Raw genomic sequence first — 112,013 nt, 5'->3', positions numbered from 1 at the left:
AAGGCCTACATCGCCGCCAACCCGAGCCAGGCGAACGTCACCGCCAACGCCATCGCGGCCGGCATCGCCCAGGCGACGAGCGCTTTCAACGTCAATGCCGGCACCGTGCCGTTCGCGCAGGTGCAGCTCCAGACGCCCCAGCTGGTGCGGACCAGCCAGACGCTCAAGTCGACCATCATTTACAGCGCCACCGTGAAAAACAATTTCGGCCAGATCTTCCGAACCCCGACTACGAACTTCTCCAACACGGTCATGGCCTCGGCGGATCTCGCGAGCTATCTCGACTTCTACCTGCTGCTGGACGTCTCCGGCTCGATGGGCCTGCCCGCGACGACGGCCGGGATGAGCCAGCTCGCCGCCAACAACAAGGACATGTGGTCGGATTACAAGCAGGGCTGCCAGTTCGCCTGCCATTACCCGGGCTACACCGCCTGGAAATACGCGACGGCCAACAACATCCAGTTGCGCTCGGACGCGGTGAACAACGCGGTCTGCTCGCTGATCCAGCGGGCCTCGACTCCCACGGTCGCGAGCCAGTACCGCGTCGGCCTGTACCCGTTCATCAATCAGATGGGGACGCTCGCCGACATCAACAGCTCGATCGCCACCCTGAACATCGCAGCTCAGTGCTCGGCATCCCCGCGGCTGGCCTTGAGCAACCTCTTGGATACCGGCACCACGCAGCTCTACACCAACAACGACCCCAGCACCGGCACAGGCTCCGGCGGAACGCATTTCGAGGTCGTCCTGCCGCAGATGAAGACGACGATCGTCAATGCGGGCGGATTCGGCGACGGCTCCAGCACCAGCGCGCGCAAGCCGTTCATCTTCCTGGTCACCGACGGGATGCAGAACGGGCAACACTATTCCATCACCAAGAACAGCAAGTATTATTACCCCGGCAATCCGTCGACCTTCTCAGGCTATGCCGCCGGCAACTTCGATGGCTCATCGCCGGCGCAGATCGACCCGTCGCTGTGCACGGCGCTGAAGAACGCCGGCGCGACGATCTCGATCCTCTACATCCCGTACAACATCATAACCTATACGGATTACGGCGGGACCGTCGCCTGGGAGAACAGCCGGGTGAACGGCTTCAGCCCGACGTTGGCGACGCCTCTGCAGAGCTGTGCCACGGCGGGCTATTTTTACACGGCCAACTCTCCGGATGACATCACGGCCTCGCTCAACGCGATGTTCGACCAGGCCCTGCAGGTCGCCCACCTGACGCAATAGGCGGACGAAATCAGACCTCGACGATCCGCACCGCAGAAAACCCCTCCTCGCGCGTCGGCGGCTCGAACAGGCGGGCGACCGATCGGATGCTCGCATCCGGGACGACCCTGTCGGCTCGCCGCTGCCGGTTCCGCTCGAGGGCGACCGCGAGGGGGACACGGATCCAGACGGCGTCCACCGGCACGCCATAGCCGCGCGCGACGGCGATGATCGGCGCCCGGTGCCGCGCGCCGGAAAGGGCGGCGTCGACATAGACGCGGCCGGACTCGGTTTCGAGGAAGTGGTCGGGGTCGATCACCAGAGCCAAGGCGCCGCTCAACCCGGCGGCGTGCCCGGAGCTTCTGCGCTGCTCTGACGTGCGCCGGTCGCGGCTCCGCGCTCCGGCAAGGCGGATTCGGGATAGCGCTTGCGGTACTCGGCCAGGAAGGCCGAGAGGGTCTCGGCCTTGGTGGCGCGGGCCGCGATGGCGCGGAATTCCGGCGTCTTCGTCGGGTTGGCGCCGGTGAGCAGCGCGAAGGTGCGGGCGTCCGGGCTCTCGGCCATCGCCTCGGAGAACTTGGCCTTCAGCCGCTCCATGCCGATCGCCTCGCCCGCGAGGTCGTACGCGATGGCGGCACGCACCGCGTCGGCCCGGGCCTGCTCGTCCAGGAGCCGGCCGGCGCGCCAGGCATCGCCGAGCAGCGCCTCGTGCGATTCGCCGGCCTCGCGCCAGCGGCGGGCGCCCCAGAAGATGTCGGCCCGCAGGCGCTCGATATCGGGGCCGCTCTCGTCCTCAATCGTCTCCAGGGCGAGGTCGGTGCGGGTCAGGTCCGAGAGGGCGCGGGCGCGGACCAGGGCGCGGGCGCGCTTCAGCTCGCCGGGCAGCTCGGGCAGGTTGGTGGCGTCGAGCACCTGCAGCGCCCGCATCGGCTTGTCGTCCATCAGCCGGATCGTGGCGAGCCGGGCGGCCACGGCGGACTTGGCCGGGCCGGTGAGCCGGTTGTCGATCTGGTACTGGAGCAGGTCGGCGGCCGAATCCAGCAGGTCGAGCCCGACCAGGCGGTCGGCCAGCCGGCGCACCACCTCGTCGCCGCGCCGCCCGATCGGGGCCAGCTCGCGGAAATCGAAATACAGCGCCACCGCGTCGACCCCGGAAAGCTGGTCGCCCTTGTCGGTGAGGTAGAGGTTCTCGAAGGCGGTGCGCGCCTCGCGGGCCAAAGCCTGGGTGGCGGTGTCGTTCGGCGCGAAAGCGCTGGCCCGGCGCAAGGCCGTGAAGGCGTCGCGCCAGCGGCCGGCACCGAGATAGAGCCGCGCCAAGCCGACCGAGATGCCGGTCTCGGTCGGGCCGCCGTGCCAGGTCAGCGCCAGCCGCTCCAGCCGGTCGATCGCCGCCTCCGGTTCGAGCTTGCCGGAGGCGCGCGCCAGAAGCGCGCCGCGCAGCTGCGCCTCGGCCGCCACCGGCCGCTGGGCGACCTGCTCGAGGCGGGCATAGGCGTCGAGCGCCGCCTCGGCCTGGCCAGTCGCCTCGGACACGCGGGCGCGGACCAGGGCGAGCCGGTCGCGGATCCAGGGCGGCAGGTTGGGCGCGTCCTCGGACCGGGCGGCAGCCGTCTCGGCATCGCCGTTCTCGATGGCCGATTCCGCGGCCTGGGCGCGGATCTGCTGCGCGAGGTCCGGGGGATAGCTCTCGGAGAGCGGCAGCGTGTTGAGGAAGCCGGTCTCAGCCGCCTTCCAGTCGCCGAGTCCGGCCGCGGCCATCGCCCGCCACAGGGCGGCCTCCGGGTCGCTGGCGAGCTGCGACGCCGACAGGGCCTTCAGGGCCTCGGCGTTGCGGCCGCTGCGCACCAGCGCCAGCCCGCGCAGGATCGCGACGTCGCGCTGGGTCGCCAGCAGCGGATCCTCGGCGGCGGCTGCCTCCAAGGCCGCCAGCCCTTCGAGGTCGAAGCCGTTGGCGATGTTGGCGCGGGCGAGCGCCAGCCGCGCCGGACCACGTTCGGCCGGCGGCACCGTCGCGGCGGCGTTGGCGAGCGCCCGCAGGGTCTCGCGCACATTCCCGGCCCGCGCCCGATCCCACGCATCGGGCAGGACCGCGAGGGTCCCGGCCTCGGCCAGGGCGGGATCGGCCTTGCGGGCCGCCGTGGAGGTGGCGAGACCGCCCTCCCGGCCGATCGTCACCCCGTCGAGCTGGGGCCGCACCGCGAGGTCGTCGGCGCCGGCCAGCACCGCGACGCCGTGCCGGCTCGGCAGGATCTCGAAATCCACGAAGCGGCGGCTCTTCGGATTGCCGATGGCGCGCTGCGCCGCCGAGGTGACCACGGCGATGCGCTCGCCATCGCGGTCGAGCCAGGTCGCCGATCCCGGCCTGGGCAGCGCCAGCGCGACGGTGATCCGGCCGGTCGGGTCCGGCTTGCGGACCGGGTCGAGGCTGTCGCTCGGGCTGAGCGCGTCCCCCGCCGACAGCTCCCAGGCCGAGCGGGTCCCGGTGGTGACGGCAGCCAGATCGACCAGCCGGCCCGACGGCACCGCAAAGCGCAGGACCGTGACCGCGCCGATCCGCTCCGGCGCTCCCACCGGCGCGAGGCCCTGGCCGCTCGCCGGAACGGTCACGGGCTCGGCGGTCTCGAACACCAGCGTGGCGACGCCGCCGCGCTCGAACAGGGCGGCGGGGGGCAGGGTCTGGAACGGGAAGACCAGGCCGGCGCCGGCCTGGCGCTTCGGCGGGGCCTCTGGGGGCGTGTCCGCGGCGGCCGGAACCTCGGCCTTCCGGACGGGGATCGGGGTCGGCGCGGCCGGCTTGGCGGCGTTCGCCTCAAGGGGCCCAGGGACCTCGGCGGCCTTGGACTTGGCGGCCTCCGGCGGCGCCTTGGTCACGACGTCGATCGTGTAGGCGCCGTCCTCGCGCTCCGTGGTGATCGAATAGCCTTCGGCGGGGGTGACCAGGATGCTGGCCGATCCCTCGTCGGAATCGGTGGCGAGCTTGGCGATCCCGGGCCGCGGGCGACCGCGAGCCTCGTTCGAGTCGATGGTCCAGGGTCCGGTCACGCGCAGGCGCGTCGTCGGACCCTCGGCGGTCACGGTCGCCACCGCCTCGTCGGGCAGGCGCAGCGACAGGCGCGTCAGGGTCGGGAGCCGGGCGAGTTCCAGCGTGAGCGGCTTGCGCACGGGCGGCGGCGTGCGCGCCCGCAACGCCTCCTCGGCGACCCGTGCCCGGCGGGCGAGTTCGGCCACCACCTCGGGGGGCAGAGGCGGCGGCAGGCCGGACCAGCCCTCCGGCAGGAGATCGACGAACACCCGCTCGCCGGCGGACTGCACGTTGGCCCAGAACGGCCGCTGCAGCGCGACCCGCAGGCCCGAGCCGTCGGGATCGCGCCGGACCGTGGACACGAAAGCGGGCATCTCCTCGGTGAGATGCTCGGGACCGGGGGCGACCCGCTCTCCATAGCCGAGCAACAGGATGCCCCCGGCGAGCTTCGCCTTGACGGTGACCGGCTTGTCGAAGGTGAGCACGATCCGGCCGTAGCCGCCGGGGCCGCTACCGGATTCGTTGCCCTTGGCGCCGATCAGCCGGGCGGCGAGCGCCGGGTCGATCACCGCCAGAAGGGCGAGCGCGGGCAGCGACACGCGCAGCAGCGCGCCGCCGTATCGGCCGATCCGGGATCGCCTGCCCTCCGAACCCATCGCCTCGCCGATCCGATCCCGGCGCGCGGCCCGCCCGGGGCCGCGGCGCCCGGCGCCACACATGGGATCCACCTTGGGGCATCGCGGCTAACGCTGGCTTAACCGTAACCCGGGGATTGGCCGGATCCGGTCCGATCGGTCTCAGCCGCTGAGGGCGACGGCGCGGTCGAGGGCCTGCGGAAACCCTTCCAGCGGCACCGTGATGGTGGCGGGCTCGGTGCCGCTCGCCTTCTGGCCGGTCACCAGAAGGGTCTTGGCATTGCGCATGCCGTCGAGCGCGAGTGCCGGGAAGCTGATCGGCACGAGGCAGCCGTCGCTCACGCACAGGCTGTAGGGCGCGCCCTTTCCGAGGGTCTGCTCGTCGAGCTTGAAGGTCACGCCGGACTCGATCGACAGGCCGAAGGGCATCAGCACGATGCCTTCCGAGCGGCCGTCGATCGGAGTCTGCAACTCGACGCCGAACTTGCGCCGGCCGGTCTGCGAATCGCCCTGGGACTGGGCGACGATGCAGGTGACCTTCTCGCTCGGGCGGGTGCAGGTCATGGTCCAGTCGCCGTAGCTCTCGCTGACCGTGCTGGCGCCGGTGGGCCAGGTCGCGTGCGCTGGGGCGGGCGTGGCGGCGGCTGCCGGCTTGGCCGCGGGCTTCGGAGCAGGCGGCTTCGGCTTAGGTTTGGGCTTGGCTTTGGCCGGCGCCTCCCCGGCGGCCGGGGCCTCGGGCTCGGCATCCTGGGCACGCGGCGACGTGAACGGAAGGGCAAGCAGCAGCGTCGCGATGAGATTGAGGCGAACGACCGCTCGAAACGTCGACATAGAATCACGATCCCCCGGGGCCATTGACGGCAAAGCCGCCTAACGTCCCAATCGGGGTGAGGCAATCGTCCGGCGACGCAGGTCCGTGCTGTCGCGGCGTCTCAGAGCGGGCTCGGTCCGCCGGCGGCCAGGGCGAGGGCGCAGCGGCGGGCGAAGGCGGTCTCGGCCCCGTTTCGGAGGGCGCGGGCCAGGGTGAAGGCGAGGGTGAGGATGCCGGGATCGCGGTCGGCGGTCTCGGCGACCGGGCCGGGGATGCGGGTGGCGATGAAAGCGAGCATGACGACTCCGAGTATCAGGATCCCGGACGTTTCCTCGGCCCCGGTTCGATCATCTTCGCGATGATCGTTGTGCGGGACCTTTGCTGCAGCGCAATATGAGCCATGCGATGGGAGCTCGCCACTCCCTTGGACGCGCGGGCAACATGCACTCGGAACATGATTGCGATGGGCCTCGTCAATCGTCGCTTAACCGCCAATGGTGCGCCGCAGTTGACCGCCGCGGGGCGAGCCGCCATTGAGCGGCCTTCTCGACGACGGGATTCGACGAACGCGCCGGCGCCGGCCGCGCGGCGCGTGCCTGTCGCCCCACTGTCATACGCGCGCCATAACCCGCTCGCGAGCCGAAGAGCGGACCTCAGGCGTCCGCCAGACAAGGACCGACCGCATGACCGAACAGCCGTCCCGTCACCCGATCCATGGCCGTATCACCGGCCCCATCGTGATGATCGGCTTCGGCTCGATCGGCCGGGGCACCCTGCCGCTGATCGAACGGCACTTCGAGTACGACCGCGCCCGCTTCACCGTGATCGACCCGGTCGACACTCACCGGGCGCTCGCCGAGAAGCACGGCCTGCGCTTCGAGAAGGTGGCCCTGACCCCGGAGAACCTGCGCGACGTGCTCACGCCCCTGCTCACCGAGGGCGGCGGCCAGGGCTTCTGCGTGAACCTGTCGGTCGACACCTCGTCGCGGGCGATCCTGGAGCTCTGCCGCGAGCTCGGCGCCCTCTACATCGACACCGTGGCCGAGCCCTGGCCGGGTTTCTATTTCGACAAGAGCCGCGGCCAGGGTGACCGCACCAACTACGCCCTGCGCCAGGACATCCTCGACGCCCGCGCCCAGAAACCGGGCGGCACCACGGCGGTCTCCTGCTGCGGCGCCAATCCCGGCATGGTCTCCTGGTTCGTCAAGCAGGCGCTGCTGAACATCGCCAAGGATACCGGCGTCACCACGCCCGAGCCCAAGTCCCGGGACGAGTGGGCCTCCCTCATGAAGACCCTGGGCGTGAAGGGCGTGCACATCGCAGAGCGCGACACCCAGCGCGCCAAGACCCCCAAGCCCCGGGGCGTGTTCGTCAACACCTGGTCGGTGGAGGGCTTCGTCTCGGAAGGCAACCAGCCGGCCGAGCTCGGCTGGGGCACGCACGAGACTTGGAAGCCCGCCAACGCCCGCGAGCAGGAGAAGGGCTCGCGCTGCGCGATCTACCTGCTGCAGCCCGGCGCCGACACTCGCGTGCGCACCTGGGTGCCCACCGCCGGCTCGCAGTTCGGCTTCCTGGTGACCCACAACGAGGCGATCTCGATCGCCGACTACTACACGGTGCGCGAGGGCGATAAGCCGGTCTTCCGCCCGACCTGCCACTACGCCTACCACCCGGCCGACGACGCCGTGCTCTCGCTCCACGAGATGTTCGGCAACGCCGCCAAGGTGCAGGAGCAGCACCATATCCTCGACGAGACCGAGATCGTCGACGGCATCGACGAGCTGGGCGTACTGGTCTACGGCCACGCCAAGAACGCCTACTGGTACGGCTCGCAGCTCTCCATCGAGGAGACAAGGCGGATCGCCCCCTACCAGAACGCCACCGGCCTGCAGGTGACCTCGGCCGTGCTCGCCGGCATGGTCTGGGCGCTGGAGAACCCGGAGGCCGGCATCGTCGAGGCCGACGAGATGGATTTCCGCCGCTGCCTGGAGGTCCAGACCCCGTATCTCGGCCCGGTCGTCGGCGTCTACACCGACTGGACCCCGCTGACCGACCGCCCGGGCCTGTTCCCGGAGGACATCGACACCAGCGATCCCTGGCAGTTCCGCAACGTGCTCGTGCACGGCTGAGGTCGGGGGCCGCGGTCACATCGTCACCTGCGGAAGGCGTGGGGATCACGACGTGCGTCCCCCTCCCCCCTGTGCGGGGTGAGGGGGACGCGCCTAGGTCCGGCCTTGGCCCGCATCCGGCAGCGCCCTGTGGAAACCGTAGCCCGCATGGGCAAGCGCCCCGGCTACTCCGCCTGCCGGCGCGTCACGAGGGTGCGGTTCGGCTCGACCTCGTTCGTGTCCTGCTGGTAGAGCGGCACGATCACCCGCAGCCAGCCGCGGGTCTCGCGGCCGCGGTAATTGCGCTCGACCACGTCGCGGGTAAGGTAGGCCTGCAGGTTCACCGGCCCGAAATTGTACCCGACCAGGCCGCCCACCGCGATCTGGCCCTGCGGCCGGTAGCTGGACACGCCGGTCGGCAGGTCGCTCGACCCGAACGCGACGGCGCCGACCTGCCATGTCCCGAACTTCTTCGCCGCCGTGAGATCCAGGTTCAGGTAGTCCGGATAAAGGGTGCCGAAGGGCGAGCGCATGTCGAGAAAGATCCCGTGGAGCAGGTTCGCGGTCAGGCTCCAATTCTGGCCTGTGTAGCTGATCGCGAAACGGTGGGTCAGCGACGCGGATTGGGTCAGGAAGCGCGTCTCGATCGGGATGTAGCCGCCGAAAAAGTAGCTCACGCCGACATCGTTGCCGAGATCCCAGGCGAGCTGGGCGGCGAGCAGCGGCTGGCCGATGCCGCTCTGATAGGGCGCGCCCTGGAGGGTCGCGGCCACGACCGGCTGGGTGACGAAGAACTGGAGGCGCCCGCCCGCGATGTCCCAGGGCGTGGACCAGGCGAAGGTCGGCAGGTTGACGTTCGTTGCGGTGTCGCCCGGCCGCGCGCTGCGCGTGCCGAAGCTCGACAGGTTCACGAAGTATAGCCCGACCGGAAGCTGCGCGCCCACCGGCAGGCCGATGGTCTGGCCCGGCTGGGCCGCCGAAGCAGCGTGAGCAGACGTTGCAGCACCAAAACCGTAAATGGCAAGTGCAGCCGAGGCGATCCGGCGTAATCCCAGGCTAAATCCGGTCATCAGAACCCCGAGACAGAGCCCCGCAATCGGGACCGATCTGGGTATGACGCTCGGTCGCACAGGGCTCATCCCGGCGTTACGATCAAGTTGTGCGGAATGACACGCGCGTGACCCGCGGGGCAGCGCGGCCGGGACGAATTCACCCGTGCCTCAGCTGCGCGGCGTCTGCAGTTCCCGACCGCCCGGGTTCCAGGCCAGGAGCCGCGCCTCGACCAGGTCGATCTCACGGACGAGCTGGCGCAGGACCACGTCGTCGATGGCCCGCGAGCGGCGCAAACGATAGAGCGCCTCGCGTTCGGCCTCGATACCGGCAAGCCGCAGGCGCTTCTCCATGATCGCGAGCTGGCGCGCGCGGCTCCGCTCCTCCCGGGGGGCGCCGGTCGGTGCCTCAAGCCCCTCGTAACGATCCATGGCCCGGGCGCCGGCCTCGACGGCGACGGAGGCGTCCTCCTGCTCCTCGACAAGGCGGTGCTGCAGCGCCTCGATCGCCGTCACGGCGTCGTGACGCGCGGCGGCGCGGGCGGAATCCTCCTCCGCATCGTGGGTGGAATCGGCTGGCAAGCGCAGGCCCCGCAACAGCGGCGGCAGGACCGTGCTGGCCATAAGCAGAGAGGTCAGGATCACCCCCATCGCCAGCAGGATCGCGAGATCCCGGGCCGGGAACGGCGTGCCGTCCTTCAGCGTAAGCGGCAGGGTCAGGATGCCGGCCAGCGTGATCGCCCCCTTCACGCCCGCGAGCGTCGTGGCGGCCACGAGCCGCCACGTCAGGCCCTCGCGCCGCTCGCCCCGGCGATGCGCCTTCACCAGGACGAAGTGGAGCGAGACCCAGACCCAGGCGAACCGGATCGCCATCAGGCCGGCCGTGATGGCCAGCACCCAGGCCACCAGCCAGCCCGCGCCCTGCACGTCGGCCTGCTTGACCGCGTGGCCGAGAACCTCGGGCAGCTGCTCGCCCAGCAGGACGAAGATCGAGCCGTTGGCCGCCAGCGCGACCGTGTCCCACACGGCGGTGCGCCGGACCCGGGTGGTGCCGAGGCTGCGCCCCTGGATCTCGACATAGGTCATGGCGATGCCGGCCGCGACCGCGGCCAGGATGCCCGAGGCGTGGACGTGCTCGGCTGCCAGATAGGCCCCGAACGGCGTGAGCAGGCTGAACAGGATCTGAAGGCCGGGATCCTCGCCGGTCCGCCGCCGCAGGAGGTCCTGCGCGCCCATCAGCAGAAAGGTCGTGGCGGCGCCGATGCCGAGGCCGCCGAGCGCCAGCCAGACGAAGGTGGTCGCGGCCTCCGACAGCGAGAAAGTCCCGGTGAGCGCCGCTGCGATGGCGAAGCGCAGGCAGACGAGGCCGGTGGCGTCGTTGAGCAGCGCCTCGCCTTCGAGGATGTGCATGAGCCGCCGCGGCACCGGGGCCTGGGCGGCCACCGACGAGACCGCGATCGGGTCGGTCGGGGACAGGACGGCGGCGAGCGCAAAGGCGACCGCCAGGGGGATGCCCGGGATCATGGCGTGGATCAGCATGCCGATCCCCAGCACCGTCAGCGCCACGAGCCCCAGCGCAAGCGCTAGGACGGTCCGTCCGTTGCGGAACAGGTCACGCTTGGGGATGCGCCAGCCGTCGAGGAACAGCAGCGGCGGCAGGAACACCAGGAAGAAGATCTCGGGATCGAGGGCCGTGCTCGGCAGCGGTCCCAGCGCGAGGGCCACGCCGATCGCGATCTGGATCAAGGGCAGCGGCAGCGGGACCAGGCGGCCCAGCGCGCCGCTCACAAGCACGGATAGCAACAGGGCCAGGACGACGGTGACGCTTTCCATGCGTGTCTTTCGAACGAGGGCCGGCTTCCCCTCGGGAGGCGTCGACCGGGTGATGCGCGGATGGCCGGGATCGGGCCTTGTAGCATCTGCCGGGCTGCGGAATGCCGGCGATCGACGACGCCGGGCGACCGATCGGGCGAAACGATGCCGATCGATTAATCGGAATTTTTAGAAATCATTATATAGCATTCGAAGAGCGCCAGGGCGCCAATGCGATTCTATTCTGGAAATATAATGCTCGACTTCATGTCAATCAAAGGCAAGCTGATCGTCTGCTTTTCGGTTATGCTTGCTCTGATCTGCAGCCTGGCCGCGCTGTCCTACTACCACATTGAAACGATCAATCGTGTCGCCACGGAGATGCGCGCCAGCCGTCTGCCGGCCGCGCAGGCCCTCACCGGCATCCAGGTCGTGACCTTACGGATCCGCGTCAACGGCAGCCGTGCTCTGACGGCGAAGTCGGCCGAGCACAGGAAGGACGCCCTCAACTCGATCCAGCAGCGCCTCGCCGAATTGCGGACCTACCAGGCTGGCTACGCGAGCCTTCTGGAAACCGACGCGGCCCGCGAGCTCTACAAGACCTTCGAGCGACAATGGGCGACATATCTGGAACAGCAGGCCGACGGATTCGCGCGGGCCGAAGGCGGCGACCTCGCCGGCGCCCAGGAACACTACAACACCACGATGTCGGATACGATCCGGGCGACCATCGCCACCCTCGTCGCGATGTCGAACCAGCAGAGTGCGGCGGCAGCGGCCAGCGGCGCGGAGGCACAGGACGCCTACGAGCGCGCCCATCAGCAGATGACGGGCTTCCTGGCACTGGCCGCGATCCTGGCGATCGGGGCCGTCGTGATGCTGGTCCTGGAGATCAGCCGCCCGCTCGGACGCATGACCGCGGCCATGCATCAGCTCGCCTCGGGCGATACCGGGACGGAGATCCCGGCCGTCGGGCGGCGGGACGATGTCGGCGCGATGGCGGGTGCCGTCCAGATCTTCAAGGAGAACATGATCCAGACACGCCGGCTGGAGGCGGAGACCGCGCAGGCGCGGTTGGAAGCGGAGGCGCAGCGCAAGACCGGCATGCGCCAGATGGCCGACAGCTTCGAGGCGGCGGTCGGCGGCATCATCGGCCAGGTCTCGGCCTCGGCTACCGAGCTCCAGTCCACCGCCCAGACGATGAACGCCACCGCCGCCCAGACCGCCAGCCAATCGACGACAGTGGCGGCCGCGGCCGAGGAGGCGGTGACCAACGTCAACACCGTGGCGGCGGCCGCGGAAGAGCTCGGCTCGTCGATCCAGGAAATCGGACGGCAGGTCGACGGCTCGGCGCAGCTGGCCCGGCTGGCCGTGTCCGAGGCCGACCAGACCGGGGCGCTGGTGCAGGAATTGAGCACCGTCGTCGGACGGATCGGCGACGTGGTCGGACTGATCTCGGATATCGCCGGGCAGACCAACCTGCTCGCCCTGAACGCGACCATCGAGGCCGCCCGCGCGGGCGCAGCCGGCAAGGGCTTCGCCGTGGTCGCCTCCGAGGTGAAGGCGCTGGCCGAGCAGACCGCCAAGGCCACGCATGAGATCTCCGGACAGATCGCGCAGGTCCGGGGCTCGACCGGCCAGGCCGTCACGGCGATCGGCGGCATCACGGCGCGGATCCAGGAGATCAGCGGCGTCGCCACCGCGATCGCGGCCTCCGTCGAGCAGCAGCAGGCGGCCACCCAGGAGATCGTGCGCAACGTCGGACAGGCGGCGAGCGGCACCGCCGAGGTGACGACGAACATCGCCGGCGTGGCCGGAGCCGCCGACGAGACCGGGGCCGCGGCGTCCCAGGTTCTGTCCGCAGCCTCCGCGCTGTCGCGCCAGTCCGAGCATCTCTCGGCCGAGGTTCGGCATTTCCTCGCAACCGTCCGCGCCGCCTGATTCTTTTTTTGGACTGATCGCGTTGGTCCGACCGGCGGCGATTTTCGCCGGTCGGGCCGAGATTGCCCGAACCATTGCTACGATACCTGCGATGAAGGGGGCAGCTCGAGAAATCATCCTGTCATTCCGGGGCCGCGAAGCGGAGCCCGGAATCCAGAAACACCGATGGATCAAAGTCTTACACCGTCGGCGGCTCTAGATTCCGGGCTCGCCTGCGGCGCCCCGGAATGACGGGGTGAGTGTGTCTGAACGCTACCCCTCCGCCTCCACCGTCACGCAGAAATCCGCCCGGTAGCTGTCGCCCTCGACCGGGTTCGAGACCCAGCGACAGCGGCCGATCCGCAAATCGTGGCCGGCGTGGAAATGGCCCGAGATCCACAGCGCCGGGCGCTCGGCATCGGGGAGGTCGTCGAGCGCAGTGCTGGCGTAGAAGGCCGGCACCCACCACGGCACGCCGGGCTGGTCCCGGTAGCGATCCGCCGCCAGGGGGCTCGCCGGGTGATGGGTCACCACTACGGTCGGGCCGTCATGGGGCACGCGGAGCGCGGCGTGCAATGCGGCGCGCTCGGCCGCATGCGCCGCCATGGCGTCCGCGGGCTGCCACGCCCCGCCATCGGACTTGCGGATCGACCCAAGATATTCGCGCGAGCCGGTGACCGGATCGGTCATGCGCGCGGCGGCATAGGCGACCGGATCCGCCGGGCGGTCGGGCGCGTCGGCGGCGAGCCAGCGTCCGGCGAGGTGCCAGTCGCTCCACAGGGTCGTGCCGATGAAACGCACGCCGTCGATCACGCAAGCCTGCGAGCCCTGGAGCAGGTGAATGCGGTCGCCCAGCGCGTTCACCCGGGCGACATCCGCCTCCAGAGCCGCCAGCAGTTCCGGGGCCGTGCGCATGTCGCCCGTGGGGGCGTAGCGCTCGTGGTTGCCCGGCACCAGCACGATCGGCCTGCCCTGCGCCAAGTGGACCAGGGCGGCGAGGCCCCGCTCGGGGTGCCCCTCGTAGAGGTCCCCCGGGCAGGCGAGCAGGTCGAACGGCTCCGCAGGCAGCGCGATCAGGTCGAGCCGCCGCCGCTCCAGATGCAGGTCGGAGATCGGGAAGATGCGCATGGGGATGCCTATTTCGCCGCCCGTCGCTCGGCCGCGGCGGCCCGGAAGATATCGGCGGCGGAATCGGCGTTGAGGATCGCGATGCCGCCCGCCGCGACGAGATCCGGCCAGGGACTGGGGTGGAGCGCGGTGACCAGACCGGCCGCGATGATCGCCAGGTTGGCGTAGGCGTCGTTGCGGGCCGAGAGGTAGGCCGCCCGGGTCAGGCTGCCGGAGCCGGACCGATGCCGGGCCAGCATCAGCGCACAGGTGAGGTTCACCGCGAGCGCCCCGAGGCCGGTCAGCGTCAGCGGCAGGGCCGCCGGGGGCACGAAGTCGGCAAACTTGTCGTAGGCGGCGTAGGCGGTCGCGAGCGCCGGCACCAGCAGGATGAACGCCATGGCGGTGCCGAGCCGCGCCCGGTTGCGCGCACTCCAGGACAGGCCGGCAAAGATCAGCAGGTTGATCGCCGCGTCTTCCAGGAAATCGAGGCTGTCGGCGATGAGCGCCACCGAGCCGATGGCGAGCGCCACCGCGATCTCGATGCCGAAATAGCCGAGGTTCAGCGCCGCCACGCGGACGACGACCGGGCGCAGGGCGGGCGGCTCGGGCTGGGCGGCGTTGTCAGCGGTCACGGGGCGGTCATCGCCGAGTGCGGCGCGCCTGTCGAGCGGATGTTGAGAAAACCCTGTCCGCGCCTCAAGAAAGTTCCAAGGACCTTGCGCCTTCGTCCGGGTGGATTCGACGGCGCGATCGTGCGAACCGGTCTTGTCGAGCCGGCTGCACCCGAGATGCCGCTGGCCGGAACCGGAGGTCTGTCGAGCCATGCTGCCCGAACTGCGCGTGCTCTATTTCGAAGATCTCGAGGTCGGGTTGTCCGAAACCCTCTCGAAGACCATCGCGTCCTCCGACGTGGTCGGCTTCGCCGAGATCACCGGCGACCGCAACCCGATCCACCTGTCCGAGCACTTCGCCGCCCGCACGCCGTTCGGCACCCGCATCGCCCACGGCCTGTACACGGCCGGGCTGATCTCGGCGGTGCTCGGCACCCGGCTGCCCGGCCCCGGGGCGGTCTACATCTCGCAGACCCTCAACTTCCGCGCGCCGGTGCGCATCGGCGACATCGTCGATGTCACCGTCACGGTGGCCGAGCTGATGCCGGAGCGTCGGCGCGCCCGCCTCGCCTGCCGCTGTTCGGTTGCCGGGGAGACCGTCCTCGACGGCGAGGCGCTGGTGAAGGTGCCGACCAAGGCCGAGGCCGACCCGCTCGCGATCCGCACCGAGCGCCAGCAGGGCTGAGGTGGACAAGGCCGGAGAGCCGATCGCCGCGGAGACGATCGCGGACCCGGACGACCCGCGCCTCGAACCCTACACCCGGATGCGCGAGCGCGACCTCGTGGGCCGCGCCGGGCGCTTCATTGTCGAGGGCGAAGTCACCCTGCGGCTGCTGCTCGGCCCTCGCGCCCGGTTCCGGGCCGAATCGATCCTGCTCGCCCCGGAGCGCTGGCCGGGTCTCGCCCCGGACCTAGCCGCCTGCCCGAATAGGCCGCCGGTCTATCTCGCCGCCAAGGCGGTGATGAGTGCGGTGACCGGCTTCCCGATTCATCGCGGCGTCCTGGCGGTGGGCCTGCGCGGACCGGAGCCCGAACCCGCCGCCCTCGTGCCGCCGGCTCCCGCCCCGGCGCTGGTGCTCGGGCTCGCGGGCCTGACCAACCACGACAATGTCGGCGCTGCCTTCCGCAACGCCGCAGCCTTCGGGGCCGACGCGGTGCTCCTCGACGCCGCGAGTTGCGATCCGCTCTATCGCAAGAGCATCCGGGTCTCGGCCGGCGCCGCGCTGATCCAGCCCTTCGCGCGACTCGGCGCCGGGCAGGACTGGCTGGCCCTGGCCAGCGCGCTCAACCTCGAAGCACTGGCGCTCAGCCCCGGGGCTGCCGAACCCCTGCATGCCCTCACCGTGCCGGCGCGGGTGCTGCTGATCCTCGGGACCGAGGGGCCGGGCCTCGATGCGACGACACTCAGTCGAGCCCGCCCGGTGCGGATCCCGATGGCCCCGGGCTTCGATTCGCTCAACGTGGCAACCGCTGCGGGGATCGCCCTTCAGACGATCGCTCGCGGCCAGGGCCGGCTCGTTCCGGCCGGTTGAGCCCCTCCCTTCCGCTCCGGAGCCAAACGCGCGACAAACGGCTGCAATTGCCGAGCGCCGCTGCGAGGCTAGCTTGGCCGATAGGGTTCGGGGGTTGCGAGGGGAGTCGGCGGCGTTGCTTCAGTCTGGGGATGGTTTGCGGGCGCTGACCGGACGCCGGGTGGCCGTGGTCGGCGCCGGTCCCGGCGGCCTGGCCTCGGCCCTGCTGCTGGCTCGCGCCGGGGTCCACGTGACCCTGTTCGAGAAGGACGCCCAAGTCGGTGGCCGCACGAAGACCGTCACGGCACCGGGCGGCTACAAGTTCGATATCGGGCCGACCTTCTTCCTCTACCCGCAGATCCTGGCCGACATCTTCACGAGCTGCGGCGAGCGGCTTGAGGACCACGTCAAGCTCGAACGGCTCGACCCGCAATACAACCTGGTGTTCGAGGGTCCGGACGGCATCTCCGGCACGATCCGCGCGACCGGCGACATCGCCCGCATGGAGACGGAGATCGCCCGGATGGCCCCGGACGACGCCAAGAACGTCCAGGCGTTCTTCACCGAGAACCGGACGAAGCTCGATTACTTCAAGCCGATCCTGCAGCAGGCCTTCCACACCCTGCGCAGCATGGCGAGCCCGGCGATGCTGGCCGCCCTGCCCCACCTGCATCCCGGCCGCAGCGTCGACCGCGACCTGAAGCGCTACTTCGCGGATCCGCGGGTGCGCCTCGCCTTCTCGTTCCAGACCAAATACCTCGGCATGTCGCCGTTCCGCTGCCCGAGCCTATTCACGATCCTGTCGTTCCTGGAATACGAGCACGGCGTCTACCACCCCGTCGGCGGCTGCGGCGCGGTCTCCGAGGCGATGGCCGGCCTGGCCGGACGCATGGGCGTCGACGTCCGGCTCAACGCCAACGTCGAGCGGGTGGTGTTCGACGGCAAGCGCGCCAGCGGCGTCGTGGTGGACGGCGAGACCTTCAACGCCGACGCGGTGCTGATCAACGGCGACTTCGCCAAGGTGATGCGCGCCCTGGTGCCGGAGAAGCACCGCCCACGCTGGCGCGACGCCAAGATCCACAAGGCCCGGCTCTCCTGCTCGACCTTCATGCTGTATCTCGGCCTCGAAGGGAAAGTGCCCGAGAGCCTGGGACACCACACGATCCTCCTGGCCGACGGCTACGAGCGCAACATCCGCGAGATCACCGAGGGGACGCTGCCGATGCAGCCCTCCCTCTACGTCCAGCACGCCGGCTACACCGACGGCGGCATGGCGCCCCCCGGGCATACCGCCCTCTACGTCCTGGTGCCGGTCCCGAACCTGAAGGCCGGAATCGACTGGCCGGCGACCCGGGCGAGCTACCGCGCCCTGATCCTGGAACGCCTGAAGCATCTCGGGCTGGAGGATATCGAGTCCCGGATCCGCTACGAGCGGATCATCGACCCGACCCAATGGGAGGAGGATTTCGCGGTCCACGAGGGCGCCACCTTCAACCTTGCCCACGACCTGATGCAGATGCTGTATTTCCGGCCGCACAACCGCTTCGGGCCGGGCCTCTACATCGTCGGCGGCGGCACCCATCCGGGCTCAGGCCTGCCGGTGATCTACGAGGGTGCCCGCATCACCGCGCGGCTGCTGATCGAGGAGCTGGCCGGCGTCCGCGCCGCAGCCCAGGCGGGCATCCCGGACACGGCGCCGCTGGCGACCTCCGGCGAGGCCTCGTGATCGGCCCGCCGGGCCGGACGACGCTGGCCGCCGGCCTCTGCGCCGTCGCGGTGCTCTCGGCCTCGGACGCGATGGCCGCGACCCTGCAGGTGGAGGTCGACGGGATCGAGCCCGGTGGCGGCCCAGTCCGGGTGGCTCTGTGCCAGGGTGGTCTCGCCGAATCGTTCTGCACGCAGGGCGACGAGGCACCGGCCTCCGGGGGGCGGGCCCGGTTCACCTTCCGAGACGTGGCTCCGGGTGCCTACGCGGTGGCGGCCTTCCAGGATTCCAACGGCAACGGCCGCCTCGACCGGACCGGACTCGGCCTGCCCCTCGAGCCCTACGGCTTCTCGGGTGCCGTCGCGCGCCGGGCGCGGCCGGACTTTTCCGACGCCGCCTTCGCGCTGCAGGAGCCCGGCGCTGCCGTGCGGGTGTGGCTCGCCCGCGCCCTGCCGCGGCGGTGACGGGGTGGAAGACCCCCTCGTCAGGATCGCAGGCGTCGGCCTGGACCTGCGCGGGCGGCGGGTGCTGGAGCAGGTCGATCTCGCCCTCGATCCCGCCGAGACCCTGGCGCTGCTCGGCCCGAACGGAGCCGGCAAGTCCTCGCTGATGCGCCTCGTGGCGGGCCGCCTGGCGCCCGGCGCCGGGACGGTGCGGGTGGCCGGCGCCGACCCGTTCCGGGAGGGCCGCGCCCGCCGGAGCATCGGCTGGGTCCCCCAGGAGATCGCCCTCTATCCGCGCCTCACGGTCGCCGAGAATCTCGGCGTCTTCGGCCAGCTCGCGGGCGTGCCCCGGCGCGACCGGCGCGCGGCCGTCGCGGCCGCCCTGGAGATGGCCGACATCGCCGACGTGGCCCATCGCCCGGTCGGGATCCTGTCCGGCGGCTACCGGCGCCGGGTCAACATCGCAGCGAGCCTGATGAACCGGCCGCGCCTCGTCCTGCTCGACGAGCCGACCAGCGGCGTCGACCTCGCCGCAAGGGCAGCGATCCACGCGGTGCTGGACCGGCTGAAAGCCGCGGGCACCGCGATCCTGATCGCCACCCACGATTTCGCCGAGGCCGAGCGTCTCGCCTCCCGGGTCGCGTTCTTGGCGCAGGGGCGGATCGTGCGCGAAGGGCGTCTGGCCGACCTGCTGGCGCAGCTGCGGGTCGGCGCGCCGGAGCGGGAGCTGAGCCTCGCCCTGCCGGCGGACGCGGCCGCGGAGGCGGTGCTGCGCCGCGGCGGCTTCGTCCCGGCCGAGCCGGACGGCCTGGTCTGGCGCTCGGTCGAGCGCTCCGGCCTCGACGGCGCGGCCCTGCTCGGGGCGCTGCGGGCGCAGGGCGTGCCGGTGGCCGAGGTGCGGGTCCGCGCCCCGCGGCTGGAGGCGCTGTATCTCGACGCGATCCGGCCCCGGGAGGTCCCGGACCGTGGGGCCTCCGAGCCGCGCCGGGCGGAGGCCGCCGGATGATCGGCGCCGCGTTCCGGGTGATGGCGCTGAGCCTCCTGCGCGACCGCGCCGCCCTGGTGATGGCTTTCGTGCTGCCCACGGTGATCTTCTCGATCTTCGCCGCGATCTTCTCCGGGGCGACCGGCGACCGGATTCGCATCCATCTCGGGCTCGCCGACTTCGCCCGGACGGCGGCCACGCAGCGCCTCGCAGACGCCCTGGTGGCCGACCCGTCCCTGCGGGTCACCCGCCTGCCGGCGAGCAACCTGGCGGACGTGACCCAGGCGGTCCGCTCCGGCGCGGTCGACGTCGCCCTGGCGCTCCGGGGCGACCTGATCGCCGCGCCTTCGGACGCCGCGCCTAGCCCCGCCGATCAGCCGGTGGTGCTGGTCGAGAACCCCGCCAAGGCGCTCGCCACGCCGATCGCCCTGGGCCAGCTCCAGCGCGTGCTGAACGAGGCGCTGCCCGACGTGGTGCTCTCGCGCATCGTCGCGGACGTGGAGCGCACCGGCAAGATCGGCCCGGACGAGCGGCGCTTCCTCGACGAGGCGTTTGCCGAGCAGCGGGCCAAGAAGGAGCCGTTCAGCTTCGCCTCGCTGGTCGAGCGGCAGAGCACCGCCGCCGGCACCGCCAACGCCCGGGTGAGCTACTACGCCGGCGCGATCACCGCGGTGTTCCTGCTGTTTGCCGCCATGCAGGGAGCGCTCTCGCTGGTCGAGGAACGGGAGACCGGCATCGCCGAGCGCCTGATGGCCGGCCCCGGCGGCCTGCCGGTGGTGGTGCTCGGCAAGTTCGGTTTTCTGACGCTGCAGGGCATGGTCCAGGCCGGCCTGATCTTTCTGGCCGCCGAGCTTCTCTACGGGGTCGAGATCGGCCCGCACTGGCCGGCCTTCCTCACGGCCTGCCTGCTGGTCTCGGCCATGGCCGCGGGCCTGGCGCTCGCCGCCTGCGCGCTGGCCGCCTCCCGCCAGCAGGCGCACCTCGCCTCGACCTTCGGGGTGCTGCTGCTCTCCGCGGTCGGCGGCTCGATGGTGCCGCGCTTCCTGATGCCCCCCTGGCTGCAGCAGGCCGGTTGGCTCACGCCCAACGCCTGGGCGATCGAAGCCTATCAGAACGCACTGGGCGAGGGCTTCGGCTCCGCGGCGCCGGCCTTCGCGGTGCTGAGCGTGCTGACGCTCGGCGGGCTGGGCCTTGCGCTCGGTCTGGTGGCCCGGCGGACCGCCTGAGCGGCCGGCTCCGCGACGATCCGCGCCGCGCCTGCGACCAGCCGTACCCGGACACAGCCCAGCCGATCGGGCAGGGTCCGCGTTCCTGCACTGCGAGACATCTATGCTCCGCCTGCTCATCGCCGACGGCAACGATCGGGCGGCCCGCGACCGGCACGTCGCGGCGACGGGCCGGACCTCGGCCGAATCCTACGCCGTGGTGGTCCACGACCTCGCCCCCGAAACCGCCTGCCGCTTCCTCAACCCGGCCGATGCCGATGCGGCCCTGCCGCAGGACCTGTCGGCGTTCGACGGGCTGATCTTCACCGGTTCGACCCTGAAGGTCTCCGAGGCGACGCCGGCGGTGACCCGCCAGCTCAACCTGATGCGGAGCGCCCTGGAGGCGGGACTCGCGGTGTTCGGGTCCTGCTGGGGCGTTCAGGTCGCCGCCACCGTGGCCGGCGGGCACGCGGCTGAGAACCCGCGGGGGCCGGAATACGGCTTCGCCCGGGCGATCACCCCGACCCAGGAAGGCCGGACCCATCCGCTGCTGGCTGGCCGCCCGGCGGTCTGGGACGCGCCGGCGATCCACTCGGATGCTGTGCTGGAGCCGCCCCCGGGGGCGCGGGTGCTGGCGGGCAACCGCGTGCTGGGCGTCCAGGCCATCGAGATCCGGCACGGAGCCGGCTGGTTCTGGGGCACGCAGTACCACCCGGAACTCGACCTTGAAGAAGTCGGCGCGATGCTGCGCCTGTGCGACACCGCGATCGTCGAGGCCGGCCTCGCCGAGGATCCGGAGGCGGTGGCGGCCTATGCCGACGAGATCGCGAGCCTCCAGGGCGACGATCCCGAGGCGGCGCGCCGCCTCGCCTGGCGCCACGGCCTCGGCCCGGAAGTGCTCGAAGCGCCCCTGCGCCGCCGGGAGATCGGTAACTTCCTGGCTCAGCTGTCCACAGACAGGGCCTGAACGGCCGGTCCCGCGACCGGGTGGCGCGTTGACCCGCGGGGTCTCGCGTCTAGCTTCGAGACGCGGGTAACGCTGTGACGGGCCCGGGGAGCGACCTTTCAGGATGAGCCAGGATTCGACGGTCGCCGTGATCGGCAGCGGGCTCGGCGGACTCGCGGCCGCGTGCGTGGCCGCTGCGCGCGGCCACCGCGTCACGGTCTACGACAAGAACGGCTGGCTCGGCGGCAAGGCGGCGGTGCTGCACGAGGGCGGCTTCCGCTTCGACATGGGCCCGACCATCCTGACGGTGCCGCGCGTGCTGGAGCGGATTTTTGCCGAGGCCGGCCGCTCGGTCCACGACTACATGGACCTGCGCCGCCTCGACCCGCAATGGCGCTGCTTCTTCGACGACGGCTCCCACATCGACCTGCTGCAGGATGTCGAGCGGATGGCCGGCGACATGGACCGCTTCGCCCCCGGCAGCGGCGACGGCTACAAGAAGTTTCTTTCTATTTCCGAGCACTTGCACGGCGTGTCCGAAAAATTCTTCTTCTGGAAGCCGGTCGAGGACCTGTTCGACACGATCAACCTGCGCGCCAACATGAACCCCGGCACCCTGCGCGACGTGCTGTCCCTGCGCATGCACGCCTCGGTGGCTTCGACCATCCGCGGCAAGGTCAAGGATGCGCGCCTCGCGCAGATGCTTGATCACTTCGTGCAATATGTCGGCTCCTCGCCCTACGGCGCGCCGGCGGTGCTCTGCGCCATCGCCCACATGCAGACGGCCGACGGCGTCTGGTACCCGATGGGCGGCACCCGCGCGGTGGCCGAAGGCCTGGCCAAGCTCGCCCAGGAGCTCGGCGCCACCTGCAGGACCGACACCGAGGTGACCGGGATCGAGACCGCCAACGGCGCGGTCCGGGGCGTGCGCACCGCCGCAGGCGTGACGCCCTTCGATGCCGTGATCTCCAACATGGATTCGGTCCGCACCTACCGCGAGCTCGTCGGCGGCGCCGCCGGCAAGGCCTACGCGAAGAAGAACCCCGAGCCGGCCTGCTCCGGCGTGGTCCTCTACCTCGGCCTGAACAAGCGCTACGAGCACCTGAACCACCACGACTTCGTCTTCTCCCGGGACCCCGAGGAGGAGTTCGATTACATCTACAACAAGGGCGAGCCGGCCCCGGACCCGACCGCCTATCTGGCGGCCCCTTCCTCCACCGACCCGAGCGTGGCCCCCGAGGGCGGCGAGGCGCTCTACGTCCTGGTGCACACGCCCTACCTGCGCCCACACCACGATTGGCGCCCGGACGGCCCCCTGTTCCAGAACTACCGCCGGACCATCCTGGACAAGCTCAAGCGCACCGCCGGGATGCCCGACCTGGAGGAGCGCATCGTCGTCGAGCGCCACCTGACTCCACAGGACATCCACGAGCGCTACCGCGTGCTCAACGGCGCGATCTACGGGCTTGCCTCGCATGGAAGGGTGATGGGCGCGTTCAAGCCGGGCAATCGCTCGCGGCAGGTGCGCGGCCTCTACCTCGCCGGCGGCGCCGCCCATCCCGGGCCCGGCATGCCGATGGTGATGATGTCCGGCTGGATCGCCGCGGACGCGCACGATCAGGACGCGCGCGGAACGCTGCGCGCCTCGGCGTGACACCCGCATCGCCATCCCCTCCCCCCACTGCGGGGGAGGAAAACTGCGGCGACCCGCAGCGGCCACTCCCCTGCTCCCGGTCTCCCCCCTGATCCGCCGCTTCATGGAGGCGTGGTTCGAGCGCTACCTGCACCGGCACTTCGATGCCCTGCGGATGCCGCTCTGGAGCGAAAAGCTGGCCCCGAGCCATCCCGGCCCGCTGGTGATCTACTGCAACCACCCCGCCTGGTGGGATGCCGCGGTGATCATCGTGTTGTCCGGCCAGCTCTATCCGAAGCGCGAGAACCGGGCCCCGTTCGACGCCGCCATGCTGGCGCGCTACCGGGTGTTCGAGCGGATCGGCGCCTTCGGGGTCGATCTCGACACCCCCCGGGGCGCCGCCCAGTTCCTGGCCGCAGCGCGGGCGATCCTGGCGCGCTCCGACACGGCCCTCTGGATCACCGCGCAGGGCCGCTTCGTGGACACCCGGGTCCGGCCCCTCGGCCTGCGCCCGGGCGTGGCCCGCCTCGCCGAACTCGCCCCCGACGCGCTGTTCGTGCCGCTCGCCCTCGAATACGCGTTCTGGGACGAGCGCGGCGCCGAGGCCTTCGCGGCCTTCGGGCGAGGGATTCCAGGCGCCGAGCTGGCGGCCCTGCCGCGGCCCGCGCGGCTCGCCCGGCTGGAGGGCGACCTGACCGCGACCCTCGACCGGCTCAGCAGCGACGTGATCAGCCGCGAGCCGGAGCGCTTTCGGGCTCTGGTCGCGGGCCGCAAGGGCGTCGGCGGCGTCTACGACCTCTGGCGGCGCCTCGCGGCCCGGCTGGCCGGCCGCCGCTTCGATCCGGCCCATCACGCGGGCGATGGGCACGATCGCGCCGCATGATTATGTCAGGCGCGTCGCGGCCGGATGCCGACGATGCCTTACTTCGGCGGAGGCGATGACCGACCTGATCCTCACGGCCCTGGCCGCGCTGTGCCTGCTCGCCGCCCTCCTCCCCGCCGTGCTGACGGCGGTAAACCTGTTCGCGCTGCGTCGGCCGGTGCCGGAAGCGGATCCCGGCCTGGTCTCGATCCTGATCCCGGCACGCAACGAAGCGGGCAACATCGCCGGGACCGTGCGGGCCGCGCTCGCCAGCACCGACGTGCCCGTGGAGGTGATCGTCGGCGACGACCATTCCATGGACGGCACCGCCGAGATCGTGCGGGCGATCGGCGACCCGCGCCTGAGCGTCGTCCCGGTGCCGCCGCTGCCCGAGGGCTGGACCGGCAAGAACCACGCCTGCGCCCACATCGCCGGGCTCGCCAACGGCCGCCATCTCCTGTTCATCGACGCGGATGTCCGCCTGGAGCCCGAGGCCGCCGCAGCGCTCGCTGCCCGGGCCCGGCGCGTCGGCGCGGCCCTGGTCAGCGGCGTACCGCGGCAGCGCACCGAGACCCCGGGCGAGCTGCTCACCGTGCCGATGATCGACTTCCTGCTCGTCGGTTTCCTGCCCGTTCCCCTGATGCGCCGCCGGTCCGATCCGGCCCTGGGCGCGGCCTGCGGCCAGCTCATCCTGTTCGAGCGCGCGGCCTATACGGCGATCGGCGGCCACGGCGCGATCCGCGCCTTCCTGCACGACGGCGTGCGCCTGCCGCGGCTCCTGCGCGCGGCAGGCTACCGGACCGATCTGGTGGCCGCAGCTGGACTTGCGACTTGCCGGATGTATCGGGGTTTTTTGGAGGCCTGGGCGGGGTTCTCCAAGAACGCGCACGAGGGCATGGCCACACCCCGAGCCCTGCCGGTCTGGACCGTGCTTCTCGGCTGCGGTCAGATCCTGCCCCCGCTCCTCGTGCTGGCGGGCCTGCTCGGCCTGATCCCGCCCCCGGCCCTGACAGCGTCCGCCGCGGCCTTCGCGCTGTCGCTCGCGACCCGGACGGCGATCACCGTCGCGGTCCGCGCGCCGCTGGCGACGATCCCGCTCCACCCGGCGGCCGTGCTGGTGGCGTTGGCGATCCAGTGGAACGTGCTGCTGCGGGGCGGACGTGCCGGCGCGGCCACCTGGAAGGGCCGCACCTACCCGGTCAGCGGCGCCTGAACTTTTTTTTGATGGTCCGGCGGAGCGGGTCCGCCGGATGGCTCATGTCGGCGCTCAGGCAAGCTGGACGATCACCGCGCGGTCGGCTGGCATGGCTCGACCGAGCGCTTGCCCTTGCGGGGCTTCAGCGACACGATCAGCTGGACGTTGGGCACGTCGCCGACCTGGCGGGTGAGGTGGCCGACATGGCCCTCCGGCCCCTGCGGGGTCGACCCGGTATCGGCGTTGAACTCGACCTCGCCCGGCCCCTGCTCCAGCACGGAGCCGTCCGTCGCCTCGACCGACCAGCGCCCCGACAGGGTGATCACCCATTGCGGCCCGGGGGCGGTGTGCCAGGTGCCGACATAGCCGACCGGCAGGATCGCGTACTTGATCGACGCGACCTCGCCCGGCGGGAAGCCGACATATTGCGGGGCTGCGGGCGGCGCGTAGCTCTTGAAGATGAAGTTCTTCAGGTCGCAATATTGGACGTGGCTCTGGCCCTTGGCATCCGCGTAGAGGGTGCCGTAGCGGAGGGCGGGTGGGTTGGACGCGGTGAGGCCGGCCGGCCCCGACGGGGCCGCCTCGATGGTCATCAGCGGCTCGTTCGGCCTGCCCCCGGCCGCGGAGGCACTCGTCCCGCTCGCGACGGAAGCCAGCAGCACCATCGCGATGCGGCAGGCTTTCTTGAATGACATCATGGTTTCGACGTCCCAGAGTTCACGACGTCGAAGACGACGCCATAGACCATATAGTCGCAGCCGCCACCAGAGCCAAATTGTTTGGCTGTAATACCAAGGAATAAATGACAATATTATCTCAAATCTACCGAGTCTTATCAAATCATGTCTTGTCGGGCTTCGCAGGGTGTTCGTGGCGGCGCGCGTCCCCATGAACTCAGATCTTCACTCATCCTCCCGGCGCAGGCGGCTGGCATCATCGGACGCAGGCTGACAGGATCGGGGGCCAAGCCGCGGATCCTCACCGCCGCGACTCCAGGACCGACCATGGCTGACGACATCCCGGACCTGCGCGACCTCATCGCGTGCTACCCCGCCTCATGGCTGCGGGCGCTTGGCCTGACGCCCTGGGCGATCACGGCCCGGGCGGCGACGCTGATCGCCGAACGCATCGCCGGCCTGGACGAGACCTACCGGGTCGGGAACGGCGTGGCGATCCACGCACAGGCGATCGTGGAAGCCGGCGCCACCGTGAAACCGCCGGCGATCATCGGGCCGGGCTGCCTCGTGGCGACCGGCGCCTACCTGCGTGGTGGCTGCTGGCTGGAAGCGGATTGCACGATCGGCCCCGGTGCCGAGCTGAAATCCGCCTTTCTGTTCGCCGGCGCGGCCGCCGCCCATTTCAACTTCGTCGGCGACAGCATCCTCGGCGCCAACGTCAACGTCGAAGCCGGCGCGATCATCGCCAATCACCGCAATGAGGCGCCGGACCGCCCGATCGTCCTCCGGTTGGGCGGCCGGCTGATTGAGACGGGAACTGGCAAGTTCGGGGCGCTGGTCGGCGACGGCGCCCAGATCGGCGCCAATGCCGTGATCGCCCCGGGCGCGGTGATCGACCGACACGCCATCGTGCCGCGCCTCGGGCTGATCGATCAGGGCTGCTGAGGCGGACGGCCAGGTCCGCCGGCTCCGGTCTCCGACAGGATCCAGGCCGCCGTGTCGGCATCGGCACCGGCGACCGGGAGATGCAGGATGATCGGCGTCTCGTAGGGGTGCCTCGCCTTCAGGGCGGCCGACAGGATGTCGGCCAGGCCCTCGCGGCTCTTGAGGATCGCCGCGACCTCTTCGCCCCGCTCCACCGCGCCCTTCCAGCTGTAGACCGAGAGCATCCCGGGCAGGACGTTGATGCAGGCGATCAGGCGCTCGCGGACCAGGGCCTCGCCGATATTCAGCGCGGAGGCGGCATCGGGAAAGGTGGTGTAGACGAGGAGCGGACGCTCCATGCTATGCCTCCGAGATCGCGCATGTGCCGGACGAGTGAGACGCATGCGGGGCACCGACGTCAACCGGGCGGTTCGCTCATCAGACTGGAGCCGTGACGTGACCCCCATCGCGACCCCGACGCACCCGCCAAGCGGCGCCTGACGCCATGCCGTCAACCAAGAAGATCGCCTTCGTGGCGAGCCCTACCGGCTACGCCCGGGAAGCCGCCGCCGCCCTGATGCGGCGCTACGACCATGTCCCGCCGGAAGAGGCGGATGTCGTCGTGGCGCTCGGCGGCGACGGGTTGATGCTGCAGGTGCTGCACCGGTTCATGGATCATCCGAAGCCGATCTACGGGATGAACCGCGGCACGGTCGGCTTCCTGATGAACGAGTTCCGCGACGACGACCTTTTGGAGCACCTCGACGCCGCCCAGCGCAGCGTCATCCATCCCCTGGTGATGGACGTGGTCGACACCGAGGGCCGCAGCCACCGGGCGCGGGCGATCAACGAGGTCTATCTGCTGCGCCAGACGCATCAGACCGCCAAGCTGAAGATCGCCGTCGATGGGCATGTCCGCCTCGACCTGCTGATCGCCGACGGGGTGCTGGTCGCCACGGCCGCCGGCTCGACCGCCTACAATCTCTCCGTCGGCGGCCCGATCCTGCCCCTCGACGCGAAGCTGCTCGCGCTGACGCCGATCTCGGCCTTCCGTCCCCGGCGCTGGCGCGGCGCGCTGCTGCCGGATTACGCCCGGATCCGGATCGACGTGCTCGACGCCCCCCATCGCCCGGTGGCGGCGGTGGCCGACCATACCGAGTTCCGCCGGGTCTGCACGGTGGAGACCTCGCTCGATCGCAACACCGAACTCGTGCTGCTGCACGATCCCGGGCACAGCCTCGACGAGCGCATTTTGCGGGAGCAATTCGGGTGAGCCTGGAGATCCGGCCGGCCTACGCATCGGACCACGCAGCGATTGCCCGGATCATCGTGCCGACCATCCGGGCGGGCGAGACTTACGCGCTCGATCCCCAGCTCAGTGAGGCCGACGCCGTCGCCTACTGGACGGGTACCGACCGCGAGACTTTTGTGGCGGAACAGGATGGACGGTTACTCGGCACCTACTACCTGCGCGCCAATCAGGCGGGCGGCGGGTCCCATGTCGCCAATTGCGGCTTCATGACCGGTGAGGCTGCCGCCGGACGCGGCCTCGGTCGGGCCATGGGCGAACACGCCCTCGATCGGGCACGCGCGCGCGGCTTCTCGGCGATGCAATTCAACTTCGTGGTTTCGACCAACAATCGAGCCGTTCGGCTTTGGCAGAGCCTCGGCTTCGATGTGGTCGGCCGGCTCCCGAGCGCCTTTCGGCATCCGGGGCTCGGCGCTGTCGACGCCCTGGTTATGTTCAGGGCGCTCTGAATCGATGGCCGATCAGAGACGGCTGACGGCGACCAGCTCACTTTCGCGGATCGCCCGCTCGCCGCCTTCCGTCCGGATCCGGTAGGAACGCTCGCCGGTCTGATCCTCCGGCATGAGCCGCAAAATCTCGAAGACCTCGCCGCCACCCTTGTCGCCCGGAAGTCCGAGCTGCACCCGGCAGACGCGCTGGCCGATCTTGAATTTGTGGGTCATGCCAAGCTCCTGTGGCGGGGTCTCGAACGGGGCGCTCGAGGGTGTCCGACCGTGTCGCGATCGGACCGGCCCCCAATGTCTTTAATTCTCACCCGCCCGCGTGCCGGATTGGCTGCCACGTCGGCGTCGAGACCTTAGCGCTTCTTGGCTGCCTTGGCCTTGCGGGCAAGGTAGCGCGCATCGCGCTGAAGCTTCTGCTCGGCCTGGAGGGCCTTGGCACGCTCCTGGGCGGCGAGCTGCTCCGCCAGCTTGCGCTCGGCCTCGGCCTGACGCTCGGCCTCGGCCTGGGCGGCGGCACGGGCAAGTTCCGCCTCGCGCTGGGCGGCACGCTCGGCCGCACGGGCCTCACGGGCATCGACCACGGCGCGGCGTGCGGACTGACGGGCGAGAACGGCCGGATCATCGGCAGTCGGGCGGGCCCGGAAGCGGGCCAGCATCTCGGACCGCGCCTTGGCGGCGGCCTCCAGTCGATCGACGACGCCTTGCTTGTTCGGAAAGCTCACAGACACTCCTGAGTTGGGCGCGGCGGGCCGCCGTCGTCCCGAAATCGAATTTGAATGCGAAGAAGCCGCTCCCTCAGGAGCGGCTTCGACAAAGGCCGGCGAAGCGGCGATCAGACCGTCTGGAGCTGGCCAGCGGATTCCTTGCCGCTGCGGCGATCGGTTTCCAGCTCGTAGGAGACCTTCTGGCCCTCGTTCAGGCCGCGCAGGCCGGCGCGCTCGACAGCCGAGACGTGCACGAACACGTCCTTGCCGCCGTCATCCGGCTGGATGAAGCCGTAGCCCTTGGTCTCGTTGAACCACTTGACGGTTCCGGTGCTCATGGAATTCCTCGATCTTCGCAGGCGTCGTGAGAGATGGCACCCGCTCTGGAAGCGAATGCCGGTATCGACCGATAGCGATAGGAAAGTCAGAACCGCCCTGCGAAGGCGTAACGGTCCAAGATATCCGGACACGTGCCGATGAAATTGAGATAGACCTTCGGCGACGCATTGGCAAGTCCGAAGAAATATTTCGGCCGGAACCAGGATCGACGCGACAAGGATATTATCGACCGACATAGACGCGTGACGTCGCCAGAAGATCCGCGCCGTCAGACAGATAGCCAGGGCCGCCGAATCGTCGATGATCTGGCTGCGCCGATCCGCAAGCCCGGCTTCGGGCGCGGGTCAGGCCGGAACCAGGCGCAGCACGCCTTCGCCCCGGCGATGGCCGACCGTCGTCACCGCCACCTCGCGGGCCGATCCGGCCGCCACGAGGCCTGCGGCGAGCGCCGCTCCGAGCGGGGCGACGACCTCGAGCCCGTGCCCGATCACGTCACCGAGGGCGTGAAGGCCGGCATCGGGCGCAAGCCGCGCGAGCGCGTCCTGCTCCTCCAAGGTGATCGGTGCGACTCCGGTGGCTCCGGACAGGATGCGGTCAGGCGCCGTGAGGCCGGCCTGCGGCCAGAGCGCTTCGAGGCTGGCGGCGACGCTGCCGGGGATGCGCCGCGTGCGATCGCTCGCCACCCGGTCCAGCCGGGCGAGCGCCCGGGCCCCGCGGGCGGCGGCGTGCGCCTCGGATTCCAGCATCAGGAAGGCGGCGCAGCTCCCCAGGATGAAGCCAGGCGCCGCATCGGCCCGCTCGAACACCGGGCGGTAGGGCGCCCGGGCCAAGTAGCCGCCCATTTCGTGGACTACCAGCACGTCCGGCCGCTCGGCGCTGTAGGATCCGCCGACCAGGATCGCGTCGATCTGCCCCGAGGCGACCCGCGCCTGCGCGATCCGCAGCGCATCGACGCCGGCCGATTCCTCACCCATGAAGGTGCGCGAGGCGCCCGTGACGCCGTGCACGATCGCGATGTTGCCGGCGAGCAGGTTCGAGAGCTGGGCCAGGAACAGCGTCGGCCGGAGGTCGTTCTGCAGCCGCTCGTTCAGGTAGGCGCCCGGATCGGCGGCATCGCGCAGGCCCGTGAGGATCGCGCCGTCGACCGCATAGTCGCGCTCGCCACCGCCGGCCGCCACCACGAGATGGAGCGCCTGTTTGAGGGCGGCATCGTCCTTCACACCGGCGGAGTCGAGGGCGAGTCCGGCGGCGTAGACGCCGAGCCGCTGCCACGCCTCCATCTGGCGCTGGTCGCTGCGCTTGGGGATCTGTCCGTCCCAGGCGATCGGCGGCGCGGGATGCACGCAATAGGGCGCGAAGGTCTCGGTGTCGGTCCGGGGCGCAGCGCCGGCGTCGAGGGCGGCGAGATGCGCCTCGATCCCCTCGCCCGCACAGGAGACGAGGCCGAGACCGGTGACGAGGACCGGGCGGCTCATGACTGCACTGGGTCCGAGAACAGGCCGATCGCCCGGGCTCGCGCCCGCATCGGCGCGTCGAGCCCGTCCGGGAACGGCATGGTGCGGAAGCGCAGCTCGGCGTCGCAGAGCGCCTTGCCGTCGTGGCTGATCGCGGCCTTGGTCACGGCGTAGCCCGAGCCGTCATGCTCCAGAGTAGCTGTGACCACGAGCTCGGCGCCGGGCCCCACGAAGGACCGGAACCGGGCCTTGTCCACCCCGGTCAGGAACGGCATCCGGGTGAAGTCGAGATGGGCGAGCACGAGGTAGCCCGAGGCCTGCGCCATCGTCTCGGTCAGCAGCACGCCGGGCACCAGCGGATGGCCGGGGAAGTGCCCCTCGAACACGGGGCTCTCCAGCGGCACCCGGGCGAGCGCCTCGATCCGGCCGGCGGCCCGGTCGAGGAGCCGCACGGAATCGATCATCTCGAAATATTCGAGGCGCATGGGGGGTTACGTCGGGCTCTGGCGCGTCAGACCTTGGCGGCCTTCTCGGCCACCAGGGCGTCGATGCGCGCGCACAGGTTCTTGAGGACGAAATACTGCTCGGCCGGAACCTTGCCCTCGTTGACCTCCTGGGTCCAGCGCTCGAGCGGCAGCTTGATCCCGAAGGCCTTGTCGACCGCGAAGGCGATGTCGAGGAAGGCCAGGCTGTCGATGCCGAGATCGTCGATGGCGTGACTCTCCGGGGTGATCTTGTCCCGGGGGATGTCGGCGGTCTCGGCTATAATGTCGGCCACGCGCTCGAAGGTGGCGCTGCCGTGGGCTGGCTCGTCGGACATGTCTTCTCGCGGGCTGTTCGGTTTCCGGATCGGTCGGGCGGGGAGCCCCCTCGACGCCGGGCGACCCGGCGCTCACGCCCCGCGCGGCCACCAATACGCATCCCGGCTCCTGTGACGCGGGCCGGTCGGACGGCCGCGACCTCTACACGAGGGGGTCGGAGGCGGCAACCGTAACGGTTCCCGGTGCGTTGCAGCGCTGGTCCCGGATCGTCCATCGAGACGTGCGCAGGGACCACGCGCCGCCCCGCGAAGTGTTCGGCTACTCTGCGCGGGATCCTTCGCGCGGCGCTCAGGAGACGAAACCGATGTTACCCACGGCCCAACCCGTCGCGGTTCCGGCGCATGCCGCCCCCCCGCCCCCGCCGGAGCGGGCGCGCTCGCAAGGGGCGGCGCGGGTCATGCTGGTTCTCGCGCTGTCCGCGCTCGGCCTCTGGATCCTGCACGGATTTCTGCCGGCCCTGGCCTGGGCGGTGGTGCTGGCGATCGCGCTGTGGCCGCTCTACGCCCGCCTGGAACACCGCTTCCCCCCGGGCCGGCACAACCTGCTGCTGCCGACGCTGATGACCGCCGCGGTGGCTCTGGTGTTCCTCGCCCCCCTGGCGATCCTGGGCGTGCAGGCGGCGCGCGAGGCCCACGACGTCGCCGAGTTCGTGCGCAGCGCCGAAGCGAACGGCATCCCGGCTCCCGAATTCGTCCAGCACCTGCCCTACGGCGCGGCCCAGGCCACCGCCTGGTGGAACGATAATCTCGGCCATGCCCAGGCCGGCTCCGACCTGCTGCACCGGTTCGAGAACCACTCTGTGGTCGGCGCGTCGCGGAATTTCGGACGCGAGGTGGTGCACCGGATCGTGCTGTTCGGCTTCAGCCTCGTGGCCCTGTTCTTCCTGTTCCGCGACTGGCGCACGGTGACCGAGCAGGTCCGGGTCGCCTGCGATCGCCTGTTCGGCCCGAGGGGCGAGCGCGTCGCGCGCCAGATGGTGGCCTCGGTGCACGGCACCGTCGACGGCCTCGTGCTGGTCGGCCTCGGCGAGGGGTTCATCCTCGGCGTCGTCTACTACTTCGCCGGCGTGCCGCACCCGGTGCTGCTCGGCGCCTTCACGGCCGTGGCCGCGATGATTCCGTTCGGCGCGGCGATCGCCATCGCGGTCGCGGCGCTGCTGCTTGTCGCGGCCGGTTCGGTGCAGGCGGCGATCGTCGTGGCGGTGGCGGGCTTGGTGGTCACCTTCGCGGCCGACCATTTCGTCCGGCCGGCTTTGATCGGCGGCACCACGAAACTGCCGTTCCTGTGGGTGCTGCTCGGTATTCTCGGAGGCGTCGAGACCTTCGGCCTGCTGGGCCTGTTCGTCGGCCCGGCCGTCATGGCGGCCCTGGTCCTGCTCTGGCGGGAATTCACCGAGGGCCACGACAGGGCGGCGTGAGCGCGCCGGCTCGGCCGCTCCCACGGCGACCGGGCGTCAGGCCCGGTACTTGCCGTTGCGCTTCACCAGCACGCGTGTGCCCACGGGCACGCGCTCGTACAGGTCGGCGATGTCCTCGTTGAGCATCCGGACGCAGCCCGACGACATCTGCTCGCCGATGCTCCAGGGCTCGTTGGTGCCGTGGATGCGGAACAGGATGTCGCGGTTGCCCTGGTACAGGTAGAGGGCGCGGGCACCCAGCGGGTTGTCGACGCCACCCTTGCGGGTGCGCGGCAGGTCCGGGTTGAGCGAGACCATCGTGACGGTCGGGCTCCAATCCGGCCAGACGCCCTTGCGGCCGACCCGCGCCTCGCCCTTCCAGGAGAAGCCGGCTTTGCCGACACCGACGCCGTACTGCATCGCGGTGCCGTCCGCCTGGACCAGCAGGAGCTGGCGCTGGTCGATATCGACCAGGATCGTCCCGGGCTTCTCCGGACCGTTGTAACTGACCTGCTGGCGGCGGTACTTCGGATCGAGCCGGGCGGTGTCGACCAGCGGGATGTCGTAGGGTTTGTCGGCCTTCGTGCCGATGTACCAGGCCGATTCATCGTCCTGCGCGAGCTGGGACGGGCGCGTCTGGCAGGCGGCCAGCGGCGCGATCGCCACGACGGCGAGCAGAATTCGCGAGAGCAGGAGCTGGCGAATTCGGCTCCAGGCCGATCGGTCTGGTGCGATCATGGGTCCTGACATACGGGATACGGTCCTGGGTGCTATGCCTACCGTCTCGCAGTCTGCGACGATGTAGCTTTTGCGCCGCACGGACGCGCGGGCGGCTGCTGCCGCGGCCATAATTGCGCCCTAATTCAGAATGGCAGACCCAAGCTGAATGCGGCATCCCCGGAGGTGAATCATGGCCGAGACCGAGACGCTTCCGATCGAGGCCATGGCTGCGCCCGAGGTGCCGCTACGTCCGGCGATCCACCTCGACCATTGCGTGATCCACGTCACCGACTGGGCCAAGTCCAACGCCTTCTACCGGGACGTGGTCGGCGCAGAATTGATCGAGCGGGGGAGCGGCTTCGCCTACCGGTTCGGCGGCGTGCAGCTCAACTGCCACGGGCCGGGCGTGAAGGCCGAACCGGTCGCGGCGAAACCCGTGCTGCCAGGCAACAGCGACCTGTGTTTCCGCTGGTCGGGGCCGATCGAGGGCGCGATGGCGCATCTGGAAGCCGTCGGCGTTCCGGTGGAACTCGGCCCGGTCGAACGGCACGGTGCGGCCGGGGCCGGCCTCAGCATCTATTTCCGCGACCCGGACGGCTCGCTCCTGGAATTCATCACCTACCCAACCGAATGAGGTCAGCCCCGGCTCTCGGCGAGCGCCTGGTTGGTTTGCTCCAGCCGCAGCGCCAGGACCCGCATCAGCGCGATGCTGATTTGGGGAAACTGCGCCAGCAGCTCCAGGAACACGCCGCGATCGATGCGGAGCGCCGTCACGGCCGATTCCGCCATCACGGTGGCCGAGCGGGGCTGGTCGGCCAGGATGCCCATCTCGCCGACCAGGGCATCCTGCCCGAGCAAAGCGAGCCGGATCGGGCCCGCCGGCCCGTCGATGCTGACCTCGGCACTGCCCTTGAGGATCACGTAGGCGGCATCCGCCACGTCGCCCCGGGCGAAGAAGCGCTGTCCCGGCTCGAAATGCACGCGCTCACTCGTGAACGCCAGAAGCTTCAGGCGCGCCGGCTCCACTTCGCGGAACAGCGGGACTTGCCGTAGAGAGGAAACCTCGGTGTCGAGGGTCATGCGCTGGCTCCGCGACGGGCTTCACGCCCTCGCGGGCATGGGTGGACTTGAGAGGGCCGGACAGGCCGACACATCCATGCGGTTCATCAAGCCCTTGTCCAGTCCCACGCACGATGCGGCGCGCGCGGTCCGGTACCTGATCGTCAGCGTACTTACGATTGTCTGCAGTTGCCTGGCAGGCTCCGGAGCCGTCGAGGCGCGGCTGGTTCAGGCCGACCTCGCCCGGGTCGCGGCGGCCCCCGCGCCCGGCGCCCAAGTGCCGCTCTCCGTCACGGTCACGGATGCCCGGACGGGAGAAGCCACCACCTTGGGACAGGCGCTCGGCGGACGGGCCGCCCTTCTGCTGCCAGTGGACTATACCTGCGGCAATGTGTGCGACCCGATGGTATCGATGGCTGCGGATGCGCTGGCGGCGACCGGCCTCGCCCAAGAAGACTACGCATGGGTGCTGGTCGGCATCGACCCCCGCGACGATGCCGCGGCCGCACGCCGCATGATCCATGAGACGCTCGGGGCACGCACGGCCGGCGTCACGCCCCTGATCGTTTCGGACACCGCCCTCGCCCGGCTGACCGGCGCCCTGGGCTACACGGCGGTCTACGATCGCGGGACGGATAGTTTCGCCCACCCCGCCGCCGCGATGCTGCTCACCCGCGACGGACAGGTGGCCCGGGTGTTGTCACCGCTCGCGCTGACCGGCCGGGACCTCCGCCTCGCCCTCACGGAAGCTGGCGAGGGGCGGGTCGGCGGCCTGGCGGATCGCCTGGCCCTGCTGTGCTACGGCTACGATGCCGCACGCGGCATCTACACGCCCCTCGTCGAGCGGATCCTGATGGTGGCTGGTCTCGCGACGATCCTCGCGATCGGCCTGCTCCTCCTCGGCCTGTCCCGCCGGACCCGCCTGCGGTCCGGCTGACGGGCGCCGTCTCAACGCTTGGTCGACAGGCCCTGCTCGCCGGGACCGGGAGCCGCTCGCTTCAGGCTAGCATTCAGGTGGGGCGAATCGACCGGCTCCTCGCGGGTGGTCGGCGTCGGCGAATCCTCGGGCGCCGGCATCGGCGGCAGCGGCGGCGTGTTCGGGCCTACGACCGGACCCGTTCCGGACCCGACCTTGACCATATTGCGGTTCGTCACTGCCGAAACCTCTCATTCCAAGTCCGCATCGTCGGATCCCCAGAGGGGTGCGGCACGAGAGTAGGCCGGCCTCATGCCGGTCCGCATCGGGCACCCGTGGAGGAACGCGCAGATCAACCGGGGACCAACGCCGCACACAGCCGGCGGTTGCTGCCAAGCTTAGCTTTGCCAAACTTGGCCACGTCTCGTCACAGGAACCTTGGTTATTGCTGAAGGTTGTTGCGGGGTGAAGCGAAGCCTGAGGAGGAACTGATGGCATCCGGAAATTCAACCTCGAAGCGGGGCTTTGCCTCGATGGACCTGTCGCGGCAGCGCGAGATCGCCAGCAAGGGCGGACGCAGCGTGCCGGCCGAGAAGCGCTCCTTCTCGCAGGATCGCGAACTGGCCTCGTCGGCCGGTCGCAAGGGCGGCCAATCCACGGGGACCGGCCGCACTGAGTGACACGCTGCCCCGATCGAGTCGCGTAACGGCGTCGTGTCCCCAGGACCGGCGCCGTTTTTCGTTTGGGGCAGCGCCGAAACAGCAAAAGGCCCCGCTGGGATAGCGGGGCCTTTTGCTTTCAATGCTTCGTCGAGAGCGCCGATCAGGAGATACAGCGGCCCGGGGTCATGCGGCGCGCCTCGGGGCCGACCAGAGAGCTGAGAGCCGTCTCGCAACCCTCGCGGACCAGCCGTCGCGGCTGCGGCGACTGCTTCAGGATGGGGCGAATACCGATCTCCTGCCCCTCCTCGGCGACCGGGACGGAACGGCCTTCGACACGCTGGACGCCGGCGACCCGCGTCGGGTTCAGAGCCAGGGAGACTGGACGCATGCCCGGAAGCGGCGCCTGCACGGCCGAGGCAGCGGCGATGACCGGAGGCGTCCAATGGTCGGCCGTCTCACGCACCACCGGCTGGAGCAGCACGGTGAGAAGAGCCGCGGGAGCACTCACGCCCAGAATGAAACCAGACCGCAGCATCACCCCAACCTCATCATGAGAGCTTGACAGGATGTTTACACAACGCTGCCTGCAATCGCAGGTTCCACGACTGTCCCGTCTCTGTGCTTCCTGAGTATTCGCTGACGAACCGGCTGTTGGTGCGACGGCGCACCCCCGTCATCCACAACCGTCCTATGTGCTGAAAAAGTCACGTTCGCCTAAAAAGCGCACTTTCCGGAACCTCCCAGCCCGGCGCTCGTTTCATCGAGACCCGGCCACCTGGTCCTCCCCGCATTCCCCTTGTGCATCGGCCGGAACCTTTTCGACGGGCTGGAGCCATCTCCAGCCCGTTTTTTTGCGCGCGGTCGACCGGACCACGGCAACAAAAAACCCCGGCTCGAGCCGGGGTTTTTTTCGACGGTCGTGGCTGGTCCGGAGCTGCGAACCGCTCCGAAGATCGACGGATCAAGCCGTCTTCGCTTCCCGGCGGCGCGCGGTCTGCTGGAAGAACAGCGCCTGGCTGATCACCGCGGAGACGTTCGCCGGCTGAAACGGCTTGGCGATGAGGAAGGCCGGTTCGGGCCGCTCGCCGGTGAGGAAGCGCTCAGGATAGGCGGTGATGAAGATCACCGGCACCTCAAAGGTCTTCAGCAGGTCGTTCACCGCGTCGAGGCCCGAGGAGCCGTCGGCCAGCTGGATGTCGGCCAGGATCAGGCCCGGGCGCTTGCCCTCGCTGGCGATCTTGATCGCCTCGGTGCGGGTGCGGGCGACGCCGATGACGTTATGGCCGAGGCCCTCGACCAGAGCCTCGAGATCCATGGCGATCAGCGGCTCGTCCTCGATGATGAGGATTTCAGTGGCCATGTCGGCGGCGAGCTCGCGGCCGGCCTCGTCGACCAAGTCGCGTACCTCGGAGACATCCACCGCCAGGATGATGGCGGCGTCCTCTTCCGAGAAGCCTTCGAGGCAGGAGAGCAGGAACGCCTGTCGCGGCAGCGGGGTGATCTGGCCGAGGCGGACTTCGGCCGGCAGGTCGTGCTGGACCTGCTCGCTGCGCCCGTTCACCGACAGGGAATTCCAGATCCGGGTGAAGACCCGGAACAGATCGGCCTTGATGTTGGTGCTGCGGCCGAGCGTATCCGGCTCATTGACGAGGGTTTCCAGGGTGGCGGCGACATAGGCGTCGCCCGCCACTTGGCTCCCCGTGAGCGCCCGCGCGTAGCGGCGCAGGTACGGCAGGTGCTGTACCACGAGTTGCGATGTCGACATTCGATCCCCTGTGCCTCGCCGTGTTGCCCAGCCGCGATACCTCGGTCCTCGACCGAAATCGTGCCGGGGCCGGCTTGTATCCCGCGCAGCCTACCGCCCAACGCGGAGGCCCGCACTCCGTTCCGCCCGCAGCGGAACCGATCCGGCGGGCGGGCGTTGCAGCCGCAGCCATGGCGTATGTCGGGCCACAGTACAATGTGGCTCGACAGACTTCGGCAACAAGGGGCGTGTGAATGGCGGATCAGGGCAAGGATGCGGAACTCCACGCCGGAGATCCGTATGCCGGGAAAGCCTCAGATCGCCGAGTCCGCGCACCGATGGGCGCATCCGGTGAAGCTTCGAGCTCTGCCTTGACCCAAGCCGACACGCCGGTCGCCCGCGGCGGCCTGAGCGACCACACCCGGAATCGCCTCGCCGCCCAATTGCGCGCGATGTACGACACGGTGGCTCAGCAGCCAGTGCCGGATCGCTTTGCCGAACTAATCGCGAAGCTCGATAGCGGCGACCGCGAAAAGGCCTGATGCAAGAAGGCCTTTCGACAGTTTCGGCAGCCGCACAGGTCCACAAGATGGAAGAGCCGCTGCTGATGGCCGCGGTTCTCCGTCAGTTGTGCGTCAGCCTGGCGCCAGCGCTAGGCGTTACGAACGTTTTATAGAGTCGGCGAGCGGCCGCGCATCAGGCCGACGACCGCGGAGATCGCGAACAGGACGATCGCGACAAAGAACACCAGCTTGGCAGCTTCCATGGCGGTCCCGGCAATACCGCCGAAGCCGAGCAGAGCGGCGACCAGAGCGACGACGAGGAAAGTTACGGCCCAACCGAGCATTGCGCTTATCCTTTGAAAGTACCGGCGCGGGCGGCCGCGTCGTTCTGGACTCGAAAACGCCAAGGTTTCGCTCTGGTTCCGCGCACTTGACAATGCGCTTCCGATTCGTCTCGCTTACGGATCTGCCCGCGACGATCCGTGACGGAACGGGACCCGGACGGCAGCGTTCGATGGTAGGTTGTTAGGTCCGAGCTAGGATCCGAGATGCTGCAAGCTGCAAAGAATGCCGTTCGATCCAAAGTCGCCGCTCTCGCGGCCCGTGCGACGGAGATCGTCGATGGTGCTGCTGACGTGGCACGGGCGGCTGCCCTCGGCCTCGGGGTGATGCCCGCCCCTGTTCCAGTGCCGGTTCGCGTGCGGTCCGGCCGCGCCCGACGCGAAGGCTGAGCCTGAAATCGGGGTCCGGAGACGGTCTGCCTTTCGGAAAAATCTCTGAAAATCGTGCCTGTTTGCACCGCATACGGGCGCCGCTCTAGAAAAGCCGCCACGATCGGACGGGGCGGCGATGGCGAACGAAGACGAGAACGGGCCGACTTTCGATCGGTCCCTGCCGGAGAGCGGACGCCTGGAGCGCGTGGCTCCGCTGATCCGCAGGCGGATCGCCCCGAACGGCGGTCCCTTCACGGCAACCGGCACCTGCACCTACGTGATCGGCGACGGACACGTCGCGATCATCGATCCCGGTCCCGACGATTCCAGCCATATCAATGCGCTGCTGGCCGACCTCGCCGGAGAGCAGGTCGACGCCATCGTGGTCACCCACACCCATCGGGATCATTCGCCCGGGGCGCGGCTCCTGGCTGCCCGGACCGGTGCGCCGATCGTCGGCTGTGGACCGCATCGGGCTGCCCGTCCCCTGGCGGACGGCGAGGCTCCGATGCTCGACGCCAGTTCCGACAAAGCGCATGCGCCCGAACGCGTGATGGCCGAGGGGGATACGGTTTCCGGTCCGGGCTGGACCCTCGTGGCGGTCGAGACGCCCGGCCACACGATGAACCACCTCGCCTTCGCGCTGCCGCAGGCGGAGGCTCTGTTCTCCGGCGACCACGTGATGGCTTGGAACACCACGATCGTCGCGCCCCCGGATGGGGAGATGCGGGCCTACATGGCCTCGCTCGAGAAGCTGCGGGGGCGTAGCGAGACGATCTATTGGCCGGGCCATGGCGGCCCCGTGCGCGAGCCTGCCCGTCTGGTCCGCTGCCTCGTCGGCCATCGCCGGCAACGCGAGGCCGCGATCCGCGCCCGTCTGGCGGCCGGGGATGTCCGCATCCCGGAGGTGGTGGCTGCGATTTACCAGGGCCTCGACCCGCGGTTGCGAGGTGCGGCCGCGCTGTCGGTGTTCGCCCATCTGGAGGATCTCGTCGAGCGCGGGCTCGTCGGCTGCGATGGACCGCCGCGCCTCGACAGCACCTACACGCCCGCCTGACGGGCGACCCGACTATTTCACCGCCAGCGCCAGGTTGGCGACGTCATCGAGATAGGCGCGGATGCGATCGGCATTGCTGCCGAAGTCGCGGCCTCCGAGCCGTGAGGCGGAGCGCACGTCGATCCGGGCGCCGTCGGCCCGAGGGCGGATTCGCACGGTCACGTCGTCGGGCAGGTTGAGGACCAGCCCGCGTGCCACGGCCTCGATCCGGCCGTTGCCGGTGCGCCCCCCCGGACGGATCGCCTCGACGATCTGCCAATGCCGGTTCAGAGCCGCCTTGCGGGCCAATTCGAACGCTTCGTCGGCGCCGATATCGAGGGTCAGCGGGGCGATCTGCGGGTAGGCGTCGCGCTGGCGCTCGCGGATGGCGGAACTCGGATCCGGCGGGTAGCGCCCGCTCCGCGCCGCATAGGCGGCACGCGAGCGTGAGAAGGCCGGCGGGTTTTCGATATCGGTAGTGATGTCCGACAGGACCGGAAGACGCAGCCCGCGCAGGCCCAGATAGGCCGGGTAGCCCAGCAGCAGCAGCGCCAGCATCAATCCGGCCAGCGCCGCACCCAGGCCCCGCGCACCCTCGCGCCAGATCTGCACGAATGCGCAGATGGCTGCGACCGCCGCGGCCAGGGCAATGCCGAGCCCGGCCACCAGTGCCACCAGCGCCGCATCGGTATCCGAACGCGGATCGCGCACCACGATCAGGGCCAGCCCCGTCGCGATGATGGCAAACACGGCGAGCTGCCGCGATAGCGGCCCGGCGCGGGTGACGGGTTCCTCGATGAGCAGGCGGCGCATGGGTGTCACGGACAGGTCTGGAGCCGGAGCTTGAAATCGGGCGCGGTAACCAACGTCAGGGCGCGTAGGCGCGGGCGTTACCGCTCCATCCAAGAGAGGCTGGAACCTTGAACGGATCTGGCAGGATCGCCTCGCCCGGAGGGACGACCTGCGCGGTCGGCGCATCCCACGGACCCGAGACTTCGAACACGAGGCCGCGGGACGCATCGGCCGCGGCGCGAAGCGCCAAGTCGCCCCGGGCCTCGATCCGCCGGTTCGGCAGCGAGACCCGACCCTGCAGGTTGGCCCCGACGCTTGGCCCGCGCAGGCCGGATTCGGAAAACTCGCCGATCCCGTCGGAAAAGCGCAGCGTGACTGCGGCGCGCTCGAACGCGGTCCGGCCGTTGCGACGCGCGAGTGCTCCCGCGGGAACGACACCGTTGCGGTGGACGAGTTCGGCCAGGTCGAGACCCGAGATCACGCCCCCCTCGACGGCAAGCGTCGCCCGGCCACCCAGATGGGCGAGCAGGCCGGCGCTGTCATGCGCACTGCCCTCTAGAAAGAACTGCCCCTGAAGCGGCCCGCTCATCCAGCGCCCGCTCCCGAAATCGGCGAGCAGCGAGCCCAGGTCGACCCGATCCAGGGTGCCCTGCATCCGTACCTCGGTCTCGGCCGGATCCGCTCCGCTCGCCAGGGTGACACGCCCCTTGAGTGTGCCGTCCTGAAGACGCGCCCGGTTCACCGCCACTTCCACGGCTGCGTCCCGGACCAGAATGCTGGCGGCGAGATCCTGGACCTGGACCGAGCCGGCCCGACCCTCGGCCGCCGACAGGCGCAGATCGAGATCGCCTCGGGTGAGAGGCGCCAAAGCCAGAGGCGTCGGCTCCGACGCGAACAGCGTGTTCAGATCGCCCATCAGCGGTGCGAGGTCGACCGTGTCGGCCGCCAGCGTCGCCTGGATCGAGAGGCGTGGGACGGCCCCGGCCCCGAGGGTCGCGGCGCCGGCACCATCCAGGACATCGCCGCCGAGCCCCACGCGCAGACTCGGCCACGAAACAGATCTGTCCGCAGTCTCGAACCGTCCCTCCAGCGAGAACGCGCCGGCAAGCGCGGCAAGCGGCGCGTCGCGACCGAGCCAGGCGAGGGTTCTGGGAAGCGAGCGGCTCTCGAATCGGGCCCGCCCCGCCAGCGCGGGCCAGGCAGCGCCGTCGGGCGGCGGACCTGCGCTCCCCTCGGCTGCCAAACTGCCGTCCGGCCAGGTCACCGAAGCGGTGAACGGGCTGCGCAATCCCTGCGCGATCTCGGCCGGACGCAGGTGAGTCAGCACGATCCGCGTCGGCACGCCCCGCCACGTCAGGCTTGCATGAGCCTCGGCGGAGGCGCTCCAGAATGGCCAGGCGAGATCGATGTCGATGTCCCGGGCCTCGTCGCCCTCTGCGATGCGGGCGCCGCTCACGGTGATCCATCGCGGACGCAGCGTCGCGCCGGACCGCGTCCACGCGGCGAGCTGCGCCAGCGGCCCGCCCCAGGCGGAGGCATCCGGCGACAGGCGCGCCTCGTCGAGGCGGAGACCACCCAGCTCGGCCCGGCCGCCTAGCAACCCGAGCGGATCGAGATCGATTGTCAGATGGCCGCCCTCCGCCAGCGTCGGCCCGTCGGGACCGGCTGTAAGGCGGACGCGGCCGAGGGTCAGGCGCGGGAGGGGCAGGAGCGTGAGGCGCGTCGGTCCCTCGGCCGTCAAGGCCAGGCCGTAATCGTCCAACGCATGGCCGGCAAAGGTCATCGCCCGGCCGCCGTCGACCGGCCAGTCCTGCAGGCCGAGGCCCGCGAGGATCAAACCTCCGAGCACGAGAACGAAGATCGGGCGGCGCGGTGACATCATGCTCCGGATAGGCGAGCCGCGGGGGCGGCCGCGGGCCGGGTGCCGCGCCAGCCCCCTCAAGCCGTCGCGGCCCGGTCGGGTCTCCCCGTCGAGTTCACCTCATAGCGTGCTCCGGACGGCTTGTCTGCGGGGCTCCAGCCCGGCGGCCCCGCCCTCCCCAGGCCGGTGCGGGTTACGGATCGCCTCGGACGCCACATGGCCTGCGGAGGGCGGTACTGGATTTCAGCCGCGGAATCAGGGACAGCAGGCACAAGGAAACGCGCTTCCCAAGATTTCGGCCGGGCCAGACCCGGCGGGAAAAGGACGGTTCGATGAAGAAGGTCTATACGGATCCCACCTCGGCGTTGGCCGGCCTGCTGCGCGACGACATGATGGTGATGTGCGGCGGCTTCGGCCTCTGCGGCATCCCTGACGAGCTGATCGAGGCGGTGCGCGCCTCGGGGGTCAAGGGCCTGACCATCGTGTCGAACAATGCCGGCATCGACGGAGTCGGCCTCGGCAAGCTTCTCGACACAAGGCAGGTGCGCAAGATGATCTCGTCCTATGTCGGCGAGAACAAGGAGTTCGCCCGGCAATATCTTGGGGGCGAGCTGGAGATCGAGTTCAACCCGCAGGGGACGCTCGCCGAGCGCATCCGCGCAGGCGGCGCCGGCATCCCGGCCTTCTTCACCAAGACCGGCGTCGGCACCAAGGTGGCCGAGGGCAAGGAGGTGCGGGAGTTCGACGGCGAGCACTACGTGATGGAGCGCGGCTTGTTCGCCGACCTCGCTATCGTGCACGCCCATACCGGCGATTCCGAGGGCAACCTCCGCTACCGGATGACCGCTCGCAACTTCAACCCGATGATGGCCACCGCCGCCAAGGTGACGGTGGCGCAGGTGGAGCACCTCGTGAAGCCGGGCGCGATCGACCCGGACACGATCCACACGCCTGGGATCTTCGTGAAGCGGATCATCGAGGTCGGCGTGCGCGAGAAGCGCATCGAGCAGCGCACCACGCGCAAGCGCTCCGAGACCACGCCCGCGGCCGCCGCCGGCGGCGGCACGCACTAGGCCACGCTTCTCTCCTCCCCCTTGCGGGGAGGAGCCGGAGGTGGGGGTGGTGCCGGACAAGGCTCTGCGGTTCCTTCTGCACCACCCCCACCCCTACCCCTCCCCGCAAGGGGGAGGGAAACAGACAGATCCGGCCGCGCTTGAGCGCGCTACGCTATCAGGAGACGACCATGGCCTGGACCCGCGAGCAGATGGCGGCGCGCGCCGCCAAGGAGCTGGAAGACGGCTTCTACGTGAACCTCGGTATCGGCATCCCGACGCTGGTGTCGAACTACATCCCCGAGGGGATGTCGGTGCAGCTGCAATCCGAGAACGGCATGCTCGGCATGGGCCCCTTCCCGTACGAGGGCGAGGAGGACCCGGACCTGATCAACGCCGGCAAGCAGACGATCACCGCGCTGCCGACGACGAGCTACTTCTCCTCGGCGGATTCCTTCGGGATGATCCGCGGCGGCCACATCAACCTGTCGATCCTCGGCGCGATGCAGGTCGCCGGCAACGGCGACCTCGCCAACTGGATGATCCCCGGCAAGATGGTGAAGGGAATGGGCGGCGCCATGGACCTGGTCGCCGGCGTGAAGCGCGTCATCGTGGTGATGGAGCATGTCGCCAGGAACAAGGACGGCACCGAGAGCCCCAAGCTGCTCAAGGCCTGCGACCTGCCGCTCACCGGAACCCAGGTGGTCGACCTCGTGATCACCGATCTCGGGGTGTTCGAGATCGACAAGAAGGGCGACGGCGGCATGACGCTGATCGAGCTCGCGGACGGCGTCACCGAGGACGAGATCCGCAAGAAGACGGAAGCCGATTACACCGTCGCCCTCGCGGCCTGACGGAACTGCCTTAAGCGGCCCGGATGCCGTTGAGGAACCGGGCCACCTCGGCGTTCAGGCGCCCGGACTGGTCCGAGAGCATGGCCGCCGCGCCCAGCACCTGGGCCGCGGCCGTACCGGTCTTCTCGGACGCTGCGGCGACGCCGACGATGTTGCTCGTGACCTCGCCCGTACCCGACGCGGCCTGGGCGACGTTGCGGACGATCTCCTGAGTCGCGGCGCCCTGCTCCTCGACCGCCGCCGCGATGCTGGCGGTCACCCCGTCGATCTCCCCAATCCGGCTGGTGATCCCGCCGATGGCCGCCACGGCATTCTCGGTCACGGCCCGGATCGCGCCGATCTGGCCGGTGATCTCGTCCGTGACCCTGGCGGTCTGGCCGGCAAGCTCCTTCACCTCCGAGGCAACGACGGCGAAGCCCCGCCCGGCCTCGCCGGCCCGGGCCGCCTCGATGGTGGCGTTCAAGGCCAGCAGGTTGGTCTGGCTGGCGATGTTGGCGATCAGGCCGACCATCTCGCCGATCTTCACAGAGGTCTGATTCAGCGCCTGCACGAGTTGGGTCGTCTCACCGGCTTCCCGGGCCGCAATCCGGGTGAGGCCGGCCGATCCCGTGACCTGACGTCCGATCTCCTGGACCGAGCTGCCAAGTTCCTCCGCGGCCGCAGCGACGGTCTGGACGTTGCTCGCGGCCTCCTCGGCCGCCACCGCGACGGTGGCGGCCTGCATCGCGGCGAGGCTGGCCGTATCGGTCATGCTCTGAGCCGCGTTTTGCAGGTCGATGGCCGAGTTCGACACCGCGCCGACAATGCCGCCCATGGTCCGCTCGAAGCTCTCGGCCAGCTCGGCCCGGGCGCGCCTGCGCTCGGCCGAGGCCTCCGCGTCGGCGCGGCGGCGAAGCTCGGCCTGCTCGGCCGCCTTCTCGGCGACCATGCGCTTGATCCCTTCGACCGCGCGCCCGACCGCGCCGATCTCGTCGCCGCGGGTGGCCTCGAGGATCTCGCTGTCGATCTCCCCGCGTCCCATCCGTTCGAGGGTCTGGACCAGCTTTCTGAGGGGGGCCGTGACGCCGCGGGCAACCACGGCGACACCGGCGGCGATGGCGGCGACGAGACCGATGGAGGCCGCGACGACCAGCGTGAGGGTAGCACGGGAGGCGGATTGCTCGGACGCATCGCGCTCCTGCTGGAGTTCGCCCGTCAGGACATCGACCCGAGATTGCGCCAACTCCCACAGCTTCGCGCGCAGCGGATTGCCATCGCCCAGCAGGATGTCGCGAGCCAGTTCGCTGTCGCCTTGCTCCGCGCTGGTTATGACCCGATCGACAACCGCACCGAGCGCCATCAAGGTCTCACGCAACACCTCGTCCGTCGCGCGCCGCTCGGCCGTGTCGGCCAGCTTTCCCAGCGCGTCGATCAGGCCGAAGGCGTGCGCCTTGGCCTGCTTGATGCGCGTCTCGTATCCCGCCATCTGCGAATCCCGCGTCTCGAGGACGAGGTTGCGAGCCTGGACGGAGATTTCACTGACATCGATCTGGAGGCCGAGGGTCAGCGCGAGGCGCTTGGCCTGTACGTCGACGATCTGCCGTGTCTGTTCTGACTGAGCGATCAGGCTCGAACGTGCATAGAGGATCAATCCTCCAGCGGCGAAAGCGATGATGACCAACGGGATTACAAGTTTCACGAGAATTTTTGCATCACGCAAGAACTTCATCGCGCCAGCCCGCTTTTTAGAACTTTGACCTTCGGCACTCTAGCATGTTTCTGGAAACCTCAACGTCAAAAACAGACGGCTATGCGCCGCCCACAAAATAGACGCCCCGCATCTATTTCTATAACAACCTTATTGCGTGCCGCTAAGATCAAAATAATAGCGGAGAATTCGGAGCCAATTTACAGCTTCGGTCCCAGACGAATTGATTTCCTCTGGACAGGATCGCGATAAGCCAGTGCATTTTGGCGGGCGCCTGCCTGCCCGGACAGGGAAGATCCAGCGATCACCCCACCCGCGACCCGCGAGGGTGCCTATGATTCATGCACCGGCGCGCTGCTTGTCATCGGAGGCGGGCACCTCCGCGACACGAAGGCCCACGCATTCCACGACAGGTCCGCGCGCCGCAGGCGGCCCTGCCGACCGCGGCGCGCGAGAATTCCTACCTCACATCGGCGGGGTGAGTCCGTCCTTGCCGACCGCCACGAGCTTGCCCTCGGCCTTGGCGCCATCCTTGGCGACCACGGCGAAGACCTTGGAGCCGGGGGCCAGGATCGCCTTGTCGGCCGGCTCGAAGGCGACGATCGGCGCCGAGGACGGCACCACGATCTCCTTGGACCCGTCCTTGCCGTAGCTCACCGTCAGGGTGCGCTCGCCGCCCGATGCCGCCTTGTCGGCCTTCACGGTGCCGTTGGTCATCGCGCTTTTGACCTTCGGGGCGTTGGCATTCTCAGCCTTCACGGTGCCGTTGGTCATGGCGCTCTTCACCTTGGAGCCGGCGCCGCCGGTCTGGTCGGTGATCGAGTCCCAGCCGTAATGGCCTTCGCCGGTGCCGCGCATCGACTCGGGGAACAGCACCACTTCGAGCGCCGTCATCGGGTTCTCGCCCTTGGTGGCCGTGCCGATGAAGACGCCGTCCTTGATGGCGTCGAGGCTCGACGGGACGACCCAGGCGAACTTGGCGCCGCCGACATCGACGGTCTCGGACTTGCCGTCGTCGGTCTTGATCGTCAGCGTGCTGCCCTCGGCCTTGTCGATCGTGCCGCGGACGCGCTCGACCTGGGCGGCGAAGGCCGTGCTCGACAGCAGCGCTGTCAGTCCGGCGGCGGCGAGGATTTGTGTGGCGTGCTTCATGGGGATCCCATCCTGGCTACAGGAGCCGGGTTATGGGGTTCCGGACGGCGAAAACAAGATTGCGCGCAAGACAACAATCGTAAGATGCGCAGCCGGACGGCGCGCATGAAAAAGGCGGCGCCGGGTCGGCGCCGCCTCGGAACGGGTGGAGCGGCGCCCGGAGGCGCCACCCGGGCAGGGCTCAGGCCGCCAGCGAGCGCAGCACGTACGGCAGGATGCCGCCATTGCGAAAATATTCCAGCTCGTCGAGCGTATCGATCCGGCAGGTGAGCGGCACCTCCTTCTTCGATCCGTCCGCCGACGTGATCTCCGCGACCAGGGTCTGGCGCGGCTTCAGCTCGCCCGACAGGCCCTTGATGGTGACGGTCTCGTCGCCCTTCAGGCCCAGGGACGCCCAGGAGGTCTCACCCTGGAACACCAGCGGGACGATGCCCATGCCGACGAGGTTCGAGCGGTGGATGCGCTCGAAGCTCTCGGCGACCACGGCGCGGATGCCGAGCAGCTTCGTGCCCTTGGCCGCCCAGTCGCGCGACGAGCCGGTGCCGTATTCCTTGCCGGCGAAGACGACGAGCGGCGTGCCGCTCTCGGCATATTTCTGCGCCGCGTCGTAGATGAACATCTTCTCACCCGACGGCTGGAACAGCGTCCAGCCGCCCTCGACCACGTTGCCGGACGGGTCCCGGACCATCTGGTTCTTGATGCGGATGTTGGCGAAGGTGCCCCGCATCATCACCTCGTGGTTGCCGCGCCGCGTGCCGTACTGGTTGAAGTCCTGCACGCGGACCTGATGCGCCTGCAGGTACTCGCCGGCCGGCGAGGCCGCCCGGATGTTGCCCGCAGGCGAGATGTGGTCGGTGGTGATCGAGTCGAGGAAGAGCCCGAGGATGCGGGCGTTCTCGATGTCCTCCACGGGCTTGGGCGTCTTCTCCATGCCGACGAAGTACGGGGGGTTCTGCACGTAGGTGGAGCCGGGGTTCCACGCGAAGGTCTCGGCCTCGGTGACCTCGACGTCCTTCCAGTTCTGGTCGCCGCCGAACACGTCGGCGTAGCGGCGCTTGAACAGCTCCGAGGTAATGTTCTCCTCGATGAACTGCTGCACCTCTGCCGAGGACGGCCAGATATCCTTCAGGTAGACCGGCTTGCCGTCCGAGCCCTGGCCCAGCGGCTCGGTGGTGATGTCGATCTGCATCGAGCCGGCGAGCGCGTAGGCGACTACCAGCGGCGGCGAGGCTAGGTAGTTCGCCCGCACGTCGGGGTTCACCCGGCCCTCGAAGTTGCGGTTGCCCGAGAGCACCGCAGCGGCGACGACGTCGTTGTCGTTGATCGCCTTGGAGATCGCCTCCGGCAGCGGGCCGGAATTGCCGATGCAGGTGGTGCAGCCGAAGCCGACGAGGTTGAAGCCCAGCGCGTCGAGGGGCTCCTGCAGGCCGGATTTTTCCAGATACTCGCCGACGACCTGCGAGCCGGGGGCGAGCGACGTCTTCACCCAGGGCTTCGAGCGCAGGCCCTTGGCGACGGCGTTGCGGGCGAGCAGGCCCGCGCCGATCATCACCGAGGGGTTCGACGTGTTGGTGCAGCTGGTGATTGCCGCGATCACCACGTCGCCGTGGCCGATGTCGAAGTTGGTGCCCTCGACCGGATAGCGGCTGGCGAGGTCGGCGGCCTTCTTGAACTCGGTCTCCATCGAGGTCGCGAAGCCGGGCTTGGCGGCGTCGAGCAGGACGCGGTCCTGCGGGCGCTTCGGGCCGGCGAGCGACGGCCGGACCTCGCCCATGTCGAGATGCAGCGTGTCGGTGAAGACCGGGTCGGGCGTCTTGGCGTCGCGCCACATGCCCTGCGCCTTGGCGTAGGCCTCCACCAGGACGATCCGGTCGTCGGAGCGGCCGGTGACCTTCAGGAAGTCGATGGTCTTCTGGTCGATCGGGAAGAAGCCGCAGGTGGCGCCGTATTCCGGGGCCATGTTGGAGATCGTGGCCCGATCGGCGACCGCCATGTCGTCGAGGCCGGGGCCGTAGAACTCCACGAACTTGCCGACCACGCCCTTCTTGCGCAGCATCTGAGTGACGGTGAGCACCAGGTCGGTGGCGGTGGTGCCCTCGGGCAGCTTGCCCGACAGCTTGAAGCCCACGACCTCGGGGATCAGCATGGAGAGCGGCTGGCCGAGCATGGCCGCCTCGGCCTCGATGCCGCCGACGCCCCAGCCCAGGACGGCCATGCCGTTGACCATGGTGGTGTGCGAATCGGTGCCGACCAGCGAGTCCGGATAGGCGATCTCGGTCCCGTCCTCAGCCTTCGTCCACACGGTCTGGGCCAGGTATTCCAGGTTCACCTGGTGGCAGATGCCGGTGCCCGGGGGGACCACGGAGAAGTTGTCGAAGGCCGACTGGCCCCACTTCAGGAAGGTGTAGCGCTCGCCGTTGCGCGAGTATTCTAGGGCGACGTTGTCGGCCAGCGCCTTCGGGGTGCCGAACTCGTCGACGATCACCGAGTGATCGATGACGAGGTCCACCGGCACCAGCGGGTTGATCTTCTGCGGGTCGCCGCCGAGGGCCACCATGGCGTCGCGCATGGCCGCGAGATCGACCACGGCCGGGACGCCGGTGAAGTCCTGCATCAGCACGCGGGCGGGCCGGAAGGCGATCTCGACTTCGGCCTTGCCCTTCTCGGCGAGCCATCCGACCGTCGCCGCGATATCGGCCTTCCGGACGGAGCGGTCGTCCTCGAAGCGCAGCAGGTTCTCGAGCAGGACCTTCATCGAGAAGGGCAGCGCGGTGGCGGAGGCGAGGCCGTTCTTCTCGGCCTCGGGGATCGAGTAGTAGGTGTAGGTCTTGCCGTCGGCTTCGAGCGTCTGGCGGGCCTTGAAGCTGTCGAGTGATGGCACGGCTGGTTCTATCCTCGCTGCGGGTTGTCGAACACGCGCAGGCAAGACCTGCGCTAGGAAGTCTGTGTTCGGCCTGTGTAGCGCCCGACGGGCGCGCGCCGCCCCGGGAGTGCCCGGGCAGGAGACGATGCGCGGGGGCGATTTGGACGCCCGTAGTGCCGCGCGGCGCAGCCAGGAGATGATATAGAACTTTTCGAATCTGGCCGCTACCGGGTTGCGATGACAGCTGCGTAGCCCTGTCGGGCGCCGGGACGCGTGCCGCTCGGTCGCATCCCCGGCGAAGGCTCGCATTTTGTCCGGGAAGCAGGCAGCTTGCCACGCACGTCTCCCCTCCCCCCTCTTTGGGAGGAGGGTGGCCCCCGCGTCAGCAGGGGTCGGGAGAGGGGAGCGGCGGTGCAGGAGACAGCTCCGGCCGTCACGCAGACTCTGCCTCTCCCGGACGCCGGGCTCCCCTCTCCCGACCCGGCAAAGGCTAAGATGTTCACATATCTGCGTCGGACACCGCCGTTTGCGACGGAACGCGATCGGCCCCCTCTCCCGTGCGGGAGAGGGTTGGGGTGAGGGATGCAACCTCTCCGGAAAGACCTGATCCCTCACCCTATCCCTCTCCCGCACGGGAGAGGGGACCTGCGCTCCAACCTACACCCGTGCTGCCGACACCCATGCGTGTATTCGGCAGCCCGCAGAGGGGGAAGGGAGCGCGAGGTCCGGCCGATCCCCTCATCCGTCAGCGACTTGGGAACGTCATAGCCTGCGAAGGGATTCAAACGGCGCGTGGCAGATCCGGACGATCACCGTCGCGGGATGCTCGTCACCCCTGCCCAGGCGCCCCTGCCCCCGTCAGCGCCTTGAAGCGATTCGGCTGGGCGGCGAGCTTGCGCAGGGACGCGACGTTGGCGGCGGCTTCCTCGGCGCTCATGTCCCGGCGCAGGGCCGCCTCGGCCTCGGCGAATCGGCCCTTCAGGCCGAGCACGAGGGCGAGGTTCGCCCGGACGCGGGCATCGGCGCCGGGCTGGGCAGCGGCCAGCTGCAGGGTCTGCTCGGCCTGGTCGAGATTGCGCGACAGCGCGTAGGACAGGCCGAGATTCGACAGCAGCGACGGCTCGTTCGGCCGGATCTTCAGCGCGGCCTCGTAGAAGCTCTGGGCTCGCGCCTGCTCGCCGAGCTGCGCCGAGGCCGAGCCCTGCGCCGACAGGATGCGCCAGTCGGGCGAGGCCGGCGAATGGGCGTTGGCGAGCACGTCGATCGCCTCGCGGTAGCGGCCGGCCTCGACCAGCGACTTGCCGTAAGCGCCGAGGATGAACGTGTCGCGCGGGTTGCGCAGGGCCGCCTGTTGCAGCACCGCGGAGGCCTGGGCTGCCTGGTCGTTCGACCGGAGCGCCCGGGCGTAGGCGATGGCCGCCCGCCCGTCGCCGGGATTGGCGTTGAAGCGCTCGGCCAGAGCGTCGACGTCCTGGCGTGAAGCCGTCTGGCGCGCGCTGACATCACCGATCGAGCCGGTGGTCTCCGGGGAGCGGGTGTTGCAGCCGGCAAGGCCCAGCGCCACGAGGACCGCGGCGGCGAGGCCGGCGCGGCGGCGGGTGGAAGCCGGGGTCGTGGTGACCCGGATCGGGGCCGTCTTCATGATACGCTCCGCCGGCACTGGCCGGGCGGGCTCTGGCTCGCGCTTCACGCTCCCGGCTGGCCGGTGATAGAGCGTTAACCCTAACCACCGGTTAAGCCGCTGCCGGTCCGACCGGCGCACGAGAGGCACATGACCCAGGCCGACACTTCCGCGACGCCCGCCCTGCTGCCGGGCGACACGCCCTCCGTGCCGGTCACGTTGGTGACGACGGCGTCTTGGAGCGAAGCCGAAGCCGCCCTGGACCCGACGCATGGCAGCTTCGCCCGGGCCCTCGGCTTCAAGCCGAAGGCCGGGAGCCTGGCGCTGCTGCCGGGCCCGGACGGGGGCCTCGCCCGGGTGCTGTTCGGCCTCGGCGATCCCGAGGCGCCGACCTACGACCGCCTGATCGCCGGCAAGCTGCCCGGTTTGCTTCCGGAAGGGACGTTTCGCCTGGAGAATGCCCCCGACCCGGCCGAGGCCGCGCTCGCGTGGCTGATGGGGAGCTACCGCTTCGGCCGCTACCGATCCGCCGGGGGCACGAAGGCCCGGCTGGCGGCCCCGGCCGGGATCGACGGCGCAGAAGTCGCGCGGGTCGCCGCCGCGGTGGCGATGGGCCGCGACCTGATCAACACCCCGGCCAACGATCTCGGCCCCGCCGAGATCGAGGCCGCCGCCCGGGCGCTCGCGGAGCGCCACGGCGCCGCGATCGACGTGACGCGGGGTGAGGAGCTGGCCCAGGAATTTCCCCTGATCCACGCCGTCGGCGTCGCCTCGCCGCGGGCGCCGCGCCTGATCGACCTGACCTGGGGCCCGGAGGACGCGCCGAAGGTGACCCTGGTCGGCAAGGGCGTCGCCTTCGACACGGGCGGGCTCGACATCAAGCCGTCGTCCGCGATGCTGCTGATGAAGAAGGATATGGGTGGCGCCGCGGTGGCGCTGGCCACCGCCGACATGATCATGGACGCCGGCCTCAGGATTCGCCTGCGCGTGCTGATCCCGGCCGTGGAGAACGCGGTCTCGGGCAACGCCTTCCGCCCCAGCGACGTGTTGCTCAGCCGGGCCGGGCTCAGCGTCGAGATCGGCAACACCGACGCGGAGGGCCGGCTGATCCTCGCGGACGCGCTGGCGCTCGCCGACGCGGAGGAGCCCGAGCTGATCCTCGACTTCTCGACGCTGACGGGCGCGGCCCGGGTGGCGCTCGGGCCGGACCTGCCGGCGTTCTTCACCGAGGACGATACGCTGGCGAGCGCCGTCGCGGAGGCCGGGCGAACGGCGATCGACCCGGTCTGGCGGATGCCGCTGCACGCGCCCTATGCGAGCCTGCTCGATTCCAAGGTGGCCGACCTCAACAACGTCTCGGGCGGCCCCTTCGCCGGGGCGATCACCGCAGCGCTGTTCCTGCGCCGCTTCGCCCCGAAGACCAAGGCGCACGGCCATTTCGATCTCTACGGCTGGAACCCCTCGACCAAGCCCGGCCGGCCAGAGGGCGGCGAGGTGCAGACCGCGCGCCTGACCTACGCGCTGCTCAAGGCCCGCTACGGGACCTGACCGGCCGGGTCAGGCCAGCCCCGTCAGCCGCAGCAGCATACCGGCCCCGGCGCACAGCGCCAGGGTCGGCAGCGCCCCGAGGCCGAGCCGGAAGACCGCCAGGATCGCCAGCAGCGTCAGCCCCAGGGCGGCGGGATCGAGGCTGGCGAGCACGGGCAGGTCGAGGCGCAGCGGCCCGAGCGGCACCGTCCGGACCTCGGAAAACAGCGTCCGCAGCCCGAACCAGACCGCAAGGTTGAGGATCACGCCCGCCACCGCGGCGGTGATCGCCGACAGGGCGCCGGCCAGGAGGCGGCTGCCGCGCAGGCGCCCGATCAGCGGCGCGCCGGCAAAGATCCAGAGGAAGCAGGGCGCGAAGGTGACCCAGGTGGTCAGCAGGCCGGCGAGCGTCCCCGCCAGCAGCGGCGGCAGCGCCCCGGGCGCCCGGTAGCCGGCCAGGAAGCCGACGAACTGGAGCACCATGATCAGCGGGCCCGGCGTGGTCTCGGCGAGCCCGAGCCCGTCGAGCATCTCCCCCGGCCGCAGCCAGCCGTAATGCTCCACCGCCTGCTGCGCGACGTAGGCGAGCGCCGCGTAGGCGCCCCCGAAGGTCACCATCGCCATCTTGGCGAAGAACAGAGCCACCTGCCCGAAGACCGGCGGCGGCCCGGGCAGGATCAGCAGGGCGGCGACCGGCAACAGCCAGATCGCCAGCCAGAGCGCGCCGATGCGCAGGGAATCCGCCGGTCCCGCGTGCTCCCGCGGCAGCATCGCCGCGCCGATCAGGAACCCGGCCTCGCCGCCCGCCTCGGCCTCCGCGGATGTCGGCGCGGGCCTGCGGCCCAGCACGAGGCCGAGGGCGCCCGCCGCGACCACGACCAGCGGGAACGGCACTGCGAGCACAAAGATCGCCCCGAAGGCGGCGACCGCGATCAGCCGGTCGGCCCGCCCGCGCAGGGCCCGGCCGCCGAGGCGCCAGAGCGCGTGCAGCACGATGGCGAGCACCGCAGCCTTGAGCCCGAAGAACAGACCGGCGACCCACTCGACCGCGCCGTACAGCACGTAGAGCCAGCTCAGGCCCATCAGGGCCAGCAGGCCCGGCAGCACGAAGAGCCCGCCTGCGACCAGCCCTCCGGCAGGGCCGTGCATCAGCCAGCCGATATAGGTCGCGAGTTGCTGCGCCTCCGGCCCCGGCAGGAGCGTGCAGAATCCGAGCCCATGCAGGAAGCGCCGCTCGGAGATCCAGCGCCGCTCTTCCACCAGGATGCGGTGCATCACGGCGATCTGGCCTGCGGGGCCGCCGAAGGACAGGGCCGCCACGCGAAACCAGACCGGAATGGTCTGACGGAGGGTCGGAAGCGAGACGCCGGAGGCGCCCGCCGGGCTCACGTTTTCAGGGGCAGCGCGGTCTCGATCAGGCGCGCCCACAGCGAAGCCCCGTAAGGCGCCGCGGCGTCGTTGAAATCATAATGCGGGTGGTGGAGCGAGGCACTGTCGCCGTTACCGATGAACATGTACGCGCCGGGGCGGCGACCGAGCATGTAGGAGAAGTCCTCCGCCGTCATCATCGGCGCCACCGTCCGGTCGACATTGTCCGCACCGACCAGGGATTCGGCCACGCCGGCCATGAAATCCGTCTCGGCCGGATGGTTCTCGGTCACCGGATAGCTCGAGCCGTACGCGACCACGCCGGTGGCACCGAAGGCACCCGCGATCTCCGCCACCAGGGTCTCGATTCGCGCCTTGATCTGGCTGCGCACCGCCTGGGACAGGGTGCGCATGGTGCCGCGCATGGTTACGCTCTGCGGCAGCACGTTGAACGCCTCGCCGGCATCGAGCGCACAGACCGAGACCACGGCCGATTCCAGCGGATCGAGGTTGCGCGACACGATGGTCTGGAGGGTGATGATCACGTGGCTCGCCACCAGCACGCTGTCGACGGCGTTCTGCGGCAGGGCCGCGTGGCCGCCCCGCCCTTCGATGGTTAGGGTGAAGCGGTCGGTGGACGCCATGATCGGACCCGGCCGGATCGCGAAGGTGCCGACCGCCATGCCGGGGATGTTGTGCATCCCGTAGACCGATTCGATCCCGAACCGCTCCATCAGGCCATCCTCGACCATCGCCTCGCCGCCGCCGCCGCCCTCCTCGGCGGGCTGGAAGATCAGCACGGCGGCGCCGTCGAAGTCCCGGGTCTCGGCGAGGTATTTGGCCGCCCCAAGCAGCATCGTGGTGTGCCCGTCGTGGCCGCAGGCGTGCATCTTGCCCGGCACCGTGGAGCGGTAGGGCAGGTCCCGGACTTCCTGGATCGGCAGGGCGTCCATGTCGGCGCGCAAGCCGATGGCGCGGTTCGAACTCCGACCTTTGCCGCGGATCACCCCGACGACGCCGGTGCGCCCGATGCCGGTCTCCACCGCGTCGCAGCCGAAGGCCCGCAGTTGATCGGCCACGAACCCGGCGGTCCGCTCCACGTCGTAGAGCAGCTCCGGGTGGGCGTGCAGATCGTGCCGCCACGCGGTCATGGTGTCGGCGAAGTCGCGGATCCGTTCGAGGACGGGCATGGGTCCGGGGCTTTCGTGGCCATCAAGTCTCGGCCAGCCCAGCAAAGCCGGGGCCAGACGCGGCGTCAACGGCCGCGCTTGTCGTGCGGTGTATCAGTTCGACCGGTCTTCCCGGTCAGCCACAGCATCCCCACACCAAGGGCGAGGCCCGCGAGCGGCACGGCGAGGAGGCTGGCGAACTGAACCGTCGTCATGAGTCCGAACCCTCCGAAGCAGATTACACCATCCCGCGCGCACGTCGCCGCTCAGACAAGCCGCGCATCGCTCGCCGCGGCACAGGTGAATGGTCCTCCGTCGCAAGATCATCCAGGATCGGGCATTCGGGCCGCTCGTCGCCACAGCAGCTCTCGGCAAGGCGCTCCAGGGTCCGGGCCATGCCCTCCAGCTCGGCGATGCGGCGGCGCAGATCCGCGATCTGCTCCTCGGCGATCGCCTTTACGCCGGCGCTCGGCCGGGCGCGGTCGCGCCAGAGTGCCAGCAGGTCCGCGATGGCCTCGACGCTGAAGCCGAGGTCGCGGGCGCGGCGGACGAAGCGCAGGGTGTGCAGATCCGAGTCGTCGTAGTGGCGGTAGCCCGCCTCGGAGCGGGTCGCGGGCGGCAGCAGGCCGGTGGCCTCGTACCAGCGGATCATCTTGGCCGAGACGCCGGTGCGCCGCGCCGCCTCGCCGATCGTGATCGCGCTCATGCGGGCCTCGGCGCAAGCGCGGTCGCCTCGGCGGGTGCGGCCCTTTCGCCGGCCCGGCGCAGCCGCAGAGCATTGCCGAGGACGAAGACGCTCGAGAACGCCATGGCGCCGGCCGCCAGCACCGGCGACAGGGGCGGCCCGCCGAACGGCACCAGCAGCCCCGCGGCCACCGGGATCAGCGCAGCATTGTAGGCGAAGGCCCAGAACAGGTTATGGCGGATATTGGCCATCACCGCCCGCGACAGCGCCATCGCCTCGACCAACGCCAGCGGATCCCCCGACATCAGCACCACGTCGGCGCTAGCGACGGCGATGTCGGTACCGGTGCCGATGGCAAGCCCGACATCGGCTTCAGCCAAAGCGGGCGCGTCGTTGATGCCGTCGCCCACGAAGGCCACGGGCCCGTGCGCCGTCCGGTACCGTTTGAGCGTCTCGACCTTCCCGCCCGGCAGGATCCCGGCCGCGACCGCGTTGATACCTAGAGTTTTGGCGATTCCGGCGGCGGCGCGAGGGTCGTCGCCCGTCACCATCGCGACCACGAGACCTTGAGCCTTCAGCGCCGCCACGGCCTCGCGGGCACCCACCTTCACCGAGTCGGATACGGCCAGCAAGGCGACGTGGCGGCCGTCGAGGGCGAGATGGATGGGGCTCCTGCCCGCGCCGGCCAAACGTTCGGCCTCTGCGACCAAGCCCGGGTCCCGCGCGATCCCGAGCCGATCGAGATAGCGCGGCGCGCCGAGGGCGACGCTCCGGCCCGTGACCCGGCCGGAGACGCCGAAACCGTCCAAAGCTTCAAATTGCTCCGGATCGGGTACGGCGAGGCCCCGGTCCCGCGCGGCTGCAACCACCGCGCCGGCCAGCGGGTGCTCGGACCGGCTTTCCAAGCCGGCCGCCAGCGCCAGCACCGCGCCCTCCGCAACGCCCGCGCCGACGAAAAAATCGGTGACGCGCGGCCGGCCCTCGGTGAGGGTCCCGGTCTTGTCGAAGGCCACGACGCGCACGTCGCGCAGGCGTTGCAGCGCCGCGCCGTCGCGGAACAGGATGCCACGGCCCGCAGCACGGCCGTTCCCGACCATGATGGCGGTCGGCGTGGCCAGCCCCATGGCGCAGGGGCAGGCGATGATCAGCACGGCCACGGCGTTGACCAGGGCCGGCCCGAGGGCTGGCGCCGGGGCGAAGGCGAGCCAGCCCAGGAAAGTCGCCAAGGCGATCCCGATCACCGCCGGCACGAAGCGCCCGGTGACGCGGTCGACCAGAGCCTGGATCGGCAGCTTGCCGCCCTGGGCGCGCTCGACCAGGGCGGCGATCTGCGCGAGCACGGTGCCAGCGCCGACCGCATCGACCCGCAGGTCGAGGCTGCCGCGGCCGTTGAGGGTGCCGCCGACCATCCGGTCGCCCGGCGACTTGCGCACGGGTGCGGGCTCACCCGTGACCATGCTCTCGTCGATATGACTCGTGCCGGACACCACAAAGCCGTCGGCGGCGACCCGCTCCCCGGGGCGGACCCGGACGACGTCGCCGACACGGAGCGCGGCGAGCGGCACCTCGACCTCGGCACCGTCTCGGATCACCCGAGCGGTCTTGGGCGCGAGATCCATCAGCTGGGCGATGGCCTGTCCGGTCCGGCCCCTGGCCCGGGATTCCAGCGTCCGACCGAGAAGGATCAGCGTCACGATCAATACGCTGGCCTCGAAATAAAGATGGGCCGCGCCGGCCGGCAGCAGGCCGGGGACCAGGGTCGAGACCAGCGAATAGAGGTAGGCGGCCCCGGCCCCGAGTGCGACGAGAGCGTTCATGTCCGGGTGGCCGCGCAGCAGCCCCGGTACCCCGCGCCGGAAGAACCGTCTGCCGGGCCAGGCGAGGACCAGGGTCGCCAGGGCGGCCTGGACCAGGGCCGTGACCGCGCCGCCGTGCAGGTTCGGCAGGATGTGACCACCCATGTCGAGCACGACCACGGGTGCGGAGAGCAGCGCCGCAACGATGAGGTCGCGGCGCAGGGCGCGGCCCTCGGCCTCCTGCCGGGCGGCCGGGTCGATCCGCGGCCCATCGTCGAGGGGTCGGGCCTCGTAGCCCGCCGCTTCCACGGCCCCGACGAGATCGGCGACCGTCAACACCCCCTCCGGATGGCGGATCGCGGCCTGGCCGGTGACGAGGTTGACGCTGGCCCCGCTCACGCCCGGCACCGCAGCGAGGGCCCGCTCGACGCGGCCGACGCAGGAGGCGCAGGACATCCCCTCGATGGCGATCCGGCTCTGCGTCTCCGGGACCGGGTAGCCGGCATCGGCCAGCGCCGCCGCGGCATCAGCCGGGCTTGCGCCGCCGCCGAGAACGAGGCTGGCGCGGTGGGTGGCGAGATTGACTGCCACGTCGCGGGCGCCGGGCAGCGCCTTGAGGGCGCGCTCGACCCGGCCGACGCAGGACGCGCAGGACATCCCCTCAACGGGGAAGCTCAGGAAGACGGGTTCGGGCACGGGGGCGGTTCCGATCGAAGCAGCCATGCCGGCTCAGATGGGGCTTCCCATCATGGGAAGGTCAAGGGCTGCCCGACGCACATTGTCGAATCACGATGCGCCCGACAGAGTTGACTGTCGCAGGCCCGCAACCGGATTCGCCTATCGGGCTGGGCCAACACGCGGGCAGGTGTAGCGCAGGTCCCCTCTCCCGTGCGGGAGAGGGACAGGGTGAGGGATGCGACCTCTCCGGACAAACCTGGCCCCTCACCCCAGCCCTCCCCCGCACGGGAGAGGGGGCGCGTCGAGCCTCGCTCAACGCGTTGTGTGAACATCGCAGCCCGTGCAGGACAGGATATCGATCACATCGTATGCAAGGCGATATGTGAACCGTGCCACCCAGGTCTGCGAGGGTGCCAGTGACCGAACCCCTGACCATCTACGGCGATCCCGGCTCCGGAAACTGCCTGAAGGTCAAATGGGTGGCCGCCCATCTCGGCATTCCTTCGGTCTGGCGCGACGTCGATGTGCCGGGCGGAGGGACGCGCGAACCGGCGTTTTTGGCGCTCAACCCCGCCGGCCGGGTGCCGCTGGTCGTCTTCCCCGACGGCGAGACGCTGTCGGAGTCGAACGCGATCATCATCCATCTGGCCGAAGGCTCGGCGCTGGTGCCTGAGGCGGCGCGCGCCCGCGCCCGGATGCTGCAATGGATGTTCTGGGAGCAGTACAGCCACGAACCCTACATCGCGGTCCGCCGCTACCAGCTCCTCTACCTCAAGCGCGCCCCGGAGGAGCTCGACCCGAAGCTCGCGGAACGCGGTGAGGACGCGCTGCGGCTGATGCAGGGGACGCTCGAACGCTCCGCCTTCATGGTTGGCGACGCGCTGACGCTCGCCGACGTAGCTTTGGTCGCCTACACCCGCATGGCCCACGAAGGCGGCTTCGACCTCGCCCCATACCCGGCTCTCCGTCCCTGGATCACCCGCGTCGAGACCGGACTCGGGATCGGCCCCTACCTCTGATCGGCTGCGCGCGGCAGCTCGGCGACGGCGCCGTATTCCGGCAGGCTGACGCGCACGATGGTCCCCTGGCCGACCGTGCTCTCGATGGCGAGGCGGCCGCGGTGGCGGTTGAGGCTGTGCTTGACAATGGCGAGGCCGAGCCCCGTCCCGCCGCGGGCACGGCTGGAGGCCACGTCGACCCGGTAGAAGCGCTCGGTCAGGCGCGGGATGTGCTCGGGTGGGATGCCGGGGCCGTCATCCGTCACCGACAGCACGATCCGGCGGCCGAGCCGGGGATCGTCCTCCCGGCTCAGGCCGACGCCGACATGGCCGCCGCCGTACTTCACGGCGTTCTCGATCAGGTTCTCGATCACCCGAGCGAGTTCGTCGGCATCCCCGGGCACCGGATACGGGCCGTCGCCGTCCGCGAACTGCACCGTGGCGCCCCGCGCCTCGGCGGGTGGCCCCTGCGCGTCGACCATCTGACGGGCGAGCGCACCGAGATCGACCACGGTGGTCGGGGCCACGTGCTCGCGCAATTCGATCCGCGACAGCGACAGCAGGTCGTCGATCAGCCGGGTCATGCGCAGCGCCTGGACGCGCATGATCTCGAGAAAGCGCTCGCGCGCCTGCGCATCGTCGCGGGCCGGCCCCTGCAGGGTCTCGATGAACCCGATCAGGGTGGCCAGCGGCGTGCGCAGCTCGTGGCTGGCATTGGCCACGAAATCGACCCGCATCGCCTCGAGGCGGCGGGCCGAAGTCAGATCGCGCAGGAACAGCACGGCGCTGACCCCCGACCCGTCCGGCATCGGCAGGGCGCCGATCTGGACCTCGAAGGTGCGCTCCAGCGGGACCCGGGTCGAGAGCGCGACACGGCGGGGCAAGCCGGAACTGAGGACCGCTTCGACCCCGTCGAGAACCTCCGGGCTGCGGAGCGCGAAGGATAGGGGCCGGGCCTGATGCAGGGCCGGCAGCAGCGCGCGGGCGGCCGGATTGGCCTCCACCACCAGCGTGCGCCGGTCCACGAGGATGACCGGGTCCGGGACATGCGCCAGAAGCGCCTCGGCGATCGCGTGGCGCTGGGCCGTTGCCGCCGGCCGTGGCGGCGGGGTTTCGCGGCCGCGCCCTCCGAGCCAGCCCCCGAGGCAGACCGCGCCGAGGCCGGCGAGGATCAGCGGAAGTTCGAGACGACCGGACAGCGCGACGGCGCTGCCGAAGAGGCCGGCGGCAATCGCGGCGCCCATCCAGGATTGGGAACTGCGCGGGCGGTCGGACATGGTCGACGCCGTACCGAACCAGTCAGCGGGAGCCGGTATCGTCGGGCCGTGGGCGCCCGGACGGGCCGGCAACGCCCTCGGGCGGTCCGGGATCGCGCGCGCCGCCGGCACGCTTCACGATCTCGTAGAGGCCGAGCATCGCCAGCGCGGTCATGAACGGCACGACGTAGTAGCAGCCCCGGAACAGCAGCAGCGAGGTCAGCACCTCGTTGCGCGGCAGGCTCGACAGGGCGAGCAGGACCGTGGCCTCGAACACCCCGATCCCCCCTGGGGCGTTCGAAGCGATGCCCAGCATGGCAGCCAGGACGTAGATCGCCAGGAAGGTGGTGAAGCCCAGATTCATCCCCTGCGGCATCAGCACGTACAGCACGGCCGCCGCCGCGCAGACATCGCCGATGCCGACGAGCATCTGGCCGATCGAGACCGACGCGCCCGGCAGTTCCAGCCGCCACTGCTTGACGGTGATGCTGCGCTTCTTGGCCGAGACCCAGGCGAGGTAGCCGAGCACCATGGCAAGCGCCGCAAGACCGACGCCCTGGTTGATCCGGATCGACGTGAAGGCGAGCCCGGCGAGCTGGCCGGCCTCGATGATCAGGCTGAGGCCCAGCACCACGCCCATGCCGAGCCAGAAGGTGAAGCCCGCGATGACCGTGAGCGCCGCGATCTTGGCCGTGGACAGGCCCTGCCGGGCGTAGATCCAGTAGCGGATCGTGCCGGCGGTCAGCAGCGGGAAGCCGAGGGTGAAGCTCACCGCGTAGCTGGTGAACGAGGCCAGCGCGGTGATGCGGTAGGGCACCTTGATCCGGAGCTGGCGCAGGGCCAGCGCGTCGTAGCCCGTAAGGAACAGGTAGCTGATCCCGACGAACAGGAAGGCGAGGCCGAGCTGCTCGGCGGTCGCCGCCGCGACGGCCGCCCGCACCTCCGCCCAGCTCACGCTCTGGACGAGCTTCCACAGCACCCCGAGCGAAACCGCGAACAGCACGATGCTCGCGGCCGTGCCGATCCAGGCATAGCGGCCGCGCCAACTCTTCCGCGCCGTGCTTACGGTGTCGTCGTGCTCGACCGGCTCGACCGGTTCCGCCGGCCCCCGGTGCTGTCCCTGAAAATTCATGCCGTTCGGCGTCCGCCCTGCCGGCTGCGCGGTCCAGCCGAAGGCCCGCGCCGGTGCCGGATGTTCCCGGACCGCGGCCCGTTGCCTCGCATGTAGGCCGAACGGGCGCTCAAGGCCAGGGAAGGCCTGGTCTGAGGCGGGGACGCTATCCGCGACGCAGGATCGCCGCCGCTTCCGACAGCCCGCGACGGATCCGCGCCGGCACCTCCGGCGCAGTGCAGACATAGGTCGGGCTCGGATGGGGGATCGCGATCAGCGGCAGGCCCGGGCGTAGGGCCGCGATCGCCGGTGCCGCCCCATTGGCGTAGCGGCCGGCGAGCACCGCCACGGTCAGCCGCGGCAGCAGGTCCAGGAGCGGCGCGAGATAGGGCGCGGCCGCAATGATTTCCGCCCGGCGCGGCGCCCGGTTCAGGGCGCCCTCTGCGTGGATCAGCCAGGGCACCACGTTCCAGATCAGTGTGTCGCCCCGCGGGATGCCGGACTCTTGGAGGAAGCGGAACAGGTTGGCTGCCGTGCCGTTCGCGCTGTCGCGGGTGACGAAGCCGGTGCGCAGCACCGCCGGCCCCGGCGTCTCCAAAAGCAGCAGCATCCGCGCTGCGACGCCGCCGTCCAGGGGATCGGGGACCGGGACCGGCGCGCCCCGCTCTGCAGAAATCCGCTCGGCCAGCGCCCGGATCGGGGCGATATGCGGCGCGGCGATCAGCGCGCGGCGGGCGGCCAGTGCCCCCGGATCGGCCAGGGATTTCGGCGCCCGCGGCTCAAGCGGCATCGAGGCCTGGGATCGCCACGTCGAGCCGGCCCGTGAGGCGGAAGCGCTCGGTCCCCTCCTCCCGTGCGAGCCGCGCGTCGAGGCCGGCCACGCCGCCGAACTGGAAGCCGATCTGGCTCGCATAGGCGGCGCAGGCGGCGCGTTTCCGCGCCTGGGCCTCGGGATCGAGGACCATCCGTTGTGTCGGCAGGGCGGCGAACAGCTCGGCCAGGGGCTCCCGGGGCGCGGCCTCGCGGACCGTGTAGGGAAAATCGCGCCACCACAGGATCGGCGCCGACACGGCGAGGCTGGTCAAGGCGCGAACCGCCTGGACGTGATCGACATGGCCGCCGACCGCCTGCGGTGCGAGGATGAGATCGGGGTTCTCCGCGGCGATCAGTGCGGCCAATGCCGGCGCCAACGCGGCCGCGATGCCGTCATCGGTGCGGGTTTCCGAGAACAGCTCCGGCGCGGAGCCGTAGCCCCGGTGCGGCGCTTCCCGGAACGGCAGATGCCGGAGCGGCGCGATCCCGAGTTCCGTGGCGGCGCAGACATCCTCGGTGCGGCGCAGGGCCATATAGTCGATCCCGGCCGGCAAGCCCTTGTCGAGCTGGCAGGCGAGCGCGAAGCCTTTCGGGCCGGCGACGCTTTCGGTGAACAACGTCGCCATCACCACGTGCCAGCCCTCCCGCGCCAGGCTGGCCAGCAGGCCACCGCAGGAGAAGGCCGCATCGTCGAGATGGGGCGAGAGGGCGAGGGCGGTGGGCATGGTTTGGCGCCTATCGGCTTGCAATGTCCCACCCTCCCCTTCGTCCTGAAGTGCCGGAGCGCAGCACAGGCCTCGAAGGAGGGCTCCGGGGATCGCGCGGCCGGCGGGAGGGCTCCTTCGAGGCGGCTTCGCCGCACCTCAGGATGAGGGGGAGGATTGGCGTATCGCGGATTTGGCCGGCCTTCAGAGCAGATGCGGCTCGGCGCGGAAGCGGCAGGTCGGGTCCTCGGGCAGGTCGACGGAAAAATCCGTGGCCGGACGCTCGTGGCGCACGCCCGCGTAGACCTCCATGATCTGGCGGCCAACGGCGCTCCAGGAATAGACCCGGCGGCACTCTTCCAGCCCGGCCGTCGCCAGCGTGTGGCGGAGTTCCGCATCGGTGACGATGCGAGTGAGCGCGGCGGCGAGCGCAGGGATGTCGCCCGGATCGACCAGCAGGCCGTTTTCGCCGTCGCGCAGGCAATCCGAGACGCCGACCGCGTGGCAGGAGACCACCGCGAGCCCGGCCGCCATCGCCTCCAGGATCGTGTTGGAGAAGCCTTCCGCATAGGTCGGCGACACGAACACGTCGGCGCGGCGATAGAGATCCGGGACGCGGCCGTATTCGGCGTAGCCGGTGAAAGCGATGTCCCGCGGCGAGAAGGCGAGGTCCGCGGCCAGCGCCTGGGCCGGCTCCACGTCCGGCCCGATCCCCGAGATTGTGGCGGCAAACGGCGTACCCTGCTCGCGCAGGATCGCCAGGGCGTTGATGAAGTCGAGCACGCCTTTCCGGCGGTCGACCCGGCCGTGGTAGAACAGCCGGATCGGGCCGGCATGCGGCGCCGGCAAGCCGTCCTGTGTCCCTTGCGCGAACCGTTCGGTGTCGACCGCGCCGGGTACGATGGTGAAGCGGGCCGGATCGGAGCCGAGGCGCTCGCAGACTTCGTCCACGAAAGACGCGCCACCGATCAGCAACGCGTTGGCGTGGGCCAGGACTTCGCACATCGCCACCCGGTGGGTCTCGCAGCAGGAGCCGACCCAATGGCCGTCGCCGCCCTGAATCGAGACCACGCTCGGCACCCCGAGTTTTCTGGCCGCGAGCAGGACCGCCCAGCCGGTGGGATAGCCGTATTGCGCGTGCAGCAGGTCGAACGGCGCCTGCGCGTGCTCCCGCTCGATCGCCTCGACCATGGTGGCGATATCGCGCTCGAAATCGCCCGATGTTTGTTCGCCGAGCTGCTCCAGGCCGATCACCCGCACGCCCGGCACGGCCGGCGGCGGGCCGCCGCCATAGACCCGGGTCCCGAAGGCATCGCCCCGGTACTGCGAGATCATCGTCACGTCGTGGCCGGCCCCGACCAGCTCGCGCAGCAGGTTCTGCGCGTAGACGCTCATGCCGGAAATCGCCGGGAAGTAGCGGCGGCTGAGGAAGAGGATTCTCATCGGGGGACGCCGGATGACCAGGATCCCCTCCCCCTTGCGGGGAGGGGTAGGGGTGGGGGTGGCGCAGACGGCACCGTGTCGCTCGATCCTGCGCCACCCCCACCTCCGGCTCCTCCCCGCAAGGGGGAGGAGAGAGGCGCGTGTCCCATCACTGCCATTGCCGCCGCGTCTTCTGCTCGCTGGCGAGTTCCGGGCCCGGGCGGCGGCAGCCGCGCAGGTAATCCAGCGCCTGCGGGATCATCACGTCGGCCCGGTGGCTCTCGCGGGAGAGCTCGACGCAGACCAGCTTGCCGAAGCCGATCTCCTCGAGCGCCTCGAGCACGCCCGGCACGTCCATGTCCCCCTCGCCGAAGGGCAGGTGGATGTGGCTGCCGCGCTTCATGTCCTCGATCGCCACGGTGCCGATCCGGTCGGCGAACTCGCACACGGCCGCGGCCGGCTCGCGCTCGCCGGTGACGAGGCAGTGGCCGGTGTCCAGGGCGAGCTTCAGCCCGGGAACGTCGAGAGCCGCGTAATCGTCCAGGGTCTCGATCAGCATGCCGGGCTCGGGCTCCAGGCACGGCACCACGCCGGCTTGGCTGGCAAAGGCCGCGACCTCGTGCAGCCCGTCGACCAGCCAACGGCGGGCCTCGTCATGATCCACACCGGGCTGGGGCACGCCGGCCCAGAACGACACCGCCTCAGCCGACAGGATCGCGCCGATCTCGACGGCGCGTTTCAGGAATCCCACCCGCCGGGCGCGCCCGGCTGCATCCGCCGTGACCAGGGTCGGCTCGTGCTTGGCGTTGGGGTCGAGCAAAAAACGGGCGCCGGTCTCGATGACGCAGGCCAGCTCCAGCCTCTCCAGCAGGCTCGCGACCCGGCCAGCCTCGGCGGCCCAGCTCTCGGCGAACGGGTCAAGGTGGTGAATGTCGAGGGTCAGGGCGACGCCGTCGTAGCCCGCCGCCTTGATCAGGTGGATCGCGTCGTCGAGGCGGTGGTTGGCCGCGCCGTTGGTGTTGTAGGCGAAGCGGAGCGTCACGCCGCCCTCCCCTGCTTCTGGGCGAGCCGGAACGGCGCGTGGTGCGATTCCGGTTCGCGGTAGAGCGGATAGTGCCGACCGACGATCTGCTCGGCCAGCGCGATGTCGAACAGGGGTTGGCCGCCGAAGCGCTCCAGGGCCTCCGGGGTGAGGCGCACCGGCCGCAGGGTCTCGCTCTCGGCGCCGAAGCGGATCAGCGGGTGGTCGCGCTCGATGAGCTTGCGCGTGTTGCGCTCGCCGATCCGGTAGTAGCTCATCGTCTCGACTTCGAGCCCGGGCACGATCGCCTTGACCACGCCGACGCTGCCGCCGAGCGGCGAGCAATCGACGTAGAGCAGGTCGAACCCGGCTTCGGTGAGCCGGTCGCAGGCGATCTTGCCCCGTGCATGCCCGTCGGCCGCCTCGGTGGAGGGCAGCTCCGAGAACCGCTTGGTACTCCGCTGGCTGTACACGGTGTCGGCCAGCACGGTCCGGAGATCGGCGGTTGGCATCGCGATCCAGTCGAGCATCGCCTGGAGGGCACGGCTCTCTTCGAGGTCCAGGCTCGGCAGCGCCTTCTGGATGAACGCATCGACGTAGCCGGGCGGCGTCACCGTGGCAGCGAGGTCCAGCGGCCCGTGCCCGAAGGTCTTGCGCACGCGGGCGGCCTGGAATTCGAGCAGCGCCTTGCGCAGGGCCCGCTCCCGGTCCGGATCGCAGGCCTCGCCGCAGGCCGAGAGGGCAATCGGCGCGGGCGCCCGCGCCGGATCCGCGTCGTAACCGACGACGTAGAGGTTGGTCAGGCCGAACTGGTCGGTGGCGAATTTCGGCAGGGCGCGGATGCCCAGCTCGTTCAGCCGGGCCAGCATCGCGGCGTTCTCCGGCCCGATCCCGTCGAGATCGAGCATCACGCCCTGGTCGAGGGCGCGGAACAGCAGGCCGTTGCCGTCGCGCTGGAGCAGTTCGAGCACGCCGTGGCCGAGCGCGAAGGGCACGTCCGGCCCGGCGCCCAGGCCGTTGGTGATCAGGTTGGTGAAGGGCTTGTAGCCCTCGGACAGCTCGAAATAATCGGTGGCGGCGATATCGAGCGGCATCAACACGATCTCGCCGGTCCCGTGCCGGACCGCCGGCGTCCATTCGAGCACCGTGTCCCGGCCGACCGGCGAGCCCGCCGGAAGGCACAGGGTGAGCGGGTCGGCGACCGACTTCGCCCCGTAGACCCGCACCAGCTCGGAATAGCTCGCCCGCTCCTTGGCCCGGGGCAGCACTGCCAATGACGGCATCAGGTTTTCGGCGATCTCCGCCACGGCGCCGATCAGCGCCTCGTCGTCGGTGGCGCCGTAGCCGATACCCGACGGCATGGCGCCGACGAAGAACGGATCGTCGAGGAACAGGGCCACGAACCAGACCGGGATGCCGGTGCGATCCAGCGGCGCCAGGGGGAAGCCGACGATCCGCCCCTCCGGCAGCACGTCGAGATAGGCCCGCACCGGGTCGGGCAGCGACGCCGGCAGCCCCTCGATCCGGCGCTTGGCGCCGAAGCGGTAGGGGCGCGGCGCCTTGATCCGGTCGTGGCGGGCGCGGTCGTCCTGGTCGTGAGAGGCGTCTGCGTTGGTCAAGTCGTGTTCCCGTCTACCTCGGACCGCTTCGCCACCCCATCCCACCCATCTCCCTCATCCTGAGGTGCCGGAGCGCAGCAGAGGCCTCGAAGGAGCCCTCCAAGACAGCGCAGCGCCCCCTGGAGCCCTCCATCGAGGCCCGCTGACGCGGGCACCTCAGGATGAGGGTGGGGGTGGGAAATCCCAGGGGTTGGCTCGGCGATCGGTCATCCTGTCGTGTGCTCGCTACCCAAGCCCGTAGGCACGCGCGACAAGTTGCATCGTGTGCAGGTCGCGCATGGCGGAATAGGCACTGCGCTCCTCGGGCCGGCGCAGGGCCGAGCCGAAGGCGCGCACCTGTTCGGTGAAGGGCGAGCATTCGGTATCGAAGGCCACCGGCTCCGTGCGTCCACTCAAGCCATCGGTGAAAGCCAGGGAGCCGCCGGCGGTCTGGCCCATCGTGTTCTCGGCGACAAGCATGCCTTTCGTTCCGACCACCTCCAGGCGGCGGCGGGGCAACGCGTCGGGGCAATTGTAGGCGACGTGGAGGCTCGCCAGGGCGCCCCCGGCGGTGCGGCCGATCAGCAGGGCGCCGTCATCGACCGCATAATCCTGGGCGCGGCTCTGGGTCAGGGCGGCGATGTCGGCGATCGGCTCGCCGAGGAGGAAATCCACGAGGTCGAGGCCGTGGGGGGCGAGGTCCATGAGCGCGCCGCCGCCGGCCTGCGCGGCGTCGATCCGCCAGTTGGGCTGGCCGGCCTCCGACCAGTCGCGCCCGAGCCAACAGGCATAGACGATCCGGATCGCCGTGACGGTGCCGAGCCGGCCGGCCTCTATCTGGGCACGGATCGCCCGGTGGGCCGGATGGTGCCGTTGGTCGAAGGCCGTGCCGTAGAAGATCTTTTTGGATTCGACCGCCTGCATGATGGCCTCGGCGTCGGCCAGGGTGGCCGCCATCGGCTTCTCGCACAGGATCGCCTTGCCGGCGGCCGCGAGCGCCTCGACGGCGCCCCAGTGCAAGTGGTTCGGGGTCGCCACGTAGACCGCCTCGACGTCCGGCTCGGCGAGGAGTCCGGCGAGGTCGGCATGGGTGCGGGCGCCCTCGCGTTCCGCCGCCGCCCGGCTGGCCGGGTCGGGATCGCAGACCGCCACGAGCCGATGCCCGGCGGCCCGGATTCCCGGGGCCATGTAGTCGCGGGCGACCCAGCCGTAGCCGACGATTCCCCAGCCGACGGCATCCATCACCAGCGCTCCGGAAGATCGACGAATTCCCGGGCCCGGACCCGCTGCGTCTCGGCACCGTCGATGCGGCCGTCGAAGGTGATCTGCTCAGGCGCCGACGTCTGCAGCGGGTAGGTGGCCCGGGGGGCATATTCCTCGCGGTAGCGGTCGGAGGGCCAGTGGATCGCGTGGCCGTCGCCCTCGGGCTGGTACAGCGGGTTGAGCCGCATGATCGTCCCGGCCTTGGGCAGGGTCAGGCCATCCACGACCGCGCGGGGCGCCGGGCGCATGCCGGGGCCGGCCACCACCGAGAACGCCTCGCACCTCTGCAGGGCAGCCGGCTCCTGGGGCACCGGTGCCCGAGCCTCGACCAGGGCGCGGGTCAGCTCCGCGTCGTCGTACACGAGGGCGTCGGGAAACAGCTCGGCGATCTCCTCGGCGGTGACAGCCCGGCCGGCGGAAAAGCCCGGGCACTCGCGATTGTGGATGTGGCTGAGGGCCAGCCAGCCGTCGTCGCCGGCGTTCTGGCGCAGGTTCTCGAGCAGGGCCGCCTTGTCGTCGAGGAAGTAGAAGGCGTCGTTGCACACCACGAGATCGACGGGCGCACCGGGGATCGGCCAGTGCGGCGAGCCGGCATCGAAACAGACGAGCTGCGGCTTGGGGCCGACGACCCAGTGGCGGGCGACCCAGAGCTTGGCGAAGACCACGTCGGCGCCTGCGGTCTTGCAGCCGCGGCGTTCGAGCTCCCGCAGGTAATGGCCGATCCCGCAGGCGAACTCGAAGACGCAGCGCGGTTCGTTCCAATGCGCTTCGAGCAACGTCAGACCGGCCAGGAAGGTCGGGTCGCTCCAGCGGTGCAGGAAATAATCGCCGACGCGGCCCCAGCCGAGCCGGTCGACCGCGTCCCTCAGGGTCGCGTGGCGACGGTCCTTGATGAGCTGGATGATCCCGGCCGGGTCAGCCGGAGGACCGTTCCACCAGTCATCCTGATCCGTCAGCAGGGCGGCCAGCGCCTCGTCGGGCTCACCCGCGTCGAGATGGGCCAGCACCCGCTCGACCAGCGCCTCGCGGCCGACCCGCAGGTAGGGAATGCCGTCGATGACGGGCCAGCGCGCGCCGGTGCCGGCGTCCCGCAGGGCGTGCGGCGCGTCGGGCTTCAGCGCGTTGCCGGTGGACGGCGATATGAGTTCGAACGGGATCATGGGCTCTCGGAACCGCCCCGCCAGATGGGCGACCTGGTCTGACGGACAACGCGGCTCTGGTCCTAAGGGATGCGCATGTCGCGCAGGACACGGTCGTGGAACCCCTTCACCGGTCCGGCATGGACCAGCTCCCACTTATCCAGCACAGCGGCCATCGTGGTCGATGCGCCCCGCAGATGCTGGGCGATCTGCAGGACGCGGTCGACGCAATCCGCGGCATGGAAGGCGCGGCCCTCGGCGGTGGCGTCGTCCGGCAGCACCGCACGGGCGCGCTCGACGTGACCGCGCAGGGGGGCGTCGAGTTCGGCCATCGCCCAGCCGGTGGTGACGGCCATGATCAGGCCGAGATGGTCGCCGAGCAGCATCTCGCCGGTGAAGCCGGCATCGGGCATCGCCGCGTTGTGAAAGTGATGCGCCATCGCGGCCAGAAACACGGTCCCGGGATCCGCCCGGTAGAATGGGCTGAGGCAAACGGCGTAGACCGCCACAATCAGGCAATGCTCGGCGTGGTTCTCGGGGGGCTCCAGCAGGATCCGGGCCCGGCCGGGACAGGTCACCCCAGCCCGCGGCTGCTGGGCCAGCGCCGCCACGAAGGCCGGCAGAGGGCCGGGCTGGCCGGGCGGACGCGGCGCGAGCCGGCCGCGCAGGCGATCCCGAAGCATCGGATCGAGGTCGCCGGTGACGGCGTCGAAACCAGCGACCAGCACGGCGGAGGCGGCCGCATCTGAGAGGCCCGCGGCCGCCAGGAAGGCGGCGTCGAGGTCGCACAGGCGGGTTGCCGCGAGCGTCGTCGCGGTGATGTCGAGGGCGACATCCTCGGCCGAGGCGCCACCGGTGAGCAAACTCCACCCTTGCGCGAACAACCGCTCGGCGATCGACCCGTCGCGGCCCGCCGAGCGGACACGCTTGAGATCGTTCATCTCGACGAAGAGTTCGCGCAAGGCAACCGGCGCCGCGGCATCGGACATCAGTGAACGCCGAGCCAGTCGAGCAGCATCGTCACCTGCTTGCCGAAGGCGTGTTCCGGCCCGCGGCCGTTCTTCACCATCGGCGCCTTGAAGAAGGTCGAGAGCTGTTCCTGCACGCCGCCGTCGCCGCGCTTCTTCGCCAAGTCGAGCACACGGGCGATCTCGATCACCAGCGGCGCGGCCAGAATCGAGTCCTTGCAGAGGAAGTTGACCTTGATCTGCATGCGCTGGCCCATGAAGCCAGTGACGTCGATGTTGTCCCAGGCTTCCTTGTCGTCGCCGCGCGGGCGGTAATAGTGGATGTGCACGAGGTGGTCCTCGACCGGGTAGCCAAGGATCGAGTCGAGCACCGTGCCCTTGGTGTTGAGCTTCGACTGCAGCGAGTTCGGGTCGTTCAGAGCGAGCCCGTCACGGTTGCCGAGGATGTTGGTCGAGAACCAGCCATTGACGTGGAGGGCGCGGGCCTTGAAGGCCGGGGCCAGCACCGTCTTCATCATGGTCTGGCCGGTCTTGCCGTCCTTGCCGGCCACCGGGACGTTCATCTCCTTGGCCAGTTCGAGCAAGGCCGGCACGTCGGCGGCGATGCTCGGGGTGAAGTTGGCGTAGGGGATGCCGCTCTTGATCGCCGCATAGGCGTAGAGCATCGCGGGGGAGATCGACTCGTCGCTGGAATCCAGCCCCTTCTCGAAGGCGTCCGAGGAGTTCAAGGTCGGGTCGGACAGGTCAGGCCAGCGCTCGGTGGAGGCGAGGTTCACGACCACGACCTCGTCGAGGTTGCTCTCCTGCCGGAAGCGCCGCAGATCGTTGGCGATGATCGAGACCGCCTCGCGGTGGCCGGCGGCGACGATCCGGTTGCTGCCGTCGATGTTCTTGCAGAACTTGGCGCTGCCAACCGCCGGCCAGGGCGTGATGCCCTTCAGCGCCTGGGCACCGTCCTCGATGTCGTCCTTCGACAGCACACCGTGACCGGCCGCGGCCGAGGCGAGATCGTCGCCGTTGAGGTCCCAGCCGCCGAACACGAGATCCTTGTAGTCGGCCATGCCCGCCACGGAGAGGCCGGCGAGCGGCAGTCCGTCGAGCCGGTTCGAGCCGGACTTGATCATCTCGATGCCGGCGATGGCGGTGGTGGCGACGGCACCACCCATGCCAACGAAGGCGACGCCGACACGGCGACCGGTCTGCATGCTCATTGGTAAAAACTGTCCTTGTGGGGACGCGGATCGCGTATTCGGCGGGTCGCGTCTTGGGCGGGTCGCGTCTTGGAAACGATTAGTCGATCCCCGGGGCGTTATTTAACTGGCCCGATCGTGGCCCGTTCCAACCCGAATGCGACAACGTTGCGCCCGGTCGGCCCGATCAGTGGCCGGATCAGGGCGTGGCGGCGGCCCCGAGAAGCCGGATTAACCCTTCGTTGACCGTGCCACGCTTGAATCACGGAGCCGTCCCATTCTGGTCACGGCCGGCGCCGATAGGGCCGCCGCTCCCAGGAACCCTGCCGCCAGACGCCGGGCCGATACGAGGGACGATCTAGAAAAGGACCGATGATGGGGGTTTTCCCGGAGCCGGCGCGTTGCGCCGACGACGTGAGCCGACTCGTGCCGACTGCACCGAATGGCACGGGCTGTTTCGACACCGAGACCGTGGCCTGGCTGCTGCGGCAAACCGATGGATTTCACCGCGAAGCCGGAGGCCGGTCACTTCGCCGCACGGGCCACATCCGCCTGCGCCGCCTGATCGGAACCTTGGCCCTGAGCGTCGCCGCCGGGCTGGTCCTGCCGCAATCGGCCTTCGCGCCGGCTTTCTTCGCGCCCGCCGCGCAGGCCCACGACCGGATCGACACCAGCCCGCGCGCGGCCCAGGTGCAGGCCACCGAGGCCGACAGCGGCTGGATGCTCGCCGGCGGTTCGCACCAGGGATTACGCGCCGCCTTCTCGGACGCCACCCCGGCGGAGAGCCCCGACGCCTGGACCGGCTTGCCGATCGAGGATCAGGAGCCGGCGACCACCGCACTGATCCAGGACGACCTCGCGACCCTGCCGCGGGTGACCCAGGAACAGGGGGAGGATTCGGTCCGGTTCGGCGAGCGAAGCGTGCCGCGCAAGGTGGTCGACACGATCGTGAAGGCCTCCGACGAGGCCGGCGTCGACCCGGTCTACATGATGGCGCTGGCCGACAAGGAATCGAGCTTCGACACCGATGCCAAGGCCGGGACCTCCTCGGCGCAGGGCCTGTTCCAGTTCGTCGCCCGGACCTGGCTGGAGATGATCCGCGATTACGGCGCCCGCTACGGCCTTGGCGAGGAGGCCGCCGCCGTGAAGGGCCGCGGCACGGCGATCACCGTCGCCGGTACGATGCGCGCCCGCGTGCTCGGCCTGCGCAACGACCCCCGCGTCGCCGCGCTGATGGCAGCCGAGCTGATCAAGCGCGACCGCGAGCGGATCGAGGCCAAGGTTGGACGGGCGCTCACCACCACCGAGCTGTACCTCGCCCATTTCCTCGGCAGCGCTAGCGCCGGACGTTTCCTGTCGCTGTCTTCCGAGAAGCCCGACGAGGTGGCGGGGCGCGAGTTCCGCAGCGCTGCCCGGGCCAATCGCAGCCTGTTCACCGAGAAGTCCGGCGGCAAGCGCCGCAGCCTGACGGTGGCGGAGCTGCACGGTCGAATCGACGGCATGATCGACCGCCGCCTGAACCGCTACCAGGGCGTCGTCGCGGTGGCAGGTGCCGCCGACAAGGCCCCCGCCCCGACCGAGACCGCGGCCAACGAGGCCGGACAGGCTCTCGACAGCCGTCGCATCGAGGTGACGGAGGCGCTGCCTCCGGACGGCGTCTGATGCCAGCGCGCGTCAGTGCCCGCCCGCCGGTGCGCCGCCGCCGAGCTTGACCGATTTCAGGCTCAGGGCGAGCGGCACCGCGCAGGCTGCGACCAGGCCCAGCACCCAGAACACGTCGATATAGGCCCAGTAGGCCACCTCGGTCTGCAGCACGCTGCCGATCCAGGCGGTCGCCTGGCCCTGGGCCTCGACGCCGGCATAGCCATGCTCGGAGAAGTACTGCGTCGCCTGGCGCATGGTCTCCTGGTAGGCCGGCGCCGACGGGTTGACGCTCTCGACCAGCCGGCTCTGATGGAACTGGCTGCGATAGGCCAGGATGTTCTGGGCGAGCGAGACGCCCAGCGAGCCGCCGACGTTGCGGGCGACGTTGATCAGGGCCGAGGCCTGGTCGGTCTGGTCCTTGCGCAGGCCTTCGTAGGAGGCCGAGGTGATCGACAGGAACACCATCGGCAGGCCGATGCCGATATAGACCCGCGACCACGCGAAGAACGCGAAGGTGGTCGTCCCGTTGAGCCGCGTCAGGTCGTACATCCCCAACGCCACGATGGTCATGCCGGCGGCGATCAGCCATTTCGGCTGCACGTAGGCCGAGGCGCGGCCGGTGAGGAACATCATCACCACCGTGACGATGCCGCCTGGCCCGAGCACGAGGCCCGACAGGGTGGCGGTGTAGCCGTAATATTCCTGCGTGATCTGCGGGATGAACTGCGTGGTCGAGATCAGGATCGCCCCGGTGAACATCATCACCAGGAAGCAGGAGCCGAACTGGCGATTGCCGATCAGGCGCAGATCGACCGCGGGATTCTTCTGGTTCAGGAGCCACGGGATCATCGCGATGAACGAGACGACCATCAGCACGCCGGACACGTTCATCAGCGTCGAGGTACCGAACCAGTCCTTCCGCTGGCCCTCGTCGAGGATCACCTCCAGGGAGCCGAGGAACAGGGCGACCAGCAGGAAGCCCACGATGTCGAACCGGATGCCCTTGCGCACCAGGGCGCGGCGCTCCTTCTTGGCCGCCTCGCTGTCCTCGATCAGCCAGTACATCAGCCCCAGCGCAATCACGCCGATCGGGCCGTTGATCAGGAAGCACCAGTGCCAGGAGGCGTTGTCCGAGAGCCAGCCACCCAGCGTCGGGCCGATCACCGGTGCAACCACGATCGCGACGCCGTAGAGCGCGAAGGCCTGCCCCCGCTTCTCAGGCGGAAACGAATCCGCCAGGATCGACTGCGCCAGGGGCGCCATGCCGCCGCCGCCGAGACCTTGCAGCACCCGAAACAGCAGCAGCGATTCGAGGCTCCAGGCGAAGCCGCACAGGATCGACGCGATGGTGAACAGGCCCACCGACCACATGAAGAACGCCTTGCGGCCGTAGCGCTTCGCGAGAAAGCTCGACGCCGTCAGCGTGATCGCGTTGGCCACCAGGTAGCTGGTCACCACCCAGGCCGCCTCGTCGGGCCCGACCGCGAGACCACCGGAGATGTAGCGGAGCGCCACGTTGGCGATGGTGGTGTCGAGCACCTCCATGAAGGTCGCCAGCGCCACCACGCCGGCGATCAGCCACGGATTGTGGCCGCCCGGCGCCTTGGCGGCGGACGATTTGCCGGCGGAGGCCCGGCCGGGACCGGCCATCGCGGTCACCGCACCGTGATGGTGGGAACGACCGACATGCCGGGGCCGATCGCGACATCCGTCGGCCAGTCCTTGACGACGATCTTCACCGGAATGCGCTGCGTGACCTTCACGTAGTTGCCGGTGGCGTTCTGGGCCGGAAGCAGGCTGAAAGCGGTCCCCGAACCCGGCTGGACCGAGGCCACGGTGCCGTGGATCGTCCGGCCCGGATAGGAATCGATCACGAGGTCCGCTGGCTGGCCGGGACGCATGTCGGTGATCTGGGTCTCCTTGTAGTTCGCCGTCACCCAGATGTCGTCCGGCACGAACATCGACAGGCTCTGCCCGGCCTGCGCCAGCGCCCCGATGCCGCCGGTCAGCCGCACGACGCGCCCGGGTTGCACGGCCTGGATCGTCGTGTAGCCGAGGTTCAATTCGGCCTGCTCGACCTGCGCCTTGTCGCGGGCCATCTGCGCCTGGGTCGATGCCTTCTGGGCCTCGAGCGAGCCGATCTGCTTCTGCGCCGCGACGACGCTGGCACTGGCGCTCTGCAACGCGGCTTGGCGCTGCTGCAGCGTCGAGGTCGCCGACTGGGATTGCTGGACCGAGCCCGAACCACGCTCGGCGAGGTCCTTGTAGCGGGCTGCATCCTCCTGGGCGAACTTCAGCGCCGCCTCCGCGGTGGCGACCTGAGCCTTCGACACGTCGATATTGGCGTACTGGGCCTGGATCTGCGCATCGATGTTCTTGATCGCCGCCTCGTCGGCCACGACCTGTGCCTTGGCCTGTTCGAGGGCGATCCGGTAGTCGCGCTGGTCGATCTGGAACAGCATCTGCCCGGCCTCGACATGCTGGTTGTCGGTGACCGGCACCTCGACCAGATATCCGCCGACCTTCGGCTGGACGGAAATGCTGCGCGCATCGACGAACGCATCGTCGGTGCTCTCGTAGGGGTGCATGTACAGGAGCCAGTAGAAGAACACGCCGATGCAGAGGGCGACCACCGCGAGCCCGCCCAGGAGGAACGCGACCGGGTGGCGGCGCAGGATATTCGGACGCTGCTCCTCGTCCTCCGGCTCGCTTTCCTGCTCGGGATCGTCGTCCGGGGCGCTCTCGCTCTCACCCTCCTGGGCGGGCTTGCGCGCAGTCTCGCCCTCCGGGTGGGAGCCGCTGCGGCCGAGATCCAAGATGTCGCGATCGGGCGGCTCGGCTTGGCCCCCGGCTTGGCCCTCGACCGGCAGAGGGCGTGACGCAGGCTCGGCGGCCTGCCGGTGATCGTCAAACATGGCGTCTCATCACCATCGGATGGGCCGGCCGCCGCGCGGCGGCCGGGCCGTACTCATGCCCGCCTCGGTCAGCAAAAGCCGGGGGCCGCGGCAAGGTTCCAATGGGTGCAGGGCTGCGTTCAGGAACGCTTGTCGCAGTGCAACGTTCTGCGGGCGGACAGGCCGGGCACGCGCGCCCGGCGCGTTTCGGAGTTCCGCCATGACCAGCACCCCATCACCGACACCGCAGGGCTCAGGCTTCGGTTCCACCGCGACGTCGCCCTCCGGTATCCCGCTCACCGGTGCCGCCCGCCTCGACGCGATGAGCGCGTCGCTCGCCCGGAACTGGTGGCTCGTCGCGTTGCGCGGCGTCATCGCAATCCTGTTCGGCATCGTGGCCTTCGCGGCCCCCGACGCCTTCGTGCTCTCGCTGGTGCTCCTGTTCGCCGCCTACACGCTGGTCGACGGCCTCTTCGCCATCGTCGGCGCGGTCCGGGCCGCGCAGCGGCACGAGCGCTGGGGCTTCCTGCTCCTCGAAGGCATCGTCGACATCATCGTCGCCGTGGCCGCCGTGCTCGTGCCGGGCGCCGCGGTCTGGGCGTTCGTGCTGCTGCTCGCCGCCTGGGCGCTCGTGACCGGCGGCCTGATGATCGCCGCCGCCTTCCGGCTGCACCTGCATTACGGGCGCTGGTGGCTCGGGCTCGGCGGTCTCGTCTCGATCCTGTTCGGCATCGCGCTGATCCTGGAGCCGGGCATGTCGGCCCTGGTGCTGACCTGGTGGATCGGCGCCTACAGCTTCGCGTTCGGCGTGCTCCTGCTGATCCTCGCCTTCCAGCTGCGCAGCCGGCACGGGGCCGCCGGACAGGTGGCCGGGCGCTAAACCGGCGCGGCGGCCCGGTCCGGTTTCGGGACCGGGCCGCGTGGCCCGCGTCACACGGTCGAGCCTTGATCGTTGCCGGACTCGGGCGTCATCCCTTTGACTGCGGGACTTGCCGCCGAATGCGGCCTAGAACGCTCCCTCGACCGGAACGTCCGGTCCCGGAACACGCATCGCGATGACGCCTGACGCGCCCGAGCGCGCCCCGACCGATCCGGGTCCCGCACAGCATCCCGGATCCGACACGCCGGACCCGCGCAAGGCGGCCCGCGAGGCCGGACGCGCCGCCCGCGATCTGTTCCGCCATCTGTGGATCCTGATCGTCGCCGGCGGGCGCGGCTTCCTACGCTTCGGACAGGAGGGTTTCGCGCGAACCGCTGGCGTCCTGGCGCGCAAGCGTGACCGCGTGCGACCGGTCGCGGTCGAACCCTCCGCACCGGCGGAACCGGCCGAGCGCTTCACTGCCGCCCCCGGGCGCTTCGGCCGCCCCCGGCGCCGGCCCGCGCTGCTCGCGGCGGGCCTCGCGATCCTGCTGCCCGCCCTGGCCGTAGCGATCTACCTGCTCGCCGCCTTGCTGACCCTGCCGCCGCTCGGCGGGGCGATCGTCGATACCGGCCAGCGGGCGATCACCGTCGAGGCCGATGACGGCCGGGTCTTCGCCACGCGGGGCAGCTTCCGCGGCCAGAAGCTCACCGCCGCCGACCTGCCCAAGCACCTCGCCCAGGCGATCGTGGCGATCGAGGATCGGCGCTTCTACAGCCACTGGGGCATCGACCTGCGCGGCCTCGCCCGCGCCGCCTGGCGCAACGCCGCGGGCGGCGGGGTGCGCGAGGGCGGCTCGACGATCACGCAGCAATATGTCCGCCTGACCTCGCTCAACCAGGAGAAGACGCTTTGGCGCAAGGTGCAGGAGGCGTTCCTGGCGCTCCGGGTCGAGACCACGATGAGCAAGGACGAGATCCTGCTCGGCTATCTCGACGCCGCCTATTTCGGCGCCGGCGCCTACGGGGCGGACGCGGCGGCCCGGCGCTATTTCGGCAAGCCCGCCAAGGCCCTGACCCTGCCCGAGGCGGCCATGCTGGCCGGGCTGGTGCGGGCGCCCTCGCAGCTCGCCCCGACCCGCAACCTCGGCGGCGCCAAGGAGCGGGCCGACGTGGTGCTCCAGGCCATGGTCGAGACCGGAGCGATCACGCAGAAGGACGCCGACGCGGCGCGCAAGCAGAGCGTGACCCTGAAGTCGCCGCCCGAGGCGCCGCCGGGAACCAACTACTTCCTCGACATGATCGCCGGCGACGTGAAGCGGCTGGCCGGCACCGACGGCGACATGACGGTGCGCTCGACCCTCAACCTCGACCTGCAGAGCCTCGCCGAGGGTGTCGTCGCCCGCCGCCTCGACAAGGACGGCGCCAAGCGCAAGGTCGGCCAGGCCGCCATGGTGGTGCTGTCCAAGGCCGGCGCGATCCTCGCGATGGTGGGCGGGCGGGACTACGAGGACAGCCAGTTCAACCGGGCGGTCCAGGCCAAGCGCCAGCCGGGCTCGCTGTTCAAGCTGCTGGTCTACCTGACGGCCTACGAGCAGGGGCTCACCCCCGAGAGCGTGGTGGACGATCGCCCGGTGCGGATCGGCGATTGGGAGCCCGAGAACGACGATGGCCGCTATCGCGGATCCGTGCCGCTGCGGACCGCCTTCGCGCTCTCGATCAACACGGTGGCGGCCCAGCTCGGGCAGGATGTCGGCATCCCGGCGGTGATCGCCACCGCGCGCAAGCTCGGGATCCAGTCCGAGTTGCCGAACGTGCCGAGCCTCGTCCTCGGTTCCGGCACCGTCAGCCTGCTGGAGATGACCCGCGCCTACGGCTCCGTGCTGTCCGGCCGCGCGCCGCTCGCGAGCTTCGGCATCCATGCGATCCGCGGCGCGGCCCCGCAGCCGCTCTACGTCCGGCCCGAACCGGCGCCGACCGCCACCCTGGCGCAGGAGCCACGGCAGATGATGCTCGATTCGCTCCAGGCGGTGGTCGAATCCGGGACCGGCCGGGCGGCCCGGGTGCCAGGCCAGATCATCGGCGGCAAGACCGGCACCAGCCAGGATTTCCGCGATGCCTGGTTCGTCGGCATGACCCCGGACCTCGTGGTCGGGGTCTGGATCGGCAACGACGACGACAGCCCGATGAACCGGATGTTCGGCGGCGAAATGCCGGCCGGCATCTTCCACGATTTCGTCCAACGCGCCTCCGCGCAACTCGCCAAGGGCCGGCCGCGCCCGTCGGCCGAACGGGCCGAGCCGGCACCGGCCGCCGCGCCGGTGCAGCCGCCGGCGCCGGTCGCGTCCGCCGAGATCCGGGGCGTGCCCGAGGTGCTCGACACCGGGACTTTGTCGTTGCGCGGGCGGACCGTGCGCCTCCTCGGCGTCGTGGGCGAGCGCGGCCACCTCGCCCGCCAGCTCGCGAACTATCTGCGCCGCCGCGAGGTGGTCTGCAGCGTCTCCGAGGGGGCCACGGGCCGCTGCCGGATCGAGGGCGACGACCTCGCCGCCCTGATCCTCACGGCAGGCGGCGCGCGCGCTGCGGAGGATGCGCCACCCGACCTCCTCGGCGCCGAGGAGCAAGCCCGGGCCGAGCGCGTCGGGCTATGGGGACGGTGACCGTTTAATCGTGGCCGAGCTTGGCCAGGGTCAGCGGATCGGGCTCACCGCCGAAGTAGCGCGCCAGCGCCGCAGCGAAGCCCGGCTCCTCCGGTGCGGCGCGCGCGAACAGGGTCATGCTGGAACGGAACTTCACGTCGTCGGGTGAGCCGAAGATCGCGTGCGCCGAGCGGCCGGTGACGCCGTTCACCGCCGCAGTGCAGGTGCGCAAGCGCGGGCCGAGCACCGGGTGGGCGAGATAGGCCCGAGCCTCGTCGAGGGAGACGATGGCGTAACGCTGCGCCATCGCGCTGGAGCCCAGGCCGGCGATCTGCGGGAAGATGAACCACATCCAGTGGCTGCGCTTCTCCCCGGCGCGCAGCTCGGCGAGCGCCCGCTCGTGGACGCCCTCCTGCGCGGCGACGAAACGCTTGAGATGGTACGGTTCGGCCATGGTCCCGCTCCGGTCTGCCCGGAAACAACCCGGTGGCAGCCGTTCGGATGCGCGCGCGGCCGACGCGCCGCGGCGGATCGTGTAAGCTCGACCCGATGCTCGACATGCTCCTCGGCTTCATGATCGCCAACCCGGCGACGAGCCACGCCCTCACGGCACTGCTTGAGACGACCGGGGTCGCGGCGGCGATGATCCTGCTGCGCGCGCCGCGCCCCGAAGCGACCGCGGCTTTGGTGGTCTCGACCTATTATTTCGGCCGGGAGGCCGGGCAGCGCGAGCACGACATCAAGCATGCCGGCTGGGACGCCGTTCAGGCGCATCTCGGCGCCGAATTCCTGTACGGCTGGTCGCTGCCCAACCTCCAGCAATGGATGGCGCCGACCTGCGCCGCCTGGGCGGTCGCCGCCACGATTGTCCTGGTCCGCCGCCGCCTAACGCCGGCACTCTAGCGCCCCGTCCCGGATCTCGGAGCCAGGGTGAGGCGCCAGGTCTTTGGTCTAGCATCGGCGTTTTCCGAAAGCCGGACCCGGCTCTTCGGGATGATGCTCTAATGACAGGGAATGCCGGCATCTGCGGGCGACATGCCGCGCGCCAGTCGGCGCCCGACATGGAACAGGACCTTCTCGATCAGCGCCACGGTCAACGGATCGCCGTCGTGCTTCGCGAGATGATAGGCGACGAGCAGGTTGTCGCTGATGTCACCGAGCAGATCCGACGAATCGCTCAAAGCCTCGGCGGAGAGCGGCTCCGGCGCGGGTGCAGCGGCCGGTCGTGCGTGCGTCGCTTGCGACACCTCAATGACTTGGCGCGCCGCGTCGATCATGGCCCGCATCTCCGCGAGCAGTTCCAGGCTTGTGGCGTCTTCGGGCGTATCGTTGTGCATGGTGCCGGCCCCCAACTGACCCCAAACTGCACCTACAGGTTGCGATCCGTCAACCGTTTACCTGCACATCTTCCGGGCATCGCGGGTTTATAACGCTGTCCGACAAGCGCGAGATCCCGAATGCAGCATTCAAGACGCCGGCGCCACAACCAACAGATGCAAGAGCATCCGAAGGCGTTTCGCGTGCGCCGGCCAGGCATTCGCGCCTGAAAACGGGAACGCCCCCGCGGATAGATCCGCAGGGGCGAGGTCGTTTGTCGGTGCGCTCGAAGAGCGCCCGGGCAGCGTTACTTGATCAGGGCGAGCAGCGCCTTGCCGGCCTTGGAGTTCAGCTCCTTGGCGTCGAGGGTGCCGTCGCTATCCGGGTCGGCGGCCTTGAAGCGCGTGTCGACCGCGGCGAGGTATTCCTTCTTGTCGATGGTGCCGTCATTGTCCGGATCGGCCTGCTTCAGCCCGGCCTTGCTCAGGCGGCCCTTGAGCTCCTTGGCGTCGAGGGTGCCGTCGGAATCCTTCTCCAGGCGATCGAAGGTCGCAGAGGCCACGGCCTCGACTTCCTTGAGGTCGACGGTGCCGTCGTTGTCGGTGTCGATCATCTTGACGGCACTGGCGCCGCTCACCGGCTTGGCCAGGGCGGCGGGGACCGTGAGGCCGGAGAAGGCGAACGCAACTGCGGCGAAGCCACTGATGAAACGAAGGGTCATTGCCAAATTCTCCCGAAACATGATGCGTGATCTTCCTAGTCGCGCCCCGGTGTTGCCGCAAGTGCGAAGTTGGCCGGGCAGCGTGGCTCTCGGGAGATGAAGACGTGGAAAAAGGGGTCGGCACATGCCGACCCCTCTCACGATCATCCAGTCATGTGACGCGGTTGCCGGACCGAATCAGTAGCCGTAGCCGCGGCGGACCGCCGGGCGGTCGTCCTCGAAACGCTGACGGCGATACATCCGGTCGTCATCGTCGGCGCGGTCGCGATCCCGGCGGTATTCCTCGCGGCGGAAGTCGCGTTCCCGCTGGCCGCGGGAGCGCAGATCGACGCTGGGACCGTCGGGTCCGATATCGATGCGCTGAGCCGAAGCGGGAACGACGGTCGCGAGGGAGGCGGCCAGGATGGCGCCGGCGAGCAGGGTCTTCATGGGACACTCCTTCGTGCGTTGGGGGTCCAACACAGTCTCGAGAGGATCGTTCCCGATTCGCCCGAGGCTATCCCCACCGCATCGCAGGGATCCGGCCGGGCTCAAGCCAGGGTCGACAGGTCCTGAAACCAGTGCTGCGCCTGGACATAGTCCTTCACCCGCGGCGACAATGCGTGGGGATTGGTGTCGTGCACCACCCAGACTTGCACCGCGTCGTCCACGACGATTTCATGGATGCGGGCCAGCAGCCTGTTCTGCTCTTCCGGGTCCAGGCTCGCCTTCACCTTGTCGCAGAGGGCATCCACCTCGGGATTGCGGTAGTGGCTCCAGTTCACACCGCTCGGGGCGATCTGTTTCGAATCGTAGAAGCGCAGGATCGCGTAGAACGGGTCCGAGGTGACGTAGGCGATGTTGCCGGCGGTCACGCCCTTCAGGCTCGGATCCGCCGCGCCCTGGCGCCAGGCCGTGTAGGCCACCTCCAGCTCGACGGTCTTGAACTCGACCTGGATGCCGACCTCCGCCCAGCTCTGCTGGACGAACTCGTTGATCGGCAGGGACAGCATCTGCCCGGTCCCGCCGGTAGGGATCATGATCGTCGCCTTCACCGGGTTCTGCACCGAGAACCCGGCCTCCTGCACGAGCTTGCGCGCCTGATCGACGTCGGTCTTGATCTGGAAGCTCGGCTTGCCGAACCACGGGCTCGACGTCTGCATCTGGCCGACCGCGGGTTGCGCCAAGCCGCCGAGCAGCTGGACGACGCCCTCGCGGTCGATGGCGAGGTTGGCGGCCTTGCGCAGGCGCAGGTCGCGCCAGGGCGAGCCCTCCAGCATCGACAGGTGGTAGTTCCAGACATGCGGGGTGTCGTTGCCGACCACGCGCATGCCGGACGCCTTGAGGCGCGGCACCGCGTCGGGAGCCGGCGCCTCGATCAAATCGACGTTGCCGGAGAGCAGCGCGTTCACCCGGGCGAGGTCCTCGGGCACGCAGGTCAGCGTCAGCTTGGCGAGCTTCGGCACCCGCTTCGAGTTCCAGTAGCCGGCATTCGGCAGCAATTCGAGGCGGACCCGGGGGACCAGCTGGCCCAGCTTGAACGGACCGGTGCCCGAGGGCTGGAACGCGAACTTCGCCCAGTCGCGCCCGACCGCCTCGTACTGTGCGGGCGAGGAGATCAGGAACCACAGCATCTGGTACGGGAACAGGCTGTCGGGATTCTTGGTCGTCACCTGGACGGTCTTGGCGTCGAGCTTCCGGTAGCTCGCGACGCCCGGCAGCCGTGGCCGGACCTGGGCGGCCTGCCGCTGGTCGAAATGCGGCGCCTCCTTGTTGAGGACCTTGTCGAAGTTCCAGATCACCGCGTCGGCATCGAAGGCCGAGCCGTCATGGAACGCCACGCCCTCGCGCAGGTGGAAGATCCAGACCTTGGGATCCGCCTTCTCGACCTCCCAGGACGTGGCGAGCCCGGGAACGATCGTGCCCGGCCGGTCGGCGATGCCGAGGTCCCAGGCGACCAGGGGGTCGTACAGGGTCAGGCCGGTGAACTGGTAGCCGCCGGCGCCGCGGTCCGGCTGGCCGGTGGTGAGCGGCAGGTCGGTCATGGAGATGCCGTAGGTCAGGCTGCCGGCACCCGCGCCCTGCGCGCCGGCTCGTCCCGCCGAGCCCAACGCCGCCAGAGCGGCGCCCCCGGCCATGAGCGCGCGGCGTGTCGGCTTGATCAGGTCCATCGTGTCTCTCGGCAGAAGGGGACGCGCGGCCCGTCAGCGCCCCTTCCGTCGAGAAGTGTCGCTTGCGGGCTGCATACGGTATCTTGCATGCATCGTGCCCAACGCTGCGGCTCCCGGTATCCGGAGCTTCAGACCTCCCAGACCTGGCCGGGCCTCAGCGCCAGGAACCGCTCGGACGCGATGCCGTGCGCCTCCAGCGCCGCCGCCAGCGCTTCCGGGGGACGTTCGATGCCCTCGTCGGTGAGCTGGAAGGTGCCCCAATGGTGGCCGAGCGCCTGCTCGGCTCCGAGCAGTACGAGCGCCTCCACGGCCTCGGCCGGGTTCACGTGCTGCGCCTGCATGAACCAGCGCGGCTCGTAGGCGCCGATCGGCAGCGTCGCGAGCCGGGGGGCCCCGAACCGGGCGCGGATGTCGCGGAACAGGCCGCCGTCGCCGAAGCCAGTATCGCCGACATGGTAGTGGACACCCTGGACCGAGGTGATCACGAAGGCGCACCACAAAGCCATGCGCCGGTCCTTCACGCCGCGGGCAGACCAGTGGTTGGCCGGCACCAAGTGGACGGCCAGCCCGTCGCCGAGATCGACCGACTCGCCCCAGTCGCGGGTCTCGACATGCATCGTGTCGTCGTAGTTGCGCAGGATCGTGTCGTTGCCGAGCGGCGCCACGATCAGCGGCTGGTGGGCCTGCCAGATCCGGGCGAGGCTCGGCCCGTCGAGATGATCGTAGTGGTTGTGGGTGATCAGCACCGCATCGATCGGCGGCAGGTCACCGAGCGCGATCCCCGGCGGGTTGACCCGCTTGGGTCCGGCGAACCGGACCGGGCTGGCGCGCTTGGCGAAGACCGGATCGATCAGGATGTTGCGGCCGGCGACCTGCACCAGATAGCTCGCATGGCCTATCAGCACGACGCGCAGCGAGCCGCTGCGCTCGGGCGGCCGGTCTGCCGGGAACGGGCTCGGGTAGCTCTTAGGCCAGGGCTCGCGCTGCCGCTTGGCCTGCCAGCGCAGCACGTCCGGCAGCGATTTGTCGGTGGCCTGGTCCGGCAGGAAGAACCGCAGTCCGTCGAAATGGTCGGATTTCGGCCCGCGATAATACGGGTTCTTGCCCCGCCGGTGGGCGGCATAGCCGACGCCGCCGAGCGTCATGACCGTGGCCGCACTCGCGACCGTGAGCAGGCTGCGCCGTTTCATGGAGGGGAGATGGCCGGCACGGCGCCGTGGTCAAGCTCCCCCGACCGCGACGGGGAGCCTCATGTCGGTCCTCGCCTCACTCCACGGCTTCCGTGGCGAGGGACAGGCGCGCGCGAAACACCACCTTGCCGACCGTGTCGCGCACGCAGGCGACGTAATCCTGGCGCTCGACATCGGGCAGCATGTCGCGGGCGATCGCCGACATGATCCGGGTGACCTTGGCGCGCGCGGCCGGCAGGTCCGGCAGGTCGAAACCGACCTCGTCGTGGACCGGCTGGGAACCGTCATGGAGATCGATGAAGAAGCGGGGCATTGGCGCACAGCGTCTCAAGGGAGGTAATTCTCCAATAGGAGTGCGCAAATTGTGGTTAATGATGCGTTAACCGCCTCGAATAGTTGCTTATAACTGTCCTACAAATTAGGAGCGCCAGCGCAGTTCGCGCTGTTCCAGCGGGTTCACGAACGCGCGACCGGCCCGGGCCGATTCCAGGGCCTCGCGCTTGAGCCGGAAATACCATTGCGAGGGCAGATCGCCCTGCCCGAACAGCACCATGGTCGGCTTGCGGTCCAGGCCGTCCTGGGCGTGCTGGAGCACCTGCTGGTCCTGGGTCAGGAACTGGCGCATTAGCGGGCGGGCGATGGGCTTGAGCAGGTTCAGCGCCGGCATGCTCCAGTAGAGGGCGTTGGTGAGCAGGGTGCGGTCCGGCGTCAGCGGCGTCGCGAAGGTGTAGTTGGCCACGCGCTTCTCGCCGGCGCGGATGCGCTCCAGGCGCACGCCGGGCAGGCGGAACTCGATCTCGACCTCGGGCACGCCGCCCAGCAGGCGGTAGACCGGCGAACTCGTCGTGGTGGCGTGGCTGGTCATGACGAAGCCGTGCGGCACCGGCTGAAACGTCTTCACCTTCTCGCGCAGCTGCTTCGAGGGCCGGAACCACCAGCTGTCATGCACGAAGGCGACGTGGCCGGGATCGACCAGGCTCAAGGTGGTGAGATCGTAGGAGGCCTCGACCACGAGTTCGACAACGAGAGACCCGGCCGGCTCGAAATCCAGCTCCGGCACCGCCGGCACCGCGCCGGCCGCGGGCCCGAGATGCGGGTTCACCCACAAAAAGCCGGCGCTCTCCTGAACGGGAAAGCGCTGGACCTGGATGCGGGAGAAATCCGCGGCGTCATGCTCGGACAGCGTCGGCACGTCGCGGCAGCGCCCATCCGTGCCGAAGCGCCAGCCGTGGAACGGGCACATCAGCGTATCGCCGTCGAAGCGGCCCTTGGACAGCGCCATGCCGCGATGCGGGCAACGGTCGCGGAGCGCGAACGGGGTGCCGTCGGGAGCGCGGCCCAGCACGATCTGCTCACCGTTCAGCTCCACGGCGCGAAGCCCAGTGCGGCCGAGGCTGCGGGACTGGCCGACGCAGTACCACGCGTTGCCGAGCGGCTGGCGCATGGCCTCCGGGTCGAGGGCGGCATCCTCGGGCTGACGCGGCAGGGAGGTGACGGGGGCGTTCAAAGGGGGTTCGGGCTGACCTCGGTGCGCCGGTCATACGCCCGACAGCCGGGGCGGGGAAGCACGGGTGCGGGCGCCGGCACGGGGAGGACAAACGGGCGCAGCCACGGGGCTTCACAAGCGGGCCGGAGCCACCTACCTTCGCTTCACCCGCAACGAACGAAAGGAGGTGATCCAGTGTCTCATTGTCATCAGCCGTCAGTCTCGGCTTACCGGACCTGGACCGTCGCCTCCGGCGCGTCGATCTAAGACGCGTCTGAGCCCCGATTTCGGGACAGTTCCGCCGGACATGACGGTTCGGCAATGGAAGGGCCACCCTCACGGGTGGCCCTTCGGCTTTTTAAGCCTTGAATGTTCAGCGCTTCGGCGCCTGGAACAGCGGCTGGGCCAGGGCCTCGGTCCGCGCCCGCCACAGGTCGCGCTCCTCGCGCAGGGCATCGCGCTCGGCCGCGATGGCGTGGCGCTCGGCCCGCAGCCCATCGCGCTCGGCGACGGCCCGGTCGCGCTCGGCCCGCATGTGCTCGCGCTCCTGGCGGAACCGCTCGCGCTCGTTCCGGAACTCCTCGCGCTCGGCGCGGACTTCTTCCTGCTCGGCGCGCAGATCCTCGATCGAGCCGATCTCCTCGCGGATGTGCTCCCGGAGCGCCCGCATCTCCTCGGCCAGGATCGCCTGCAGCTCGTCCTGACGCTCGGCCTCCAGCCGCAGCTTGGCCTTGAGCATCATGTTCTCGGCCATCAGCTCGGACACGTCCGCATCCTCCGCGACCGCGCCGACCCCGTCGGGCTGAGCCACCAGCCGGGGCGACCACGCCGCCTCGGCACCGCGGGGGGCCTGGATCTCCGGCGCGGCCTCTTGCGGGCGGTCGTCGCCGCGCGGCTCGGCCGGGCTGTGGGTCTTCATCGTCGCGAGCCAGTCCCGCAAGGGGCCGGGGGCGATTCGGCTGCCGATCTCGTGCGGCGGCAAGGTGCGGGCGGGTTCCGACATCGGCGGTCGTCCTGAACGGGTGCTGCCCGATCAGAGTCCCAACATGCTTAACGATCCGTAAAAGTTAATGGGCGGCTTCAACCCTGAGGTAGTTCCCGGGCGAGGACACCGAAAATTGACTTTCGCGGCCGCTGCCGCTACCCCCGCGCCTCCGATCCGTAGCAGATCGCCTCGACACGAAGCCGACCGGTCCCCGAGACCGGAGGTCAACGCCCGACAGCGCGTCCGCGCCCTCGGGCGCGATCTGTGTTGGGCCGATCCGCCGCGCCGGAATCCGCCGGTCGAGGCCTTTGCATGCCCCAAGTCGCCGTGACCCAAGCCGCATTGAACATTGCGGACGCGATCAACGAGACTTGCCCCTGGTCGGGCAAGCCGATCTCGGCCGATTCGCTGACGCTCTATAACGGCGCCGTGGTCGGCTTCTGCAATCCGGATTGCCGGGACAAGTTCGCGAGCGCCGTGCGCAGCTTCGAGGCCGCCCTGCAGGCGCGCCGCGTCGAGCGCGCCGGGCTCGAACAGTAAGCGCGGGTCCGAAAAACCATGTTCGAAGGCCTGTCCGACCGTCTCTCCGGCATCCTCTCGGGGCTCACCCGCCGGGGCGCCCTGACCGAAGCCGACGTCACCGCGGCGATGCGCGAGGTCCGCCGCGCCCTGCTGGAAGCCGACGTCGCCCTGGAGGTCGTGCGCGGCTTCACCGACCGGGTGAAGGAGAAGGCGGTCGGCGCCGTCGTGCTCAAGTCGGTCACCCCCGGCCAGATGGTCGTCAAGATCGTCAACGACGAGCTGGTGGCGATGCTCGGCACCGATGCCGAGGTGATCGACCTCAACGCCCCCGCTCCAGTGCCGATCCTGATGGTCGGCCTCCAGGGCTCGGGCAAGACGACCACCACCGCCAAGATCGCCCGGCGCCTGTCGGAGCGCGAGAAGCGGCGGGTGCTGCTCGCCTCCCTCGACACCCGCCGCCCGGCCGCCATGGAGCAGCTCGCGGTGCTCGCGAAGCAGGTCGGCGTCGAGAGCCTGCCGATCGTGGCCGGCCAGTCGGCGGTGCAGATCGCCAAGCGCGCCATGGAAGCGGCCCGGCTCGGCGGCTTCGACGTGGTGATGCTCGACACCGCCGGCCGCACCACGGTCGACGAGGCCCTGATGGTCGAGGCGGCCGAGGTGAAGGCCGCGACCCGGCCCCACGAGGTGCTGCTGGTCGCCGACGCGCTGACCGGCCAGGACGCGGTCAACACCGCCCGGGCCTTCGACGAACGCCTCGGCGTCACCGGTATCGTGCTCACCCGCATGGACGGCGATTCCCGCGGCGGCGCGGCGCTCTCGATGCGCGCCGTCACCGGCAAGCCGATCAAGCTCGTCGGCACCGGCGAGAAGGTCGACGCGCTGGAGGAGTTCCACCCGGCCCGCGTTGCCAACCGCATCCTCGGCATGGGCGACATCGTCTCCCTGGTCGAGAAGGCCGCCGAGACCATCGACCACGAGCAGGCGCTCCGCACCGCGGAGAAGATGCGCAAGGGCAAGTTCGATCTCGAAGACTTGTCCATGCAGCTCGCCCAGATGGAGAAGATGGGCGGCATCGGCGGGCTGATGGGCATGCTGCCCGGCATGGGCGCGATGAAGAAGCAGGTCGAGGGCGCCAAACTCGACGAGAAGATGTTCAAGCGCCAGCGGGCGATCATCTCGTCGATGACCCCGCACGAGCGCAAGAACCCGGACCTGCTGAAGAACTCCCGCAAGAAGCGCATCGCGGCGGGCTCGGGCGTCGACGTCTCGGAGATCAACAAGCTCCTGAAGATGCACCGGACCATGGCCGACATGATGAAGGCGATGGGCTCGGGCAAGCGCGGCATCGGGCAGGCGCTCGGCTCGATGTTCGGGCTCGGCGGCGGCGGGATGGGCGGCCTGCCGCCCGGCATGCCCGAGCCGACCCCGGAGCAGATCGCCCAACTCGAAAAACAGTTCGGCGGCAAGCTGCCGCCGATGCCGCCGGGCCTGGGCGGGGGCGGATTGGGTGGCATGCCGAAGATGCCGGGGCTTCCGGGCCTCGGCGGTCCGAAGCTGCCCGGCCTCGGCGGCTTCATGCCGGGGAAGAAGAAATGAGCGTGCTGGCGGCCCAGGCGGTCGATCCCGAACTCGCGCGCCTGCGCGACAGCATCGACAATTTCGATGCGGCGCTGATCCATCTGCTCGCCGAGCGCTTCCGCTGCACGCAGCGGGTCGGCGAGCTCAAGGCCCGAAAGGGGATCCCCCCTTCCGATCCGGACCGGGAGGCCCGTCAGGTCGCCCGGCTCCGCAAGCTCGCGGTCGACGCCAAGCTCGACCCCGATTTCGCCGAGAAGTTTTTGGCCTTCGTGGTCAAGGAAGTGATTCGGCACCACCAGACGATCGCGGCCAACCATGCGCCGTCGGTCGAAGAACAGAGAAAGTCCTAAGACAATGGCCCTGAAGATCCGTCTCACGCGCGGTGGCGCCAAGAAGCGTCCGTACTACCGCATCGTCGTCGCCGACGCCCGCGCCCCCCGCGATGGCCGCTTCATCGACAAGGTCGGCGCCTACGACCCGATGAAGCCCAAGGACGATCCGGCCCGGATCCAGCTCGACGCCGAGAAGATCCAGGGCTGGCTCGCCAAGGGCGCGCAGCCGACCGACCGGGTCCTGCGCTTCCTCGACCAGGCTGGCCTCGCCAAGCGTCCGACGCGCAACAACCCGCAGAAGGCCGAGCCCGGCGAGAAGGCCAAGGAGCGTGCGACCAAGCGCGCCGAGAAGGCCGCCGCGCCCGCTGAGGACGCTGCGGCGTAAGGCGGCCCCGCCATGGCGCGCCGCCCCGCAGGTTCATTCTCCCGCGACGGCGGTCGCCGCGGCCGCGCCGGCACGGCGATCGGTGCCATCGCGCCCGAGGCCGCGACATCGTCCAAGGCACCGGCCCCGAAGCCGGTGGTGCCGCCTTTGCCGTCCGACCCGAACCTCGTCCTCCTAGGCGAGTTCGGGCGCGCGCACGGGCTCAACGGCGAGATCCGGCTCAAATCCCACACCGGCGATCCGTTGGCGATCGCCGGCTACAGCCCGCTCCTGACCTCCGACGGTCGGACGCTGACCCTGTCGGGCGTGCGCACTGCCCCTGGTTCCTCCCCCGACATCCTGGTCGCCAGGGTCAAGGATATCGGCAGCCGCAGCGCCGCCGAGACGCTCAACCGCGTCGCCTTGTTCGTCCCCCGCGACCGCCTGGCGGAGCCCGAGGATGACGACGAGGTCTACGCGGCCGACCTGGTCGGGGCCACCGCGATGGACGAGGCCGGGACCGTCGTCGGCACGGTCGTGGCGGTGCCGAATTACGGCGGCGGCGACCTCCTCGAGCTCCGCCCCGTCGCGGGCGGCGCCACGGCGCTCCTGCCCTTCACCAAGGCCTTCGTGCCGGTCCTGGACCTCCCTCAGCGGCGCGTCACCGTGGTCCTGCCGGAGGATTTCTTCGCGCCGGTCGGCGAGAAGCCCGCCGACGATCCGGGCTGACACCCCTGTCCCAGCGCGGGTGTGACCGTCCGGCTCACGGCCCGGCGATGCCGGGAAGCTCCGTCAGCGCTGCCGCCAGGGCATCCACGACGAGCCGGACGCGCCGGATGCGGATGCGGCCGGGCACGACCAGGATCGAGAGCGGGACGGGCTCGGGCGCGTAGTCCGGCAGGACCTGCTCGATCGCGCCCGCCGCCAGCAGATCGTCGACGAGCCAGATATGAGCGGCCGCGATGCCGCGCCCCTGCGCCAGGGCCTCGCGGGCGGCCAAGCCGTGATCGACCAGCAGGCGGCCGTCCACCGGGATGCGGGATGTCGCGCCGTCCGGCCCGTACAGGCACAGCGTGTCGCTGCCGGCAACGTTGCTCATGCGGATCGCCGGATGCCGCACTAGGTCGTCCGGTTTCTCGGGCCGGCCGTGTTCCGCGAGATAGCGCCGCGACGCCACCAGGATCCGACGCGAGCGACCGACGGCCTTGCGCTGCAGGCTGCTCTCCGCCAGCGGGCCGAGCCGGATCGCCACATCCATCGCCTCGCGCACCAGGTCAATGCGCTCATCGGTGAGGCTGAGATCGACGCTGATTCCCGGATAGCGATCCTGGACTGCGAACAACGCCCGGCAGACGTGGCGAACGCCCAGGGCCGCCGTGCATGACACGCGCACCGTGCCGGTCAGGCCGCCGCCCGCGTTCCGGACGCCGTCCGTGGCCTCGTCGACCAACCGCAGGATGGTACGCGCCTCCGCGTGAAAGCGCTGGCCCTCGTCCGTCAGGGTGACCCGCCGCGTGGTCCGGTTCAGCAGGGTGGCCCCGAGGGCGGCTTCGAGCTCGGCCACGTGCCGGCTGACGGTCGATTGACCGACGCCCTGCTCGCGCGCCACGGCCGACAGGCTGCCGCGCTCGACCACGCGGACGAAGCTGCGCATCCGCTCCAACGTGACGCTCGATTGATCCATTGCGCGGAACGATCCTATCTCGCCATGCCATCTATCGGATGGCCGAACGGGCTTCTAGCTTCGCGGCTCCTCCTCCCCAGCGAGCTCGCACCATGAAGATCCTCATCGTCTCGGCCCATCCGGATCCGGCATCGCTGACGAACGCGCTGCGCGGCGTGGCGGTGGACCAACTGGAGGCGGACGGACACGAAGTCCGCGTCACCGACCTCTACGCAGCAGGCTGGAAGAGTGCGGTCGATCGGACCGACTTCCCATCCCTGCCGGACGCTACGCGCCTGCGGGTTCCGGCCGCGTCCAGCGCGGCGTTCACCACCGGGACCCTGACCGACGACGTGACCGCCGAGCAGGCCAAGCTGCTGTGGGCGGATGCGCTGATCCTGGCGTTCCCGCTCTGGTGGTTCTCAATGCCGGCGATCCTGAAAGGATGGATCGACCGGGTCTACGCCTACGGGTTCGCCTACGGCGTCGGCGAGCACAGCGAGACCCGCTGGGGCGACCGCTACGGCGAGGGCACGCTCGCCGGCAAGCGCGCGATGCTGATAGTGATGGCGGGCGGCTGGGAGACGCATTACGGTCCCCGAGGCATCAACGGCCCGATCGAGGACCTGCTGTTCCCGATCCAGCACGGCGTGCTGTTCTACCCGGGCTACGCCGTGCTCCCGCCCTTCGTCATGTATCGGGCCGACAGCCTGAGCGAGACCGGCTTCGCGGCCACCGCGGAAAGCCTGCGGGCCCGGATGCGCGCCCTGTTCAGCACGGATCCCATCCCGTTCCGGCGACAGAACGGCGGCGCTTACGCGATCCCGTCCATGGAGCTGCGGCCTGACCTGGTCCCGGATCGCACCGGTTTCGCGGCCCATCTGGGTACCGGCGATGCGTCCTGACCGCGCGACCCGAACCGCTCAGAGGGGCGTCGCGGCATCCCGGCACGGACGGATCGACTCCGGGCGCGGCCGCTCGTCCGGCGCGGGCGCCGCAAAGATCGCCAGATAGGCGCCGCCGCTCAAGGTTTGGAACCCGATCTCGCGAAAACCCACGGCGGCCAGTTCGCAGCGGAGCAGCGTCGGCGGGGTGCCGTGCCGCGACGGGATGTCGTCGGCGTCGACGATGCCGACCCGGCCGCCCGGTCGCATCGCCGGGGCGAGGTTGTGCAGGAGCCCGAAGGGCTGGGCGATCTCGTGATACATGTGCACGAGGATCGCGGCATCGACCGAGGCCGGGGGCAAGCGCGGGTCGTGGGCCTCGCCGTGCACGATGGTGACGTTGTCGAGCGCCTTCACCCGCCGCTCCAGGCTGGCCAGGTAGGCGGGGGTCACGTCCTCGGCCAGGACCTTGCCGCCGGGACCGACAAGTGGGCTCAGGCGCACCACGTAATAGCCGCTGCCGGCGCCGATATCGGCCACCGTCTCCCCGGTGGCGATGCCCATGCCGCGGGCGACCGCGTCGAACTCGCCGGCCTTGTCCCGCTCGGCCTCCGAAGACCATTGCGGCGCCACGATCTCGGCCACCGGCCGGTCGGGCTTCGGGAACGCGCTCGCGGGAGCGCCCGCAGGCGCTAAAGGGCCCGCCGCGAGGGCCGGTCCCGTCAGCAGGGCGGAGAGGAGGAGCATGCGCCGGATCATGGCCGACAACCCGCCGCGGGGCCGAACGGTGCCCGGGCCGTTGACCGTGCCGCACCCCGCGCGCGATCAAGCGCCATGACGCGCGCGGAAACGCCCTGGCGGGCCACGATCCTCACCCTCTACCCGGAGATGTTCCCGGGGCCGCTCGGCGTGTCGCTGTCGGGCGACGCGCTCGTCCGGGGCGACTGGAGCCTGGAGACGTGCAACATCCGCGATCACGGGCTCGGCCGCCACCGCTCCGTGGACGACACGCCGGCCGGCGGCGGCGCCGGGATGGTGCTGCGCTGCGACGTGCTCGCCGCCGCCATCGACGCCGCGACCGAAACGGACGATTCGCGGCCCCGGCTGCTGATGTCCCCCCGCGGCCGGCCGCTGAGCCAGACCCGGGTGCGGGAGCTCGCCGCCGGCCCGGGGGCGCTGATCGTCTGCGGCCGGTTCGAGGGCGTCGACGAGCGCGTCATCGCCGGCCGCGCCCTGGAGGAGGTCTCGATCGGCGATTATGTGCTCTCCGGCGGCGAGATCGCCGCCCTGGTGGTGCTCGACGCCTGCGTCCGGCTCCTGCCCGGGGTGATGGGCAAGGCGCAATCGGGCGACGAAGAAAGCTTCGAGGGCGGCCTCCTCGAATACCCGCACTACACAAGGCCCCGGGACTGGGAGGGGCGGCCGATCCCGGAGGTGCTGTCGGGCGGGAATCACGGCGCCATCGCCCGGTGGCGCCGCGCGGAAGCCGAGCGCATCACCGCCGAGCGGCGCCCGGACCTTCAGGCAGGCCCCAATCAGGCAGGCTCCAAGTCGATCACCGGCCCGTCGCACTCGTAATCCAGCGGATCGAGCTGCAGCGGCTGGGCGGCGGGATGCCGGAGCCGACCCGCCAGGGCGAACCGGGTCGCTAACGCTCCGATAACCATAAGTAAAACTGACCAGGCTGATAATATCGCAGCGCTGTGGAAAGACATCAGCGTACCTCGAACGCAACACGGCACGCCATTAAGGCTAACGCCCCAAGCTTAATCGACAGTTCCGTGGGTCCGAACAGCCTGTCCCGGCGAGGGTCACACGCCGAAGACTGCAGCCCTGGCAAGCGCTTGCCAGACGCCCGGTTTCGGCGCATCCCCGGCTCGGGACACTCCTCCCCGCCGAGGAGCGCCCATCTGCAAGGATGGATCCGACGATGAGCCGACCCGACAGGCGCCCGCGCGTTCCCCATTTCTCGTCCGGCCCCTGCGCCAAGCGTCCGGGCTGGACGCCTTCGGCCCTGGCCGACGCCGCGCTCGGCCGGTCGCACCGCTCCGTGATCGGCAAGGCCAAGCTCGGCCGGGCGATCGACCTGACGCGCTCGGTGCTGCAGGTGCCCGACGATTACCGGATCGGCATCGTGCCGGCCTCCGACACCGGCGCCGTCGAGATGGCGATGTGGACCCTGCTCGGGCCGCGCCCCGTGGAGGTCGCCGCCTGGGAGGCGTTCGGCAAGGAGTGGGTCACCGACGCGCTCAAGCAGCTCAAGATCGCGCCTAAGATCCACCAGACGCCCTACGGCGTGCTGCCGGACCTCGCGGCGATCGACACCCGGAACAGCGACGTGGTCTTCACCTGGAACGGCACCGCTGCCGGCGTGAAGGTCCCGAACGGCGACTGGATCGCCGCCGACCGCGCCGGCCTGACGATCTGCGACGCCACCTCGGCGGCCTTCGCGCAGCCGCTCCCCTGGGACAAGCTCGATGTCGTTACCTTCTCCTGGCAGAAGGTGATGGGCGGCGAGGCGGCGCACGGCATGCTGGTGCTCTCGCCCCGGGCGGTGGCCCGTCTGGAGAGCCACGTCCCGGCCTGGCCGCTGCCAAAGGTGTTTCGGCTCACCAAGGACGGCAAGCTGATCGAGGGCATCTTCAAGGGCGACACGATCAACACCCCCTCGATGCTGGCGGTGGAGGATTACCTCGACACCCTGGACTGGGCGGTGCGGATCGGCGGCCTGCCGGCGCTCCACGCCCGGGCCGACGCCAACGCGAAGGCGATCTACGACTGGGTCGCCCGGACCCCGTGGATCGCGCCGCTGGCGGTCGATCCCGCGACCTACTCGAACACCGGCGTCTGCCTGGTGATCGCCGACCCGGACGTGCTCGCCCGCGGCGACGCGGCGGTGGCGGCCCTGGCGTCCGGCATCGTCGAGCGCCTCGACCGCGAGGGCGTCGCCCTCGACATCGGCGCCTACCGCGACGCCCCGGCGGGCCTGCGGATCTGGTGCGGCGCCACCGTGGAGACGGCCGATCTCGAGGCGCTGACGCCCTGGCTGGACTGGGCGTTCGCCGAGGAGAAGGCGGCGCTGAGCCGGGCGGCTTAGCGGGGTCGAGCGGGACGCTCCAACGCGCCCGCTCATTCTGCGGCGCGGGAAGCGCGTCTCTGGATGAGCGGGCGGACCGGAGAGACGCGGCGTCGTTGCGAAAACCTGTCGCACCGGCCGGTTCGCGTGATGCCTGTTGTCCCGTCAGGAGGCTGCCATGCCCCGCCACGCCGTCATCCGCTGCACGTGGGATCCAGACGCGGCCGTCTGGTATGTGTCGGAGAGCGATGTCCCAGGCGTCGTCACGGAGGCCGAAACGCTCGATGCCTTGCGGCACAAGCTGCCCGGCATGATCCAGGACCTCCTCGAGGACTTTTTGAGCGGAGATATCGAGGTCGATCTTATTCCACGCTGATGGACGAGATCAGGTCAGGCGGGGCATTCGCAGCGGCTCTCCCGTCATTGCGAGCGCAGCGAAGCAACCCAGCGCAGCGCGCGATCTCCGGATGTCGCGTCTCCCTAGGTTGCTTCGCTGCGCTCGCAATGACGGTGTGGCCCGAAGCTCTTTCGAACGAGCGCTGAGGCACGGTCCAAACGGCAAAAACAAAAACCCCGGCCCATACGGAGCCGGGGTTTTCCACGTCTGCGGCGCGGCCCCGGAGGGCCGCGCCGGTCGGTCTCAGTAGTTATAGGCGCGCTCGCCGTGATCGGCGATGTCGAGGCCCTCGCGCTCTTCTTCCTGGGTCACCCGCAGGCCGATCGTCAGGTCGACGAGCTTGTAGAGGATCGCCGAGCCGATACCCGACCATAGCAGGGTCAGGCCGACCGCCTCCGCCTGGATAATGAGCTGGCTCACCATGTCGTAGGCACCGACCGCCAGCTCGCCCGGCTTCGAGGTGTAGTCGGGGATACCGACGCCGCCGAGGTTCGGGTCGACCAGGATGCCGGTCGCCAGGGCGCCCAGGATGCCGCCGATGCAGTGCACGCCGAACACGTCGAGCGAGTCGTCGTAGCCGAGCGCGTTCTTCACGGTGGAGCACATCACGAAGCAGACCACGCCGGCCACGAGGCCGAGCACGATCGAGCCCATCGGGCCGGCGAAGCCCGAGGCCGGGGTGACCGCCACGAGGCCGGCGACCGCGCCCGAGAGCATCCCGAGCAGCGACGGCTTGCCCTTGAGCGCCCACTCGGCGAACAGCCACGCCACCGCGGCGCCGCAGGTCGCCACGAAGGTGTTGAGCATCGCCAGCGCGGCGGTGCCGTTGGACTCGAGGTTCGAGCCGGCGTTGAAGCCGAACCAGCCGACCCACAGCAGCGAGGCGCCGATCATGGTCATGGTCAGCGAGTGCGGGGCGAGCAGGTCGCGGCCGTAGCCGATGCGCTTGCCCATGATCAGGCAGCCGACGAAGCCGGCGATGCCCGCGTTGATGTGCACCACGGTGCCGCCGGCGAAGTCGAGGGCGCCCTTCTGGAAGAGGAAGCCCGCATCCTTGTTGACCGCATCCAGCGCCGCCTGGGCGGTCGCCTTCGAGGCGTCGTCGGTGGCGGCGGCGAGCGCCTTGGCGGCGTTGCCGACGGCGTCCGGGCCGGCCCAGTACCAGACCATGTGGGCCATCGGGAAGTAGATGACCGTGACCCAGAGGATCGTGAACACCACCAGCGCGGAGAACTTCATCCGCTCGGCGAAGGCGCCGACGATCAGCGCGGGCGTGATCATCGCGAACGTCATCTGGAAGCACAGATAGACGTATTCGGGGATCACGACGCCGTTGGAGAAGGTCGCCACCGTCGAATTGGCGTCGATGCCCTTCAGGAACGCCTTGGACAAGCCGCCGACGAAGTCGTTGATGCCGCCGCCGTTGGTGAAGGCGAGGCTGTAGCCGTAGAATACCCAGAGCAGGCCGACGATCGACACGATCGCGAACACCTGGGTCAGCACCGAGAGCATGTTCTTGGTGCGCACGAGGCCGCCGTAGAACAGGGCCAAGCCCGGCACGCTCATCATAAGCACGAGGGCCGAGGAGATCATCATCCAGGCGGTGTCGCCCTTGTTGGGCAGCGGCGCGGCGGCAGCGGCGGCCGCCGGTGCCGCGGAGGCGGCTTCCGGCGCCGGGGTCTGCGCCAGGGAGGGCTCGATCAGGAGAACGGCCAGCGCCGCGCCTCCCAACCCGAGCATCAGGGCATTACGGACTTTCATGGACAGGTGGCTCCGGTCACGATTCGTTGCGCGTTGCGTAAAGGTTGAAGCTGTCGGCGGGCCGGCTCAGAGGGCGTCGGCGTCGGTCTCGCCGGTCCGGATGCGCACCGCCTTCTCGAGGGGCAGCACGAAGATCTTGCCGTCGCCGATCTGGCCGGTGCGCGCCGCACCCGCGATGGCGTCGATGACGCTGGAGGTCAGGTCGGAGGCGACCGCGACCTCGATCTTGAGCTTGGGCAGGAAGCTCACCGCGTATTCCGCACCCCGGTAGATCTCGGTGTGGCCTTTCTGGCGGCCGTAGCCCTTCACTTCCGTCACCGTCAGTCCGTGGACGCCGATTCCGGTGAGCGCGTCGCGCACCTCCTCCAGCTTGAACGGCTTGATGATGGCCATCACGATCTTCATGGGCGGCGCCCCCTTACAGAGTCCTTGGAAACCGATGCCGTCGCACGAGTTGCGCGGCGACCCGGCCCGGGTCGCCCGCTGAGCCGGACTGGCCCGCGGTTGAGCGGGGCTATTCAAGGACTATGCCACCCAAGCAGGGCGGGGAACTTTTCGGCCGGACGCCGTTATGCCCAGCAAATAGCCGGATCAGGCCAGACCCGAGGCAGACACTCCGGCCGACATGCCCACCAAGCGGGCAATCGCTGCGAAACTATGCATTTTCCGCAGGTGCATTTCGGCAACGCACGTTGGCGAAGGCGTTTTAATCCCCGTGCGGGCGGATCAGACCTTCCTGCGCCACGGAGGCGACGAGGTTGCCGGCGCGGTCGAAGATCTGGCCGCGGGCAAAGCCCCGGGCGCCGCCGGCGGCCGGGCTGTCCTGGGCATAGAGCAGCCAGTCGTCGATCCGGACCGGGCGGTGGAACCAGAGGGCGTGGTCGAGGCTGGCCGCCTGGATAGTGGGATCGAACACCGAGCTGGCATGCGGGATCAGCGACACGTCGAGCAGCGTCATGTCGGAGGCGTAAGCCAGTACCGCCTGATGCAGCGCCGGGTCTTCCGGCAGGGACGAGGCCGCGCGCAGCCAGACATTGAACACCGGCTTCGGTGGAGCCCCGCCCGTCCGCCGGGCGGTGTAGCGGTCGAGGTCGACCGGGCGCAGCTCGATCGGGCGCTTGCGGCCGAAATAGGCGGCCACCGCCTCGGGCATGCCGGTGGCGCCGGAAGCCGCCAGGGCCTTGCCGTCGAGCAGGCCGTCCGGCCCAGCGACATCGGGCATGGCCGGCTGGTGGACGAGTCCGCCCTCGGAGACCTGGTAGGAGACCGTGGTGGCGAAGATCGCCCGGCCGTGCTGGATCGCCTTGACCCGCCGCGTGGTGAAGCTGCGCCCGTCGCGGATGCGCTCGACCTCGTAGACGATCGGCGCGCGGGGATCGCCCGGGAGCATGAAATAGGCGTGGAGCGAGTGGGCCGGCCGGTCGTCCGGCACAGTGCGGGTGGCGGCCACCAGGGCCTGGGCCACCACTTGGCCCCCAAACACCCGGCGCCAGCCGGTCTTGGGGTTCTGGCCCCGGAACAGGTCGACCTCGAGCCGCTCCAGGTCGAGGATGGCGATGAGTTCGGCGACCGCGTCGGTCAGCGTGTCGGTGGTGGCGTCGGTCATGAGTCGCGGGGTTTCCGTTCGTCGTGCAAGTACGACATAGGCCTTTCAGGCAAGGCGATCCACGCGCTCGGCCGACAGACCGGAGATCCGTGACGATGACGGCCCAGACGCCCCGCCCCGGCAGCCGCAGCCTCCTGATCGCCGGCGGCGGCCTCGCCAGCCTCGCCCTGGCGCTGGCGCTCAAGCAGGCCCATGGCCCGGCACTGGCCGTGACCGTGATCGACCCCCACGCCGCCGACCCCGCCCGGCATCGCGGCCGCGCCTACGCGCTGGCGGCGGGCGGTCGGCGGATGCTGGCACAGCTCGGGCTGTGGGAGAGAATCGCGGTCGCGGCCGAGCCGATCGCCGAGATGGTGATCTCCGACAGCCGGATCGGCGATCCGGTACGGCCGGTGTTCCTGACCTTCGGGCGGGAGGCGGAGGACCAGGCCGACCGCGGCGTCGGCGAGCCCTTCGCCCACATGGTCGAGGCCGAGCCCCTGGCCACGGCCCTGGCCGAGGCGAGCCGGGAGGCGGGCGTGGAGATCCTCGGGGCCGGGGTGGTCCGGGCCGTGCCGGAGGGCGCGGCGATCCGGGCGGAGCTGACCACGGGCGCAACCCTGAAGGCCGACCTGCTGGTGGCCGCCGATGGGGCGCGCTCGCGCCTGCGCGAGGCGGCGCGGATCGGCTGGGTCGGCTGGTCCTATCCGCAGGTCGGGATCGTCGCCACGATCGGGCATGCCCGCCCCCATAACGGGCGCGCCTTCGAGCACTTCCTGCCCGCCGGTCCGTTCGCGATCCTGCCGCTGCGGGACGGCGGGTCGCTCGGCCACCGCTCCTCGATCGTCTGGACCGAGCGGGAAGACGAGGCCGACGCACTGCTGTCGGGCGAGCCCGACGAGGTGCTGGCCGAGATCGAGCGCCGGTTCACCCTGGACCTCGGCACGCTCGCCCTGGAGTACGGCCCGAGCCGACACCCGCTGGCCTTCGGCATCGCCCGGGCGTTCCGGGCAGAGCGGCTGGCACTGCTGGGGGATTCGGCCCACGTCATCCACCCGATCGCCGGCCAGGGTCTCAATCTCGGCTTGGCGGACGCCGCGGCGCTGGCGGAAGCCGTGACCGGCGCCCTGCGGCTCGGCCTCGATCCCGGCAGCCCGGACGTGCTGCGCGAATACGAGCGCGCCCGCCGGTTCGACAGCTTCGCCATGGCGGCGGCGACCGACGGGCTGAACCGGCTGTTCTCCAACGACGCCCTGCCGCTGCGGCTCGCCCGCGACCTCGGCCTCGGGATCGTCGACCGCCTGCCCGGCCTCAAGCGGTTCTTCATCGGCGAGGCCGCGGCCTCCCGGGGCACCCGGCCCCGGCTGATGCGCGGCGAGGCGCTGTGACTCAGGCGGGCCGGCGCTCGCTCACCCAGCGAGCCGCGTCGGCCCGGGGGGCGACCACGTCGGTGTCGGTGCGCAGCTGCGGGCTGTAGGCGGGGTCGTCGGTCAGCACGTCGTGCCAGCGGCGCAGGAAGCGTGAGATCTGCGAGCCCGGAGCGAAGCTGGTCTGCCGGGAGGCGCTCTCGTGGTGCGCCATCTCGGCGAACGGCGTGTAGACGATCCGGTAGCCGAGCATCCGCAGCTTGAAGCACAGGTCGACGTCGTTGAAGTCGAGGGCAAAGCTCTCGTCGAAGCCGTCGACCGCCTCCAGCACCGCCTTGCGGGTGGCGAACAAGGCGCCCGTGACCGACGAGCAGTCGCGCTGTGTCAGCGCCCAGTCGCCGTAGGTCGGCTCGGCCGCGTCGCGGTTGTACCAGGGATGGGCGCAGACATCGAAGATGCCGCCGAACATGCCGGCATGCTGGATCTTGCCGCTCGGGAACAGCAGCCGCCCGCCGACGCCGCCGACGCCGCGGTCCAGCGCGAAGGTCAGGAGCGCCTCGATCCAGCCGGGGCGGCGCACCACGAGGTCGTCGTTCATCAGGATGACGAGGTCGGTCTCGGCGGCGCGCCAGAGGGTGTTCATCTTGGCCGCGTAGTTGAACGGCGCACCCTCGGGCCGCGTGGTGAGCAGGCGGGTCACCGCGAACCGGTCCGAGCGGCCCCGATAGATCGCGTCGTCGGCCCTATCGTCGCCGATCAGCACCCGGATCCGGTCGGCCGGATAGGTGCTGCGGGCGAGGCTGTCGAGGAAGTTGATGACGTGGGGCTTGGCGCCCGCGATCGGGTTTCCGTCCTCGTCCCGGGGCCGGGTCTGGGCGGTGGGCACCACCAGGGTCACCGGCGGGCGCGCGTCGAAGCTGCGGCGGATCTCCAGCGTGTCCGGGGTCAGGCCCGACGCCGTGCGCAGGGGGGCGCCCGAGCCCTGGAACCAGCGGTCGAGCACGTCGGCCCGGGCGGCCCGCTTCGCCTTCGGGCGCGCCAGCGGCGAGGCGATCAGCGTCTGCGGGATCCGGTCGATGCCGATGCCCGCCGAGATCGCATCGAGTAGCAGCCGGAACCAGGCGGCGTTGCCGCTACGCCGGCCGAAATCCGGAGTGAGGCTCGCCAGGGCCGAGACGCGGATCACCAGCGGGAAGCCGATATAGTCGTCGGCCATGAGCAGGGCCGGGTTGAAGGCCGGCTTGCAATGGACGCTGCGGACCTGGCCGTCGGCGCCCACCACGGCGTCGTCGCCGTAGAAGATGCCGATATCCGGCCGCTCGGCCAGTGCGGCGAGGATCGGTTCGAACAGGTCCGGGTACAACTCGGAGGCCGCCGGGGCCACGAACACGGCCCGGCAGGCGGGAAGCGAGCCGGCGGCGACCTGGTCGAGCTTGCGGTCGTCGACCGGGTGGAAGCGCGCGTCGAGGGGCAGCGGCAGGATCGCGTCCGGCCAGGCGCGCGCGCTCCAGGAGGCCGACGGGGCCGGGACCGGCTTCTTGTTCAACACGGATCGCGTCTCCCGGGCGTCAAATGGGTTCGGCTGCGAGGAGCCGGCGGACGCTCGCCTCCATGGCGGCGGCCACCGCGCCGATCGACAGGCGCTCGCGGATCCGGGCGCGGGCGGCGGCGCCGATCCGCGCGGCGTCGCCGCTGGTCACCGCCCGGGCGGCGTCGGTGAGCGCCCGGGCGAGGTCGGCCTCGTCCACCTGCCCCCATTCGGCGCCGCGCAGGTACGGCCCGTAGGTCTGCTCCAGGGCGGCGATCTCGGCCTTCACCGGGAAGCCGCAGGTGGCGTCGAGGAAGTCGCGGCTGCCGCCGTAATCGGTGGCGACCACGACCTTGCCCATCTCCATCGCCTCGGCGATCGTCAGGCCGAACCCTTCGGAGGAATGCGACGAGGCGTAGACCGCGCAGAGCTCGAACAGGGCGCCGAGCTCGTTCTGGGACAGTGGCTGGTCGATCACCACCACGTCGCCGGTCTTGCCGACGAGGTCGAGCAGCTTCTTGCCCTCGTCGGGCAGGTCGAACACGTGCTTGGTCTTGAGCACGAGCTGCCAGCCGGATTGCGCCAGCCCCGCGGCCCGGAACGCCCGGATCAGCGCGTGCGGGTTCTTGCGGGCGAGGTAGCTCGACCCGTCGAAGGCGTAGAGAATCACCTTCCTGGCCGGGTCGATCGAGAACGCCTTGCGCAGGTTGGCCTTGGCAGCGGCGCTCGCCGGCTCGCCGGGCTCGTTCTCGACCACGTAGGGCACGACATCGACCGGGATGTCGGTGATCTGGCGGAAGATCGCGGCGCAGAACTCGGTGGGCGCCCAGATCGCGTCGAGGCCGTCCACGGTGGGCAGCCAGCCCCCGGGGACATGCGAGGTCTCCCAGACGAACAGCCCGATCTTGAGCCGGGCGCTCGCGGCGATGTCGAGCTGCCGCTCGCTCATCAGCGACTGCCAGCTGTCACCGTTGAAATGCACCAGGGCGATGTCCGGCGCTCCCGAGAAGGTCCGGGCCTGCCAGCCCGGCCCGACCCGGGCATGGACGTGGAACGACCGCTCCATCGGATGTACGTTCAGGGCGAACGGCGCCCGGTGCAGCGCCCGCACGTAGCTGCGCGCCGCGACGCCGAGCCCGTTGGCGTAGTTCATCGGCGAGACATACGAGACCCGCAGGGGCCGCTCCGGCGCCTGGGGCTTGCGCAGGTCGGCCCAGACCTTGGGCCCGGGATACGTGAAGGTCTGGTCGAGCCGATCGAGGTCGAAGCCCCGCTCCTCGATCGCTTCGCGCACCGCCGCGCCCCCGATCGCGGCGTGCTCGCCCAAGAGCGAGCGCTTCACGAACGGGAAGCCCTGGGTGAGCATGTTTTCCCAGTCGAACAGGGTGCGGTTGTTGCGCGGGTCGTTGACCAGCGTCATGTGCTTGTTCTGGGCCGAGAACAGGCTGCGCATCCCGAGCCCGGCAGCACGCATGCGCTGCGAGAAAGTCAGCTCGTACTCGGTGATGACGCTGTTCTTGTCCGGCCAGTTCGCCACCGACTGGATGAAGTGGTTGAACGCGTAGGAGGACACGCAGCGCTTCTTCAGGGCCAGGAAGAAGCTCTGCAGGTGGTGACTGTAGTAGAAGTTGTCGGCGAGCCCGATTACCGCCTCCGGGTAGGCATCGATTTTCGCCAGCAGCCCGGCGAAATCGCCGCTGTCGAGGGGCCCGACCAGGCTGTCGTTGGCGAGGTAGAGCGTCTCGGAATCGAGCAGGTCGTCGTCCTCCAGGAGGACATGCGCCCAGGCGGCGAAATCGAAGCCCTTGTTCTCGCGCAGGTAGGCCGAGGCGCAGAGCGTCAGGATCACCTCCGGCACCGCGGTCTTGTGCTGGTCGGCCGCAATGATCAGCACGATGTCGATGCCGTTCTCGGAAAACGCCCGCAGGTAGGGCTCGACATGGCCGCGGATGCGCCCCTCCGGCGCGTGGGTGATGAACAGGGCGGTGCGGCCGTGCCGGCGCGGCTCCCGCTTCAGGCAGGACAGGCGGGCATCGGCGGCCTCGGGCACCGCGGCGTCGGCGACGCGGCGGGTCAGGCGGCCCGCCTCAAGCCCGGTCGTGACGTAGTCGATCAGGGGGTTGAGCCCCAGAGCGGCGACCCTGGGGTAGCGAGCCAGGTACCAGGGCGCGTCGAAGCGCGGGGATGGGCTCGTGCGCCGGCCGTTATCGGCCAGGAAATGCGCGAGCGGGTTCGTGTCCGTCTCGTCGTCGGCGAGATAGGTCTTGGTGTACCAGCGCGTGTCGAACCAGGGGCCGGGATCGAGCCCCTCCCGGGCGCCGTGCTCGAGGAAATGCACCAGCGGGTTGAGGCTGTCGGCGCGCACCGCCGCCGATTGCGCGGCGTACCAGTCGGGGTCGAACAGGAGATGCGGGGCGTAGCGGCGATAGCCGCCGGCCATCACGTAATGCTCCAGGGGCTCGAGCCCGCTGGTCTCGGCCTCGGGGCAGCGCCCGCGGTAGAACTCGGCGTCGAAGATCCCGGAGCGGCGGATCAGGTCGACATGCCGCGACAGCCCGGCGAATTCCTCGGGGTTGCGCAGATAGCCCTGCTTCCGGCCGGTCTCGTAATAATGCGCGAGCGCGATGCCGCCGGCTGCCTCCGCATCCGGGTAGCGCGATTGGTACCAGGCGGACTCGAACCGCGGCGACGGGTCGGTGTCGGGACTCTTCACGAAATGGAAGAACGCCCGGGCGCGGGCGTCCGAGCCGCCGAGATAGCGCGCGGCGTACCAGTCCGGGTCGAACAGCGGGTTGGGGGCGATGCCGGCATCGGCGCCGCGCTCGACATAGTGGATCAGCGGGTTCACGCCCTCGGCGCGCAGGCCCGGGACGGCGTCGAGATAGCGGTCGCCGTGGAACAGCGGCGACGGCCAGCGGCCTTCGCGCCCGCCATGGACCGCATAGTGGACGAGCGGGTCGATCCCCTCGCCGACCACGTCGGGATAGCGCCGTGCGTACCAGGCCGGATCGAACAGGCCCGACGCCTTCACGGCCGCCACAAGATCCGCCTGCCGGGGCTCGTTCGTCCGCCGCCGCTTCAGGCGCCGGGCCAACGGGCGCGTGAGGGACCGCGCGGGCCCGGCGACGAACACATCTCGAAGGCGCATGGTGAGTACCGGATACGCGGGAGGCCCGCTTTGCTGCCCACGCCGCAATCCGCGAGAGACATCAGGAGGTTCAGCCGGCCGCCCCGGCTCGCGCGCCTTCCTAATGGTCCGGCCGGCCCGCGCCAAGGGCCGTGTCGCGCGGCCGCTGCGCGGCGGTTCCCAACCCGCCGATCATCCCGCCCAAACCGCGTGCGGCGATCCCGACCTTGCCAGCCCGGTGCGAACGGCCCCACATTGACCGGATGACCGACGGGGTTCCCCGGGACCCCGGACAGGAGACGGACAACCGCATGACGCAGGCGATCAGCCCGGCCACCAGCCTCGACGACGGCATCGTGGCGACCGCGGAGACCTGCCTCGCCGCGGTGGGTCAGGCGCGGGACGCGATCCACGGGGTGATCTTCGGCCAGGAGAAGGTCGTCGATCTCGCCTTGGTGACGATCTTGGCGGGCGGCCACGGCCTGCTCGTCGGCCTGCCGGGGCTCGCCAAGACCAAGCTCGTGGAGACGCTGGGCACCGTGCTCGGCCTCGATGCGCGACGGGTGCAGTTCACCCCGGACCTGATGCCGTCCGACATCCTCGGCACCGAGATTTTGGAGGAGGATGCCGACCGCCGCCGGGCGTTCCGGTTCGTGCAGGGGCCGGTCTTCACCCAGCTGCTGATGGCCGACGAGATCAACCGGGCGAGCCCGCGAACGCAATCGGCCCTGCTTCAGGCGATGCAGGAGGGCCACGTCTCGGTGGCCGGCGCCCGCCACGACCTGCCGCGGCCGTTCCACGTGCTCGCCACCCAGAACCCGATCGAGCAGGAGGGCACCTACCCCCTGCCCGAGGCCCAGCTCGACCGCTTCCTGTTGGAGATCGACGTCGGCTATCCCGACCGCGCCGCCGAGCGCCGCATCCTGATCGAGACCACCGGCATCGACGAGGTGCGCCCGCACGCGGTGATGTCCACCGAGCAGTTGCTCACCGCCCAGCGCCTCGTGCGCCGGCTGCCGGTGGGCGAGGCCGTGGTCGAGGCGATCCTCGACCTCGTGCGCGCCGCCCGGCCCGACGGCGGCGACCCGCTGGTCAAGGACAAACTGCTCTGGGGGCCCGGCCCCCGCGCCAGCCAGGCGCTGACGCTCGCCGCCCGCGCCCGCGCGCTGATCGAGGGCCGGGTCGCGCCCTCCGTGGCTGACGTGAAGGCGCTGGCCGAGCCGGTGCTCAAGCACCGGATGGCGCTCAGCTACACCGCCCGCGCCGACGGTGAGACCATCGAGGGCCTGATCGGCAAGCTCGCCGAGAAGCTTTAGCCTTGGTCGGGACACACGCCCTCGACTTCGAACGGCGCACCCCCGGCAGGCGCGAGAGCGAGGGCGCGACCGCCCTCTCCGAAAAAATGCCTCGTCTCGTCCTGGAGGCGCGGCGGGTATCGAGCCTGCTGGCCCACGGTCTGCACGGCCGACGCCGGGCCGGGCCGGGCGAGAGTTTCTGGCAGTTCCGCCCCTTCGTCACCGGCGAGGCCGCCGCGCGGGTCGACTGGCGCCGTTCGGCCCGGGACGACCGGCTCTACGTGCGCGAGCGCGAATGGGAGGCGGCCCACAACATCTGGCTGTGGATCGACCGCTCCGCCTCGATGGCTTTTTTTTCGGACTTGGCATCCGCGTCTAAAGTCGAACGGGCTCTGGTCCTGGGGCTGGCCCTGGCAGATGCCTTTGTGGAGGGCGGCGAGCGGGTCGGGCTCCTCGGCTTGACCCGGGCCACCGCCTCGCGCGGCATCGTCGAGCGAATGATTCAGGCGCTGGTCGCCGACAGGGCCGGGTTGGACCAGGACCTGCCGCCCCGGGCGAGCCCGGCCCGGTTCGACGAGGTGGTGCTGATCGGCGATTTCCTCACTACACCCGACCGGATCGCGAGTGTGGTGCAAAACCTCGCTGGACGGGGTAGCCGTGGCCACCTGCTGATGGTGGTCGATCCGATTGAGGAGACCTTCCCGTTCTCCGGTCAGGCCGTGCTGCACGACCTCGAAGGCGGGCTCAGCCTCGATATCGGCGATGCCGATGCCTGGGGCGCCCGCTACCGCGCCCGAATCGCCGAGCACCGCGCCGCCCTGCAGGCGATCGCCCGCCAGCAGGGCTGGACGCTCACCATCCACCGCACCGACCGCCCGGCGAGCGAGGCGGCCCTGCGGCTCGCCACGCTGATCGCCGCGCGCGGCCCGGAGTGAGGCCGCAATGCTGGGTCTGACCTTCGCGGCGCCCCTGGCGCTCGCCGCCCTGATCGGCCTGCCGGCCCTGTGGTTCCTGCTGCGGGTGACGCCGCCGCGGCCGCGCCGGATCGAATTCCCGCCGCTCAAGCTCGTCGCCGACCTGATCCCGCAGCGGCAGACGCCGGCGCGCACCCCGCCCTGGCTGCTGCTCCTGCGCCTGCTGATCGCCGCCGCCCTGATCCTGGCGGTGGCCGGCCCGGTCTGGAATCCCGGCGGCGTCGGGGCCGGCGGCGGGCGCAGCGCGCTCCTCGTGCTCCTCGACAACGGCTTCGCCGCCGCCCACGACTGGCGCGACCGGCTGCGGGTCGCCACCGACGCGGTCGAGGGCGCCGCCCGGGACGGACGGCCCGTGGCGGTGATCGGCCTGGCCGAGCCGGCCGCCGCCTTCGAGGCCAAGACCCCAGCCGCCGCCCTGGAGCGCCTGCGCGCCCTGGCACCGCGCCCGATCCTGCCGACTCGCGACGCGCATCTCGCCAGCATCGGGACGTTCCTGGAGAAGAACCGCGGCGCCGGCCTCGTCTGGATCAGCGACGGCGTCGCCGGTGCCAGCGACGAGCGCTTCGCCAAGGGCTTGGCCGATCTCGTCGGCGGCAACGGCGCCGCCCTGACCGTTCTGCGCGCGGACAAGCCGCCGGCCCTGGCGCTCACCGCCACCGAGACCGGCGGCACCCTTACGGCCCGGGCCCTGCGGGCGGCCCCGAACGGGCGCGACACCGGCGTGATCCGGGCCCTCGACCAGAAGGGCCTGCCACTGGCCGAGCGCGACATCGCCTTCGCAGCCGATGCCACCGAGGCGACGGCGACCTTCGAGATGCCTGTGGAGCTGCGCAACAGCATCAGCCGCCTGGAAATCGCGGGCGAGCGTTCGGCCGGGGCCGTGGTGCTCCAGGACGAGCGCGGCAAGCGCCGCCGGGTCGGACTCGTGTTCGGCGGCACCCTCGATCAGGCCCAGCCGCTGCTGGCGCCGACCTACTACCTCGCCCGGGCGCTCCAGCCTTTTGCCGACGTGCAGGAGGCCCGCGGCGCCAAGGGCACGGCGGAGTCGATCACCCAGCTCCTCGACAATCAGGTCTCGGTGCTGGTGCTCGCCGATGTTGGGGCGCTGGACGAGCGGACCACCGCCCGGGTCGAGAGCTTCGTGAAGGCCGGCGGCATGCTGCTGCGCTTCGCCGGCCCGCGCCTCGCCGCCGGCAACGACCCGCTGGTGCCGGTCCGCCTGCGCCGGGGCAACCGGACGCTGGGCGGCACCCTGTCCTGGGACAGTCCCAAGACCCTGGCGCCGTTCCCGCCCGAGAGCCCCTTCGCCGGGCTGACCCCGCCGGCCGATATCGGCGTGCGCCGCCAGATCCTGGCCGAGCCGGACGGCGACCTGCCGAACCGGACCTGGGCCTCTTTGCAGGACGGCACGCCGATCGTCACCGCGCAGAAGCGCGGCCAGGGCACGCTGGTGCTGTTCCACGTCACCGCGGACACGACCTGGTCGAACCTGCCGCTCTCGGGGCTGTTCATCGACATGCTCCGGCGGGTGGTCGGCCTGGCCGGTGCCTCGGCGCCCCCCGCGGGTGAGGCGAGCCGGGCGTCCGCCGTGGTGCTCGCCCCCCGGGCGACGCTGGACGGGTTCGGGGCGCTCGGCTCGCCCCCCGCCTCGGCCACGGCGGTCGCGGCCGATTACGCCGACCGGGGGAACGCCGAGCACCCACCCGGCTTCTACGGACCGGCCGATGGCGGCATCAGCGTCAACGCCCTGAAGCCCGACGACCGCCTGAAACCCCTCGACACCGCGGCGCTTGCCGGCGCCCGGATCGGAACCCTCGCCGGAGCCGAGACCCTGGATCTGCGCTCGACCTTGTTCACCCTGGCGCTGCTGCTGCTCGCCCTCGACACCCTGGCGGGCCTGTGGCTCGGCGGCTTCCTGCGTCGCTCCGCCTGGGCGAGCCGCCTGCGCGGACGCCCGGCCGTACTGGCCTTCGCGGGCCTCCTGCTATTCGCCGCCCTGCCGGCGCCGCCCCTGCGCGCCGAGGAGCCCGCGGCCAACCGGCCGAACGGCATCGAATCGTCCCTGGTCACGCGGCTCGCCTACGTGATCACCGGCGACGCCGCCCTCGACGAGGCCAGCCGGACCGGGCTGACCGGCCTGACCCAGATGCTCGCCGCGCGCACCGCTCTCGAACCGGGCGAGCCCGCCGGGATCAACCCGGCCAAGGACGAGCTGGCCTTCTACCCGCTGATCTACTGGCCGATCGCGCCCTCGCGGCCCCAGCCCTCCGAGGCGGCGATCCGCAAGATCGACGCGTTCATGCGCAACGGCGGCACGGTCCTGTTCGACACCCGCGACGCCCTCACCGCCCGCCCGGGCGGCCCGCCCTCCCCGGAGGCGGCGTACCTGCGCAAGATGCTGGCGACCCTCGAGGTGCCGGAGCTGGAGCCGGTGCCCCTCGACCACGTGCTGACCAAGGCGTTCTACCTCGTCGACAGCTTCCCGGGCCGCTACGCCACGGGCCAGACTTGGGTCGAGGCGCTGCCCCCCGCCGCTGAGGGCGCCGAGCGCCGCCCGGCCCGGGCCGGCGACGGCGTCAGCCCGATCATCATCACCGGCAACGACCTCGCCGCCGCCTGGTCGGTGGGCCGCCGCGGCGAGCCGCTCTACCCGGTGGTCGGCGGCGACCAGCGCCAGCGCGAGATGGCCTTCCGGGGCGGCGTCAACATCGTGATCTACACGCTCACCGGCAACTACAAGGCGGACCAAGTCCACGTGCCCGCGCTGCTGGAGCGGCTGGGGCAGTGACAGGCATCGACACGTTTCCCGGGCAACGCTTGCTCCCATCAGATTCCCTCATCCTGAGGTGCGGCCGCGCAGCGGGCGCCTCGAAGGAGCCCTCCAGCGGTC

General features: G+C 70.2%; 105 protein-coding genes (1 of these 105 running past the window's edge). 43 read left to right on the top strand and 62 right to left on the bottom strand.

Features of this window, described 5'->3' with window-relative positions:
* Positions 1–1,236, top strand: partial view of a pilus assembly protein TadG-related protein gene (locus tag MKL09_RS22740; protein WP_244023948.1) — the 3' portion only. The gene continues 216 nt to the left of window position 1, outside the view; only the last 1,236 of its 1,452 coding nucleotides appear in the window; its start codon lies off the left edge, out of view; its stop codon occupies positions 1,234–1,236.
* A gap of 10 nt (positions 1,237–1,246) precedes the next feature.
* Here the strand turns inward: MKL09_RS22740 and MKL09_RS22735 are convergent, their stop codons facing one another.
* From MKL09_RS22735 to MKL09_RS22720, 4 genes are all read right to left on the bottom strand, one after another.
* Positions 1,247–1,534: an AAA family ATPase gene (locus MKL09_RS22735; protein ID WP_244024020.1), complete on the bottom strand. Its 288-nt coding sequence runs from the start codon at positions 1,532–1,534 to the stop codon at positions 1,247–1,249.
* A 17-nt stretch (positions 1,535–1,551) separates the two neighbouring features.
* Positions 1,552–4,893: a hypothetical protein gene (locus MKL09_RS22730; RefSeq protein ID WP_409566968.1), complete on the bottom strand. Its 3,342-nt coding sequence runs from the start codon at positions 4,891–4,893 to the stop codon at positions 1,552–1,554.
* A 141-nt stretch (positions 4,894–5,034) separates the two neighbouring features.
* The gene (locus MKL09_RS22725) at positions 5,035–5,703 is read right to left on the bottom strand and encodes an invasion associated locus B family protein (RefSeq protein WP_244023944.1); all 669 of its coding nucleotides are present in this window, start codon (positions 5,701–5,703) and stop codon (positions 5,035–5,037) included.
* Between the two features lie 101 nt (positions 5,704–5,804).
* On the bottom strand, positions 5,805–5,981 hold the full coding sequence (locus MKL09_RS22720) for a hypothetical protein (RefSeq protein ID WP_244023942.1): 177 nt from the start codon (positions 5,979–5,981) through the stop codon (positions 5,805–5,807).
* A gap of 385 nt (positions 5,982–6,366) precedes the next feature.
* Between MKL09_RS22720 and MKL09_RS22715 the strand changes: the two genes are divergently transcribed.
* A complete protein-coding gene (locus MKL09_RS22715; RefSeq protein ID WP_244023940.1) occupies positions 6,367–7,812 on the top strand; it encodes a homospermidine synthase in 1,446 nt (481 codons plus the stop codon).
* Between the two features lie 164 nt (positions 7,813–7,976).
* Here MKL09_RS22715 and MKL09_RS22710 read toward each other — a convergent pair whose 3' ends face one another.
* Both MKL09_RS22710 and MKL09_RS22705 read right to left on the bottom strand, forming a co-directional pair.
* Positions 7,977–8,861: a transporter gene (locus MKL09_RS22710; protein WP_244023938.1), complete on the bottom strand. Its 885-nt coding sequence runs from the start codon at positions 8,859–8,861 to the stop codon at positions 7,977–7,979.
* 150 nt (positions 8,862–9,011) lie between these two features.
* Positions 9,012–10,673 carry a Na+/H+ antiporter gene (locus MKL09_RS22705; RefSeq protein ID WP_244023936.1) on the bottom strand — a complete coding sequence of 554 codons (1,662 nt, stop codon included), beginning with the start codon at positions 10,671–10,673 and terminating at the stop codon, positions 9,012–9,014.
* Positions 10,674–10,907: 234 nt separating this feature from the next.
* Between MKL09_RS22705 and MKL09_RS22700 the strand changes: the two genes are divergently transcribed.
* Positions 10,908–12,593: a methyl-accepting chemotaxis protein gene (locus MKL09_RS22700; protein ID WP_244023934.1), complete on the top strand. Its 1,686-nt coding sequence runs from the start codon at positions 10,908–10,910 to the stop codon at positions 12,591–12,593.
* A gap of 252 nt (positions 12,594–12,845) precedes the next feature.
* On the opposite strand, the gene MKL09_RS22695 is transcribed toward MKL09_RS22700, so the two are convergent.
* Both MKL09_RS22695 and MKL09_RS22690 read right to left on the bottom strand, forming a co-directional pair.
* Positions 12,846–13,700: a metallophosphoesterase gene (locus tag MKL09_RS22695; RefSeq protein WP_244023932.1), complete on the bottom strand. Its 855-nt coding sequence runs from the start codon at positions 13,698–13,700 to the stop codon at positions 12,846–12,848.
* An 8-nt stretch (positions 13,701–13,708) separates the two neighbouring features.
* Positions 13,709–14,314 carry a cation transporter gene (locus tag MKL09_RS22690; protein WP_244023930.1) on the bottom strand — a complete coding sequence of 202 codons (606 nt, stop codon included), beginning with the start codon at positions 14,312–14,314 and terminating at the stop codon, positions 13,709–13,711.
* A 190-nt stretch (positions 14,315–14,504) separates the two neighbouring features.
* On the opposite strand from MKL09_RS22690, the gene croR reads away from it, so the two are divergent.
* The 10 genes from croR to MKL09_RS22640 all read left to right on the top strand — a co-directional run bounded on the left by croR (position 14,505) and on the right by MKL09_RS22640 (position 24,796).
* Positions 14,505–14,978, top strand: coding sequence for a 3-hydroxybutyryl-CoA dehydratase (gene croR / locus MKL09_RS22685; RefSeq protein WP_092036576.1), 474 nt, complete (start codon positions 14,505–14,507; stop codon positions 14,976–14,978).
* Positions 14,979–15,057: 79 nt separating this feature from the next.
* Positions 15,058–15,825, top strand: a complete 768-nt coding sequence (locus tag MKL09_RS22680) for a TrmH family RNA methyltransferase (protein WP_244024018.1) — start codon at positions 15,058–15,060, stop codon at positions 15,823–15,825.
* Between the two features lie 115 nt (positions 15,826–15,940).
* On the top strand, positions 15,941–17,530 hold the full coding sequence (gene crtI, locus MKL09_RS22675; RefSeq protein WP_244023928.1) for a phytoene desaturase family protein: 1,590 nt from the start codon (positions 15,941–15,943) through the stop codon (positions 17,528–17,530).
* 71 nt (positions 17,531–17,601) lie between these two features.
* Positions 17,602–17,973 carry a DUF2141 domain-containing protein gene (locus MKL09_RS22670; protein ID WP_244024017.1) on the top strand — a complete coding sequence of 124 codons (372 nt, stop codon included), beginning with the start codon at positions 17,602–17,604 and terminating at the stop codon, positions 17,971–17,973.
* A gap of 4 nt (positions 17,974–17,977) precedes the next feature.
* Positions 17,978–18,958, top strand: coding sequence for an ABC transporter ATP-binding protein (locus MKL09_RS22665; protein WP_244023926.1), 981 nt, complete (start codon positions 17,978–17,980; stop codon positions 18,956–18,958).
* Positions 18,955–20,163 (top strand): ABC transporter permease, encoded by a 1,209-nt coding sequence (locus tag MKL09_RS22660; protein ID WP_244023923.1) that lies wholly within the window; start codon positions 18,955–18,957, stop codon positions 20,161–20,163. The genes MKL09_RS22665 and MKL09_RS22660 overlap by 4 nt, the downstream gene beginning before the upstream one ends.
* Positions 20,164–20,266: 103 nt before the next feature.
* Positions 20,267–21,109: a type 1 glutamine amidotransferase gene (locus tag MKL09_RS22655; RefSeq protein WP_244023921.1), complete on the top strand. Its 843-nt coding sequence runs from the start codon at positions 20,267–20,269 to the stop codon at positions 21,107–21,109.
* Positions 21,110–21,212: 103 nt separating this feature from the next.
* Positions 21,213–22,742: a phytoene desaturase family protein gene (locus MKL09_RS22650; RefSeq protein WP_244023919.1), complete on the top strand. Its 1,530-nt coding sequence runs from the start codon at positions 21,213–21,215 to the stop codon at positions 22,740–22,742.
* Positions 22,743–22,845: 103 nt separating this feature from the next.
* Positions 22,846–23,604 (top strand): lysophospholipid acyltransferase family protein, encoded by a 759-nt coding sequence (locus MKL09_RS22645; RefSeq protein WP_244023917.1) that lies wholly within the window; start codon positions 22,846–22,848, stop codon positions 23,602–23,604.
* A gap of 55 nt (positions 23,605–23,659) precedes the next feature.
* On the top strand, positions 23,660–24,796 hold the full coding sequence (locus tag MKL09_RS22640; protein WP_244023915.1) for a glycosyltransferase: 1,137 nt from the start codon (positions 23,660–23,662) through the stop codon (positions 24,794–24,796).
* Positions 24,797–24,867: 71 nt separating this feature from the next.
* Here MKL09_RS22640 and MKL09_RS22635 read toward each other — a convergent pair whose 3' ends face one another.
* Complete coding sequence (locus MKL09_RS22635) at positions 24,868–25,476, bottom strand: hypothetical protein (RefSeq protein ID WP_244023913.1); 609 nt, start codon at positions 25,474–25,476, stop codon at positions 24,868–24,870.
* A gap of 306 nt (positions 25,477–25,782) precedes the next feature.
* On the opposite strand from MKL09_RS22635, the gene MKL09_RS22630 reads away from it, so the two are divergent.
* Positions 25,783–26,400, top strand: a complete 618-nt coding sequence (locus tag MKL09_RS22630; RefSeq protein WP_244023911.1) for an LpxA family transferase — start codon at positions 25,783–25,785, stop codon at positions 26,398–26,400.
* On the opposite strand, the gene cutA is transcribed toward MKL09_RS22630, so the two are convergent.
* A complete protein-coding gene (gene cutA / locus MKL09_RS22625; RefSeq protein ID WP_244023909.1) occupies positions 26,388–26,738 on the bottom strand; it encodes a divalent-cation tolerance protein CutA in 351 nt (116 codons plus the stop codon). The genes MKL09_RS22630 and cutA overlap by 13 nt on opposite strands.
* Positions 26,739–26,884: 146 nt before the next feature.
* On the opposite strand from cutA, the gene MKL09_RS22620 reads away from it, so the two are divergent.
* Complete coding sequence (locus tag MKL09_RS22620; RefSeq protein ID WP_244023907.1) at positions 26,885–27,652, top strand: NAD kinase; 768 nt, start codon at positions 26,885–26,887, stop codon at positions 27,650–27,652.
* Between the two features lie 2 nt (positions 27,653–27,654).
* A complete protein-coding gene (locus MKL09_RS22615; RefSeq protein ID WP_244024015.1) occupies positions 27,655–28,137 on the top strand; it encodes a GNAT family N-acetyltransferase in 483 nt (160 codons plus the stop codon).
* A gap of 12 nt (positions 28,138–28,149) precedes the next feature.
* Here the strand turns inward: MKL09_RS22615 and MKL09_RS22610 are convergent, their stop codons facing one another.
* The 6 genes from MKL09_RS22610 to MKL09_RS22585 all read right to left on the bottom strand — a co-directional run bounded on the left by MKL09_RS22610 (position 28,150) and on the right by MKL09_RS22585 (position 31,448).
* A complete protein-coding gene (locus tag MKL09_RS22610; RefSeq protein ID WP_244023905.1) occupies positions 28,150–28,350 on the bottom strand; it encodes a hypothetical protein in 201 nt (66 codons plus the stop codon).
* Between the two features lie 134 nt (positions 28,351–28,484).
* Positions 28,485–28,853 (bottom strand): DUF6481 family protein, encoded by a 369-nt coding sequence (locus tag MKL09_RS22605; protein WP_243963163.1) that lies wholly within the window; start codon positions 28,851–28,853, stop codon positions 28,485–28,487.
* Between the two features lie 110 nt (positions 28,854–28,963).
* Positions 28,964–29,173, bottom strand: coding sequence for a cold-shock protein (locus tag MKL09_RS22600; RefSeq protein WP_007568877.1), 210 nt, complete (start codon positions 29,171–29,173; stop codon positions 28,964–28,966).
* A 345-nt stretch (positions 29,174–29,518) separates the two neighbouring features.
* Positions 29,519–30,649, bottom strand: a complete 1,131-nt coding sequence (locus MKL09_RS22595) for a beta-ketoacyl-ACP synthase (RefSeq protein ID WP_244023902.1) — start codon at positions 30,647–30,649, stop codon at positions 29,519–29,521.
* Complete coding sequence (locus MKL09_RS22590; RefSeq protein WP_244023899.1) at positions 30,646–31,113, bottom strand: 3-hydroxyacyl-ACP dehydratase FabZ family protein; 468 nt, start codon at positions 31,111–31,113, stop codon at positions 30,646–30,648. The genes MKL09_RS22595 and MKL09_RS22590 overlap by 4 nt, the downstream gene beginning before the upstream one ends.
* Before the next feature lie 26 nt (positions 31,114–31,139).
* Complete coding sequence (locus MKL09_RS22585) at positions 31,140–31,448, bottom strand: acyl carrier protein (RefSeq protein WP_050734803.1); 309 nt, start codon at positions 31,446–31,448, stop codon at positions 31,140–31,142.
* Between the two features lie 305 nt (positions 31,449–31,753).
* Between MKL09_RS22585 and MKL09_RS22580 the strand changes: the two genes are divergently transcribed.
* Complete coding sequence (locus MKL09_RS22580; protein WP_244023897.1) at positions 31,754–32,866, top strand: AI-2E family transporter; 1,113 nt, start codon at positions 31,754–31,756, stop codon at positions 32,864–32,866.
* A 36-nt stretch (positions 32,867–32,902) separates the two neighbouring features.
* Here MKL09_RS22580 and MKL09_RS22575 read toward each other — a convergent pair whose 3' ends face one another.
* A complete protein-coding gene (locus MKL09_RS22575; RefSeq protein WP_409566965.1) occupies positions 32,903–33,595 on the bottom strand; it encodes a L,D-transpeptidase in 693 nt (230 codons plus the stop codon).
* Between the two features lie 160 nt (positions 33,596–33,755).
* Between MKL09_RS22575 and MKL09_RS22570 the strand changes: the two genes are divergently transcribed.
* Positions 33,756–34,199, top strand: coding sequence for a VOC family protein (locus MKL09_RS22570; RefSeq protein WP_244023893.1), 444 nt, complete (start codon positions 33,756–33,758; stop codon positions 34,197–34,199).
* Between the two features lie 2 nt (positions 34,200–34,201).
* Here the strand turns inward: MKL09_RS22570 and MKL09_RS22565 are convergent, their stop codons facing one another.
* Positions 34,202–34,645: a cyclic nucleotide-binding domain-containing protein gene (locus MKL09_RS22565; protein ID WP_244023891.1), complete on the bottom strand. Its 444-nt coding sequence runs from the start codon at positions 34,643–34,645 to the stop codon at positions 34,202–34,204.
* Here MKL09_RS22565 and MKL09_RS22560 point away from each other — a divergent pair.
* Entirely contained in the window at positions 34,632–35,561 is a 930-nt protein-coding gene (locus MKL09_RS22560) for an SCO family protein (RefSeq protein WP_244023889.1), read from the top strand. The genes MKL09_RS22565 and MKL09_RS22560 overlap by 14 nt on opposite strands.
* Before the next feature lie 11 nt (positions 35,562–35,572).
* Here MKL09_RS22560 and MKL09_RS22555 read toward each other — a convergent pair whose 3' ends face one another.
* On the bottom strand, positions 35,573–35,779 hold the full coding sequence (locus MKL09_RS22555) for a hypothetical protein (RefSeq protein ID WP_244023887.1): 207 nt from the start codon (positions 35,777–35,779) through the stop codon (positions 35,573–35,575).
* A gap of 252 nt (positions 35,780–36,031) precedes the next feature.
* On the opposite strand from MKL09_RS22555, the gene MKL09_RS22550 reads away from it, so the two are divergent.
* On the top strand, positions 36,032–36,220 hold the full coding sequence (locus tag MKL09_RS22550) for a general stress protein (RefSeq protein WP_244023885.1): 189 nt from the start codon (positions 36,032–36,034) through the stop codon (positions 36,218–36,220).
* A 142-nt stretch (positions 36,221–36,362) separates the two neighbouring features.
* Here MKL09_RS22550 and MKL09_RS22545 read toward each other — a convergent pair whose 3' ends face one another.
* Positions 36,363–36,737, bottom strand: a complete 375-nt coding sequence (locus MKL09_RS22545) for a hypothetical protein (RefSeq protein WP_244023883.1) — start codon at positions 36,735–36,737, stop codon at positions 36,363–36,365.
* A 426-nt stretch (positions 36,738–37,163) separates the two neighbouring features.
* Complete coding sequence (locus MKL09_RS22540) at positions 37,164–37,967, bottom strand: response regulator (RefSeq protein WP_007568855.1); 804 nt, start codon at positions 37,965–37,967, stop codon at positions 37,164–37,166.
* Positions 37,968–38,317: 350 nt separating this feature from the next.
* On the opposite strand from MKL09_RS22540, the gene MKL09_RS22535 reads away from it, so the two are divergent.
* The gene (locus tag MKL09_RS22535) at positions 38,318–38,488 is read left to right on the top strand and encodes a NepR family anti-sigma factor (RefSeq protein WP_244023882.1); all 171 of its coding nucleotides are present in this window, start codon (positions 38,318–38,320) and stop codon (positions 38,486–38,488) included.
* A gap of 128 nt (positions 38,489–38,616) precedes the next feature.
* On the opposite strand, the gene MKL09_RS22530 is transcribed toward MKL09_RS22535, so the two are convergent.
* The gene (locus MKL09_RS22530; protein WP_007568853.1) at positions 38,617–38,793 is read right to left on the bottom strand and encodes a DUF1328 domain-containing protein; all 177 of its coding nucleotides are present in this window, start codon (positions 38,791–38,793) and stop codon (positions 38,617–38,619) included.
* 505 nt (positions 38,794–39,298) lie between these two features.
* On the opposite strand from MKL09_RS22530, the gene MKL09_RS22525 reads away from it, so the two are divergent.
* On the top strand, positions 39,299–40,219 hold the full coding sequence (locus MKL09_RS22525; protein WP_244023880.1) for an MBL fold metallo-hydrolase: 921 nt from the start codon (positions 39,299–39,301) through the stop codon (positions 40,217–40,219).
* Between the two features lie 12 nt (positions 40,220–40,231).
* Here the strand turns inward: MKL09_RS22525 and MKL09_RS22520 are convergent, their stop codons facing one another.
* Positions 40,232–41,011 carry a DUF1499 domain-containing protein gene (locus MKL09_RS22520; protein WP_244023878.1) on the bottom strand — a complete coding sequence of 260 codons (780 nt, stop codon included), beginning with the start codon at positions 41,009–41,011 and terminating at the stop codon, positions 40,232–40,234.
* Positions 41,012–41,066: 55 nt separating this feature from the next.
* Entirely contained in the window at positions 41,067–42,869 is a 1,803-nt protein-coding gene (locus tag MKL09_RS22515; protein WP_244023876.1) for an AsmA family protein, read from the bottom strand.
* A 314-nt stretch (positions 42,870–43,183) separates the two neighbouring features.
* On the opposite strand from MKL09_RS22515, the gene MKL09_RS22510 reads away from it, so the two are divergent.
* Positions 43,184–43,924: a CoA transferase subunit A gene (locus MKL09_RS22510; protein ID WP_244023874.1), complete on the top strand. Its 741-nt coding sequence runs from the start codon at positions 43,184–43,186 to the stop codon at positions 43,922–43,924.
* Positions 43,925–44,094: 170 nt separating this feature from the next.
* A complete protein-coding gene (locus MKL09_RS22505) occupies positions 44,095–44,757 on the top strand; it encodes a CoA transferase subunit B (RefSeq protein ID WP_244023872.1) in 663 nt (220 codons plus the stop codon).
* Positions 44,758–44,767: 10 nt separating this feature from the next.
* Here MKL09_RS22505 and MKL09_RS22500 read toward each other — a convergent pair whose 3' ends face one another.
* From MKL09_RS22500 to MKL09_RS22485, 4 genes are all read right to left on the bottom strand, one after another.
* Positions 44,768–46,465, bottom strand: a complete 1,698-nt coding sequence (locus MKL09_RS22500) for a methyl-accepting chemotaxis protein (protein WP_244023870.1) — start codon at positions 46,463–46,465, stop codon at positions 44,768–44,770.
* A 444-nt stretch (positions 46,466–46,909) separates the two neighbouring features.
* Positions 46,910–47,596 carry a metal ABC transporter permease gene (locus MKL09_RS22495; RefSeq protein WP_244023868.1) on the bottom strand — a complete coding sequence of 229 codons (687 nt, stop codon included), beginning with the start codon at positions 47,594–47,596 and terminating at the stop codon, positions 46,910–46,912.
* A 181-nt stretch (positions 47,597–47,777) separates the two neighbouring features.
* Positions 47,778–50,477, bottom strand: a complete 2,700-nt coding sequence (gene acnA, locus MKL09_RS22490; protein ID WP_244023866.1) for an aconitate hydratase AcnA — start codon at positions 50,475–50,477, stop codon at positions 47,778–47,780.
* An 811-nt stretch (positions 50,478–51,288) separates the two neighbouring features.
* Positions 51,289–52,101 carry a CDC27 family protein gene (locus MKL09_RS22485; protein WP_244023864.1) on the bottom strand — a complete coding sequence of 271 codons (813 nt, stop codon included), beginning with the start codon at positions 52,099–52,101 and terminating at the stop codon, positions 51,289–51,291.
* 129 nt (positions 52,102–52,230) lie between these two features.
* Here MKL09_RS22485 and MKL09_RS22480 point away from each other — a divergent pair, with 129 nt between their 5' ends.
* Complete coding sequence (locus MKL09_RS22480; RefSeq protein ID WP_244023862.1) at positions 52,231–53,628, top strand: leucyl aminopeptidase family protein; 1,398 nt, start codon at positions 52,231–52,233, stop codon at positions 53,626–53,628.
* Positions 53,629–53,637: 9 nt separating this feature from the next.
* Here MKL09_RS22480 and chrA read toward each other — a convergent pair whose 3' ends face one another.
* From chrA to MKL09_RS22460, 5 genes are all read right to left on the bottom strand, one after another.
* Positions 53,638–54,996 carry a chromate efflux transporter gene (gene chrA / locus MKL09_RS22475; RefSeq protein WP_244023860.1) on the bottom strand — a complete coding sequence of 453 codons (1,359 nt, stop codon included), beginning with the start codon at positions 54,994–54,996 and terminating at the stop codon, positions 53,638–53,640.
* Complete coding sequence (locus MKL09_RS22470; protein WP_244023858.1) at positions 54,993–56,165, bottom strand: M20 aminoacylase family protein; 1,173 nt, start codon at positions 56,163–56,165, stop codon at positions 54,993–54,995. The genes chrA and MKL09_RS22470 overlap by 4 nt, the downstream gene beginning before the upstream one ends.
* A 65-nt stretch (positions 56,166–56,230) precedes the next feature.
* Positions 56,231–56,359 carry a hypothetical protein gene (locus MKL09_RS32090; RefSeq protein WP_279606058.1) on the bottom strand — a complete coding sequence of 43 codons (129 nt, stop codon included), beginning with the start codon at positions 56,357–56,359 and terminating at the stop codon, positions 56,231–56,233.
* A 23-nt stretch (positions 56,360–56,382) separates the two neighbouring features.
* Entirely contained in the window at positions 56,383–56,850 is a 468-nt protein-coding gene (gene cueR / locus MKL09_RS22465; protein WP_244023856.1) for a Cu(I)-responsive transcriptional regulator, read from the bottom strand.
* Complete coding sequence (locus tag MKL09_RS22460; RefSeq protein ID WP_244023854.1) at positions 56,847–59,348, bottom strand: heavy metal translocating P-type ATPase; 2,502 nt, start codon at positions 59,346–59,348, stop codon at positions 56,847–56,849. Before MKL09_RS22460 ends, cueR begins: the two co-directional genes overlap by 4 nt.
* 371 nt (positions 59,349–59,719) lie before the next feature.
* Here MKL09_RS22460 and MKL09_RS22455 point away from each other — a divergent pair, with 371 nt between their 5' ends.
* Positions 59,720–60,322 carry a glutathione S-transferase family protein gene (locus MKL09_RS22455; RefSeq protein WP_244023852.1) on the top strand — a complete coding sequence of 201 codons (603 nt, stop codon included), beginning with the start codon at positions 59,720–59,722 and terminating at the stop codon, positions 60,320–60,322.
* Here the strand turns inward: MKL09_RS22455 and MKL09_RS22450 are convergent.
* From MKL09_RS22450 to MKL09_RS22400, 11 genes are all read right to left on the bottom strand, one after another.
* Positions 60,313–61,578 carry an ATP-binding protein gene (locus MKL09_RS22450; RefSeq protein ID WP_244023850.1) on the bottom strand — a complete coding sequence of 422 codons (1,266 nt, stop codon included), beginning with the start codon at positions 61,576–61,578 and terminating at the stop codon, positions 60,313–60,315. The genes MKL09_RS22455 and MKL09_RS22450 overlap by 10 nt on opposite strands.
* Before the next feature lie 22 nt (positions 61,579–61,600).
* Positions 61,601–62,689, bottom strand: a complete 1,089-nt coding sequence (locus MKL09_RS22445; RefSeq protein ID WP_244023848.1) for a lysylphosphatidylglycerol synthase domain-containing protein — start codon at positions 62,687–62,689, stop codon at positions 61,601–61,603.
* Positions 62,690–62,834: 145 nt separating this feature from the next.
* On the bottom strand, positions 62,835–63,458 hold the full coding sequence (locus MKL09_RS22440; protein ID WP_244023846.1) for a uracil-DNA glycosylase: 624 nt from the start codon (positions 63,456–63,458) through the stop codon (positions 62,835–62,837).
* Positions 63,448–64,206 (bottom strand): PIG-L deacetylase family protein, encoded by a 759-nt coding sequence (locus MKL09_RS22435; protein WP_244023845.1) that lies wholly within the window; start codon positions 64,204–64,206, stop codon positions 63,448–63,450. Before MKL09_RS22435 ends, MKL09_RS22440 begins: the two co-directional genes overlap by 11 nt.
* A gap of 183 nt (positions 64,207–64,389) precedes the next feature.
* Positions 64,390–65,628: a glycosyltransferase family 4 protein gene (locus tag MKL09_RS22430; RefSeq protein WP_244023843.1), complete on the bottom strand. Its 1,239-nt coding sequence runs from the start codon at positions 65,626–65,628 to the stop codon at positions 64,390–64,392.
* A 148-nt stretch (positions 65,629–65,776) separates the two neighbouring features.
* Complete coding sequence (locus tag MKL09_RS22425; RefSeq protein ID WP_244023841.1) at positions 65,777–66,649, bottom strand: sugar phosphate isomerase/epimerase family protein; 873 nt, start codon at positions 66,647–66,649, stop codon at positions 65,777–65,779.
* Entirely contained in the window at positions 66,646–68,247 is a 1,602-nt protein-coding gene (locus tag MKL09_RS22420; protein WP_244023839.1) for a YcaO-like family protein, read from the bottom strand. Before MKL09_RS22420 ends, MKL09_RS22425 begins: the two co-directional genes overlap by 4 nt.
* A 225-nt stretch (positions 68,248–68,472) precedes the next feature.
* Positions 68,473–69,468, bottom strand: a complete 996-nt coding sequence (locus MKL09_RS22415; protein WP_244023837.1) for a Gfo/Idh/MocA family protein — start codon at positions 69,466–69,468, stop codon at positions 68,473–68,475.
* A complete protein-coding gene (locus tag MKL09_RS22410) occupies positions 69,468–70,649 on the bottom strand; it encodes a class I SAM-dependent methyltransferase (protein ID WP_244023835.1) in 1,182 nt (393 codons plus the stop codon). The genes MKL09_RS22415 and MKL09_RS22410 overlap by 1 nt, the downstream gene beginning before the upstream one ends.
* A gap of 62 nt (positions 70,650–70,711) precedes the next feature.
* A complete protein-coding gene (locus MKL09_RS22405) occupies positions 70,712–71,617 on the bottom strand; it encodes an HD domain-containing protein (RefSeq protein WP_244023834.1) in 906 nt (301 codons plus the stop codon).
* Positions 71,617–72,807: an inositol-3-phosphate synthase gene (locus tag MKL09_RS22400; protein ID WP_244023832.1), complete on the bottom strand. Its 1,191-nt coding sequence runs from the start codon at positions 72,805–72,807 to the stop codon at positions 71,617–71,619. Before MKL09_RS22400 ends, MKL09_RS22405 begins: the two co-directional genes overlap by 1 nt.
* A 354-nt stretch (positions 72,808–73,161) precedes the next feature.
* Between MKL09_RS22400 and MKL09_RS22395 the strand changes: the two genes are divergently transcribed.
* Complete coding sequence (locus MKL09_RS22395) at positions 73,162–74,448, top strand: transglycosylase SLT domain-containing protein (RefSeq protein ID WP_244024013.1); 1,287 nt, start codon at positions 73,162–73,164, stop codon at positions 74,446–74,448.
* 12 nt (positions 74,449–74,460) lie between these two features.
* Here the strand turns inward: MKL09_RS22395 and MKL09_RS22390 are convergent, their stop codons facing one another.
* Positions 74,461–76,080, bottom strand: coding sequence for a DHA2 family efflux MFS transporter permease subunit (locus tag MKL09_RS22390; protein ID WP_244023830.1), 1,620 nt, complete (start codon positions 76,078–76,080; stop codon positions 74,461–74,463).
* Between the two features lie 5 nt (positions 76,081–76,085).
* Complete coding sequence (locus tag MKL09_RS22385; protein ID WP_244023828.1) at positions 76,086–77,345, bottom strand: HlyD family secretion protein; 1,260 nt, start codon at positions 77,343–77,345, stop codon at positions 76,086–76,088.
* A gap of 199 nt (positions 77,346–77,544) precedes the next feature.
* Here MKL09_RS22385 and MKL09_RS22380 point away from each other — a divergent pair, with 199 nt between their 5' ends.
* Together MKL09_RS22380 and MKL09_RS22375 are read left to right on the top strand one after the other, a co-directional pair.
* Complete coding sequence (locus tag MKL09_RS22380; protein ID WP_244023826.1) at positions 77,545–78,204, top strand: HdeD family acid-resistance protein; 660 nt, start codon at positions 77,545–77,547, stop codon at positions 78,202–78,204.
* 175 nt (positions 78,205–78,379) lie between these two features.
* Entirely contained in the window at positions 78,380–80,842 is a 2,463-nt protein-coding gene (locus MKL09_RS22375; RefSeq protein ID WP_244023824.1) for a PBP1A family penicillin-binding protein, read from the top strand.
* Positions 80,843–80,846: 4 nt separating this feature from the next.
* Here the strand turns inward: MKL09_RS22375 and MKL09_RS22370 are convergent, their stop codons facing one another.
* Entirely contained in the window at positions 80,847–81,275 is a 429-nt protein-coding gene (locus MKL09_RS22370) for a DUF1810 domain-containing protein (RefSeq protein WP_244023822.1), read from the bottom strand.
* Positions 81,276–81,307: 32 nt separating this feature from the next.
* On the opposite strand from MKL09_RS22370, the gene MKL09_RS22365 reads away from it, so the two are divergent.
* Positions 81,308–81,724 (top strand): hypothetical protein, encoded by a 417-nt coding sequence (locus MKL09_RS22365; protein ID WP_244023820.1) that lies wholly within the window; start codon positions 81,308–81,310, stop codon positions 81,722–81,724.
* A gap of 98 nt (positions 81,725–81,822) precedes the next feature.
* Here the strand turns inward: MKL09_RS22365 and MKL09_RS22360 are convergent, their stop codons facing one another.
* From MKL09_RS22360 to MKL09_RS22325, 8 genes are all read right to left on the bottom strand, one after another.
* Positions 81,823–82,158, bottom strand: coding sequence for a hypothetical protein (locus MKL09_RS22360; RefSeq protein WP_244023818.1), 336 nt, complete (start codon positions 82,156–82,158; stop codon positions 81,823–81,825).
* A 287-nt stretch (positions 82,159–82,445) separates the two neighbouring features.
* The gene (locus tag MKL09_RS22355) at positions 82,446–82,859 is read right to left on the bottom strand and encodes an EF-hand domain-containing protein (RefSeq protein ID WP_244023816.1); all 414 of its coding nucleotides are present in this window, start codon (positions 82,857–82,859) and stop codon (positions 82,446–82,448) included.
* Between the two features lie 177 nt (positions 82,860–83,036).
* Positions 83,037–83,288, bottom strand: coding sequence for a hypothetical protein (locus MKL09_RS22350; protein ID WP_058194091.1), 252 nt, complete (start codon positions 83,286–83,288; stop codon positions 83,037–83,039).
* Between the two features lie 101 nt (positions 83,289–83,389).
* Complete coding sequence (locus MKL09_RS22345; RefSeq protein WP_244023814.1) at positions 83,390–85,009, bottom strand: ABC transporter substrate-binding protein; 1,620 nt, start codon at positions 85,007–85,009, stop codon at positions 83,390–83,392.
* A 128-nt stretch (positions 85,010–85,137) separates the two neighbouring features.
* Positions 85,138–86,199, bottom strand: a complete 1,062-nt coding sequence (locus MKL09_RS22340; RefSeq protein WP_244023812.1) for an MBL fold metallo-hydrolase — start codon at positions 86,197–86,199, stop codon at positions 85,138–85,140.
* Between the two features lie 76 nt (positions 86,200–86,275).
* Complete coding sequence (locus MKL09_RS22335; RefSeq protein ID WP_244023810.1) at positions 86,276–86,512, bottom strand: DUF6894 family protein; 237 nt, start codon at positions 86,510–86,512, stop codon at positions 86,276–86,278.
* 105 nt (positions 86,513–86,617) lie between these two features.
* Positions 86,618–87,643, bottom strand: a complete 1,026-nt coding sequence (locus MKL09_RS22330) for an aromatic ring-hydroxylating oxygenase subunit alpha (protein ID WP_244024011.1) — start codon at positions 87,641–87,643, stop codon at positions 86,618–86,620.
* A gap of 415 nt (positions 87,644–88,058) precedes the next feature.
* Positions 88,059–88,688 (bottom strand): ATPase, encoded by a 630-nt coding sequence (locus MKL09_RS22325; protein ID WP_244023808.1) that lies wholly within the window; start codon positions 88,686–88,688, stop codon positions 88,059–88,061.
* A 294-nt stretch (positions 88,689–88,982) separates the two neighbouring features.
* Here MKL09_RS22325 and MKL09_RS22320 point away from each other — a divergent pair, with 294 nt between their 5' ends.
* From MKL09_RS22320 to rimM, 5 genes are read left to right on the top strand one after another with little or no spacing between them, the layout of a single operon-like run.
* Positions 88,983–89,210 carry a glutathione S-transferase gene (locus MKL09_RS22320; protein ID WP_244023806.1) on the top strand — a complete coding sequence of 76 codons (228 nt, stop codon included), beginning with the start codon at positions 88,983–88,985 and terminating at the stop codon, positions 89,208–89,210.
* An 18-nt stretch (positions 89,211–89,228) separates the two neighbouring features.
* Positions 89,229–90,788, top strand: a complete 1,560-nt coding sequence (gene ffh, locus MKL09_RS22315; RefSeq protein WP_244023804.1) for a signal recognition particle protein — start codon at positions 89,229–89,231, stop codon at positions 90,786–90,788.
* Complete coding sequence (locus MKL09_RS22310) at positions 90,785–91,120, top strand: chorismate mutase (RefSeq protein WP_243942886.1); 336 nt, start codon at positions 90,785–90,787, stop codon at positions 91,118–91,120. Before ffh ends, MKL09_RS22310 begins: the two co-directional genes overlap by 4 nt.
* A gap of 4 nt (positions 91,121–91,124) precedes the next feature.
* On the top strand, positions 91,125–91,487 hold the full coding sequence (gene rpsP, locus MKL09_RS22305; RefSeq protein WP_147896965.1) for a 30S ribosomal protein S16: 363 nt from the start codon (positions 91,125–91,127) through the stop codon (positions 91,485–91,487).
* A gap of 12 nt (positions 91,488–91,499) precedes the next feature.
* Complete coding sequence (gene rimM / locus MKL09_RS22300; protein ID WP_244023802.1) at positions 91,500–92,195, top strand: ribosome maturation factor RimM; 696 nt, start codon at positions 91,500–91,502, stop codon at positions 92,193–92,195.
* Positions 92,196–92,229: 34 nt separating this feature from the next.
* Here rimM and MKL09_RS22295 read toward each other — a convergent pair whose 3' ends face one another.
* Positions 92,230–93,150: a LysR family transcriptional regulator gene (locus MKL09_RS22295; protein WP_244023800.1), complete on the bottom strand. Its 921-nt coding sequence runs from the start codon at positions 93,148–93,150 to the stop codon at positions 92,230–92,232.
* A 92-nt stretch (positions 93,151–93,242) separates the two neighbouring features.
* Here MKL09_RS22295 and MKL09_RS22290 point away from each other — a divergent pair, with 92 nt between their 5' ends.
* Positions 93,243–94,034 carry an NAD(P)H-dependent oxidoreductase gene (locus MKL09_RS22290; RefSeq protein ID WP_244023798.1) on the top strand — a complete coding sequence of 264 codons (792 nt, stop codon included), beginning with the start codon at positions 93,243–93,245 and terminating at the stop codon, positions 94,032–94,034.
* 18 nt (positions 94,035–94,052) lie between these two features.
* On the opposite strand, the gene MKL09_RS22285 is transcribed toward MKL09_RS22290, so the two are convergent.
* On the bottom strand, positions 94,053–94,772 hold the full coding sequence (locus MKL09_RS22285; protein ID WP_244023796.1) for a class I SAM-dependent methyltransferase: 720 nt from the start codon (positions 94,770–94,772) through the stop codon (positions 94,053–94,055).
* 75 nt (positions 94,773–94,847) lie between these two features.
* On the opposite strand from MKL09_RS22285, the gene trmD reads away from it, so the two are divergent.
* The 3 genes from trmD (at position 94,848) to MKL09_RS22270 (ending at position 97,465) form a co-directional block, all read left to right on the top strand.
* Entirely contained in the window at positions 94,848–95,591 is a 744-nt protein-coding gene (gene trmD / locus MKL09_RS22280; protein ID WP_244023794.1) for a tRNA (guanosine(37)-N1)-methyltransferase TrmD, read from the top strand.
* A gap of 352 nt (positions 95,592–95,943) precedes the next feature.
* A complete protein-coding gene (locus MKL09_RS22275) occupies positions 95,944–97,110 on the top strand; it encodes a phosphoserine transaminase (protein WP_244023793.1) in 1,167 nt (388 codons plus the stop codon).
* 157 nt (positions 97,111–97,267) lie between these two features.
* Positions 97,268–97,465, top strand: a complete 198-nt coding sequence (locus MKL09_RS22270) for a DUF1902 domain-containing protein (protein WP_244023791.1) — start codon at positions 97,268–97,270, stop codon at positions 97,463–97,465.
* Between the two features lie 264 nt (positions 97,466–97,729).
* Here the strand turns inward: MKL09_RS22270 and MKL09_RS22265 are convergent, their stop codons facing one another.
* The 3 genes from MKL09_RS22265 to tesB all read right to left on the bottom strand — a co-directional run bounded on the left by MKL09_RS22265 (position 97,730) and on the right by tesB (position 100,853).
* Positions 97,730–99,247, bottom strand: coding sequence for an ammonium transporter (locus MKL09_RS22265; protein WP_244023789.1), 1,518 nt, complete (start codon positions 99,245–99,247; stop codon positions 97,730–97,732).
* A 66-nt stretch (positions 99,248–99,313) separates the two neighbouring features.
* A complete protein-coding gene (locus MKL09_RS22260; protein WP_092036434.1) occupies positions 99,314–99,652 on the bottom strand; it encodes a P-II family nitrogen regulator in 339 nt (112 codons plus the stop codon).
* A gap of 301 nt (positions 99,653–99,953) precedes the next feature.
* Positions 99,954–100,853, bottom strand: a complete 900-nt coding sequence (gene tesB / locus MKL09_RS22255; RefSeq protein WP_244023787.1) for an acyl-CoA thioesterase II — start codon at positions 100,851–100,853, stop codon at positions 99,954–99,956.
* A 95-nt stretch (positions 100,854–100,948) separates the two neighbouring features.
* Here tesB and MKL09_RS22250 point away from each other — a divergent pair, with 95 nt between their 5' ends.
* Positions 100,949–102,220 (top strand): FAD-dependent monooxygenase, encoded by a 1,272-nt coding sequence (locus MKL09_RS22250; protein WP_244023785.1) that lies wholly within the window; start codon positions 100,949–100,951, stop codon positions 102,218–102,220.
* Between the two features lies 1 nt (position 102,221).
* On the opposite strand, the gene MKL09_RS22245 is transcribed toward MKL09_RS22250, so the two are convergent.
* Entirely contained in the window at positions 102,222–103,748 is a 1,527-nt protein-coding gene (locus tag MKL09_RS22245) for a glycosyltransferase family 2 protein (protein ID WP_244023783.1), read from the bottom strand.
* 19 nt (positions 103,749–103,767) lie between these two features.
* Entirely contained in the window at positions 103,768–106,875 is a 3,108-nt protein-coding gene (locus MKL09_RS22240) for a rhamnan synthesis F family protein (RefSeq protein ID WP_244023781.1), read from the bottom strand.
* Between the two features lie 290 nt (positions 106,876–107,165).
* Between MKL09_RS22240 and MKL09_RS22235 the strand changes: the two genes are divergently transcribed.
* From MKL09_RS22235 to MKL09_RS22225, 3 genes are read left to right on the top strand one after another with little or no spacing between them, the layout of a single operon-like run.
* Positions 107,166–108,170, top strand: coding sequence for an AAA family ATPase (locus MKL09_RS22235; RefSeq protein WP_244023779.1), 1,005 nt, complete (start codon positions 107,166–107,168; stop codon positions 108,168–108,170).
* Positions 108,171–108,172: 2 nt separating this feature from the next.
* Positions 108,173–109,084, top strand: coding sequence for a DUF58 domain-containing protein (locus MKL09_RS22230; protein ID WP_244023777.1), 912 nt, complete (start codon positions 108,173–108,175; stop codon positions 109,082–109,084).
* A 7-nt stretch (positions 109,085–109,091) separates the two neighbouring features.
* Positions 109,092–111,911: a DUF4159 domain-containing protein gene (locus MKL09_RS22225; protein WP_244023774.1), complete on the top strand. Its 2,820-nt coding sequence runs from the start codon at positions 109,092–109,094 to the stop codon at positions 111,909–111,911.
* Positions 111,912–112,013: the final 102 nt, after the last annotated feature.

The organism is Methylobacterium sp. J-048, assembly GCF_022829515.1.
Lineage (GTDB): Bacteria > Pseudomonadota > Alphaproteobacteria > Rhizobiales > Beijerinckiaceae > Methylobacterium.
This window is presented reverse-complemented; position numbering and strand designations above follow the sequence as displayed.

Coding starts and splice junctions, on each gene's coding strand:
- MKL09_RS22450 (WP_244023850.1), bottom strand. CDS start 61,578: ATGTCCGACCGCCCGCGCAGTTCCCAATCCTGGATGGGCGCCGCGATT.
- MKL09_RS22440 (WP_244023846.1), bottom strand. CDS start 63,458: ATGCCGCTTGAGCCGCGGGCGCCGAAATCCCTGGCCGATCCGGGGGCA.
- rimM (WP_244023802.1), top strand. CDS start 91,500: ATGGCGCGCCGCCCCGCAGGTTCATTCTCCCGCGACGGCGGTCGCCGC.
- MKL09_RS22540 (WP_007568855.1), bottom strand. CDS start 37,967: ATGTCGACATCGCAACTCGTGGTACAGCACCTGCCGTACCTGCGCCGC.
- MKL09_RS22585 (WP_050734803.1), bottom strand. CDS start 31,448: ATGTCCGACGAGCCAGCCCACGGCAGCGCCACCTTCGAGCGCGTGGCC.
- MKL09_RS22335 (WP_244023810.1), bottom strand. CDS start 86,512: ATGCCCCGCTTCTTCATCGATCTCCATGACGGTTCCCAGCCGGTCCAC.
- MKL09_RS22350 (WP_058194091.1), bottom strand. CDS start 83,288: ATGAAGACCCTGCTCGCCGGCGCCATCCTGGCCGCCTCCCTCGCGACC.
- MKL09_RS32090 (WP_279606058.1), bottom strand. CDS start 56,359: ATGACGACGGTTCAGTTCGCCAGCCTCCTCGCCGTGCCGCTCGCGGGC.
- MKL09_RS22655 (WP_244023921.1), top strand. CDS start 20,267: ATGCTCCGCCTGCTCATCGCCGACGGCAACGATCGGGCGGCCCGCGAC.
- MKL09_RS22485 (WP_244023864.1), bottom strand. CDS start 52,101: ATGAAGACGGCCCCGATCCGGGTCACCACGACCCCGGCTTCCACCCGC.
- MKL09_RS22225 (WP_244023774.1), top strand. CDS start 109,092: ATGCTGGGTCTGACCTTCGCGGCGCCCCTGGCGCTCGCCGCCCTGATC.
- rpsP (WP_147896965.1), top strand. CDS start 91,125: ATGGCCCTGAAGATCCGTCTCACGCGCGGTGGCGCCAAGAAGCGTCCG.
- MKL09_RS22645 (WP_244023917.1), top strand. CDS start 22,846: ATGGAGGCGTGGTTCGAGCGCTACCTGCACCGGCACTTCGATGCCCTG.
- croR (WP_092036576.1), top strand. CDS start 14,505: ATGCTGCCCGAACTGCGCGTGCTCTATTTCGAAGATCTCGAGGTCGGG.
- MKL09_RS22525 (WP_244023880.1), top strand. CDS start 39,299: ATGGCGAACGAAGACGAGAACGGGCCGACTTTCGATCGGTCCCTGCCG.
- MKL09_RS22240 (WP_244023781.1), bottom strand. CDS start 106,875: ATGCGCCTTCGAGATGTGTTCGTCGCCGGGCCCGCGCGGTCCCTCACG.
- MKL09_RS22250 (WP_244023785.1), top strand. CDS start 100,949: ATGACGGCCCAGACGCCCCGCCCCGGCAGCCGCAGCCTCCTGATCGCC.
- MKL09_RS22320 (WP_244023806.1), top strand. CDS start 88,983: ATGCCCCAAGTCGCCGTGACCCAAGCCGCATTGAACATTGCGGACGCG.
- MKL09_RS22265 (WP_244023789.1), bottom strand. CDS start 99,247: ATGAAAGTCCGTAATGCCCTGATGCTCGGGTTGGGAGGCGCGGCGCTG.
- MKL09_RS22565 (WP_244023891.1), bottom strand. CDS start 34,645: ATGACCCTCGACACCGAGGTTTCCTCTCTACGGCAAGTCCCGCTGTTC.
- MKL09_RS22360 (WP_244023818.1), bottom strand. CDS start 82,158: ATGCACAACGATACGCCCGAAGACGCCACAAGCCTGGAACTGCTCGCG.
- MKL09_RS22405 (WP_244023834.1), bottom strand. CDS start 71,617: ATGTCCGATGCCGCGGCGCCGGTTGCCTTGCGCGAACTCTTCGTCGAG.
- MKL09_RS22495 (WP_244023868.1), bottom strand. CDS start 47,596: ATGAAGCACGCCACACAAATCCTCGCCGCCGCCGGACTGACAGCGCTG.
- MKL09_RS22680 (WP_244024018.1), top strand. CDS start 15,058: ATGCGCGAGCGCGACCTCGTGGGCCGCGCCGGGCGCTTCATTGTCGAG.
- MKL09_RS22415 (WP_244023837.1), bottom strand. CDS start 69,468: ATGGATGCCGTCGGCTGGGGAATCGTCGGCTACGGCTGGGTCGCCCGC.
- MKL09_RS22500 (WP_244023870.1), bottom strand. CDS start 46,465: ATGAAGTTCTTGCGTGATGCAAAAATTCTCGTGAAACTTGTAATCCCG.
- MKL09_RS22400 (WP_244023832.1), bottom strand. CDS start 72,807: ATGAGCATGCAGACCGGTCGCCGTGTCGGCGTCGCCTTCGTTGGCATG.
- MKL09_RS22275 (WP_244023793.1), top strand. CDS start 95,944: ATGAGCCGACCCGACAGGCGCCCGCGCGTTCCCCATTTCTCGTCCGGC.
- MKL09_RS22480 (WP_244023862.1), top strand. CDS start 52,231: ATGACCCAGGCCGACACTTCCGCGACGCCCGCCCTGCTGCCGGGCGAC.
- MKL09_RS22355 (WP_244023816.1), bottom strand. CDS start 82,859: ATGACCCTTCGTTTCATCAGTGGCTTCGCCGCAGTTGCGTTCGCCTTC.
- MKL09_RS22600 (WP_007568877.1), bottom strand. CDS start 29,173: ATGAGCACCGGAACCGTCAAGTGGTTCAACGAGACCAAGGGCTACGGC.
- MKL09_RS22505 (WP_244023872.1), top strand. CDS start 44,095: ATGGCCTGGACCCGCGAGCAGATGGCGGCGCGCGCCGCCAAGGAGCTG.
- MKL09_RS22390 (WP_244023830.1), bottom strand. CDS start 76,080: ATGGCCGGTCCCGGCCGGGCCTCCGCCGGCAAATCGTCCGCCGCCAAG.
- MKL09_RS22610 (WP_244023905.1), bottom strand. CDS start 28,350: ATGACCCACAAATTCAAGATCGGCCAGCGCGTCTGCCGGGTGCAGCTC.
- MKL09_RS22520 (WP_244023878.1), bottom strand. CDS start 41,011: ATGCGCCGCCTGCTCATCGAGGAACCCGTCACCCGCGCCGGGCCGCTA.
- MKL09_RS22695 (WP_244023932.1), bottom strand. CDS start 13,700: ATGCGCATCTTCCCGATCTCCGACCTGCATCTGGAGCGGCGGCGGCTC.
- MKL09_RS22515 (WP_244023876.1), bottom strand. CDS start 42,869: ATGTCACCGCGCCGCCCGATCTTCGTTCTCGTGCTCGGAGGTTTGATC.
- MKL09_RS22430 (WP_244023843.1), bottom strand. CDS start 65,628: ATGAGAATCCTCTTCCTCAGCCGCCGCTACTTCCCGGCGATTTCCGGC.
- MKL09_RS22570 (WP_244023893.1), top strand. CDS start 33,756: ATGGCCGAGACCGAGACGCTTCCGATCGAGGCCATGGCTGCGCCCGAG.
- MKL09_RS22345 (WP_244023814.1), bottom strand. CDS start 85,009: ATGGACCTGATCAAGCCGACACGCCGCGCGCTCATGGCCGGGGGCGCC.
- MKL09_RS22595 (WP_244023902.1), bottom strand. CDS start 30,649: ATGAGCCGCCCGGTCCTCGTCACCGGTCTCGGCCTCGTCTCCTGTGCG.
- MKL09_RS22330 (WP_244024011.1), bottom strand. CDS start 87,643: ATGCGCCAGCCGCTCGGCAACGCGTGGTACTGCGTCGGCCAGTCCCGC.
- MKL09_RS22270 (WP_244023791.1), top strand. CDS start 97,268: ATGCCCCGCCACGCCGTCATCCGCTGCACGTGGGATCCAGACGCGGCC.
- tesB (WP_244023787.1), bottom strand. CDS start 100,853: ATGACCGACGCCACCACCGACACGCTGACCGACGCGGTCGCCGAACTC.
- MKL09_RS22725 (WP_244023944.1), bottom strand. CDS start 5,703: ATGTCGACGTTTCGAGCGGTCGTTCGCCTCAATCTCATCGCGACGCTG.
- MKL09_RS22385 (WP_244023828.1), bottom strand. CDS start 77,345: ATGTTTGACGATCACCGGCAGGCCGCCGAGCCTGCGTCACGCCCTCTG.
- MKL09_RS22545 (WP_244023883.1), bottom strand. CDS start 36,737: ATGCTGCGGTCTGGTTTCATTCTGGGCGTGAGTGCTCCCGCGGCTCTT.
- MKL09_RS22395 (WP_244024013.1), top strand. CDS start 73,162: ATGGGGGTTTTCCCGGAGCCGGCGCGTTGCGCCGACGACGTGAGCCGA.
- MKL09_RS22530 (WP_007568853.1), bottom strand. CDS start 38,793: ATGCTCGGTTGGGCCGTAACTTTCCTCGTCGTCGCTCTGGTCGCCGCT.
- MKL09_RS22470 (WP_244023858.1), bottom strand. CDS start 56,165: ATGCCCGTCCTCGAACGGATCCGCGACTTCGCCGACACCATGACCGCG.
- MKL09_RS22660 (WP_244023923.1), top strand. CDS start 18,955: ATGATCGGCGCCGCGTTCCGGGTGATGGCGCTGAGCCTCCTGCGCGAC.
- MKL09_RS22670 (WP_244024017.1), top strand. CDS start 17,602: ATGGCCGCGACCCTGCAGGTGGAGGTCGACGGGATCGAGCCCGGTGGC.
- MKL09_RS22310 (WP_243942886.1), top strand. CDS start 90,785: ATGAGCGTGCTGGCGGCCCAGGCGGTCGATCCCGAACTCGCGCGCCTG.
- MKL09_RS22705 (WP_244023936.1), bottom strand. CDS start 10,673: ATGGAAAGCGTCACCGTCGTCCTGGCCCTGTTGCTATCCGTGCTTGTG.
- MKL09_RS22580 (WP_244023897.1), top strand. CDS start 31,754: ATGTTACCCACGGCCCAACCCGTCGCGGTTCCGGCGCATGCCGCCCCC.
- trmD (WP_244023794.1), top strand. CDS start 94,848: ATGACGCGCGCGGAAACGCCCTGGCGGGCCACGATCCTCACCCTCTAC.
- MKL09_RS22550 (WP_244023885.1), top strand. CDS start 36,032: ATGGCATCCGGAAATTCAACCTCGAAGCGGGGCTTTGCCTCGATGGAC.
- ffh (WP_244023804.1), top strand. CDS start 89,229: ATGTTCGAAGGCCTGTCCGACCGTCTCTCCGGCATCCTCTCGGGGCTC.
- MKL09_RS22410 (WP_244023835.1), bottom strand. CDS start 70,649: ATGATCCCGTTCGAACTCATATCGCCGTCCACCGGCAACGCGCTGAAG.
- MKL09_RS22380 (WP_244023826.1), top strand. CDS start 77,545: ATGACCAGCACCCCATCACCGACACCGCAGGGCTCAGGCTTCGGTTCC.
- MKL09_RS22620 (WP_244023907.1), top strand. CDS start 26,885: ATGCCGTCAACCAAGAAGATCGCCTTCGTGGCGAGCCCTACCGGCTAC.
- MKL09_RS22445 (WP_244023848.1), bottom strand. CDS start 62,689: ATGAATTTTCAGGGACAGCACCGGGGGCCGGCGGAACCGGTCGAGCCG.
- MKL09_RS22435 (WP_244023845.1), bottom strand. CDS start 64,206: ATGCCCACCGCCCTCGCCCTCTCGCCCCATCTCGACGATGCGGCCTTC.
- cutA (WP_244023909.1), bottom strand. CDS start 26,738: ATGGAGCGTCCGCTCCTCGTCTACACCACCTTTCCCGATGCCGCCTCC.
- MKL09_RS22325 (WP_244023808.1), bottom strand. CDS start 88,688: ATGTCGGAACCCGCCCGCACCTTGCCGCCGCACGAGATCGGCAGCCGA.
- MKL09_RS22375 (WP_244023824.1), top strand. CDS start 78,380: ATGACGCCTGACGCGCCCGAGCGCGCCCCGACCGATCCGGGTCCCGCA.
- MKL09_RS22575 (WP_409566965.1), bottom strand. CDS start 33,595: ATGTCAGGACCCATGATCGCACCAGACCGATCGGCCTGGAGCCGAATT.
- MKL09_RS22650 (WP_244023919.1), top strand. CDS start 21,213: ATGAGCCAGGATTCGACGGTCGCCGTGATCGGCAGCGGGCTCGGCGGA.
- MKL09_RS22590 (WP_244023899.1), bottom strand. CDS start 31,113: ATGCGCCTCGAATATTTCGAGATGATCGATTCCGTGCGGCTCCTCGAC.
- MKL09_RS22715 (WP_244023940.1), top strand. CDS start 6,367: ATGACCGAACAGCCGTCCCGTCACCCGATCCATGGCCGTATCACCGGC.
- MKL09_RS22235 (WP_244023779.1), top strand. CDS start 107,166: ATGACGCAGGCGATCAGCCCGGCCACCAGCCTCGACGACGGCATCGTG.
- MKL09_RS22640 (WP_244023915.1), top strand. CDS start 23,660: ATGACCGACCTGATCCTCACGGCCCTGGCCGCGCTGTGCCTGCTCGCC.
- MKL09_RS22700 (WP_244023934.1), top strand. CDS start 10,908: ATGCTCGACTTCATGTCAATCAAAGGCAAGCTGATCGTCTGCTTTTCG.
- MKL09_RS22260 (WP_092036434.1), bottom strand. CDS start 99,652: ATGAAGATCGTGATGGCCATCATCAAGCCGTTCAAGCTGGAGGAGGTG.
- MKL09_RS22290 (WP_244023798.1), top strand. CDS start 93,243: ATGAAGATCCTCATCGTCTCGGCCCATCCGGATCCGGCATCGCTGACG.
- MKL09_RS22460 (WP_244023854.1), bottom strand. CDS start 59,348: ATGGCTGCTTCGATCGGAACCGCCCCCGTGCCCGAACCCGTCTTCCTG.
- MKL09_RS22370 (WP_244023822.1), bottom strand. CDS start 81,275: ATGGCCGAACCGTACCATCTCAAGCGTTTCGTCGCCGCGCAGGAGGGC.
- MKL09_RS22720 (WP_244023942.1), bottom strand. CDS start 5,981: ATGCTCGCTTTCATCGCCACCCGCATCCCCGGCCCGGTCGCCGAGACC.
- cueR (WP_244023856.1), bottom strand. CDS start 56,850: ATGAGCGCGATCACGATCGGCGAGGCGGCGCGGCGCACCGGCGTCTCG.
- MKL09_RS22295 (WP_244023800.1), bottom strand. CDS start 93,150: ATGGATCAATCGAGCGTCACGTTGGAGCGGATGCGCAGCTTCGTCCGC.
- MKL09_RS22730 (WP_409566968.1), bottom strand. CDS start 4,893: ATGGGTTCGGAGGGCAGGCGATCCCGGATCGGCCGATACGGCGGCGCG.
- MKL09_RS22340 (WP_244023812.1), bottom strand. CDS start 86,199: ATGAAACGGCGCAGCCTGCTCACGGTCGCGAGTGCGGCCACGGTCATG.
- MKL09_RS22710 (WP_244023938.1), bottom strand. CDS start 8,861: ATGACCGGATTTAGCCTGGGATTACGCCGGATCGCCTCGGCTGCACTT.
- MKL09_RS22510 (WP_244023874.1), top strand. CDS start 43,184: ATGAAGAAGGTCTATACGGATCCCACCTCGGCGTTGGCCGGCCTGCTG.
- MKL09_RS22285 (WP_244023796.1), bottom strand. CDS start 94,772: ATGATCCGGCGCATGCTCCTCCTCTCCGCCCTGCTGACGGGACCGGCC.
- MKL09_RS22635 (WP_244023913.1), bottom strand. CDS start 25,476: ATGATGTCATTCAAGAAAGCCTGCCGCATCGCGATGGTGCTGCTGGCT.
- MKL09_RS22630 (WP_244023911.1), top strand. CDS start 25,783: ATGGCTGACGACATCCCGGACCTGCGCGACCTCATCGCGTGCTACCCC.